80 protein-coding genes and 9 pseudogenes are annotated in these 113171 nt (G+C 59.5%); 55 read left to right on the top strand and 34 right to left on the bottom strand.

The window, feature by feature from the left end; all coding sequences use genetic code 11:
• The first annotated feature begins 721 nt into the window (after positions 1–721).
• The 3 genes and pseudogenes from AAGS40_RS30615 to AAGS40_RS30605 all read left to right on the top strand — a co-directional run bounded on the left by AAGS40_RS30615 (position 722) and on the right by AAGS40_RS30605 (position 4895).
• Positions 722–1951: an AAA family ATPase gene (locus AAGS40_RS30615; RefSeq protein ID WP_345817749.1), complete on the top strand. Its 1230-nt coding sequence runs from the start codon at positions 722–724 to the stop codon at positions 1949–1951.
• Positions 1948–2937, top strand: a complete 990-nt coding sequence (locus AAGS40_RS30610; protein ID WP_345817748.1) for a ParB N-terminal domain-containing protein — start codon at positions 1948–1950, stop codon at positions 2935–2937. Before AAGS40_RS30615 ends, AAGS40_RS30610 begins: the two co-directional genes overlap by 4 nt.
• An 822-nt stretch (positions 2938–3759) precedes the next feature.
• Positions 3760–4895: pseudogene (locus AAGS40_RS30605) on the top strand (IS481 family transposase).
• Positions 4896–5920: 1025 nt separating this feature from the next.
• Here AAGS40_RS30605 and AAGS40_RS30600 read toward each other — a convergent pair.
• The 10 genes from AAGS40_RS30600 to AAGS40_RS30555 all read right to left on the bottom strand — a co-directional run bounded on the left by AAGS40_RS30600 (position 5921) and on the right by AAGS40_RS30555 (position 16253).
• Entirely contained in the window at positions 5921–6436 is a 516-nt protein-coding gene (locus AAGS40_RS30600) for a hypothetical protein (RefSeq protein ID WP_345817747.1), read from the bottom strand.
• A gap of 132 nt (positions 6437–6568) precedes the next feature.
• On the bottom strand, positions 6569–6835 hold the full coding sequence (locus AAGS40_RS30595) for a hypothetical protein (RefSeq protein WP_345817746.1): 267 nt from the start codon (positions 6833–6835) through the stop codon (positions 6569–6571).
• Between the two features lie 1882 nt (positions 6836–8717).
• Positions 8718–9833, bottom strand: coding sequence for a GNAT family N-acetyltransferase (locus AAGS40_RS30590; protein ID WP_345817745.1), 1116 nt, complete (start codon positions 9831–9833; stop codon positions 8718–8720).
• Positions 9830–10990 (bottom strand): ATP-grasp domain-containing protein, encoded by a 1161-nt coding sequence (locus tag AAGS40_RS30585; RefSeq protein ID WP_345817744.1) that lies wholly within the window; start codon positions 10988–10990, stop codon positions 9830–9832. The genes AAGS40_RS30590 and AAGS40_RS30585 overlap by 4 nt, the downstream gene beginning before the upstream one ends.
• Positions 10980–12347: a F390 synthetase-related protein gene (locus AAGS40_RS30580; protein ID WP_345817743.1), complete on the bottom strand. Its 1368-nt coding sequence runs from the start codon at positions 12345–12347 to the stop codon at positions 10980–10982. Before AAGS40_RS30580 ends, AAGS40_RS30585 begins: the two co-directional genes overlap by 11 nt.
• Complete coding sequence (locus AAGS40_RS30575; RefSeq protein WP_345817742.1) at positions 12334–13182, bottom strand: MBL fold metallo-hydrolase; 849 nt, start codon at positions 13180–13182, stop codon at positions 12334–12336. Before AAGS40_RS30575 ends, AAGS40_RS30580 begins: the two co-directional genes overlap by 14 nt.
• Entirely contained in the window at positions 13179–14189 is a 1011-nt protein-coding gene (locus tag AAGS40_RS30570; RefSeq protein WP_345817741.1) for an NAD(P)-dependent oxidoreductase, read from the bottom strand. Before AAGS40_RS30570 ends, AAGS40_RS30575 begins: the two co-directional genes overlap by 4 nt.
• A gap of 1 nt (position 14190) precedes the next feature.
• On the bottom strand, positions 14191–15198 hold the full coding sequence (locus AAGS40_RS30565) for a 3-oxoacyl-[acyl-carrier-protein] synthase III C-terminal domain-containing protein (RefSeq protein ID WP_345817740.1): 1008 nt from the start codon (positions 15196–15198) through the stop codon (positions 14191–14193).
• A complete protein-coding gene (locus tag AAGS40_RS30560) occupies positions 15195–15506 on the bottom strand; it encodes an ArsR family transcriptional regulator (protein ID WP_345817739.1) in 312 nt (103 codons plus the stop codon). Before AAGS40_RS30560 ends, AAGS40_RS30565 begins: the two co-directional genes overlap by 4 nt.
• 516 nt (positions 15507–16022) lie before the next feature.
• On the bottom strand, positions 16023–16253 hold the full coding sequence (locus AAGS40_RS30555; protein ID WP_345817738.1) for a dihydrofolate reductase: 231 nt from the start codon (positions 16251–16253) through the stop codon (positions 16023–16025).
• A 394-nt stretch (positions 16254–16647) separates the two neighbouring features.
• On the opposite strand from AAGS40_RS30555, the gene AAGS40_RS30550 reads away from it, so the two are divergent.
• The gene (locus AAGS40_RS30550; protein WP_345817737.1) at positions 16648–17505 is read left to right on the top strand and encodes a hypothetical protein; all 858 of its coding nucleotides are present in this window, start codon (positions 16648–16650) and stop codon (positions 17503–17505) included.
• Between the two features lie 281 nt (positions 17506–17786).
• On the opposite strand, the gene AAGS40_RS30545 is transcribed toward AAGS40_RS30550, so the two are convergent.
• On the bottom strand, positions 17787–18224 hold the full coding sequence (locus AAGS40_RS30545; protein WP_345817736.1) for an Rrf2 family transcriptional regulator: 438 nt from the start codon (positions 18222–18224) through the stop codon (positions 17787–17789).
• Positions 18225–18306: 82 nt separating this feature from the next.
• Here AAGS40_RS30545 and AAGS40_RS30540 point away from each other — a divergent pair, with 82 nt between their 5' ends.
• Entirely contained in the window at positions 18307–19281 is a 975-nt protein-coding gene (locus AAGS40_RS30540; RefSeq protein ID WP_345817735.1) for an alpha/beta hydrolase, read from the top strand.
• A gap of 244 nt (positions 19282–19525) precedes the next feature.
• On the opposite strand, the gene AAGS40_RS30535 is transcribed toward AAGS40_RS30540, so the two are convergent.
• Positions 19526–19657, bottom strand: coding sequence for a hypothetical protein (locus AAGS40_RS30535; protein WP_345817734.1), 132 nt, complete (start codon positions 19655–19657; stop codon positions 19526–19528).
• A 115-nt stretch (positions 19658–19772) separates the two neighbouring features.
• On the opposite strand from AAGS40_RS30535, the gene AAGS40_RS30530 reads away from it, so the two are divergent.
• The 3 genes from AAGS40_RS30530 (at position 19773) to AAGS40_RS30520 (ending at position 21472) form a co-directional block, all read left to right on the top strand.
• Entirely contained in the window at positions 19773–20036 is a 264-nt protein-coding gene (locus AAGS40_RS30530; RefSeq protein WP_345817733.1) for a hypothetical protein, read from the top strand.
• A 685-nt stretch (positions 20037–20721) separates the two neighbouring features.
• Positions 20722–21111, top strand: a complete 390-nt coding sequence (locus AAGS40_RS30525; protein WP_345817732.1) for a hypothetical protein — start codon at positions 20722–20724, stop codon at positions 21109–21111.
• Positions 21112–21124: 13 nt separating this feature from the next.
• Positions 21125–21472, top strand: a complete 348-nt coding sequence (locus tag AAGS40_RS30520) for a hypothetical protein (protein ID WP_183733655.1) — start codon at positions 21125–21127, stop codon at positions 21470–21472.
• A gap of 1017 nt (positions 21473–22489) precedes the next feature.
• Here AAGS40_RS30520 and AAGS40_RS30515 read toward each other — a convergent pair.
• The 3 genes from AAGS40_RS30515 to AAGS40_RS30505 form a co-directional block, all read right to left on the bottom strand.
• Positions 22490–22879, bottom strand: coding sequence for a hypothetical protein (locus AAGS40_RS30515; protein WP_345817731.1), 390 nt, complete (start codon positions 22877–22879; stop codon positions 22490–22492).
• An 873-nt stretch (positions 22880–23752) separates the two neighbouring features.
• Positions 23753–23977 (bottom strand): hypothetical protein, encoded by a 225-nt coding sequence (locus AAGS40_RS30510; RefSeq protein WP_345817730.1) that lies wholly within the window; start codon positions 23975–23977, stop codon positions 23753–23755.
• Positions 23978–24103: 126 nt separating this feature from the next.
• Positions 24104–25822: a phage integrase family protein gene (locus tag AAGS40_RS30505; RefSeq protein WP_345817729.1), complete on the bottom strand. Its 1719-nt coding sequence runs from the start codon at positions 25820–25822 to the stop codon at positions 24104–24106.
• A gap of 671 nt (positions 25823–26493) precedes the next feature.
• Here AAGS40_RS30505 and AAGS40_RS30500 point away from each other — a divergent pair.
• Together AAGS40_RS30500 and AAGS40_RS30495 are read left to right on the top strand one after the other, a co-directional pair.
• Complete coding sequence (locus tag AAGS40_RS30500; protein ID WP_345817728.1) at positions 26494–26841, top strand: hypothetical protein; 348 nt, start codon at positions 26494–26496, stop codon at positions 26839–26841.
• Between the two features lie 72 nt (positions 26842–26913).
• Positions 26914–27352: pseudogene (locus AAGS40_RS30495) on the top strand (SET domain-containing protein-lysine N-methyltransferase).
• Between the two features lie 596 nt (positions 27353–27948).
• Here the strand turns inward: AAGS40_RS30495 and AAGS40_RS30490 are convergent.
• Positions 27949–28950 (bottom strand): Abi family protein, encoded by a 1002-nt coding sequence (locus tag AAGS40_RS30490; RefSeq protein WP_345817727.1) that lies wholly within the window; start codon positions 28948–28950, stop codon positions 27949–27951.
• A gap of 605 nt (positions 28951–29555) precedes the next feature.
• On the opposite strand from AAGS40_RS30490, the gene AAGS40_RS30485 reads away from it, so the two are divergent.
• The 15 genes and pseudogenes from AAGS40_RS30485 to AAGS40_RS30415 all read left to right on the top strand — a co-directional run bounded on the left by AAGS40_RS30485 (position 29556) and on the right by AAGS40_RS30415 (position 53989).
• Positions 29556–30623: a tyrosine-type recombinase/integrase gene (locus tag AAGS40_RS30485; RefSeq protein WP_345817726.1), complete on the top strand. Its 1068-nt coding sequence runs from the start codon at positions 29556–29558 to the stop codon at positions 30621–30623.
• 1963 nt (positions 30624–32586) lie between these two features.
• Positions 32587–33222 carry a hypothetical protein gene (locus AAGS40_RS30480; protein ID WP_345817725.1) on the top strand — a complete coding sequence of 212 codons (636 nt, stop codon included), beginning with the start codon at positions 32587–32589 and terminating at the stop codon, positions 33220–33222.
• Positions 33223–33597: 375 nt separating this feature from the next.
• A complete protein-coding gene (locus AAGS40_RS30475) occupies positions 33598–35205 on the top strand; it encodes an integrase (protein WP_345817724.1) in 1608 nt (535 codons plus the stop codon).
• A 38-nt stretch (positions 35206–35243) separates the two neighbouring features.
• A complete protein-coding gene (locus AAGS40_RS30470) occupies positions 35244–36221 on the top strand; it encodes an ATP-binding protein (protein WP_345817723.1) in 978 nt (325 codons plus the stop codon).
• Positions 36190–36879, top strand: a complete 690-nt coding sequence (locus AAGS40_RS30465; RefSeq protein ID WP_345817722.1) for a hypothetical protein — start codon at positions 36190–36192, stop codon at positions 36877–36879. The genes AAGS40_RS30470 and AAGS40_RS30465 overlap by 32 nt, the downstream gene beginning before the upstream one ends.
• A gap of 443 nt (positions 36880–37322) precedes the next feature.
• On the top strand, positions 37323–46715 hold the full coding sequence (locus AAGS40_RS30460) for a hemagglutinin repeat-containing protein (RefSeq protein WP_345817721.1): 9393 nt from the start codon (positions 37323–37325) through the stop codon (positions 46713–46715).
• Positions 46699–47064 carry a hypothetical protein gene (locus AAGS40_RS30455; protein WP_345817720.1) on the top strand — a complete coding sequence of 122 codons (366 nt, stop codon included), beginning with the start codon at positions 46699–46701 and terminating at the stop codon, positions 47062–47064. The genes AAGS40_RS30460 and AAGS40_RS30455 overlap by 17 nt, the downstream gene beginning before the upstream one ends.
• Complete coding sequence (locus tag AAGS40_RS30450; RefSeq protein ID WP_345817719.1) at positions 47061–47384, top strand: hypothetical protein; 324 nt, start codon at positions 47061–47063, stop codon at positions 47382–47384. Before AAGS40_RS30455 ends, AAGS40_RS30450 begins: the two co-directional genes overlap by 4 nt.
• Entirely contained in the window at positions 47374–47598 is a 225-nt protein-coding gene (gene bcpO / locus AAGS40_RS30445) for a CDI system lipoprotein BcpO (protein WP_345817718.1), read from the top strand. The genes AAGS40_RS30450 and bcpO overlap by 11 nt, the downstream gene beginning before the upstream one ends.
• Before the next feature lie 29 nt (positions 47599–47627).
• Positions 47628–49364 (top strand): ShlB/FhaC/HecB family hemolysin secretion/activation protein, encoded by a 1737-nt coding sequence (locus tag AAGS40_RS30440; RefSeq protein ID WP_345817717.1) that lies wholly within the window; start codon positions 47628–47630, stop codon positions 49362–49364.
• A 31-nt stretch (positions 49365–49395) separates the two neighbouring features.
• Positions 49396–50013, top strand: a complete 618-nt coding sequence (locus tag AAGS40_RS30435) for a hypothetical protein (RefSeq protein ID WP_345817716.1) — start codon at positions 49396–49398, stop codon at positions 50011–50013.
• A gap of 550 nt (positions 50014–50563) precedes the next feature.
• Positions 50564–51076, top strand: coding sequence for a hypothetical protein (locus AAGS40_RS30430; protein ID WP_345817715.1), 513 nt, complete (start codon positions 50564–50566; stop codon positions 51074–51076).
• Positions 51077–51367: 291 nt separating this feature from the next.
• Positions 51368–51712, top strand: coding sequence for a hypothetical protein (locus tag AAGS40_RS30425; RefSeq protein ID WP_345817714.1), 345 nt, complete (start codon positions 51368–51370; stop codon positions 51710–51712).
• A gap of 128 nt (positions 51713–51840) precedes the next feature.
• The gene (locus AAGS40_RS30420; protein ID WP_345817713.1) at positions 51841–52164 is read left to right on the top strand and encodes a DUF6572 domain-containing protein; all 324 of its coding nucleotides are present in this window, start codon (positions 51841–51843) and stop codon (positions 52162–52164) included.
• A gap of 83 nt (positions 52165–52247) precedes the next feature.
• A pseudogene (locus AAGS40_RS30415) lies at positions 52248–53989 on the top strand (ShlB/FhaC/HecB family hemolysin secretion/activation protein).
• Positions 53990–54301: 312 nt separating this feature from the next.
• On the opposite strand, the pseudogene AAGS40_RS30410 reads toward AAGS40_RS30415, so the two are convergent.
• A pseudogene (locus AAGS40_RS30410) lies at positions 54302–54484 on the bottom strand (ATP-binding protein); the annotation flags it as partial.
• Positions 54485–54811: 327 nt separating this feature from the next.
• Here AAGS40_RS30410 and AAGS40_RS30405 point away from each other — a divergent pair.
• The 15 genes and pseudogenes from AAGS40_RS30405 to AAGS40_RS30335 all read left to right on the top strand — a co-directional run.
• Positions 54812–55374: pseudogene (locus AAGS40_RS30405) on the top strand (IS3 family transposase); the annotation flags it as partial.
• Positions 55375–55780: 406 nt separating this feature from the next.
• A complete protein-coding gene (locus AAGS40_RS30400; RefSeq protein ID WP_345817712.1) occupies positions 55781–56860 on the top strand; it encodes a hypothetical protein in 1080 nt (359 codons plus the stop codon).
• Between the two features lie 1161 nt (positions 56861–58021).
• Positions 58022–58729 carry a hypothetical protein gene (locus AAGS40_RS30395; protein ID WP_345817711.1) on the top strand — a complete coding sequence of 236 codons (708 nt, stop codon included), beginning with the start codon at positions 58022–58024 and terminating at the stop codon, positions 58727–58729.
• An 843-nt stretch (positions 58730–59572) separates the two neighbouring features.
• On the top strand, positions 59573–60235 hold the full coding sequence (locus AAGS40_RS30390; protein ID WP_345817710.1) for a hypothetical protein: 663 nt from the start codon (positions 59573–59575) through the stop codon (positions 60233–60235).
• A 111-nt stretch (positions 60236–60346) separates the two neighbouring features.
• Entirely contained in the window at positions 60347–61084 is a 738-nt protein-coding gene (locus AAGS40_RS30385; protein ID WP_345817709.1) for a hypothetical protein, read from the top strand.
• Positions 61085–61107: 23 nt separating this feature from the next.
• A complete protein-coding gene (locus AAGS40_RS30380) occupies positions 61108–65484 on the top strand; it encodes a matrixin family metalloprotease (RefSeq protein WP_345817708.1) in 4377 nt (1458 codons plus the stop codon).
• A gap of 137 nt (positions 65485–65621) precedes the next feature.
• Positions 65622–67739 (top strand): type I secretion system permease/ATPase, encoded by a 2118-nt coding sequence (locus AAGS40_RS30375; RefSeq protein WP_345817707.1) that lies wholly within the window; start codon positions 65622–65624, stop codon positions 67737–67739.
• Positions 67740–67741: 2 nt separating this feature from the next.
• Entirely contained in the window at positions 67742–69169 is a 1428-nt protein-coding gene (locus tag AAGS40_RS30370) for an HlyD family type I secretion periplasmic adaptor subunit (RefSeq protein WP_345817706.1), read from the top strand.
• A complete protein-coding gene (locus AAGS40_RS30365) occupies positions 69159–70616 on the top strand; it encodes a TolC family protein (RefSeq protein WP_345817705.1) in 1458 nt (485 codons plus the stop codon). The genes AAGS40_RS30370 and AAGS40_RS30365 overlap by 11 nt, the downstream gene beginning before the upstream one ends.
• A gap of 130 nt (positions 70617–70746) precedes the next feature.
• Positions 70747–70941, top strand: a complete 195-nt coding sequence (locus AAGS40_RS30360) for a hypothetical protein (RefSeq protein WP_345817704.1) — start codon at positions 70747–70749, stop codon at positions 70939–70941.
• A 216-nt stretch (positions 70942–71157) separates the two neighbouring features.
• Entirely contained in the window at positions 71158–71427 is a 270-nt protein-coding gene (locus AAGS40_RS30355; protein WP_345817703.1) for a hypothetical protein, read from the top strand.
• 197 nt (positions 71428–71624) lie between these two features.
• Complete coding sequence (locus AAGS40_RS30350; protein ID WP_345817702.1) at positions 71625–72050, top strand: hypothetical protein; 426 nt, start codon at positions 71625–71627, stop codon at positions 72048–72050.
• A gap of 112 nt (positions 72051–72162) precedes the next feature.
• Positions 72163–73365 carry a tetratricopeptide repeat protein gene (locus AAGS40_RS30345; RefSeq protein WP_345817701.1) on the top strand — a complete coding sequence of 401 codons (1203 nt, stop codon included), beginning with the start codon at positions 72163–72165 and terminating at the stop codon, positions 73363–73365.
• A gap of 212 nt (positions 73366–73577) precedes the next feature.
• On the top strand, positions 73578–74204 hold the full coding sequence (locus tag AAGS40_RS30340; RefSeq protein WP_345817700.1) for a hypothetical protein: 627 nt from the start codon (positions 73578–73580) through the stop codon (positions 74202–74204).
• 402 nt (positions 74205–74606) lie between these two features.
• A complete protein-coding gene (locus tag AAGS40_RS30335; RefSeq protein ID WP_345817699.1) occupies positions 74607–75239 on the top strand; it encodes a hypothetical protein in 633 nt (210 codons plus the stop codon).
• A gap of 650 nt (positions 75240–75889) precedes the next feature.
• Here AAGS40_RS30335 and AAGS40_RS30330 read toward each other — a convergent pair.
• The 9 genes and pseudogenes from AAGS40_RS30330 to AAGS40_RS30290 form a co-directional block, all read right to left on the bottom strand.
• A complete protein-coding gene (locus AAGS40_RS30330; protein WP_345817698.1) occupies positions 75890–76144 on the bottom strand; it encodes a hypothetical protein in 255 nt (84 codons plus the stop codon).
• A 123-nt stretch (positions 76145–76267) separates the two neighbouring features.
• Positions 76268–76711 (bottom strand): hypothetical protein, encoded by a 444-nt coding sequence (locus tag AAGS40_RS30325; protein WP_345817697.1) that lies wholly within the window; start codon positions 76709–76711, stop codon positions 76268–76270.
• Between the two features lie 101 nt (positions 76712–76812).
• Positions 76813–77190, bottom strand: a complete 378-nt coding sequence (locus AAGS40_RS30320) for a type II toxin-antitoxin system VapC family toxin (RefSeq protein WP_345817696.1) — start codon at positions 77188–77190, stop codon at positions 76813–76815.
• Positions 77190–77423, bottom strand: a complete 234-nt coding sequence (locus AAGS40_RS30315) for a type II toxin-antitoxin system prevent-host-death family antitoxin (RefSeq protein WP_345817695.1) — start codon at positions 77421–77423, stop codon at positions 77190–77192. Before AAGS40_RS30315 ends, AAGS40_RS30320 begins: the two co-directional genes overlap by 1 nt.
• A 238-nt stretch (positions 77424–77661) precedes the next feature.
• Positions 77662–78057, bottom strand: a complete 396-nt coding sequence (locus AAGS40_RS30310) for a site-specific integrase (protein ID WP_345817844.1) — start codon at positions 78055–78057, stop codon at positions 77662–77664.
• 960 nt (positions 78058–79017) lie between these two features.
• A pseudogene (locus tag AAGS40_RS30305) lies at positions 79018–79229 on the bottom strand (phage integrase family protein); the annotation flags it as partial.
• 450 nt (positions 79230–79679) lie between these two features.
• Positions 79680–80003 (bottom strand): type II toxin-antitoxin system RelE/ParE family toxin, encoded by a 324-nt coding sequence (locus tag AAGS40_RS30300; protein WP_345817694.1) that lies wholly within the window; start codon positions 80001–80003, stop codon positions 79680–79682.
• A complete protein-coding gene (locus AAGS40_RS30295; protein ID WP_345817693.1) occupies positions 80000–80257 on the bottom strand; it encodes a type II toxin-antitoxin system ParD family antitoxin in 258 nt (85 codons plus the stop codon). The genes AAGS40_RS30300 and AAGS40_RS30295 overlap by 4 nt, the downstream gene beginning before the upstream one ends.
• A gap of 851 nt (positions 80258–81108) precedes the next feature.
• Entirely contained in the window at positions 81109–81435 is a 327-nt protein-coding gene (locus AAGS40_RS30290) for a hypothetical protein (RefSeq protein WP_345817692.1), read from the bottom strand.
• 391 nt (positions 81436–81826) lie between these two features.
• Here AAGS40_RS30290 and AAGS40_RS30285 point away from each other — a divergent pair.
• From AAGS40_RS30285 to AAGS40_RS30275, 3 genes and pseudogenes are all read left to right on the top strand, one after another.
• Positions 81827–82197, top strand: a pseudogene (locus AAGS40_RS30285) (ATP-binding protein); the annotation flags it as partial.
• 280 nt (positions 82198–82477) lie between these two features.
• A complete protein-coding gene (locus AAGS40_RS30280) occupies positions 82478–83677 on the top strand; it encodes a glutathionylspermidine synthase family protein (RefSeq protein WP_345817691.1) in 1200 nt (399 codons plus the stop codon).
• 13 nt (positions 83678–83690) lie between these two features.
• Positions 83691–84557, top strand: a complete 867-nt coding sequence (locus AAGS40_RS30275; RefSeq protein WP_345817689.1) for a hypothetical protein — start codon at positions 83691–83693, stop codon at positions 84555–84557.
• A 1381-nt stretch (positions 84558–85938) separates the two neighbouring features.
• Here the strand turns inward: AAGS40_RS30275 and AAGS40_RS30270 are convergent.
• The 5 genes from AAGS40_RS30270 to AAGS40_RS30250 all read right to left on the bottom strand — a co-directional run bounded on the left by AAGS40_RS30270 (position 85939) and on the right by AAGS40_RS30250 (position 88757).
• A complete protein-coding gene (locus tag AAGS40_RS30270; protein WP_345817688.1) occupies positions 85939–86169 on the bottom strand; it encodes a hypothetical protein in 231 nt (76 codons plus the stop codon).
• A 21-nt stretch (positions 86170–86190) separates the two neighbouring features.
• The gene (locus AAGS40_RS30265; RefSeq protein ID WP_345817687.1) at positions 86191–86592 is read right to left on the bottom strand and encodes a type II toxin-antitoxin system VapC family toxin; all 402 of its coding nucleotides are present in this window, start codon (positions 86590–86592) and stop codon (positions 86191–86193) included.
• Entirely contained in the window at positions 86592–86828 is a 237-nt protein-coding gene (gene vapB / locus AAGS40_RS30260; RefSeq protein ID WP_345817686.1) for a type II toxin-antitoxin system VapB family antitoxin, read from the bottom strand. The genes AAGS40_RS30265 and vapB overlap by 1 nt, the downstream gene beginning before the upstream one ends.
• A gap of 795 nt (positions 86829–87623) precedes the next feature.
• Positions 87624–87965 carry a hypothetical protein gene (locus tag AAGS40_RS30255; protein ID WP_345817685.1) on the bottom strand — a complete coding sequence of 114 codons (342 nt, stop codon included), beginning with the start codon at positions 87963–87965 and terminating at the stop codon, positions 87624–87626.
• Between the two features lie 6 nt (positions 87966–87971).
• On the bottom strand, positions 87972–88757 hold the full coding sequence (locus tag AAGS40_RS30250) for a phage integrase family protein (RefSeq protein ID WP_345817684.1): 786 nt from the start codon (positions 88755–88757) through the stop codon (positions 87972–87974).
• 166 nt (positions 88758–88923) lie between these two features.
• Between AAGS40_RS30250 and AAGS40_RS30245 the strand changes: the two are divergent.
• Positions 88924–89943 (top strand): annotated as a pseudogene (locus tag AAGS40_RS30245) (IS110 family transposase).
• 1063 nt (positions 89944–91006) lie between these two features.
• On the opposite strand, the gene AAGS40_RS30240 reads toward AAGS40_RS30245, so the two are convergent.
• Positions 91007–91159 (bottom strand): type II toxin-antitoxin system VapB family antitoxin, encoded by a 153-nt coding sequence (locus AAGS40_RS30240; protein WP_345817843.1) that lies wholly within the window; start codon positions 91157–91159, stop codon positions 91007–91009.
• Between the two features lie 60 nt (positions 91160–91219).
• Between AAGS40_RS30240 and AAGS40_RS30235 the strand changes: the two genes are divergently transcribed.
• The 4 genes from AAGS40_RS30235 (at position 91220) to AAGS40_RS30220 (ending at position 102410) form a co-directional block, all read left to right on the top strand.
• Positions 91220–92583 (top strand): IS3 family transposase gene (locus AAGS40_RS30235; RefSeq protein WP_345817683.1). Its coding sequence is split into 2 segments (ribosomal slippage): positions 91220–91694 and positions 91694–92583, totalling 1365 coding nucleotides; the frame shifts between segments, so codons are not numbered across the junction.
• Between the two features lie 1009 nt (positions 92584–93592).
• Positions 93593–101086, top strand: coding sequence for a filamentous hemagglutinin N-terminal domain-containing protein (locus AAGS40_RS30230; RefSeq protein ID WP_345817682.1), 7494 nt, complete (start codon positions 93593–93595; stop codon positions 101084–101086).
• The gene (locus AAGS40_RS30225) at positions 101083–101466 is read left to right on the top strand and encodes a hypothetical protein (protein ID WP_345817681.1); all 384 of its coding nucleotides are present in this window, start codon (positions 101083–101085) and stop codon (positions 101464–101466) included. Before AAGS40_RS30230 ends, AAGS40_RS30225 begins: the two co-directional genes overlap by 4 nt.
• A gap of 557 nt (positions 101467–102023) precedes the next feature.
• The gene (locus AAGS40_RS30220; RefSeq protein WP_345817680.1) at positions 102024–102410 is read left to right on the top strand and encodes a hypothetical protein; all 387 of its coding nucleotides are present in this window, start codon (positions 102024–102026) and stop codon (positions 102408–102410) included.
• A gap of 105 nt (positions 102411–102515) precedes the next feature.
• On the opposite strand, the gene AAGS40_RS30215 is transcribed toward AAGS40_RS30220, so the two are convergent.
• Positions 102516–102902, bottom strand: a complete 387-nt coding sequence (locus tag AAGS40_RS30215; protein WP_345817679.1) for a helix-turn-helix domain-containing protein — start codon at positions 102900–102902, stop codon at positions 102516–102518.
• A 129-nt stretch (positions 102903–103031) separates the two neighbouring features.
• Here AAGS40_RS30215 and AAGS40_RS30210 point away from each other — a divergent pair, with 129 nt between their 5' ends.
• The 6 genes and pseudogenes from AAGS40_RS30210 to AAGS40_RS30185 all read left to right on the top strand — a co-directional run bounded on the left by AAGS40_RS30210 (position 103032) and on the right by AAGS40_RS30185 (position 109053).
• Positions 103032–106136, top strand: coding sequence for a toprim domain-containing protein (locus AAGS40_RS30210; RefSeq protein WP_345817678.1), 3105 nt, complete (start codon positions 103032–103034; stop codon positions 106134–106136).
• Positions 106137–106139: 3 nt separating this feature from the next.
• Complete coding sequence (gene xerC / locus AAGS40_RS30205) at positions 106140–107219, top strand: site-specific tyrosine recombinase XerC (RefSeq protein ID WP_345817677.1); 1080 nt, start codon at positions 106140–106142, stop codon at positions 107217–107219.
• A 316-nt stretch (positions 107220–107535) separates the two neighbouring features.
• A pseudogene (locus tag AAGS40_RS30200) lies at positions 107536–107748 on the top strand (DUF637 domain-containing protein); the annotation flags it as partial.
• 69 nt (positions 107749–107817) lie between these two features.
• On the top strand, positions 107818–108444 hold the full coding sequence (locus AAGS40_RS30195; RefSeq protein WP_345817842.1) for an HYD1 signature containing ADP-ribosyltransferase family protein: 627 nt from the start codon (positions 107818–107820) through the stop codon (positions 108442–108444).
• Positions 108441–108728: a hypothetical protein gene (locus AAGS40_RS30190; RefSeq protein ID WP_345817676.1), complete on the top strand. Its 288-nt coding sequence runs from the start codon at positions 108441–108443 to the stop codon at positions 108726–108728. The genes AAGS40_RS30195 and AAGS40_RS30190 overlap by 4 nt, the downstream gene beginning before the upstream one ends.
• Positions 108729–108819: 91 nt before the next feature.
• On the top strand, positions 108820–109053 hold the full coding sequence (locus AAGS40_RS30185; protein WP_345817675.1) for a hypothetical protein: 234 nt from the start codon (positions 108820–108822) through the stop codon (positions 109051–109053).
• 526 nt (positions 109054–109579) lie between these two features.
• Here the strand turns inward: AAGS40_RS30185 and AAGS40_RS30180 are convergent.
• Positions 109580–109987, bottom strand: coding sequence for a helix-turn-helix domain-containing protein (locus AAGS40_RS30180; RefSeq protein WP_345817674.1), 408 nt, complete (start codon positions 109985–109987; stop codon positions 109580–109582).
• A gap of 168 nt (positions 109988–110155) precedes the next feature.
• Here AAGS40_RS30180 and AAGS40_RS30175 point away from each other — a divergent pair, with 168 nt between their 5' ends.
• The gene (locus AAGS40_RS30175) at positions 110156–113119 is read left to right on the top strand and encodes a toprim domain-containing protein (RefSeq protein ID WP_345817673.1); all 2964 of its coding nucleotides are present in this window, start codon (positions 110156–110158) and stop codon (positions 113117–113119) included.
• Positions 113120–113171 lie beyond the last annotated feature (52 nt).

Genomic DNA, 113171 nt, shown 5'->3' with positions numbered 1-113171 from the left:
TGTCGTTGTCTATGGGGCGTCAGGTCAGGCTTTGTGGGGAAAGTCAGGCTATGTGGGGCACCCGGCAAGATTAGACTTAAGATATTGATTTATATAGATATTATATAGACGTTCCGCTTCTAAGGGTTAGGGTTTATGGGGGCGGAATTCCGCGCGGCGAGTAACGCGTCCAGTTCCCCACAGACCCTAACCTTCAGCGCATCGAATTTGAGTTGCGGGTCAGCTAAAGTGGGTAGGCCGTGCCAGCTAGATGTGGATCTCCGCATGTCAAGCGCAGGTTAGGGAGGCCAATCACGGGCAGAAATCCGCGTTGAGGTCGAATAGCCGGACATCGATCAACGATAAGTCCGCGTTTGGCTTCGCTAAAAAGGGCATCTAACCAGAACTAGTCTCAAGAAATCTCCCCACAAACCATGACCTTTCGTTCGTCATAGCCCGGAAGGTCCCCACAAACCATGACCTTTCGCATCTCAGCTGATGGTATTTATTCCGCGAACGTGATGCCTCACCGCTATCGAATGTGATTGTTCGCTAACCGTGGGCAAAGAGCAGGGTCGACGCTCATCATGCAACCGCATCTGCGCGAAAACTTGACGCAAACACTAGTTTTTCTGAACAAGCTCCGGCAAGATTCAACATCAATTGCTGATTTATGCTTTGCGTGTTGAAACCACCATACGACGCTCATATCGTTGGGCATTACTTGATTCGGGAAGCTCTGATGAATACAACAGTGCGTGCGCGTTCTGAAAAACCAAAGATGTCAATCCAGCTGAAGCATGCTCCGAAACCGATGCCTCTATCGGCGATAAAAGCTATAGCAGACAACGCGAGCGGCATGCTCGTGGATGTTCGCGAAAGCATGCTTGCTCCTCACCCGCGCAAAAACTCACCTGTTTTCACAACCGCGCAAGTTGGAGACCTTTGTCGAATTGACAGGCAGCGAATGAATTATTTAACGCGGTCTGACTCGGAATTGCCCCAAGGGACGTTGCGGCACAGCCGAAGCCGGGAGTTCACACTCGAGGAGGCGCGGGTTTGGATTGATCAAATTGCGCCGTTCGCGAAGCGTCCTGCCGGCGTGAAGGGAAAGAAAATCGCGATCGGAAATTTTAAAGGTGGCGTAAGCAAAACGACTACAGCCATGACGCTTGCGCAGGGGTTGTCGCTGTTCGGCCGTCGGGTGTTGCTCGTTGACCTTGATCCGCAAGCCTCCTTGTCGGCGCTCAACGGGATACTCGCCGATAGCGAAGTTTCTGATGAGCAAACTGTTCTTCCATTGATTTATGGAGACGTGGACGATTTGCAATATGCGGTCCAACCAACGTACTGGGACGGCGTGGATCTCATTCCCGCAAGCGCTGCATTGTTCGGCGCAGAATTTTTCCTGCCATTCAAGCAATCGAAGGACCAATCTTTCCAATTTTGGAATGTGTTGAATCGGGGGCTTGAACCGCTATTAGACGACTACGACGTCGTAATTATCGACACTCCGCCTGCACTCTCATATTTAACAATCAACGCCTTTATGGCTGCGGACGGGCTCATTGTGCCCACGCCACCCAGCGCACTCGACTATGCATCATCTACTCAGTTCTGGAGCCTCTTTTCGGATCTTTCGGAAAGCATGACACAGGTGGCGCCTGAACTCGTTAAAAGCTTCGATTTTATTCACGTTCTGCTTGCAAAGGTCGATCAGAGTCAAGCGGCTACGCCGATCGTGCGAGATTGGATCAACAAGACTTATGAAGGCTTGGTGCTTCCGGTTGAGATTCCGACGACTGCGGTTACACAAACCGCCGCGGCAGAGTTCGGGACTGTCTATGACATTTCGAGGTACCAAGGCAGTCTGAAGACGTATCAGCGGGCGCGAGAGGCCTATGATCGGTTTGCCGAGATTATCGATCAGCAACTTGTTGCGTTATGGCACGCGGGTCAGGAGGCCGAATGAGCATTAAAGACCGATTAGCGGCCAAAGCCGCTTCTATAGGAACGTCTCCACGAAATCAGAAGGCCGGTGACGATCCCTCTGGTCGGCCTAAAACGGCGCCTGGGCAATTGATGGCTTCCTTTCCGCTCCTTGCGGAAAAGGAGCGTGAACTACAGTCAGCTTTAAAACGAATTGAGGAGCTTGAAACCACTGAAGTCGGCTCGTCTCATGAAATCTCCATTGAGACGCTCATCGAGGTGCCAGGCCGCCGACGAGTTCTTTCTGAGGAAGAGTATAGGGAGCTTCGTGCAAACCTCGAGAGCAATCCACTTGTGCATCCTATTGTTTATCGGCCGTTGGCCGATGGTCGTAACGAGATCATTTCTGGGAATAACCGTGTAGCAATTTACCGCGATGATCTCAATCGGGCCACTATTCTTGGTGTACCGTTCAACGGAACCGATGCGGAGGTGGAATTAGGTGCGGCATTCTCGAATTTGCTCGCACCCGCACTTCCAGACTTTGAAAAATACCGACAGTTCAAGAGAATTCAGCAAAACCTTGGCCTCTCTCAGGCGGATATCACCCGTATGTCGGGGCTGGCGCAGAGCCACGTGGCGCGAATTCTGTCATTTGAGAATCTGCCGGACGCGGCGAAACAAGTGATTGCGACCAGGCCTCACAAGCTCGGTGGCACCGCTGCCGCAAAATTTGCTTCGTTGGCACAGCAGGGGCGGATCGAAGAGGTGACGAAGGCGATCAGCGCTTTGATTAATTCCGCTGCCCTGACGCAGGAGAAAGCTTTGGCCTTGGCATCCCCGCCTCGTCCGAAGGCCGCAACGCCGACCGTTGTGACGATTAATGCTGGTAAGCGAAAGTTCTGTGAAGTGTCGGTGAGGAGCGCTGTAGTCGGATTGCGATTCTCTGGAAAGGACGGAGAAGCGATGGCGGATGAATGGGCGCACCGAATCGCGGACTTCATTCGGTCGGAAATCGAGAAGATGTAGCGCGCTGAAACGTGCAAGCATCCAAATTGGAAAGTCATTTAAATCAATGGCCTAGCTTTCATGGCTTCGTTCACTGATGGTCGATCCAATTTGGATGTCCAATAAAATCAATAAGTTGACTATTCCAAGACACAAAAGCTGCTCCGGTGTGATAGCTTGAGCTGTGAAGTCTCCGATGCGTAAACCCACTGAACAGGGCAGACACGCTATCGGACAGACCATAGATACGCCCAGTTGACTGCCTTGGGGTTAAGCGTCAAACGCAGTCACGATAGCGGGATCGCGATTGTGCGGTCGAGTTCGGAGCGGAGGGCGACAGCTAACTTCCCGAAAACCCCAATTGCCATTCGTCAGCTGTGCTCGCCCCGGTCGCCGGGGCAGAGGCGGTCGTGGTTCGTGCGCCATTCGACGCTGCCCCTCTTGAAGAGTAGATCTGAATCTTTCGTATGCGAAAGTGCGTGCGGGCGCCTTGGATCTCGTCGGTAAGCACGTCTTCGGCCGCAGTACGTGTGCTTTTGCGGCAAAACGCATCCGGCAACGCCACATGAAGCAGGATCCGCTCTGCACCCTCTGGCCCTAACATGCCCGCCAGCAAATCCATCATCGCCTACGAATAGTTTCTAGAAGCGCTGCCTAGAGCGACCAAGAGGCGGCAACAGCTTCCCCCTCGTTGCTCTTAAAAACGCACGGTGCGAGTGGCGGGGCGGGATTGCCGTGACATTGCGCTCTTGGTTTCGCTACCTGTATGGACCGGCGACATAGGTAACAGGTGTGCGGAGACATGGGTAACACTTTGGGCGAGTAAATCGCCTGGAGCCGGTCATGCCCTGGAATCCGAGAGACACCATGAATCTGCGCCTGGAATTCGTTCATCTGGCCTCGCAGGAAGGCGCCAACCGTCGTGACCTGTGCCGGCGTTTCGGCATCAGCCCGAAGACCGGCTATAAGTGGCTCGATAGCCACGCGCAGGGCGGCGACACCGCGCTGATGGATCATTCGCGACGGCCCCGGCAGAGTCCGGCACGCACCCCACCGTCGGTCGAACAGCGGGTGGTGGAACTGCGGCAGGCACATCCGGCCTGGGGTGGCCGCAAAATCAGCCGGCGTCTGTGCGATCGGGGTCACACGGACGTGCCCGCCCCCAGCACCGTGACGGATATCCTGCATCGCCACGCGCTGATCGACCCGGGCGCGTCCTATGCCGCCACGGCCTGGCAACGCTTCGAGCATGCGCAGCCCAACGATCTCTGGCAGATGGGTTTCAAGGGCTGGTTCGACCTGCAGGACGGACGGCACTGTTCGCCGCTGACCATGCTGGACGATCATTCGCGCTACAACGTGACACTCGATGCCTGTATCAGCACCGACACCGGCATCGTGCAGCAGCATCTGGAGCGCACGTTCCGCCGCTATGGCCTGCCGCTGCGCATCAACGCGGACAACGGGTCGCCTTGGGGCAGCCCCAGCCAGCCGGGCCAGTTGACGGAGCTTGCCATCTGGCTCATCCGGCTGGGCGTGCGACTTTCCCACAGCAGGGTGGCGCATCCGCAGACCAACGGCAAGGAGGAGCGGTTTCACCGCATGAAGGCCGAGGTAATCGCCGGGCGCCGTTTCAGGGATCTGCCCAGTGCCCAGCAGGCGTTTGATGACTGGCGCTCGGTCTATAACATCAGCGCCCATATCAGGCGCTGGACATGGCAACCCCGGTCACGCGCTATCGGCCGGGTCCGCGCGCCTACCCCGAGATCCTGCCGCCGATTGAGTACGGCGAAAACGACCACGTGCAGTGTGTGAAATGGAACGGTGAACTACGCTTCAGGAAGCGGCGATTCAAGGTATCGAGCGCACTGCATAACCTGCCCGTGGCCATCCGGGAGCGCGTCGGTGAAGAGAACTGCTACGACCTGTTTTTTGCCCATCACCGTTTTGGAACAATTAATCTGAACCAGCCTGAATGAGCGGATCATGTGTTACCCATGTCTCCGCACACCTGTTACCTATGTCGCCGGTCCATACAGTGTCGTCGAACGATAGCTCGGGCGGGGGCGCTTTCCCTCCTTCACGCACATGAAGGAACGACTCAGAGCGAGGCGAGGAGTCTAGCCTAGCAAGCGAAAAATTTGATAAGAACAGTCATTGTGAAACATTGTTCTCGCGCTTCCGAAATGCCGGGAAGCTAGTGCTGGCCGGGTTCAGCAGAGAGTTGCGACTACTTGTGCAGGAATTGTTTCACGATGAGAGGGGTTGATGAACACGCAACCGACTCTTGTGAAGGAAGATTGCAGGCATGCGACACTAAGTCGGACGGAATGTATCAAACAATACGTATTTTGTAATAGGACGAGGGACAGAAGTTTCCGGCTCCGAATGCACGGCCGAATTAACGGCTGAAGCACAATCTGGCTCATCGACCCACAGCATCAGGACGATGCGCGGGCGTCGCGCGAGCACAAGGATGACAATGCTGGAGCAGGTCGGGGCCACAAATTGGACCCATCGTCGCTCTTGGGTGCGCGCAACTAACGGTCAGAGCGATGAGGCTTAGTACACGACTTCGTCGCAGACTGGCATGCAACAGAAGCGCACTGGACGAGGGCGGAGACTTGGGGCGGAGCGCAGCCGGTCAGCCCACATGCCCTACAAATTCAGTGCAGCAGCTTGACGCAGCTTCGGGTTCGCCAGCGCTCTGCGCCCGGACATTGCCCGGATGCGGGTATTGCCTTCGGGAAACGTCCCGAGTAATCGGGCGTCGCGCACCGGGCTCAAGCGATAACCGTGCTTCGACAGCCGCGATCGCGATGACGCATGCGGGGAGGCAGCCTCAGCACGAGGCTGAATGGAAAGCGTTGTCGACCGACAAGTATGAGCAGTCCAGTTGCGACGATATCTAGCAAGGTGAACATTCGGGAGACGCCCGATTCCGCACACCGTACCGTCGATCGCTACAGGGCCGACAAGCTTCGTGATGGGGAGGGCGCCTCTCTTACCCACGCTTACCGAATGCTTCGGCAATCTGTCGTGCCCGTTTTGCCTCGTCGCTATGCAGATAGATCGATGTCGTGGACACCGAAAGCGGCGTGATAATGCTCCTGGCGTTGTATCGAGGAATGCTGTGCGGAAGACGTTCATAGAGATGTCGCAGCAGTCGGTGCAGTTGAGTGAGACCGAGCGTGCTTCGCAGCGACATAACGCCGTTGAATGGATCGTCGTCCGGGAATCTCAGGCGCAGAACATTGCCTGTCCGTGCCTCGACGCAGTCTGATTTCCAGAGGATCGCGAAAAGAGAATCACTGCGCAGGAGCCAATCGTTTCTAACAGCCGGCTCGGCGGCGTATCGGGCTGCCGTTCTTAAAATGTCAAAATAAGAAGCGCGTACGTCGATCACATCGCCGTTACGCTGTTGCGAGCACACGTCCGGTTGCATGGCAGGACTGGCTAGAGCCGCGACGATGAGCAGCGTGGGCCCATACTGTTGACTTGAGGCAGCAATCCGGCGCATTTTTGATTTCGCTTTCCCTGAGGACAATATCGCCGGCGCGGACGAACGAGTCCTTTGGTAAATCCAGGTTGTCAGGCAAGCTTGCCTTGTGCTCTGCAGGCTCGCACGTCTGCGACAACTGGCTGGCGTCGCTCAACAGGCGCCAGCGTCGAGCGCGTTGGTCATGTAAAAGCGTGTAAAGCTCCAGGGCGTATCTTCCAAATAGGCAAGCCGATCGTGCCCGCTCAAGCGTGTCGCGACATCCCTGACATTGCCCATTCCATCGAACGCGAATTCGTCGACCGTAAGACGCTCGACACTTCGCGTCTTGCCTACGAACTGCAAGGCGATGCGCGAGCAGTTCCTCCTGCCCGTTAGGAAACGTGGTTCGCTTAAGCTTCTGGCGATCCAGTGGGTCATGCACATCTCGCGATCTTAGGCTGGAAAGACGTCGTCCCAGACCCCAGCATAACCTTGACCGACATCGACCGCTCGTCCATCACCCGACGATCTTTGAAATAAACGTCGAAATCTGTTGGCGCATCACAGCCTGCGACAAACAGAGAGAGTGCCACGGCAACTACGAACCGATGACCCGAACGGAACGTCGACCATGATCCCCTGAAGCAGCGACGAACACCTCGGCCGAGCAGCCAGGATGTTTCCAGGTAATCCGGACTTCCGGCTTGACGCTATCCAGTAGGACGAACGAACACCGGGTCGCTGATCGGGAACTGGAGCTGGATATCGGGCAGTGATCATTGCACGTCCACGGATTGCATGCTGGCTTGTGGCAACGTTGCTGGCACGAGGCGAGACGCCGGTTGGCAACAAGGCAGGGGAGGATGCGCTGCCAGTCGCCGTCCACGCACGCGCTGCGGCGAGCTCAGCATATTTGACCAACCGGAATTCTAAGGTAGCAACGTCGACCTCAGGGCGCGACGGGTCTAGATGCGATCGACAAAGCGATTCGCTTGATACAACCGACCTATTCAGATCAACGCGGCACATCTGGAAACCGGCGAAGCGACGGTTTTCCGTGATCAGCACTTGCGCGCCACAGTTATTACCTTCTTCTTTGGTTCACGGCAATTAATGCACGACGGTGGAACATGACGCGGCGCGCGAGCTTAGGGCTTAAGGCTTCGAATAGGTGTGCGCAGCCTGGACGTCCAAGCGCTCTCGGCCTGGTTGCCAGAAAGGTGTCCGCCATCGGGGCGCACCTAAAAGTCGGGTAGCAGATGTATTACTTCCGACGCAAGCCTGTAATCTGATGCACGATTTCTCAAAGGAGCATATGCACTATGGATCGGTCCCACTGGCAATCGATAGCTAACCATGCTGCGTCGAGAACAGGTTTTACAAGGTCCAGTCCGCTCGATAGACCTTCGCCGCTGTTGAACCGCTTTCTGTTCGCTGCCTGTGCTTCGACTATCGCCTGATCCTGGGCCAGGACCCGTTGCAGGAACGGCCATACGAAAAGCCGTAGGGCCCACCCCGGCGCCCATCGGTTTTCAACGTGCAGCGTCCCATAGACGTGCAGTTGGGACGCGTCGCTCGGACTAAAATGAAGCGTGAAATAGAGAGCGCTTCCGTTCCGATACCGGTACTCCAGTTGTGCCGTGCCTGCCGCGCCCGAACAGAACCAGGCACGTTCGACTTCCCTTGGCGATTCGAACAGTCTGTACATCCAGCCGCTTTGGGCCGATTGCCCGCGATAGTCCACTCGCACAGAGCCTTGCGATTTCGATACATCTGCCGCGACGACCGTGCGCTGCTGGCTCCTGCGGACTAATCCGGCGTGCACGAAATGCGTGTGCTGACCATCCAGAAAATTCTCGAGCGCGTCGACGGCGCGCGCGCCACGTCGACTGCCACACGAAGCGTCGCTTCGACGGCTGCAGGCGGCGGACGAAAGCGGGCAGCGTCCCCGCCTGTTCAGGGGTGCGACCGTCGAGCTTCACCCATACCAGACCACCCTGCTCCATGACGCTCACCGCACGCACCTGCGCAACCGGCGCGCATGTGGAGGGCATGAGACCTGGTACCGAGACGCAGCGGCCGTCGGCACGAAACGTCCACCCGTGATACGCACATTGCAGGCCTTCGTCGGTCATCTTTCCGAGCGAGAGCGGTACGTGGCGGTGAGGGCAGCAATCGTCGAGCGCCATCAAGGCGCCCTGACGATCGCGTGCGACAACGAGCGGACGATTCAGGAGGGTAACGGCGAACGGCCTGTTTCCGATTTGCCGTGACTGGGCAACGACGAACCAACTGCGCGATAGCGCCGGATTCCAGGAAGTCATAACTGAAAGCGTCGCATGATCGGTACCCCGATATGGTGGGTCAGGAATCGAAGGTGGCGTAGCGCACGCTGTAACGCTTGCGGCAGATGCCCGGACAGCACCGCGCTATATTCGATCGCGGGTTCCCCGCCTCGAAGCCGTTTGAAATGTGCCGCGCCCGCGCTCAGGTTAAGCATGCCCGTACGTTCGCGCGTCGCCGACAGCACATGCGCCATCAGCAGCCGGTACAGGCCTTCCGAGGCAGGCGCTGATGTGTCATATCCGACGAAAGGTGCACTTACTAACCGGCCTTGCGCGAAGAGGCCGATGACGGCGCGTAGTCTTCCAGTGTCATCCCTGAATCCCGTGAGGTCCAGCAGACCGCTATGTTGCCAGGCCTTCACGAAGGCCGCCGTGTATTGTGGATTCAGCCGCGAGTACTTGTCCAGATAAAGCAGGCCGTATAGCCGCTCACTCTCCGCGAAATCCAGATCAGTGAACGTGTGGCCTGCGACGCGATGCAGCGGGGTCGTGTCCAGCAGCTTCAGATCGCGCCGCAGGTTTTGATGATTCGCGGCACATCGGTCGATGTCATGGAACAGATAAACCTGACGTGTGGGGATCAGTTCGAATCCGGCGTGTTCAAGCGCGTGAAGCCAATCTGCGTGCTGCACGTAATTGAGTGAGCGAAACCAGATCGCGTGATGCGGCCAGCGCGACTTCAGTGCTTCCCGCATCGCTGAAAAATCCAGGTCCTCCGCCGAAGGATAGAGGTTCGTACTAAGCAGCCAGTTGTTCACCGATACCGCGTGATCCAATCCGACATCGCGCAGCCGGCGATCGACGGCGCGGATGAACCCGCAGAGCGGCCATGCGAGCGGGCGCGGAATCAGGCGGCGTGTTTCGTCAACAGCATATCGGCTATAGGTCGTCAACGGTGAACACACCCAGGCGTTCTCGCTGCCAGTGTTGTTGATCGTCGCGGGAAACGGCAGGCCACCGAATGAAACCGACTGGACGCACGCGTCAATGTTGCGAACATAGTGTTGCGTGTGAACGTCCGTGTGAAGCGCCGAAAACGCGTTCGACAGTTCGATGAACCGCTGTTGTGGCGCGTAAAGGGTTTCGCTCATGGCTCTGGCAGCGGTTCGCCGTCCCATTCAATGTCACGCGTGGCCGCTTCGCGCATATTGCAACGCTGCGCAAGTGCGAGCCGCGCATACGAGATCAAGTCGCTCATCGCGCCTGCGACAGGGCGTCGATCGCCGGGCGTGCCAAGTACATCGCCGGCCCGGCGATAGTCGCGTATCCAGCGACGCAGGTTGCGATTGCGAAACGCGTCGATTAACCCCGCGCTCAACATGACGGCACCAATCATGTGAGGCTTCGCAGCCTCAGGTTCGATACATTCATCGAGCGTGCCAGCAAGCGAGGCGGGAAGCGGCGCGTCGAGCGCGAAGAGATGGCAGCCGCTCGTCGCACGCGGATTGCACTCCAGCACACTCATATTTCCGTCAGCATGCTGGATCCAGTCGAAGGACACCTGTCCGGTGAAGTTGAGCTTGCGCACGAAGGTTGCAACGAACGCGCGAATTGCACCAATACGCGCCGGCTCGAAATAGAAGCTCGAGCTGCGATGCATTCGCCACGTGGGCCGGTAGAGACTGTGTGCGAGCAGCCGTCCCTGATCGGCGACGCTGTACGAGCAGTATTCGATGCCGCTGACATAACGCTGCGCGACCCAGTTGCCGAGTGCGGGAAGGGGAGGGGCGACGTCTGGTATGCCATTTCTGTAGAGCCGCACGTGCACGCCGAATCGCGAGAATTCCGGCTTGAGCACGACGGGAGCGGCTCCAGCCCACTCGCGAGCCTCCTCAATTGAGCCGACGCGCGCCGATTCCGGAACGTTCACACCGCAGCCCTGCGCCAGTGCAAGGAAATGCCACTTACTGTGCACGGCGCGCAGAGTATCAAAATCATCGGCCAGAACGCGGATCTGCCGCGGCAGGCGCTGACGGTATCGCGACAGGAAGAACACCTCTTCGCACGTCGGCAGGATCATGTCAAAGCGATGCCTGTCGCAGGCGTTTGCAATATCGGCAGCGAACTGCGCGGGTGCGTGGCGTGGCGACGAGATTCGCAACGATGCGTCAACCGCTCGCGACGCGCCGCTCATCAGGCAGGGAATGCTGTCTGCCACTGTGACCTGCCAGCCCTGATGAGCGAATCGCCGTGCATGATCAAGCGCCACGGGAGCGCGTGCGCCGAGGATGAGCACCTTACGTTTCATGGATTCCCGCAATCGAATTGAGGGATTCGATATCAACGGATGGTTTTGTGGCACAGACGATTCGCCGGCGCTTCACTGCCGGCGATCTGATTTCGTGCACCGCACGCCGCCATGGAAGACTGAGCATGCCTTGCGACGCGATCATGTTGTTGAGCGCATGCTGGGCCGACGCGAACGCAGTGTCCGGGCCTTGAACAGCGAGCGACAACGTACCGCCATGCTGGACAAGGGAGTAGTCTTCGACTGACGGGCCGCAACGTGCGATAGCGCGCCGGACGGAGTCAGGAAAGAGGGGAAGCAGCGAGCCGGTCTTGCGGGACGGAAGCCAGAGCACATCGTCGCACCTGCCTTCGATGGCATCGAGCGCGATCGTGACGCGTCCGCACTGACACGGCGTTGCGCGTACACGCAGAATATCGTCCAGACGATAGCGAACAAACAGCTGCGTGTGGCGGGTGAAGTCGGTGATTACCGGGACGAACCGGGTGCGGGCAGCATCGAGCCATTCGGGCTCGACGTGCACAAACTCTTCATTCAGATGCAGCGTCCCATGGGAGCACGTGTAGCCGAGAAAGCCTTCTGTGCATTGATACAGCTGATGCACGGGCGTCTGCCAGGCTTCGCGAATCAGCGTTTCATCGTCAGGTTCGAGAACTTCCGCTACCGAGATTACCTTGCGCGGCGACAGGCGTAGACGGCCCTGGCGTGCCTGACCGGCGAGCCACCCTAGTACGCTCGCAGGGGCGACGAGTACTTCCGGTTTGAAGCCTGTCAACGAATCGATATGCGCATGTGCGCCGGCCTGAAGGTCAAAGAAACGAAAATCGATGCGACGGCTATGCAACGTCCTGTACAACGAACTGTTTGCCCGCAGAAAAAACGCCACGCGCAATGGTTTCGCCCGCGTGACGAGCAGTGTGAGCAGGTCGCGATCGAGCGTGCGCGCCAGTATGACGCCTGCCCACGTTGCGCGCTCGGCGGCGCTCGCGAGAAAGACGCTTGGGCGGCCGCTCGTACCGCTTGATAGTCCTGCCGTGAGATTCGGATCGAAGTGCGAGGGTAGTGCGCGCGATTCCTCTGAAGCGCGTGCTGCGGCCAATGCCGTCTCGAATGTGATGCCATGCGTGTTGAAAGCGGCAAAGCGTTGTACCGTGAAAGCCTTATCAACAACGGGCAGTTCATCAAGCTCGCAGCATGACCGGTCGCGATAGAAGCTCACAGGCTTCAGTCGCGCGCGAATAAAAGCGTTGAGCCGGCGCGCCTGCCAGCGCTCGAAGCTCGCGCGGTCGTCGAAACGAAGACCGTAGCGGGTGAGCGCGAAGGCGCCCATCATCCGGGCGTAGTTAGCGAAGTTCACGGCTAAGACGCCTCCACGTGAGTTCACAGTGCGACGGGACAATGGTGAGTCCGTCGTTGCGCCCAAGCAGAACACGCAATCCCGCAAAAGTCGCCAGGTACGCGCGCTTGTCCGAAAACAGACGCGCCGCTATCCATGAGGGTGGCTTGTCCTGCCTGACGGCTTCGAGCGACCAGCATGCATCTGCGACCAGAAAAACGGTTTGGTCGCCTGATGTCTGAAACAGGATACCCAGCTGACCCGGTGTATGGCCGGGAAGCGGGATACCGATCACGCTTGCGTCGCCCAGCAGATCGAAGCCGTACCTGAACGGATGCATCGCGGGCGGCAGCGTGACGCGCCCGCAATCGTCGGCGCAGGTCAAACGGGCGTCGAACGATTCGGGCAGCAACGTTCGCAGATAACCTCGGCGCAGGCCGCCGATCCGCGAGGCGCGACGCATTGCGTCGACTTCGTCGCGCATCGCAAAGAATCTTGCGTTCGGCAATTCACCGATGCCGGCGATATGGTCGGCGTGCAGATGGGACAGAAACACGTGCCGGATGTCCTGCAGCGCGATCCCATGTCGCGCGAGCTGCACGTGAAGCGTTTCGCTTGATGTCAGCGAGACGGGCGTGACGAGCCGATACAACCGTTCCGGAAACGGCTGCGTCGCCGCGAAGAACGCGTCATCGTAGCCCGTGTCGAACAGCATCGGACCGAAATGCGGATGGAGCAGCAGACCTGCAAGCGCAGGGAAGGGGACGCTGCCCAGGCGCCCGCCGCGCTGCGTGACGCATTCGGGATGTGAGCAATGGCCAATCCTGAGCAGGTGAAAGCCGAGCTTCGTCGTCATGAGCGAACCTGCTCGAACTGTCTGGCCCACGCGGCCGTTCGGCGGATGCCTTCGGCAAGCGGCACACGAGGCGTATAGCCGAGGAGTTCGCGGGCGCGTGTCAGGTCGAGCGTCTGCGACCAGGCCAGCAATCCTGCCGAATATCGCGTGACGGGCGGTTCACCGCCACCTCGAATCAAAGCGGCCCACTCCAGCAAGGTGGCAACGGCATCAACGACGGGATAAGGGATCCGCCGAACGCGCAACTCGATCCCGAACGCATCCGCCAGCATGGCGAAGAGCGTTCGCACGGGCATCGGCTCGCCATTGCTGATATTGACGACGGCGCGCTGCAGATTGGCAGAGAGCGCGAGTTCTACCGCGTCGACAACGTTATCGACATACGTGAGATCGATCAGCGCGTTGCCGCCGCGCATCAATGGCAGACGCGAGACGCGGGAAACTCGCAGAAGTCGCGGTAACAGCGTGGCGTCATATGGGCCGATGATCGCGCGCGGGCGAAGCGCGATGACCGAATCAAGCGGCGATTGCATCGCGCGCTGTTCGGCAACGCCCTTGGTGCGCGCATATTCGTTCACGGGCGGGGGCAGCGGTTCATCTTCGCGGATGCCGATACGGTCGCGGAAATTGAAGTAAATACTGGGCGTCGAAATATGGATGAGGCGCGGCACGTGCTGAGCGCGACAGGCATCGACGACTTCGTGCGTCGAATTGATGTTCGCTTTCTCGAATGCTTCGGGACGTCCCCAGGGCGATGAGAGCGCCGCACAGTGGACGGCGGCGTCGGCGTCTGACGCGGCTCCATGCATCGTCGCGTGGCTTTGGGCGCTCCCGTGTTCGACCTTGATGAAACGCGTTTCGCAACCGGTGCGTATCGCGCCTGAGATGACGGTGTCGGCGTGCTGAAGGTTGCGTCCGGTGAAGACGACGTCATGGCCTGAAGCATTCAGGCGCCATACAACATGTCGCCCGAGAAAACCGGTGCCTCCTGTTACGAGTATCCGCATGTCAGTACACCAGCACCATGCCGCCGAGCGTCAGTCCAGCGCCTGAGCCTAGCAGCATCAGCGGCTCGTCGCGCTGCATCCCGTTGCTTTCGACCGCGTGATGCAACGCCGTTGGAAGCGATGCGCCAACCTGATTGCCGGACTCCGCGAAGATATCGACTATACGGCCCGGCTCGATCTGCAAACGCTTCGCGAGATGATCGAGCGCGAGACGGCTCGCCTGATGCGGGATTACAAGGCGTATCTGGTCTAGCGTGAGCGCGGCGCTCTCAAGCAGTTGCGCAACGAGACGCGGCAGCTCTCTGGATACGGTGCGAAACAGACGTGGTCCGTTCATATGGAAGAACGTGAGCGGATCGAATTCCACTCCGGGACGACGCGGATGATAGCGGGAGCCCCCCGCCTTGATATGGCAGTCGTTTGCTCCACTTGCGTGCGTTTCAATTCGCGAAGCGAGAATGCATGACCGTTCGTCCGGCGCGCTTTGCCGGATGATCGCGGCTGCCGCGCCATCGCCGAAGATGGCGGATTCGCCAAGCGTTGCCCAGTCGAGTGAGAACGTGGCGATGTCGGACGAGACGATCATCACGTTGCGATAGCGGCCACATTCCACAAGGTAGCTGATTGTGTCGAGGCCGACGAGAAACGACAGACAACTGGCGCCGATATCGAACGCGCTGATAAGGCCTCCATCGACTCCGGCTGCCGCGAGAATCAGTGCGGCGTTGTAAGGAAGCGCCTGATCCATCGTCGCCGACGAGGCCACGAGGCAGTCAATGTCGCCCCAGGCGAGGCCGGCGCGCTCGAGTGCTTTTCCGCATGCTTCGGCGGCAAGCGTGGCTGCGTTTTCATGTCTGGCGTAGTGCCGTCGGCGCACGCCGTAGCGCTTGAATACAGTGCCGGTGGGCAAGCCGAAACGCTTGTCGATTTCTTCGCTGGTCAGGATGTTGGCAGGCGCCGCAGTGCCCGTGCCGCAGATGCGGATACGGCGTGTCAGGTTGCCGTTCATAGCACCTCCTCCGCGTAACGGGCCGTCGTATCGAGTGCATTGATCAGCAGCGATTTGTTTGCCGTCAGATAGACGTCGCGGCCTTCCTTTTTTGCAGCGAGAAGCCCCGCGCCCTGCAGTACGCGAATGTGATGGATCGTGGCTGTCCGGCTCAGTGGCAACCAGTCGACGATCTGCTTGATCGTCAGGCGTTCGCCCGGCTCAAAGAACAGCATGATCCGCTGCCGGTAGCTGTCTCCCATCGCGGAGAAAACCGAAGCGAAACGGTCCCACTCGGCGGGAATGCGATTGGCAAATTGTGTACGCATGGCTATAAAGCTAGTTATTTAGTCAAATTTTGTCAAGCTCAATGGATGGTGATTGCCAGCGAATGGGCTGCAAGCTCTGCTGATCCGGCCAGGTAAGGCGAATGACCTTCTTTCGGGCGACCAACGAGACATTCGCGTGAGAAAACGTGCCTGACGTGGAGGCGGTTTGAGCCGGTCACGGTCCGCCGCGAGGGTGGATGACCGGTTCAGACAGGAAGGGGCAGGCGGTGTCACCTTCCATTGTGTAGACAATCGACCGGCAATACGGGTCGCCGGGACCATCATGCCAACATGTCGCAGTGTTCGGCGGCACGGCGATTGTTGAAGCCGGTGCAGCGGGTCCGACGCGCTCGCGTCGCCCGGTTTCTGCACAATAAAAGTACGCTGCAAAAGCCGGAGACGTAGTACGGACTGTGGGCTCAGAATGAAAATTTGCGAGAGAAAACGTGGTTACGTTCTGCAGAAACAGGGATGAATCTTCGACCGCTGCGATAACGCTATCTGACCGTGAATCCTTTACGATAACTTCCCCTGCAGCGTGGCGCACGTCGCCACCGGTTCGGCGTTGATAAGCTTTTGGCCGGGCACCTGAATGTCGCGATTCAGTAGCGGTCGGCCCATCGACTCGTATGTCCGCCGTCCCGTTACCACCGAATGCCGTCCGGTCGGTTGGCGAGGCCTCTGTTGCTCTCCTGACGCCCGCCACGGATCGTCGTTGGCCCCGCCGATCGCCTGGTTTCTGACCATCGCAGTTCCTGGCTGCGAGGTCTGGCGAGCGTTTTGTGGCCGCCATGATCGTAATCCATGAATGAGCGGCAGCGGGAGACTGTGACGTCATCGCCTCAAAAGTGGTCGCTCGCGCCGCGGCTCCAATGTGCCGCATGATTCGTAAAGTCATAGCAAAATTTTGGACGATCTTGCTTTCATATACGCTCAAGTTCCTACGGCGGGTGCCGTAAAACATTGTGCGATGTTGTCCGGGATGGTCGCCGGGCACAAATTAGCGCGCCTATCTGCGTACCCGAAAGTACTCGCCCGTACGTCATCCGGTCACCCTGCATGACTGTCGGTGCGCAAATGTTTGAACGCGTCGGCGGGGATTCGAGCGCCCTATGTTTAAAAAGACCGCCGGGATCAGCCTATGAAACGGATTCTTATTGCAGCACTTCTTTGCATGGGATTGTTCGGGTGTGCCAGTTCTGGACGATTGGGAGCATTGCCTGCCATCACCGGAGGCCAACCGTCGTCCGAGCTTGTGTTAGTTCGACCGAGCAATTTCATTGGCGCCGCAAATAGTTACTATGTTGCGCTCGACGGCAAGGACGTATTCTCGATCCGCTCAGGCGACTATACAAAATTCCGCGTGCCGTCCGGCGAGCACACAGTGATGGTCAAGTGCTTTGGCGGATGGACGCCAACGTGGAAAGAAGACGGCAAGCACTTTGTCGCGGCGACCGATCAGGCAAGTTTTTTCGAAATTAGTCCCAGCTTTACTTGTGCAAAAATCACTCAGATCAACGCCGGACAGGCTTCGAAGCTGCTTGCGGCAAACAGATTTGTGAGTACGGGTATCGTGTCAAATAGGGACATCATCAAGCCGGCAGTTGGTAGCGAAGACAGGTCACAAGAACAGCTACCGTCTTCAAGTGACTTCCCATCGGCACCCGCCGCTAACTTGCCTGAGTATCGTCTGACGGGAGCCGCCGGTGGCAGGATTCTGATCGCGTCTCATGCTGAATGGGATCGTTTGTGCCGAGCGCTCGCCGTGCCTTCGGTGACCGTCGTACAACCGCCAAAACATGGACACATAGAGGTCACGGAGACAGACTTTATTATCAATTCCTCAAGGACCCGCTCGCACTGCCTTGGCCACGCAACGCATGGTCAATCGGTCACTTACATACCTGACAGCGGATTCACGGGAGTCGACCAGATGTCATACAGGGTTACTTCGCCGTTCGCAGACGCAGTGCATACCGCGGAAGTCTCCGTGCGGTGACTGGAAGCGACGACCCTGGAATTGCCCCAGCGCTTCTCAACGGTCGTTTCTGACAGCACCATGCGTCTGTTAAGGGGCGACAGGGAAGATCGTGTCTTGCTCGAGCAGGCAGCCGACGGGTGCCCGTCGTATCTCTGGGTTCGGCCAACAAGGGGCATTGACAGCACGCAAGCCGACGACCGCTTGCGGGCTGGAAGCTGACACACGTTCATGCCGCCAATCGCTATCAGCCAGGTGTTTGATGCTTGCCGCCATTGCCACCCGTCCGTTGCTCCGTGAGATTACCTGGTCGTTTTGTGCGACTTCGACGACGTCACGTCGTACGCGATCTCGGAGAGTCGCCTGTCACCAAGCAATTGAAGCAACGTATTTTCCGCTGAACCCAACGCCTCATTGATGTGGCGATTTACCGCCGCCTCCACCGGACAATTGTGATTGTCGTCGGCCAGGCCGATCACAAAAGGCGCGGTATGTCCAATGGCCTCGTAGACATCTCTCACCGTAAGATCGTTGAGGTCGCAGGCGAGCGCCCAGCCTCCGCCTGGACCACCAGTCGACTTTACGTACCCCGGTTCGCGTAGCGCAGCCATCGTCCGGCGGACAAAGACGGGGTTCGTATGCAGCATCAGCGCAATCGTCTCTGAGGTGGTCGCCCCTCCTCGAAGATGCATGTGAATGAGGATGTGCAGAAGTCGGGCCAGTCGGGTATCGCGTTGCATATTCGGAAGCTTGGTGATGCGCAACTTTTGATGTTACGCTATCTCGGGATTCTTGTGTGCACACATCTCTGCCAGAGCAACCATGACCGCATACCGTCAAACCTTTATTGAAGCAAACGGAATTCGCCTGCATGTCGCAGAACAGGGCGACGGCCCGTTGGTCCTACTTTGTCACGGCTTTCCTGAGACCTCGCATGCCTGGCGCCATCAACTGGCGGCACTTGCGCAGGCCGGCTTCCACGCAGTAGCACCGGATCTGCGTGGCTACGGATCAAGCGAATGTCCAACGGCAATCGGACAGTACACGACGTTAGACGTTGTCGGTGACCTGGTGGCGCTCGTTGGCATTCTTGGAGAACGCGACGCAGTTGTGGTAGGAAACGATTGGGGTGCAACCATTGCCTGGCAAGCCGCGTTGCTTCGGCCTGACCGCTTTCGCGCTGTCGTTGCGCTCGGGGTGCCAATGATGGACCGCGCGCCAATGACGCCGAGCCGGCTTTTTCCGCAGACCGACCAAACGAGGTTCTATACGCATTACTTTTCCGAACCTGGGTTGGCCGAAACCGAATTTGAGCGTGACGTTGCCACGACATTGCGCAAGATCTATTTTTCCGCATCAGGCGACGTCGGAGCCCGCGACGCAAATACGCCTAATCCATTCGGACTCGTGCCGCGGAGTGGTGGACTCCTTGACTCTCTGATTAATCCGCCTTTGTTGCCCGCGTGGCTCGCACCCACCGACCTCGACAAGTTTGTGCAAGCGTTCAGCATTTCCGGCTTTCGCGGTGGATTGAATTACTACCGCAACCTCGATCGCAACTGGGAAGTGCAATCGGCTTTGGAGGGCCTGCTCGTCGAGGTTCCCGCCCTGTACCTTGTCGGCGAGCGAGACACAGGTCTGGCAATGCCACGCATGCACGAAATTATCGGCAGCATGCCCCAGATCGTGCCCAGGCTGTCGGCTTCTCGGGTCGTTCCGCGAGCAGGGCATTGGCTGCAACAGGAGGCGCCGGATTTCGTCAACGCGGCATTGATTGAGTTTCTCCGCGATCTTTGATGTACACGGGCGCGATCTGATGGTTCAACTACGGTTAGCGGCCATTCCAGCCACAGAACCGTATGTGGGAGAAGGGTCGGTCCATGCCATTCGTATAACTGCTTCGATCAGCGGTCTGCGGGGCTCGCGTTGGTCCGGGTTCGGCCAGTTTGGGACACTTGGCGTCGCTGCCTAGATCGTCAACCATCTGTGCGTTCGAGACTACAGCAATGCAGTTGCAACCGACTACGGGGCAATTATGGGCTTACGGCGAATGATGTTGGGAGGCATAGCTGTCATTGTTGTCGGCGTCATTGGAGCCCTTCTTGTCCTGCAGGAAAATTGCAGCACGCGAGCTGACATTTTCATCGATCGGTCGCCCGCGGATGTCTGGCATGTCATCTCGAACAGCCCCGCATATTCCGACTGGAATCCCTTCATTACACGCGTTGACGGCGACTTCAGGGTGGGAAAAACAATCCGCATTGTGCTAGGGCGTGGCCCGGGATTCGATGGTGTTCAAACCGACGGCTCTGGTCGTCCGTCCGCAACATGAAATTTGTTGGCGCGGCAGCGTGTGGATTCGCGGCGTCTTCGACGGCACACATTGCATTCACCTTACTGCAGCAACTGGGGGTACCCATCTCGAACAAACGGAGTCTTTTTCGGGATTGTTTGTTGGGCGTCTGACGAAAGACATAATCGAGGAAACGCAGCGGGATTTTCAGGCAATGAATGTCGCGGTTAAGCAGCGCGTGGAAAAGAAAACGCCGTGAGCGCCCGCATATCGAGCGACACCAATTCGTTGCAATGGCCGCAGTCGCTTATCGGCCAACTCCGGCCGTTCGACAAAGTTGACTAGATCGTCAACAATCCATGAACTTGTTTGAAATCAACTTGAAGAACGAACGCGTAGACTTCAGATTCGTCAGCGCCGATATCAAATCAACCCGGAAGAGCTATGCCGAATTTCTCGTGGGAACCGCTGGATTTTCTGGAGGTTCTTAATGTGGTGCCGATCGAGGAAGAGTACGGAGTTTCGTATCGGTACGTTGTCTCCAAGACACCCGTGGTTCTGAGTCTAACAATATGGCCACTTAGCTGTGACGTGGAACTTTTGATCAATTATGAAGGAGTAGCAGAGCCGCTAGTACAGCTTAATTTGTTGGATTGTCCGGGGGCACGTGTCGTGCGAGACGATCGCGGTACGCACATTGAATTTGCAGCCGCGAACTTGTTCAACGGGCGCTACGATTGCGCGGACGCGCCACCATACGGATTCCGTTTGCAGATTCAGCCGTCCATCCAGCTTTCAACATTTTCCTATCCTGTCTAATCGCATCTGACGGCTGCGAGGATGTCTCACCCGCGCTTCTCATGGCGGCACGCGGCCCGAACGGTCAGTCGACAATAGGCTCCAGATCGTCGGCAATTTAACGCCGCATATCGCAAAAGAATCTCATGGACAGGGTACGGAAATCGCGTTTCTTTATCTCCGAATGTCCTTCAGAGCCAGTCTTCGTACTGGACGGAATCGCGTCGGAGTGGCTCTTCGCCTCGGGGTTCTGGACTCGGATCAACCGCTTGATGGGGACGATGTATGACCAGTACGAGGAGGACGAGGCGGCTCCCGCGAATCTCGATCAGATTGCAGCACAAATGTGTTGCGAGATTCGTGAGCTTGAAGCGCGCGAGGAAGAAATGATTCGTTTCAGGTGTGGGTGGTTCAGTACAGGTGAAGCTCATACCCTCGAAACCCCGAGGGCTACCCTCGTCGCGCAACTAGTTTCGCCCCAAAGTTTTCTGGAGCGGATGGCCGCGAGCGGCACCACTCTTGAGTTAAGCCTTTGAAGGCAACACCGTCATGAACATTGAGGCAATGGCCATTCGATGTGAAGATCAAAAATTGAGTTCGCCGGACGTTGATGCCGCATGCCAAGTCGCGAAAATATCAAGGCTCGAATTTTTTGACGAGCTTGCCCGCTGGCTTGCCGCCGAGTTCCTCGAAGGTCGGCGCGATTTCACGTTTTGCGATAGCGTCGCCAACAACATGATGCCGCTCGCAGAATGGAACCTCACTGATTTCGCGTGGTCGGTTTTCCATGCGTTCGACAATGGCGAGTTCTACCACCCGGAGGACTCACGAGATGTCGATCCGGTCGAAAAATACACCAGACCGATGTTGCGGCAGGCATTGGCGGAAAAGGAATAGTCTGTGCGGCTCATCGCCGAAAGACGATGAGGGCGACAGCGCGGATCAAATCCTCCACCTGCGTCAACTCCGTATCGGAAATGTCTGCTCGACAGTCTGCTCGCAATGCCCGTAGCGCTTCATGAAGTGCGCCCCAATCATCTGTCAGCCCGCTCGTTAGCGGCCATGCGCAAAGCAAGTGTCGCAATGGCCGGGCCGCACGCCGTTCGCACCACACGTCGAACAGTTCTGAGCATTCTGCGTTAATTTCTTCTGGAAGCACTGGGCGTACACTTGCAGGTGTTTATCGAGCAGGATGCCATGATGCACCATTTGAACGTCCGCTGTCGGGTGAGTCGAACGTCGCTTACGGGTCGCACCCAGCCGTTCGCGACGGCGCGACGCGGAGCGGTTCGATGCAAGACGCATCAGGCAGCAGTCGACCCTGAGCGGTCCGTCGCGAGCGCCAAAAGCAGTCATTCACTTTACGCGACGGCGCGTTGTATTTGGTTGATCAGAGCTGCGAGCTCCGGCTTGTCTCCCCACATGTCAAATTCCCGGGTCGCAATCAGCCCCATCGTAAGCGGCCCCTGCTTAGGCTCCGACGGCTCACCGGAGATTTGAGCGCGGCACCATATCAGTTGACGGTGAATACTCTGAACGTTCGGCCACATTGAAGTCAGCATAGGTTCAATGACTGACAGCGCTTCGTCAATTTTGCTTAACAGTTCGGTGTTTGTCATAACGGTCAAGAAACGCGGGCGCTACGTCACGAAAATACTCGCCGAGCTATCCACATGCAGCGGAAATCCGTGGTTCGCGCACCACGCCACCAATTGGACGTAGACCAAGTTCCAATACGGACGCGCCCATGTCGGCGCTAGGTTCTGCCAAGCGGATTCCGTGGGAATGTACACGGAGGGAACGCCCATCGGCATCTCAAGGACGAATTCGCCCAGCGTACAGGAGCAGACTAATTCCTCCTTCCATCGAGGTTGAAAGGTGAAGTCCAAACCTCATTCTCCAGAAATCACGCAGTCAGAACGATTTCAGGCGCAGCCGATCGAGCACATTGAATACGATGTCGGGATCGACTTGCGCGTGGTAGTTGAAGTGCAAATATAGCCCGTCGGAACGAGAGTCAAGGTCCGAAAATGCAATGGGCAACACACTTAGCGGTTTAGGGGCGGCCCATTGCTGTGCAATGACGGCGAGTGGACGCCCCGACACGGCAGACCAAGTCGCTTTCCCGCCGACTATTGAGGGTAGGTAGCTCAATTGCGAAACGTATCGAAGAATGTCAGCGATTGCCCGATCGCTTGAAATACCAAACTCCAAGCGGTGAGGAGCGTCAATGTCGTCTCCGGCTGCAACGCTGTCGCGTGTGACGACGATTTTTTGGTTGTGGCCGCTGTCAGAGTGCGTCATTCGACTGAGTTCAGTTATCGGAGAGGTGCGCGAAGGTATTCAAGATGGCAATTGCCGTGGTGAATGTCAAAAAATCCTCCAAGTTTCGGAGCCAACGAACGAAAAGGGCGCCTGCGCAGGTGTCTTCACATCCAGAATTGAGGGCCATTCGATGCGCGGATTGTAGATGTATCGCGGCAAAACAAAGTATCGGGAATGTCTTACATCGACAATTGTCGTCAGTCTTTCGAATTTTCTCTCCATCCAACTGAAGGCAATGAAGTTCGAGCAGTCCGACATAGAGAACATGCAGCCCCACGCATAGCCCGGAAACCGGCGACCGGCCACATCTACAACGTGATATGAATCCCCGTGCGGAGGTTCGCCCTGATATCGCAGAGTGACCTCATAGCTGCGATCAGGCGGAGTCAGCACATGGTCGCCCATGCCAGCCCAATGGCAAAGGTTGTCAGCGGTAAACTGGATCTCGCAAGGTTCCATCGGCCTGATTTCCGTCGCAAGTGAAGGTGTTTCACCGGATTGTCGACGATTCACGCCGGTATGTCGAACGACCGGTTGTGGCCGATTTGGTGAAGTGTGCGACGGCCGCACATCGACACTACGGTTGACCAGGACTGAACTAAGTTGACTGACCGGTCTGGGAAGATCGTTTGACCGGAGAGGTTCGGTTTTTTTTGAAGGGATCCGTATCTTCCCGCGGCGTTTCCATTGCTGCGTTTGGCTTCAGACCATTTCCCCCCTTCGAATGCGCGCAACTAACTGTCAACGCAATCAGGCCCAATACACGACTTCGTCGCCGCAGGCCTGCAGCAGGAGCGCACTGGACGAGCGGCGGAGACTTGAGGCGGAGCCTAGCCGGTCAGCCTAGTTACCCTACAAAGTCTGTGCACCGGCTTGACGCAGCTTCGGGTTGGCCAGCGCCTTGCGCCCGGACTTTGCCCGAATGCGGGTATCGCCGTCGGGAAACGTCCTGAGTATCCGGGCGTCGCGCACCGGGCTGAAGCGAAAAATGTGCTTCAAGGTCCGCGATAGCGATGAAGCATTCGACGGGGGCATGCCTGAGCAGGAGGCTGAATGAAACGCCTCGTCGATCGACAAGTGTGAGCGGTTCCTTGGTGAAGATATCCAGTCAGGCGAGCTGATTCGGATGCGCCCGCTTCTGTACACACTAACCGTTGATCGCTACGCGGCCGACGCGAGTTGCGTTGCGGGGGGGCGTCTCTCTTACCCACGCTTGCCAAATGCTTCGGCGATCTGTCGTGCCCGTTTTGCCTCGTCGCTGTGCAGATAGATTGATGTCGTGGACACCGACGCATGGCGGAGATTGTCGCGCACGGTGGTGAGCTCGGCGCCGCGCCCCAGCGCATGGGTCGCATGCGTGTGGCGCATCCAGTGGGGGCTCGCGCGACGAAGTTTTGCGGCGAGCGGTGGGTGATCCGCTTCGATCGCGTCGGCGGCCAGCAAGAAAAACCGCCGCAGCACGCCCCACAGCCGCACGCTGCTGATCGCGGCGTCGCTGCCGGCCTCCAGGCTGCCGATAACCGGCGTCGCCGGATTCCAGCGCACCGGCACGACGGGCAGGCCGCGTTCGGCCAGATAGCGTGACAGCGCCTCCCAGGCAAGCGGCGGCAGGGCCACATGCGCCAGTCTGTTCCCCTTGCCGGTCACGCGAAGCCAGTGAACACCCCGCGGATCCGTGCCGATCTGCGCCAGCGTCGCACCGACGAGCTCGCTCGCCCGCAGCCCGGTTGCATAGCCGAAGTCGAGCAGAAAACGCAGCCGCTGGGCTGCCGCAGGCGACCAGGCACGTGACCATTCGAGGCCATCCGCAATCGTGCGGAGCAGATCCCACTCGCCCTCGGTGAACGCATGCGAGACATCCAGCGTGCGGGCCCCAGTTGCATCGCGCACCCTGATCCCGGAGAACGGGTTGGCCAGCACGTAGCGCTGCTCGATGAGCCAGCGGAAGAGGGCGCCCGCGATCGAGAGTGCGTGCGCGACGGAGCGCGCCGACAGACTGCCGGTGAACGGCCGCCAGTCGGGCGCGGTGCGCGGCCGCACCGGTCCCACCCAGCGCGCGCGCGGCGACGGATGGCGCAGGAACGCCCGGTAGGCGATTGCGTCCTCGGTCGTGAGTGAGGACAGCGCGCGGCCGCGCTCGACGATGGCCCACAGGATCAGCCGCTCGGCTTCCCGGCGGTAGGTCCGCTGCGTGGCAGGCGACTCGTGCAGACGGAGCCAGGTCTGGACGGCTTCATGGTCGTTGTTAGCATCGAGCGTGCAGGTCGCGGCGGGCGCACGGAACGTTCCCTGCGAGCCATTGAGCTCATGTGGCAGCCGGATGGACTCCCACGGTGCGATCGCGCCGCGCTCGCTCACCGCAATCAGCGCGCGCGCCTTTTCGGTCAGCGTGGGCCAGGCGGCAAAGAATGCCTCGATCGCCCGGGCGCCTGCGGGCCCGAGCCCCGGGACAGCGGTCCACCACTGGCGCCGGCGCGGGATGCGCACCGTCAGGTCGGCCAGGGTTGTGATGCCTTGCGCGTGCAGTGCGCGAACCGCCCGGGGCGCGAGCCATTGCGCGATGTCATCGGCGATCTGCGGTTCGGGCCGGGGCGCGGCGCGCAGCGTGTCGATTGCCGCTGCAACGGCCTTTGCGTGCCGCTCGCGTTCCTCTGCCGGATGGCTGAGCAGCGCCGCGAGATCGTCACGATGCACGGTGCGCGCGATCGCGACCAGCCTGCGCCGGATCTGACCGAGCACGCCACGCGCGGAGCGGTTGCCGCCGAGTGCGGAAGGCAGATATCGCTCCACGGCGGGCCGCACGGCCAGACCTGCATACCACGCGCGCAGGATCGCGAGTTCGTCGGCATCGGGAAAGCCGGTGGTGTTATCTGCGTCGGAGGCTAAGGCCGGTTTCGAGAGGGTGGTGTCACGCGTTTTCATAGGGGCAAGTTTACTCCGTAAACGGTGACATTATGATAAGAAGGATTATCTTAATAGCGGCGATAAACATCCGGTTTTCCGTCAAACTTCGCGAGCCGGATGTGCCGTCGCATGCTCACAGCGCCGTACGGCTGATCGGGATTGGCCGCCTTTCCGGGTCCACCCTGCGGCGCAGTCCGGCACGAACTTCGCCATCGAATGCGAAATACAGACAGCCACAGCGAAAACCGTCAGGTTCACGTCCGGCAACGCAACAGAGATCCCGTCAACGCGTCACGACGTAAGTTGGCACCGCGCCCCGCGACTACGCCGGTTTATATGAGGGAGTGCTCCATATCGTCGAGTCGGCGTAAGGCAGGGCGGCTTACAACGTCAAAGAGGTGGTGAGGGTCGCCTGATGGAGATCGAGCGGCGAACACCAGTTAATGGCGAGGCGCCAGGCGGGCGCTGGTTACGGGGGCGGCGCTGATAGCCCGGCTTGCGGATGACCTGCACGCCTTTTTTGGACCCGAAATCCGCACCGTAATCTGGCGAGCATACGGGTTCAATACATCCGAGGCGCCAAAAAAAAATTTTCGGACGATACCTGGAAAGTTGACCGCGAGACGAACCTGCGACACCTCTGGAAAATGCGGTATAAACATAAGTCACCGAATTCCAGAAGTTGCTCCATGGCAGATATTTACCTGCTCACCAGGCTGACGCTTGCCCCAGGCGTCGCACATGAATCGCTGCCGGGGACAACGAGAGCCTTCATCGCTGAGTGCTGGCAGAGAATGAGCCGCGCGCAGATGATCGCGCGGGCGAAGTCGCGAGGTCTGCGCCTTTCGTTCCGTGCGGCAGGGCGGTGTATGCAAGGCGACACCGGGCTGTTTGAGCTGCGTTTCGGTGACGGGGCAGCGAGCTGCCTGATGCTCGCGCACCTGCAACGGGTGCGCAAGATTCGCGGCCGCCAGGGCGCCCGTGTTGCTGCCTCCCGGCCGCCCGAGCGCGACCCCCGACAGACCAGTCTCTTCTAGAACACGCGGGCGGTCGCGGTGCCACACGGCTCCCGATATGCTCGCTGCCATCATGGATGGCAGGGGCAAAAAGTGCGGCGTGTAACGGTCAGAAAATCTTCAATCCATGGGCGGGGCGTTTTTGCGCTGCAGCCTATCGCTGCGGTTGAGCGGATCCTTGAATACCGTGGCGAAAATACCTCCTGGCGCCGGGCAGCGGCCAGGCACAAACGCTCTGGCGCGCCGGGGCCAGACATTTATTTTCGGCCTGGCCGACGGACGCGTGATTGATGGCAGTGTGGGCGGCAATAGCGCGCGTTGGCTGAACCACTCGTGCCGGCCGAACTGCGAGGCAGTCGAGGACGAGCGGGGACGGGTTTTCATCGAGACGATCAGGAAGGTAATGCCGGGCGACGAGCTGTTTATCGCGTATGGACTGACGATCGAAGAAGCGCCGACGCCGGAAGTTGTCGCCAACTATGTCTGTTATTGCGGGGCAAAACGGTGCAGCGGATCGATGCTCGCCATGTAATCGGTTGCAGGCGGTTGCGAAGCGATTCCACCAGCTCCTTCGACGCTGACCCGTCAGCGGGTGCCGTCGTAAGAGTCTCCGGCGATTGCGGTGCAGTCCGCCGCGATTCCGCTGTCGCTACTCGCGCGGCATTCGCCGGCTACTCTCCATCCATCGCGTTGAACGCTCAAGGCGCCGTTGCCTGTGTGCAGTCTGTCAGACCGTGCGCCGCGACTTTCATTTCCTGAATGCCGCTTTTTTCGCTTCAACGCACCAATTTGATGGCATATCGACGGACTGCATATCGACGTTTGCGGTTGCGGTAAGCTTACCGGGTTTCCCACCTGGATAAGCTCATGGACAAGACACAAACAGCTGGAGCCAATCCGGGCAATCCGTTGCCCGCCGACGCGTCTGTCGCTTCGCCCACTGCTTCGACCGAAGCCGCCACAACGACAGCAGACCTCGCTGCATTCACGGCGGCATCACCCGGGAGGTTGCCGACCTGGTCGCCCGTGCCAAGATGCGGGCAACGCTGGCTGCCGAGCGACGCGTTTTGCAGGTAGTGCGCCGCCTCGTGGATGAGCGCGAGGAAGCGGCCTATTTGCGCCTAAAGACTAGCTCCAAAGTTCAAGAGCGTCCCAGCCTGCAGGGAATCCCATCGCGTCGACTGTGGCGACACTCGGGCAGGTGGGAAACGAGGCGACAAGCGCCTTGAGTGAACGCTTCCAGTCGTCGTCGAAGCGCAGCGCTTGGAGCAAAAATTGGGTGATGGCGAGTGCGCCGTACACGCGATCTCGGGAATGCGCATTCTGAGGGCCGGCAAGATGCCACAGTACGTCAACCTCGTTGCGACCAGGCGGTTTCGGGTTATCGGTCAGCGAGCGGTTCCACAAGCGACTGTGGTGGGCAGCGATATTCCGTAGGTGACTAATGGTGCGCAGCCAGCTGCCGAGTAAAACATTCCTTGGGATACCGAGTTCGGAGGCAAGCGTCTGACGATCAGCTTGCCGAAGTCCAGAAAAGTAATAAGAGAGCAGACCAAAATCCCAGACTTCAATCGAGATCCAGAGCGGAACCGGCGGGTCGTACTTGCTCCGGTAGTGCTTCATGAAGTCTTCTTTCGAGCGAGCAAGCAGTTTGTCGTGCTGCTCGACCCAAGTCTGGAAATTCGACTGACGCGGTGCCTCGCCAGGCGAGCCGCTCGGTACCTGGCAGAATTTCGGATCGAGAAGAGTCGGCTCAAGATACGCGCAGGGATGCTTTGAACCCATCAGGTAGGCAATCTTCGCTCTAAGTGCCACCTCCAACCGCTCGATTGCCTGCATTGCAAGCAGTCGTAGTGATTGATCGAACTTGTAAAGCTCGGCGACCTGCGAAAATGTCGATCCGGGGATGAACTCGGATAACCGCTGCCCGTTGACTTCGCCTGTCACGCCGTGTTGATCGCGTGACGCCAGCACCCGGAACGGATAAAAATACCCGCTCAGCCGGTAATAGCCCAGATTTTCGAGATGCCAGAGGGCGTGCTGCTCATCGTCAATGGTGAGACCCCGCTGTTTCAGCAGTTCCAACTGCTGGGTGTAGGTCAGGTGTGGCTTCGGATACGGGATGGGCATCGCGAGTGGTATGGCCCTGTTGTTTTATGACCCGTTAACGAGAAAACCCAACCGTGCAAACTGCGCAGAGGGTTGGGCCGTATTACCCACAATTTTAAACTAAAGGCTGGAACCGTCAATAGCGTTGCTATCGGTGTCGCTCGGACACCTCGGTTAAACAACAAGCAGCCTGCCATGACGACTGGCCACGGTACTTCTATGGCCAGTCGTCATGGCGTGAGCAAAGCGAAAATGCTACTTTTCGACCCACATGCAAGGAAATAGTTCCGAAACGCTTACTCAACAAGATAGCTATTTGACATAAAAGAAGTGGCAATCGTACCCCAATATTTGGACGTGGGTTGACATTAGCAATGTCGCTCACAACCCCTGAAGGGGCGGATAGTTTTAGTTATTTGGAATTGAAGTCGTGCTACGGTAGGTCAATTCATAGGCGTAGGGCATGGAAGCGCGAATTGGCGTAGGGTTATCCACGGGGCTGCCGCCCGCTTTTCTATAGCAAGAGGCGAGCAGCCCGGTGGATAACCCGGGGCGGAGGCGATTCGGCTTCTTGCACGTTGTCCGTTACTGGACGACCGTCAACCCGCTTTCCGGGAGAACGATTCATGGGTGCAGACAGCGCTTTGGTCAAACCGGATTGGGAGCGATACCCGCTGATCGCTTCAAACTGTTACGCACGCCGGTGGATAGATAGTTGCTCATCGCTCGGCCTGGCAAGAAATACGATAACGGCATACATGTACGCGGTCGAAGGCTTCCTACGGTTTGGACAGGAGCATGGCGTTGACCTACGTGGCACATCGCACGAAGTTATCGCACGGTATATCGGAGAGATGCGCACCCGGCCGAGCCGATCGCGGTCCAATGAGACTCGGACCGGCTCAGGGGGTTTCTTATCGAATGCGACATTGCAGCAGCGTATTACTGCGGTCCGTTTGCTCTTCGAGTTTCTGATCGATGAAGGACTACTCAGGACCAATCCTGTCAGCCGCGGCCGCTACACGTCATCCAGTCGCTTTGGCGCGGGCAGCGAACGAGGCCTCGTCCAGAGATTTCATAAGCTACCGTGGATTCCAACGGAAGAGCAGTGGACGACCCTGCTCGCTGCGGTTCGCGAAGAACCGATGCGAAACAGGTGCATGCTGGCATTTGCTTACGATGCAGCGCTTCGCCGGGAGGAGTTGTGTCGGCTTCGCAGCAGCGACCTCGATCCAGCGCACCGATTGCTGCGCGTCCGCGCCGAGACAACCAAGGGGCGACGCGAGCGAATCGTGCCGTATTCGGAGACGGCAGCAGAACTGCTGCGGGACTACCTTCGGCACCGGCCGCCAGGGCGAGATCGGCACGCCTTGTTCCTGTCTGAGTCACCTCGCAATCATGGAGCGCCAATCACGTTGTGGACGTGGTCCAAGGTTGTCCGATCCATAGCCCTCCGCGCCGACGTGACGGCGTTTTCTACTCATACGCTTCGACATCTGTGTCTGACCGATCTTGCTCGATCGGGCTGGCAACTGCATGAAATCGCGCGATTTGCTGGCCATCAGAGTCTGGAGACGACGCGCCAATATATTCATCTGTCTGGACAGGATCTGGCAGATCGGTTCGCAAAGACAATGCGGCAGATCCATGCGTGGCGAGTGGAAGCCCGAGCGGCTATTACTGATGGGCAGTAACCGTCATGAACAAAACTCTTACCGGGCGCACTCAGACGCCAGCCTGCGGCGCCGTGCTTGGACCTGGCCATTGCGAATCCTGGCCTATGACCGCGGCGGCGCTTTGACAGCTGCAGAGCAACGAATACTGATATACGGGCTTTCAGGGACGACGCGGACCGAACGCAAGGCAAGCGTGATACTCGACGAGTTGGCTGGGGTCGGGCGGTTGCTGACGCCGATCAACGACGCTCTTGCCGTGGTTGACAGCGAAGGCGAATGTAGCGATCGCGTCAAGGTGATACTTCTTCATCACTGTGCGCGGCAAAGGACTACATTCTGGGCATGGGACAACACCGTCTGGCGCGAGGTGATAGGGACGAGCCAACGTTCGCTTGCCTTGGCCAACCACGTAATAACTTGCGCTGGTGGTGAGCGAGAGGCGTTGATCGCCGTCGCCTATCTACTCCAATGTCTTAACGACACCTCCTGTTTCAAGGGAGTGAAACGGGCTGCCCTAGCAGAAAAGGTTTTCGGCAAGGACCATGTTACTGCGACGTTGAAGCGGGTGACAGATATCGCGGCGAAGTGGGGTTATCGAAGTTCCAACAAACTGCTGATGAGCATGGTTGCCGAACTCCTGCTCATGAACAGACAGCCGGACCTTGAATCCCTGACCGCCGAGCGCATCGAGGAAGCTCGTGTCCGTTGGTGCGACTCGATTCCTCGCAGCTGCCTGTTCTTCCTGTTGACACGTGCCCTGACGGGGCTAGGGATAGTTTTAGATGAGCCCAAGGTGCGCGATACCGTTGACAGGGAATTCATACATGCGGCGGGGATCGCAAATATTGCCTCGGATTGGGTCACGATGGTGGAGCAATGGGAGGCGACCAGCACACTGACAGCACATAGCCGCCGGCAGTTTCGAAGCAGGATTCTGAAGGCTGGTCGCTGGATGAAAGACCAGCATCCCGAGATCACCCGCGCCGATCAGTGGACGCGGGAAACGGCAGCAGAATATGTCGCCGCCGTGGACCGGATGCGTGTCGGAGACTATGTGTGGAACACTGCCGTCTTAAGCGGCAAATCTGGCAAACCGATCGCAGCGCGCTCCAAAAAAGCGCTGCTCGATTCGATGCGGTGCTTTTTTGCAGATGCTCAAGAGTGGGCATGGATACCGCGTCGCTTTGATTCGTCTCGCGCGTTCGCGACACCCCGTTCGGTGAAATCACTCATAGGGCCTTCGCCGCGCACTATTGCCGATGATCTATGGGCCAAGCTTCTCTGGGCGGGGCTGAATCTGACGTTGAGTGATCTTCCCCTGCACGGCAGCGCAGCTTCTGGCAGCGACAATCTGCATGGGAGTCGTCGCTGCACTGGCGGTTACTATCCACTCGAGATGATGCGGGCATTGAGCATCGTATGGCTCTTCGCTGGATTACGTAGCAACGAAATCGTACGACTGCGAGTTGGCTGCGCGCGGAAGGAACCGTTGGCAGGAAATCTGGGTGAGCACTGCTGGATGCTCGATGTTCCGGTACACAAGACTGGAACAGCGTTTTCCAAGCCAATCGACGCCGTCGTTGGGGAAGCAGTCCTGACTTGGGAACGAGTGCGCCCGGTCCAGCCGCTCGCCGTCGACAATAAGACTGGCGAGCAGGTTGAATTCCTGTTCTCGTATCGAGCGAAAATGATCCCGCATAACTACCTGAACCGGCATCTGATTCCCACGCTGTGCCGGAAGGCAGGCATCCCAGCCGCAGACGCACGTGGACAAATTAGCAGCCACCGCGCACGCTCGACAATCGTAAAACGAAGGAAAGTTGTCACTGCACCGTGCTCGCGGGGGCGAAGGTTTAGCCATTGAATTGACAACATTGCTTCGTTAACTGGCGAAGTAAAGTCGTCACTTCGCGTTAGCGCGAATTAAAATTGTCAACTCACGTTCGTCCTAGACCATGAAATCCTCAGGCAGGTGGTCCACATGGTCGACGTTTTGCGAAGCTTCGAGCCGCTCACGCTGCCGCGTCCTCGCGGCGCGCACCGTTATGACGTCTTCAGTCCGAAACTAGGGCGACGTCTGACGCTGTACAGGCGCAGCGCTTTCGAAGCATGGCTGATGCTCGAAGCGGATCCTGCTGCAAAGTCATTCTGTGAACGGCCTGGCTTCATGGCAGTCGACGGGCAACGCTGTGTCGTCGACTTCTGGGCAAGGTCTGATGACGATGAATGCTTGGTAGTACTATCGGAGCCGACACCGGCGACGGATTGCCCGCGGAGTCGTCTTGACTTCGACCCAGAAGCCTTCGCCGTGCGGCACATTGATGCAGCCGAAAGGGCAGCTGCGCGTGTGTGGACCGGAAACTGGCAGCGTATGCTACCCGTACTCGTCGCCGCGCGCGGCCTCGTCATGCCTTCGCTGCGCGGCGCGATCGAGCGCTTCGTCGTGTCATCTCAATCGCTGATGACGATAGAGCGTGAGTTCTCGACTGGCGACCCCGCGCTCATCCGCGCAGCTGTCTTCGAACTGTTGCACTGCGGTCGCATCCAGGCGCTGGAGCTACACACTGAAAGCCTGTCGTTTCTGACGCGCTTTGTTGCGGTCCGGGCCAAATCATGAGCCGCCGTAGTCCCGAATTCCAGACACTGGATCTCGCCTCGTGGCCGACCATCGCATGGACAGAACTCGACGCCACGGGGCGTAGTCGCGTCCAGAAGCATATCGACGCCATTGAGCGTTATGCTAAAGATGAGACTATTGGAAGTATTGAGGCCGTAACTGGAGTCAACCGCAAACAGCTCTACCGGTTTCTCGACAGGGCACTCTCGCTGCATGCCGACGGGCGGATATATGGCTTTCGTGCGCTTGTCGTTCATGCCCGCGTGACGGAATACACACGCCTGCTGCCCGTGACCAAGTGCGGCGAACGGGGCGGTGCCGTGGCTGCGCTTTCGCTACTGTTTGAGTGTTATCCCATGCTCGCTGGCGTGGCTCGTGCTGCAGATCAGACAGCGCCGCGTGACACTCAAGCAGATACCTTCGAACGACGGCATCCGAATCCGGCTGCACGGTTTGCGAGCCCTGCACGAAAGATTTCTGCAGGAGTGCAGGCAACTGGGCTTGACGGCCGCCGATTATCCGTTCAACACCGCGGGGCGGGCGATCCGGTCGCTGTCCTCGCGGGTGAAGGCGGAGCTTTTGCGTGGTTTTGGAATGGTAGCGGCTGCTGCCGGCGCATCGCACCTGAAGGGACTACCCCGAACCGACGATGCGCCTGCTCCCGCAGCGACGCGGCCGTATCAGGTCGTCGAATTCGATGGTCACCGGCTCGATGTGCGGCTGAAGGTTGTCATTCGTGATCCGCTCGGATTCGAGCATGAGTTTGAAATCGAGCGGGTGTGGCTGCTAATGATCATCGACGTATGCACGCGCGTGGTGCTCGGTCATCACCTGGCGCTGACCCGCGAATACAGTCGTTACGATGTGATCAAGACGATCGAGAACGCGCTCGAACCTCGGCCAGTACGCGCCTTCACCATCCCCGGACTTGCCTGCCAACCGCAGGACGGTTTCGCGTCACAGCGCCTGCCCGAGCTTGCCTACGTCAGCTGGGAGTGCATACGACTCGACAATGCGAAGGCGAATCTCGCTGGTGAAACGCTGGCTGCACTCTGTGAGTTCGTTGGTTGCGTCGTCAGTGCAGGACCGAAACACAGTCCGGACGAGCGCCCGTATATCGAGCGCTTCTTTGGCACAATCGCCAGCAGGCTGTCCTCACGCCTCCCAGGCTACACGGGCTCCCATCCTCGTGACCTGCGCCGCGCGCTGGCCGACCCAAAACGTAACCTCCGACTGTATGTGTCGCTTGATGAACTGGACGAGTTGATCACTTATTCGATTGCAAGCTACCACGGCACGCCTCACAGTGGGCTGAATGGCGCGACGCCGCTCGAAGCGATGGAATTCTTTGTTCGTGGAAGAGTGCAATTGCTGGCTTGGTTGCCCGAGGTGCGCAGACGTACGTTATGCCTGATGCAATCCGCGCGGCACTGCCGGGTGCGCGGCTATCTTGCGCTCGGCGTCCGTCCTCACATCAACCTGTTCGGCGTGCGCTATACCAACGTGGTCCTTGCCAGCAGCGCCCAGCTGATTGGCCAATCGCTCCGCGTCTACATCAATGCTGACGATCTGCGCTGCGTACGTGCGTTCCTCGCTGATGGCAGCGAGGTCGGTGTCCTTGATGCACAAGGTGCGTGGCGTGTGATGCCGCACAACCTGACCTTGCGCAGGGAAATACTGAAGGCCAGAAGTGGCAGGGGCTCGGCCCACTTGCCAGCTGAAAATCCGATTGACGCCTACGTACGGACCAAGGTCGCCGCAGCAAGCAGGTCTCGTAGGGCGGCCTCAGATGCAGCGCGGACGCTGCGCCTTCTCGCAAACGCACCAACGGCTAGAACACCGCCAGGGCCGCCAGGATCAGATGCAATTCCAGCAACACCGTCAGCGGAAACAGCGAAGGGGACCGACGTGGTCGCCGATACAGCACCCGTCGAACCGGTTCGTCCGCGCACGCTTGGTATCGGAACGGGGCAGGTCTTTTAGCAGGTTGTACTGACAGGTGGTACCCACAGGAGGGAGGCATGTCGCTTCAGGTCTCGCGTCCAGTCGATCCGTCGCTGCACCCGCTCGTCACTGGAAACTACCGGATTGCCACACCGGCTATCGAATCATTCTACGAACTCGTCGTGAGCTGTCTTCGCTACCGTGTGACGGGCGCACTCATTTACGGCGCTCCGAGGATCGGCAAGACGCGTTCGATAGAATACGTGCGCCTGCTGCTTGCCAGGGAATATCCCAAAGTGACGAGCTATCACGCGCGGTGCGAGCACAAGCCGCGGCACGCTGAAGGGCCATTCTTTTCAAACCTGCTGGAAGCTGTTGGCGATCATGATCCGAACGCGGGCACCAACCCCGCGAAACGCATGCGACTATCGTTGCGGATCCGGGAAGCGGCTGCTCGCGCTGGCAGCGGGACGGTTCTGCTCTTTTGTGATGAGGCGCAACGCTACAACGAAAACGAATACGAGTGGCTGAGGGATGTACACGACGCACTCGACCGCCAGCAGATCAAGCTGTTCACGTTCCTCGTTGGTCAGCAGGAGCTGCTCGCCCAGAAGAGCGCGCTGCAGATCGCCGGCAAGACGCAGATCGTCGCGCGCCTGATGGTCGAAGAACTTGCCTTCCATGGCATCCGCAATGCCGAAGATGTCGCCACGTGTCTGAACGGGTACGACCAGACTGCCTATCCGGAGGGCACGCAGTGGAGCTTCACGAGGTTTTACCTGCCTCAGGCGTTCGATGCAGGTTATCGACTTGTCAGCGATGCGGCCCTACTCTGGAATGCCTTCGAGGCCGCGCACCACAAGGCGACCCTGCCAGGCCGTCTCGAAATACCTATGGAATCGTTTGCGCGGGCCGTCGAGATCGTGCTCAAGGATAGCGAACTCAGGGATGCTCCGGGGTATTGTCCGGGTGCCTCGTTATGGGCCCACGCTGTGCGGCACTCCGGCTATGTCCAGTCGCGCCATGCAACCGGCCGTGTGCTCGTCCATGCGTAAGGAGGCGCCCGCGCTCATTGCGCCGCGCTTTCCAATCCTCAGCCTCGAAGAGCGCCGTTTCACCCCGGCATTGGGCTTCATATTCGATGCGAGGTGGCTGTTGCCTGGTGAATCGATCGTATCGATCCTGTGGAAGTTCGCGCGTGCAAATGGACTGCCTGGGCACACACTGGTCCGGCTGATGGGTGTGGACATTGACCCATACGAAGGCGTTGAGCCGTTACGTGATGCCGTCGATCTTAAACATCTGAGGCGCATGCTGCTGTTGCCCGGCAAGGCGTTGCGCGCTTCACTCCTTGACGCTGGACAGCGGGGACGGCATCACCCGGTTTTCCGGTATTGCAGGCAATGCGTATTGCTCGGTCATCACAGCGTGACGTACCAGATGTTCAGCGAAAACCGTTGTCCCGCTCACCAACGAAAGCTCGAGACGCAATGCCATCGTTGCGGGCGGGAAACACCCTACATCCTCAACGCGAGTCTTGTGGGATCGCCGTATCGCTGTGCGCAATGCGGCGAGCTGTATGCGCGTCAATCTCCTCCTGCCTTTGCAGCGAAACCAGCGATGCGCAAGGAGCATCGTATTGCCATCGCGCGACATTTCCACAATCGCATGGCAGGCAGCTTTTGCCTTGGCAAGGATGAACGCAACCTGTAGCTCGCGGCCTCGTGGCAGGGGCGCTCGCCTCATAGATCAGAAGCTTTCCATTAATCTGCGTCACGAAACTGTCGTGCGAACTACGCAAAAACGGGTGTTGACGACTTTACTTCGTTTTTGGTGACAAATTTACTTCGCTCTACGCCTGCGGACTCCGCGTTCTTTGCGCCACTGGCGTTCAGCCTGGTCGAAGAAGATGTGAAAGCCGAAAAGCTAAGCGAGTGAGATGGCATTTATTCGTGGCGCATCAGATAAATTCACAATAAATCAGTTTTATTCCATATCGGTTTTTCAATCTGTCTGATAGTCTCGTTCGCTACACGCTTGAAAGAATTTTTGAGGAGCGACGCCTGTTCTGCCGTCATGGCCTTGCGTCGTCGTGAAGGGCATGGAAAACGCCGTTGCATTGCGCAGGGCTTCATCCAGTATCACAGGTACAAGCAATGAATAATCGCTGTTATCGGCTTGTTTTCAGCAAGCTCCGGGGTATGCTCGTCGCCGTTTCGGAAACGGCAACCACGCACGGGAATTCCGGTCACGGCGAAAGCGGCCCAGCGGTCGCACTGCAATCCTTCACGCTCTTCCCAATGCGTCATGCAGCGTTTGCTGCGCTCGTTCTCTTTGGTCTCGCGCCAGCGGTCTCGGAAGCGCAGATTGTGCCGTCCGGCGCGCACGCACCAAACGTAATCACTACGGCGAACGGGCTTCCGCAAGTGAACGTTACCAAGCCCTCCGGGGCTGGTGTGTCACTTAACACATATTCACAGTTCGACGTCCAGAAAAACGGAACCATTCTCAATAATTCGCCCGTTATAACAGGCACGCAACTGGCCGGGCAAATATCGGGGAATCCGAATTTTGGTCCGAATGACGCGGCGAAGATTATCGTCAATCAGGTCAACAGCAACAACCCGTCGCAACTCAGAGGTTACGTTGAAGTTGCAGGCAGGAAAGCCGATGTCGTCATTTCTAACGGGTCGGGGATCGTGGTCGATGGCGGCGGATTTATCAACACTGCACGTGGCATTTTAACGACCGGCAATCCGCTTTTCGATGGCAGCGGGAATCTGACGGGCTTCAGTGTAACGGGCGGTCTGATTACTGTCCAGGGCGCGGGCCTGAACGCGTCGAATATTGATGAAGTTGATCTGTTGTCCAGAGCCCTCGAAGTCAATGCGGCCATTTACGGCGGCAATACGCTTCACGTCGTGACGGGCGCTAACAGCATCGATTACACGAGCCTCGTTCCCACGCCCATTGCAGGTAGCGGACCCGCACCCGGTGTCGCCATCGACGTATCGCAACTGGGGGGTATGTACAGTAACCGTATCGTGTTGGTTGGCACGGAAAACGGCGTGGGGGTCGCGAACGCAGGCATCATTGCCGCGCAGGCGGGCGACCTCATCCTCACAAGTGCTGGTCAGCTTGTGCAGTCCGGCAAGGTGAATGCGAGCGGCAATGTCGGAATCAGTGCGACGGGGGTCACGAATACGGGCACCGTCTACGCCGAGGGTAATACCGCGATTGGTACGGCGGGAGCGGTCACGAACAGCGGGACAGTTGCCGCCCAGCAAAATACGTCGATCACAGCAGGCAGTATCGCATCGACCGGCACACTCGGTGCGGGTGTGAATGGCGACGGCTCGGTGGGCGGCAGCGGCGACCTGCTGCTCTCCACATCCGGCCAGCTTGACGCTACCGGCCTGAACGTGGCGGGCGGCAACGCGACGCTGACAGGTAGCGGCGTGAATCTCGCGGGCAGCGAGACGGCAGCGAACGGCAACCTGTCGCTGGCAGCCTATGCCGGTGACGTGAACCTTACCGGAGCGACCACGAGCGCCGGGGGCGCCGTGAACGCACAGGCGAGCGGCGCACTGGTCAACGACAGCGGTTCGCTTACCGCAGGCAGCGGTATCACGCTGAATACGGGCAGCATCTCGAACCAGCACGGCGAGGTGTCCTCACAGGGTGCGCTCGTCGCGCAGACCTCCGGGCCGATTGCGAACCAGAATGGCCAGATGGTGTCGCAGGGCGCGATGCAGGTCAGCAGCGGCGGTGCCATTGCGAATAGCGCGGGCGTGATGCAGGGCGCTGCCGGCGTGTTGGTAGCCGGCTCGTCACTGGACAATACGGCGGGCCGTATCACCTCCCTCTCCAGCGACGGGCTCTCGGTCACGACCACCGGACAGCTACTGAATGCAGCGGGAACCACGGCAGGCGGCGCACAAGGTGGTGTAATCGGCGGCAATGGCGCCGTGACGTTGCAGGGCGGGAGCGTTGTCAACCACGGCGTGGTCAGCGCACAGACGGACCTCAAGGTTGACACGCAGTCCCTGAACAACGACTCGGGCGCGCTTCAGGCCCAGAACAATGCAACCATCAACGCCGGAGCGCAGCTCACCAACAATGGTGGCGCCATTGTTGCGGGCGAGGTAGCAAGCCTGAGCGCCACGACGCTGGATAACAGCGGCGGCGTCACCCAGGCCGCGCAGCTGTCGCTCAACGCGACGAACCTGCTCAATCACGCCGGGAGCCTTACCCAGACGGGGACGTCAGCAATGAACGTGGCCGTTTCGGGAACGCTGGACAATTCGGCGGGCGGGACGATCCAGACGAACAGCACGAACCTCGATCTCGCTCCGGCCACGCTCATCAACGACAACGCCACCATCACGCACGCCGGCACCGGCACGCTGACGATTGAAGCTGGCAATGGCACAGGCATGCTGTCAAACGTCAACGGCAAGATTCAGGGCAACGGCGAAGTGGTTGCCCAGGCCGGCGCATTCAACAACACCCAGGGCCAGGTCGTCGGTCAAAACGGCCTCACCGCGACCGTGAGCGGCGCGCTCAACAACACAGACGGCAAACTGCTGTCGAATGCGGACCTGAGCCTCACGAGCGGCACGCTGGCCAATGATGGCGGCCAAGCCGGCGCGGGTGCGAACGAAACGATCCATGCTGGCTCAGTCACGAACAACGGCGGTGTTTTTGTCGCGCCGAACCTGTCGATCACGACAGATGGTACGTTCGATAACAGTGGCGGCGAAACGCAGGCCAACCAGCTTGCCTTGTCGGCCGCTGACCTGCTGAACCACGGCGGCACCATTACGCAGTTTGGCGCATCACCGATGGCACTTGATGTCAGCGATACGCTGGACAATTCCGCGAATGGTGTCATCCAGGCCAACAGTACGGACCTCACGCTCGCCCCTGCCAGTCTCATCAACGACAATGGCGGTACGATCACGCACGCGGGGACTGGCACGCTCACGATTGATCCGGGCAATGGTTCAGGTTCCTTCTCGAATGCGGGCGGCCAGGTCCTCACGGCGGGGCAGCTTCAGGTCACGGCTGGCAGCGTCAACAATCAGGCGGGAGCACTCGCGGCACAGGGGGCCATCTCGGCAAACGTTGCGGGGGGCGTGAACAACAACCAGGGCGTTGTGCGATCGCTGTCCTCGATCGACCTCGCGAGCGGCGGAGCGCTGACGAACGTGAACGGGCAAATCCAGTCCGGCACGGGTTCGCCCGGCGACACCAGCACACTCGGTCTTCAGGCCGCGTCGATTGATTCCACAAATGGCCTCATCGGCAACCTCGGCACGGGCGATACCACCGTGCAGGGCGGCAGCCAGATCGTCAACAGTAACGGGCTGATTGCGGGTAACGGGGCCGTGAAGCTCAACGCGTCGTCCATCTCGAACACGCAGAACGGCCAGGTGGCCGGCGCGGCCGTTTCGATCCAGACGGGCACGCTCGATGACACGGCCGGCAAGATGGGCACCTTTGGCGGTTCGGGTGGTGATGTCGTTATTACGGCCACGGGGGCTGTGTCGAATACCAACGGCCGGATCGGCGCCGATCATGACCTGCTGATCAGTGCCGCAACGCTCACGGGTGGAGGCGCATACAGCGCAGCCAATGACGTGACGGCAAACCTGCAGGGTGACTTCGCGCCGACGTCGGCCATGCAGTTCACGGCCGGTCACGATCTCACCTTTACCCTGCCGGGCACATTCAGCAATTCCGCCACGCTCCAGGCGGTCGATAACCTGAATGTCAACGCGAACGACATCAACAACAGCGGCGCCATGATGGCGGGCGGTACCGTCTCAACGCACTCGAACACGCTCGAAAACTCGGGCGCGATTGTGGGCAGCAGCGCATCGCTGAACGCGACCACCCGTATTTCGAACGTGGGTCCGACCGCGCTCATTGGTGCCACCGACAGCAACGGCCTGCTTGAACTGCTCGCGCCTGACATCGAGAACCGCGACGACACCACGGCCACCGACACGCAGGCGACCACCGCGATTTTCGGTCTTGGCCGGGTCGTGCTCGCGGGCGGCAAGGACGCAAACGGCAATTACACCAACGCGAACCTGATCGACAACGTGTCGGCGCTCATCCAGTCCTCGGCTGACATGGCGATGTACTCGAATCAGGTCACCAACACGCGACGCGTGATGACGACCGACGGGGCCTACACCGAAGCGGTTGATCCGTCGATCATCGAGCAGCTTGGTATCAGCCTGTCGGGATGTACGGCCGCGTACATGGCCGCATGCGGTCCTGGTAATCCGCAGGTCATGGGCATCCAGTTTGATCCGACCGCTTCCAACTACGATCCCGCCGTCATCGCTGCATTGCAGGCCGGGCCTGGCGGCATGCCGACCAATCCGCCGCACGGCGGCCAGTGGAACAGTACGTACCAGTACACGACCTATACGGGCGTGGCGCTCGGGAACCTGATTACTGCCATCAGCCCGAAGGCGCAGATCATGTCGGGTGGCAATCTGGACCTGTCGAATGTGGGCCTGTTCCAGAACTACTGGAGCGCGGTGGCCGCCGTGGGCAACATTGCGATGCCGGCCTCCCTCGACGCGAATAGCTGGGCCGGACAGCTTGCGCCCGGTGTGCAGGTGACGTACTCGGGCCAGTATCACTACGATAACTACGACAATAGCGAATACAACTGGCAGTTGCCGTTCGGCAATGCGACATTCGTCACCTCCAATCCGGGCGGCTACCAGGTGGCCCCGGCTGACGTCAAGGTCTACGGTCTGCCCGCCTACGAATCCACCTGGGGCGCGGGCGGCACGATTTCCGGTAACGGTGTCAGCATCAACAATACCGCCGGTAACGCTGGCATTCCGTCGCTCGGCCTGGTCAACGGTCAGTCGATCTCGGGCGTCAATGTCGGCTCGGTTAGCGGCAGCGCGAACGGCACAAAGAGTGGTTCAGCTTCTGTCCAGGGCAACGCAACCCAGGTCGATCCGGTCATAGCACACGCGACGGCGGTGAGCGTCCTGAGCAACCTGTCGGTTCCCCAGGGCGGCCTGTTCAGTCGCGATACGGCACCGAACGCGCCGTATCTGATCGAGTCGAACCCGGCCTTTACGAGCGCGAAATCGTTCATTTCAAGCGACTACTATCTCCAGCAGCTTGGCCTGAATCCGCAGACGGTGGAGAAGCGCCTGGGCGATGGTCTTTACGAGCAGCAGCTCGTGCAGAACCAGATCACGTCGCTGACCGGCAAGGCCGTGCTTGGCCCCTACACCGATACGCAATCGATGTATGAGTCGCTGATGGCCGCGGGCGCTTCGCTTTCCGAATCCCTCAACCTGCCGCTGGGCATGGCGCTGTCTCCCGCACAGGTTGCGGCCCTGACGACCAACGTCGTCATCATGCAGACCGAGATTGTTGACGGGCACTCGGTACTGGTGCCGGTCGTCTATCTCGCGCAGGCCAGCCAGCAGAACATGAACGGGCCGCTCATCACGGCGACCGACATCGACCTCCAGAACGCGCAGACCTTCACGAACAGCGGCACGATGCAGGCCAGCAATTCGTTGACGATCAACGGCAAGTCGATCGACAACGCGTTCGGCACGCTGCAAAGCGGTGGCCTCATGTCGCTGACGACAACCGGGGACGTGAATTTTACCTCCGCGACGGTAAACGCCGGAAGTCTGGCGCTGAATGCGGGCGGCAATCTGCTGCTGAACACGGCAACGAATACGGTGAACCAGGTCAGCGCAACGGGTGCCACGCGAACCACGACCACGCTTGGCCCCATCGCGAACCTGAACGTCAAGGGCGATGCTGCGATTGTGACGGGAGGCAACGTCGAGCAGAACGGGGCCAACCTGAACGTGGGCGGTAACCTCGGCATGGCCGTTGGCGGCAACTACGACATCGGCACCGTGCAGACCGGCGAGCAGAAAGTGGTCCATGGCGCGAACGGCGTGTCGGATACGAACATCAATAGCGCGACTGGCAGTTCGGTGAACGTCGGTGGCATTTCGCAGATCGGTGTCGGCGGCAACCTGACCGCGACCGGTGCGAATATTAACCTCGCTGGAGGCGGTATCGTTGCGGCGAAGGGTGACGTGACGCTCCAGGCCGCCACCACCACTTCCACCGTCGATAGCAGCAGCGCGGGTAGCGATCATCACGGCAGCTATTCGGCGTCGATGCACACCTCCGACGATACATTGACTGCGACGACGCTTAAGGCCGGTAACTCGCTGATCGTGGCCTCTGGCAACGATATCAATGTCGCCGGTAGCACGATCAGCCTCGCCCAGGGGGCCGCGACGCTTGCGGCAACGAACAATGTCAACATCGGTGCAGCCACTGAAACGCGTGTCGACAATTCGCAGGAGCAGCACAGTCACAGCAATGTGGTGAGCGGCAAGGAAGTTTCGAGTTCGAGCGATACGACCACGACGATTTCACAGGGCAGCCTGATCTCTGCCGATAGCGTGGCAATCTCAAGCGGAAAGGATATCAACGTCGCAGGCAGCGCTATCGTCGGCACGAATGACGTGGCATTGAGCGCTGCGCACGATGTGAATATCACCACGTCGCAGGACACCATGCAGTCGTCGAGCAGCTACCAGGAGAAGGATTCGGGCCTGGGGGCAAGCGGCCTGAGCGTCACGGTTGGTACCCGGCAGACCGCAACCACGGACCAGCAATCGTCCGTTACGAACAACGCCAGCGTAATCGGTTCATCGACCGGCAACGTTTCGATTACGGCAGGACACAATGTTGGCATTTCCGGTAGCGAGGTCGTTGCGGGCGGTGATGTGGCGCTGACCGGCCAGAACGTCGCCGTCAATGCTGCCTACGACACCTACAAGGACAACCAGACGCAGCAGACCAGCCAGTCGGGCCTGAGCGTTGGCCTCGGCGGTGGCCTCCTGAGCCTCGGCCAGCAGATGGCGTCTACCGTGCGCCAGGGCGTCCAGTCGGGTGATTCGCGCCTCACAGCGGTACAGGGTGTGGCGGCGGCCGAAATGGCCTACCAGAATCGCGGCGCTATCGGCAATGCAGCCAGCGGCCTCGCGAACGGTGACGCCAGCGCAGCGACGCAAGGCGTCCAGTTGCAGATCAGCGTCGGGTCGAGCCACAGCAGCAGCAATTCCAGCACGTCGATTACGACCGCGAAAGGCTCCTCGATCATCGGTAACGGCAACGTGACCGTGACGGCCACCGGCGCACCAGACGCAAACGGCAACGCGCAGGCGGGCACGGGTGACATCACCATGACCGGCGCAACCGTGACCGGGAAAAACGTCACGCTGGATGCGAACAATGCGATCACGCTGCAAAGCGCGCAGAGCACCGAAACAGACACCAGTTCGAACAGTTCGAGCGGCTGGAATGCGGGTGTTGGGATCGGCGTAGGCAAGAGCACCGGAATCAGCGTCTTCGCCAACGGGCAGAACTCGCACGGCCAGGGTAACGGCAGCAGCGTGACCCAGGACAATACAACCATCGCGGCGGGCGACACGCTCACGATGAAATCCGGTGGCGATACGACGCTTGCAGGCGCGCAGCTTTCAGGCAACACGGCCAAGGTGGACGTTGGCGGCAACCTGACGATGACGAGTCTCCAGGATACCTCGACCTACAGCAGCAACCAGCACAGTAGCGGTGCGAGCGGTACGCTGACCTTTGGCTACGGCAGCAACGTGGATGCCTCGATCAGTCATACCGGCATCGACAGCAACTATGCGTCCGTGAACCAGCAGACAGGGATCGTGGCTGGCACTGGTGGCTTCGACGTGAACGTGGCGGGTCATACGCAGCTTAACGGCGCCGAGATTGCGAGCGCGGCCCCTGCCGCGAACAACAGCCTGACGACGGGAAGCCTTGGTTTTACCGACGTTCAGAATACGATGTCGTATTCCGGCTCGACGCAAGGGTTCTCGCTCTCGGGTGGGCCGAGCTTTGCGCAGACCAGCGACAGCGCAAGTGGTACGACGCATGCAGCGGTGAGCCCGGGCACGATTACGGTGAAGTCCGACCAGCAGAGCGGTACGGACAGCACGGCGGGCCTGTCGCGTGACACGGCCAATGCAAACCAGACCGTGCAGAACACGTTCAACCTGCAACAGGTTCAGAACAACCTCGCGTTCGCTCAGGCGTTTGGCAAGACTGCAACCTATGCGGCTGGCCAGATTGCGGACCAGCTTGAGAACAACAATCCGGCCTTTGCCGAGGGCGGCGCTGCGCGCGATGCGATGCATGCGGCGGTCGCTGCTATCGGCGCAGCGCTGGGAGGCGGCAACATCGCAGGTGCGGTGGGCGGTTCGCTCGCGGGTGACGCGTTGCAGTCGCTGGCGCAGCCGATCATCGAGCAGGCTGTTGCGCTGGTGCCAGTCGAAGATCAAACCGCTTTGCGCAATGCACTTAATCAGGTTGTCTCTGCGGCAGGCGGTGCGGCTGGAGGTGCACTGGCAGGCGGCGGATCGTCGGGCGCGATTGCGGGTGCAGGTTCGGCGTCGAACAACGAAGTGTTCAATCGTGAACTGGATCAAAGTGAGGCCCAGAAGCTCAAGCAGTCGCAGGCAGGACAAACGCCGGAAGAGCAATACAAGCTCGCCGCAGCCGAATGCGCGCTGGTCCATTGCGCCGATGGCGTGCCGTCTAGCGACCCGCAGGCGGCCACCTTGCAACAAATGCAAGATGACGGCGAGAAGTTTACGGCGGAGCAGGCCCAACTCAAGGCGGCTGGAGCATTCGACGGCTACGATACATTTGGCGATGCGCTTGTCGATGCGTATAGCAAATCGCAGACGATGAACCGAGTGAACGGTGCGGTACAGGGCGTTCTGGGAGCCGCAGGCGCAGCAGCACTGGTAGCAGCAGGTTGTGAGACTGGCGTAGCGTGCGGTGTTGCCGTTACGGGTGCGGTGACCGCTCTGGACTACTCGAAAGCGGGCTTTACGGAGGCGACAACCGGGATTCTGACGCCAACATATGGTGAACAGGCGCTTCAGTCACTCGGGTTGAGTCCAGGGTCAGCGGCGCTCGCTTACGCAGGCCTGAGTCTGGGCACTGCGGCTGGAAGTACGGCGCTGGCAAATCAGGCTGCGGCAACGAGCAATGCCGAAGCGCTCGCGGCACAGATAAACAATTTCTATCGTGATGGTGCTTCTCCTGAACTACTGACGCAGGCATACAATCAGGCTGCGCTCAGTTCGACGCACAACGCGTCGTCGTCGGAAGTGATTTTGGGCCCATACGTTGCAGGAAGCGCGAGCTCATATGACGCCGTGGCTCAAGCGCAAGGTGCGACGTATTTTTCAATGTCAGACTGGAGTTCAGTGCAGAGCCAACTCGGTGCTCAGAATATGTGGAATATCAATCAAGCGTTCCTCGATCAGCAAATTGCTGAAGGTAAGAGTTTTGCATTTACTATAGATCCGACAGCAGCTAGAGCAAGCTCATACACCGAAATGGAAGTCCAATACCTGCAAAGCAAGGGTTATTCATTTAAACAAGGTGAAGGAGGTCTTTATTATGCAACTAAAAAATGATTTGGAAGGCAGGAAATTACTGGACGATACGGTTCGCGCCTATTATCGAAAAACTGGTAATAGAAGTATCAAGCACTTCCTCTGGTCGGAAGACAGGGGTGCGCTTGCCTCTCATTTCCTGCTGGATAAGAAGCATGTTCTGAAAATCTCTATCGGAGAGGATCGAGGTGCTTACTTGACGAGCATTCAGTTGGGTATCGGCCCGCACTACTTCGGCCCTGCGGATTTTTGGTCCTACGAAGATTATAGAAGATTCAAGATTGAGGCAGATACATGGTCCATCGAATTTAATCTTCAATTGATGGACGAGTTTTTTGGATATAAGGAATATCTGCCGAAATATGATTGATTGTGAGCGAGATCGGGAAACTAAAAGACACGGCAAGAGTATTTCGCGCGTTACTTGGTGGACGTGATTGGGCCGATACGGATGTGCAATTGTTGCTGCGGTGGCTAACCCCTCTCTTTGATGAAATTGAGGCGGGTAACGTACAACCACCGCAGCGCTACAGATACCGCCAGGCCCTCGGAAAAGACAATCCGTTCTATGCGCCGGGTTCTCCTCTTGCGGAAGCTGAGGCCCAATTCATTTCGGCCTTGGAAGATTGGGAATCGCAGGAGTGGTATCAGGCAACTATTAAGCAAACCAAGGGTAACAATGCCGAGTAGCCCAAAGCGAAGAATTCTATTTGCATCCGTCATGCTGCTGGCCGGATGCCAAAACGTGCCTCCCGGTGCGCCCCCCATGCCGCCGCCGAAACCTGAAATGCAGCCCGTGCTGCCACCTAACTCCAATGCATTTTGGGTTATTGGCTTCTGGAAATGGAGCGGTACGGAATGGGTGTGGACTCCTGGCCATATTTCACCCAGGCCCGGACTGTAGGACAGACAACAAGAAAACGAGAACAAAGAATGCACCACCGATTGAAGCTAACAGCCGTCTCGTTAGCATCCCTGATTTCGTTTGATGTGCCCGCGCAAACAGCCCCCGATGCTGCGGCGCGTACCAACGCCGAACAGCAACAGCAGGTCGAGCAGCGACGCGACGCGCAGCAGCGTGCGGCGACAGTCGCCGCTCCCGTTGTACGCTCGACCGCCCCTGCCGTCGGGGAGTACCCCGTGCTGCCCGTCGAGACGCCGTGCTTTCGCATCGACACGTTCACGGTCGAGGTTCCCGATACGCTCCCTGAAGTTGTTCGTGTAAAGGGTGCGTCGGCGTTGCCGCTCGATCCGTTCGCATTCCTGCATGACTGGCTGCGCCATTATGAGGGGCAATGTGTTGGCAAGCAGGGCGTTGACCAACTGGCGAAGGGCTTGCAAGGCGTCATCCTAAGCCACGGCTACATCACGACGCGTGTACTCGTGCCGACCCAGGACCTCTCGAAAGGGGCGATGAAATTCACGCTTATACCGGGCGTGATCCGCAACCTGAAGTTTGCCGACGCCAGTACACGGGGCACGCTGAAAACCGCCTTTCCGGCTCGCGACGGCGACATCCTCCAGTTGCGCGACCTTGAGCAGGGACTGGAGCAGATGAAGCGCGTCCCGAACCAGGACGCCTCGATGGAGATTGTGCCCGGTACCGAACCCGGCCAGAGTGATGTCGTCGTCACCGTCAAGCGCACGAAGCCATGGTCGCTCGTCGTCTCAGCGGATAACTCGGGCGCTGACGCGACGGGCCGTTACATCGGCAACGTGTCGCTCGCGCTCTATAACCTCCTGGGCATCAATGACGTGCTTTCGGGCGGTTACAACCAGGATTTGCAGTTCGGCAACCACGACCTCGGTACACACGGCTGGAATGCCTCGTATGCGGTGCCGTGGGGCTACTGGACAGGCACCCTTTTCGGCTACACAAACACGTATTACCAGCAGATTGCTGGGGTCAACCAGACGTTTGTTTCGAGCGGAAACGCGCAGACAGCGGGTCTGAAGCTGGAGCGCGTCATTCGTCGTAGCCAGAACGATGTTTCGGGCGTCGAGTTTCAGCTAATCAAGCGCTTTGGCGCGAGCTTCATCGACGACACCGAAATCCCGCAGCAAAAGCGCGACAACACGTTCATCGAGGCCGGGCTGACCAATCGCCATTACTTCGGCGCAGCCCAGTTCGACGGCACGCTCGCTTATCGTCAGGGTATCGGCTGGCTCGGGGCGATGCCGAATACAGCGAGTGGGCCTACGTACTATTTCCACATGGCGACGCTCGACGCTAATCTCTCGGTACCGTTCGCCGTGGCCGGGAAGACGCTGCGCTATGTGGGCACGCTGCACGGGCAGTTCACCAACGACGAACTGAACTATATCGATGACCTGACCATCGGCAGCCGTTACACGGTGCGGGGTTTCAGCGGTGAAACGATGCTGGCCGCAGAGAAGGGCTTCTACTTGCGCAACGAACTCCAGTATCCGATTGGCCAGACGGGCCAGATGCTTTATGCGGGCCTCGACTACGGCCACCTCTGGGGCCCATCTACCGCGTTTCTTGCCGGGACACAGCTCGCGGGCGCGGTCCTGGGCTTCAAGGGTTCCGTGCCCTCGCGCCTGGGGGCATTTAGCTATGACGTGTTTGCCGGTACGCCGGTCTACGCGCCGCACGGTTTTCCCGCGCCGAGCGTGACGCTGGGCTTTCAGGTGACGGGACAATTCTGATGTGCGATTCACTGACCATAAGGAGCTAACAATGTTGACGAGCCGAAAATTTTCGATGGGTCTGATTGGCACCGCCGTTCTGCTGGCCGCGTGTGGTGGAGGCAGCGGCGGTGGCGGAGCATCAGGAGCGGATTCGTCGGCCGCCGCGGGCGCATCCTCACCAGGTGCGGCCTCTGCGCCTGACGCGGCGTCATCGCCGCAATCGACCACGTTCAACTGTCCGGTCAACTACAGTCGCCTCGATATCGCTCTGGGTACCGCTGCAGGCACGGCGATGACGATGGTCTCCAATGACAATATCGCAACCCTGAAATTCAATGCCCCCACGGGTGGGGTCACGCGCGCCTTGACGCTCTGCCTGGGAAAACCGGACCCGGTGCCCGCTGGCATCACGACGCCCTTCGCCTACGAAATCACGGAAGGCGGCTCTGGCGATATCACGCAGATGGACAGCCGGATGCTGACGTTCAATTTCTCGACAACGCAGACGGTGACGGGCACTCCCGCACTTGAACTGGCGACCGTTACGCCTGCGAGCGTGACCTACTCTCCGACAGTTCCAGGACCGCTGATGGCCGTCAGCCCGAATTACAGCGTCGCCGGCTCTCCGAACCAGGCGGGGCTGTACGTGGTTCGCCTGACGAAGTAAAGGACGAGTGGGCGACATACACGCTCTCGACAATAAGGATTCTCGGGCGGAGACCAACGTTCAACCGCCGAACGTCAAGAACCGTCGATATCTGCCGTCAGTTGGACCTGAATGAGTTTCGCAGCCTGATCTAGGTCACTGGCGCCGATGGCGGACGATTCTCCCATTGCAACGACGGGAGAATATTTAGGCGATGACCAGGACCAAACGGCGTCCACTCTCCCGCTACATGCCAGCTGCCGCTGGGATCTTGGCGTATTGCAACGCAACGGGATTTCCAACGGTTGACCTCCGACAGCGTATCCCACGCGCCGGGTTGCCTCCTGCCTGGCGTCGCAATCTGTGTCAAACTATTTTGTCGCAAGAGACCTGTGCCAGTTGATCGGCGAGGGGGTTGTGTCGAACTCAATTTCGAAGAGGCACTACCAAGCGCGCCGCCAAGTGTCTGATTCTGAACGTAACCTTGTGTCGAACTCTATTGTTTGCTCACAATTACGGCATGGGTGCCGCGCTAGCCGTTGGATCGATCGGTGACGCCGCGCTAGGAGTCTTGACCCTAGGAGAGGGCAAAGCTATTACGTCAGCAGCAAACGCGGCGGAACGAGCGATTGGTAGTGCTGTTGCTCAAGATACGGTTACAAGCGGTTCGACTTCGGGCAACGTACTGGGTTCATACACTGCGGTGAGCCCTGGTTCGTTAGATCCAGCAATCGCAGAAACCTTCGCTGGCGGCAACTACAGTGTCGTCCAACTGCAAAATGACACGGTTTTGTACCGTGCGGGCACCGCAGACAAGCCTCTTGGTCAGTTCTTTGACGTAACGCCACCCTCAGGCGTAGTACAGACAAGAATTGACAAAGCAGTCCTGCCGGTTTGGCCCGGTGGCGCAACTTCGCCAATCGACACGTCGTTTGCGGTTAATATTCCTGCTGGTACTCAGGTATATGTTGGGCAAGTCGGTTCGCAAGGTGGGTTCTATGTTGGAGGAACGCAGCAGGTAGTTGTTCTCAAGCCGTGGACGATTAACGGTGTGAAAGTTATCAATTCGAGTCCGTTGAAATGATCAAGACGCAAGATATAAAGCTCACGTTGGCAAGGATGTCCGAACTCCTCCGAATTGGAGGCGTTGAGGATTGGGCGCAATCTCTCGATAAGTTTGGCATCGAAATAGAGTGTGATCCAGATAGTGCTGTTTCCAAAATCCTAACCACGTTTGGGGGTATGGGATCGTTAAATGACATTGTCATTTATAGGGCTGGTCAGCCGCTGACGAAGGAAAACAACGAGTTCGACGCATTGAGGTCAAAGCTTTATTCCCTTTGCCACGGTTAGCAATTTCAAGCTTTCCTAGGTGATGAAAGTGAATGTACAACGCGATGTATGTATGCGTTTCGGCGCCGACTTCTTCGGTTGCGATTTGAGTTTGAAGGTGGGGGTCGCGAGAAACGTGCAGGATGGATTGCGGCCTCTAAACGGCTTACGCCTCCAGCCTGGAAATGATGTGTGTGGGTGGTATCTATGGGCAGGCGACGAGTTTTCGCATGCAGAAGATTTCTTCGTGCCGCTTCATGGGATTCATCTGAAAGAATGGGCTCCATTGGTTATTCCTTACCTTGGCTTGCCGCCTGGGTGGCGCTTTCTTATTACGGAGCAGTACGAGGACGCTTGGGAAGATCCACAATTGCTAGAGTCGGAATGATTTTTCAGATCGAAGAAATGCCCGACCTGAACGAGCCTAGCGCCACCCGGCTTCTTTCGACATTGAAGTCTGGATGATGTACCGGAATTGAATTCGTTCGGACTTCATCGAACTGAACAGGAAAAGTCATGTCAATTCTTGACGAAAACGTGGTCGATATTATCGGCGTTGATCCGAAGAAGGGACTTGCACGTTTAGTCATTGCCGATCATCTCGAATGGACCAATCCTGTAGAAGAGCATCTGCTTCTCCTACAGGAAAAAATAAACAGTTATCTTTGCTTTCTAGAGGGGGGGGAATTGCAACAGCACTACCCGGACTCGAAAGGATGTCGGTGCGAAATCGAAATCGCGATGAAATATGAACCATCGTCAGAAGCACTGCGCTTCATCGGAAAAGCTCGCGAGATAATTCAGGGTTCTGGATTCGATCTAACGTATCAAGTTAGCTAAATTTGTTGGCGCCTTTCGATGGAAATAACAACAAAAATCACAGGGTGTGGTCGTTCGCTCACACCCTCATCAAACGTTCACACATGAAAATTCGAAAGAGGCTGGCGGCCGCGCCGCTCACAGTCTTGGTATCTCTCGCTCAAGCGCAGCAGACCCCGCCCGATGTAGCAGCGGCGGCCCGTACCAACGAAGAACAGCAACAGCAGATCGAGCAGCGGCGCGACGCGCAGCAGCGCGCGGCGACTGTCGCCGCACCCGTTGTACGCTCGACTGCCCCTGTCGTCGGGGAGTACCCAGTGCTGCCCGACGAGACGCCGTGCTTTCGTATCGATTCGTTCACGGTCGAGGTGCCCGATAGGCTGCCTGAAGTTGTTCGTGTGAAGGGTGCATCGGCGTTACCGCTCGATTCGTTCGCATTCCTGCATGACTGGCTGCACCATTATGAGGGCCAATGTGTTGGCAAGCAGGGTGTTGACCTGCTGGCGAAGGGCCTGCAAGGCGTCATTCTGAGCCACGGCTACATCACGACACGTGCACTCGTGCCGACCCAGGACCTCTCGAAAGGGGCGATGAAATTCACGCTCATACCGGGCGTGATCCGCAATGTGAAGGTTGGCGACGCCAGCACACGGCGCACGCTGAAAACCGCCTTCCCAGCTCGCGACGGCGACGTGCTCCAGCTACGCGACCTCGAGCAGGGTCTGGAGCAGATGAAGCGCGTACCGAACCAGGATGCGACGATGCAGATTGTGCCCGGTACGTCGCCAGGCGAGAGCGATGTCGTTGTGACCGTCAATCGTACAAAGCCTTGGTCGCTCGTCGTCTCTACAGACAACTCGGGTACGGATGCAACGGGCCGCTACATTGGTAATGTGTCGCTTGGCTGTACAACCCGCTCGGCCTGAACGATGTCTTTTCGGCGGCCTACAACCAGGATTTGCAGTTCGGCAATCATGATCTTGGCACGCACGGCTGGAATGCCTCGTATGCGGTGCCGTGGGGTTACTGGACCGGCACGCTGTTCGGCTACACGAACACCTATTACCAGCAGGTTGCGCAGGCCAGCCAGATTTTCGTAGCGAGCGGCAATGCGCAGACGGCGGGCTTCAAACTTGAGCGCGTCGTATATCGTAGCCAGAACGATGTGTCGGGCGTCGAGTTCCAGCTGGTCAAGCGGTTCGGCGCGAGCTTTATCGAAGGCACCGAGATTCCACTACAGCACCGCAACAACACGTTCATCGAGGCGGGGCTGACCAACCGGCACTACTTCGGCGCGGCGCAGTTCGACGGCACGCTCGCTTACCGGCAGGGTATCGGCGGGCTCGGTGCCCAGTCCGATACATCAGGTGGGCCGACCTACCGCTTCAAGATGGCAACGCTCGACGCGAATTTCTCGGTGCCGTTCGCAGTGGCCGGTCAGCCGTTGCGTTATGTCGCCACCCTGCACGGACAGTTCACCAACGACGAGCTGAATTATATCGACGACCTGACCATCGGCAGCCGCTACACCGTGCGCGGGTTCAGCGGCGAGACGATGCTGGCGGCGGAAAAAGGCTTCTACTGGCGCAACGAACTCCAGTATCCGATCGGACAAATGGGGCGGGTGCTCTATGCAGGGGTCGACTATGGCCACCTGTGGGGACCATCTGCGGCGAATCTCGCAGGCACGCAGCTCGCGGGTGCGGCCATCGGCCTGAAGGGTTTGGTGCCGTCGCGTCTGGGCACGTACAGCTACGACGTATTCGCGGCTACGCCAATCTATGCGCCGCCCGGCTTTCCCGCGCCGAGCGTAACGCTGGGCTTCCAGATAACAGCGCAGTTCTGAAGGACCTGATAACGGGGTTTTCCGAAGATTGCGTTCTTCCCGACAGCATGACACGAAAGACCGCAAAACGCCCACGGCGTACGATGGAGATGTTGTTGCCGCTGCCGGCCAGCGTCGCGCTCGATCTCTCTCCCTGGAAAAAATGTGGCTCTGGCTGTCATTCACTCCCGACAGGGCGCGGCAGCGACGATGAGTTTGCTGCGGATGCATCATGCTCGGAGCCGGATGCGGGACAGCGGTAGGGCTGGCAGGTGCGGGGGGAGCAATTGCTCCCTGTCGGGCAGGTGGCATTGCTCGTCCGGGCATCTGGTATTAGTTAAGCGGCACCTCCTTCGAACGGGGTTTGCCTTTGACGTCGTCCGCGTCGTTTAGGTGCTGCCGTGGGACGCGGTTAATCATGCCGGCCCGACGGTTTACCTTCAGCCTGTACGAGTCGCCGGAGATCGGCAGGACGTGTACGTGATGAAGCAGCCGGTCGAGGAGCGTACTTCGAAGTAAATCTATGGTCCGCCCCAGATTTGCAACCCCATGTGCTTAAGGAGGGGTTGGCTCGCTCGAATCTATCCGGCGTCGTTGGTTGGGGCTGAGCCCCGCGCCATGATGAAGTTCGCGCCTGCAGCCCCCATAAAGTCGTGCGGCTTCGTGAACCTCATCACTTTCCGGGTTTTGCCGCAGGCCGGTGTGCCGTTCCGGTTCATCAGTGTCAGGCGTCGAAGAAGCCGAGGTGTTGATGGGTCTTTTCGAAAGGTTCAGGCCGGCAAGGCCATAGGTCCTGCGTTAAAGCTCCGCATGTGATTCGGGCCAGCTTGTTGGCCACCGCGCACGACAGACTCGAACCACAACGTGCCGGTCGCGCCAAACCTGTTGGAGCGCAACTTCACCGCGACAGCGCCGAATCAGATCTGGACGAGCAACATCACGTACGTGGCGAGGGCCAAAGGCTGGCTGTATCCGGCCGTCATAATCGACCTCTTCAGCCGGCAGGTGATGGGCTGGTCGATGCAGTCGCACGCAAAGGGAGATCCAGTTACAGACGCGCTGCGCATGGCATGGTTCCGGCGTCGCCCCAAAGCCGGCGTGATTGTGCATAGCGACCGTGGCAGCAATATTGCAGTGGAGTTTACCAGGACAGGCTCAAAGCGTGCCACATGCTTTCATCAATGAGCCGGCGTGGCGCTCGTTGGGATGATGCGCCGACCGAAAGACTCTGGGATTCGCTCAACGTCGCTCGGCTGCATGATCGGCACTTCGCGATGCGGCGTACTGCGATGAATGAAATCATCGACTGGCTTGGTTTTTACAATGGCCGCCGCCTTCATTCGACATTGAACTACGTTAGCCCCATAACGTTCGAGAAGAACTGGGCCGCCGCTCAGCGAAGGTAAGCGGCCTGATCGCTTCAGCTATGAGGTCCGTGAAACAGGAGCAAGGTCGATATTTCATCCGCTCAAGACAATATGCCTCTAAGTGGCGCGCCAGTACACCGTTACTGGGACGTCCCGTTTTAAAGTCATGATATTTGGTGACATCTTGTGAATGCCACAGCTATTCAAGATAGCGCGGCTTGGCAGGCTGTTAAGCTCGCGCCCCAGGGGTAAATTGACGTAGGCTTCGGCGGCCAGAGGCGAGTGCTCGGCGCCGAGTCCAGAATTACAAGGAAGGGAACAATACATGCGAATTTTTGTACGTGCAGTTCTTGTGGTTTGGGGCACCGTTCTCTTAACTGCTTGTGGAGGGGGATCTGGCAACTCAAGTTCGACGTCTCCGACTGGCCTGGCGGCAGGTTCCAGCATGACCATGATGGCAAATAGCTCGGTGAATGTACCTGCCGGGACTACCATTACTGCGCCGAACGGCACGATCATTACTGTAAGCGGGTCATCAGATACCGTCATTACACAGCCGGGCGCAGTTGTTAGAGTACCCGCCGGTGCAACAGGCCCGGCGAATGATATCGTCACAACCGGGTATGCATCCGGTAATGGTCTTTCGACGTCCGCGTTGTCGGTCACCAGCCTCGCCGGTTCCGCCACCACAAACCTGTATCCTGCCGACGGGACGGGAGCGGCCGCCATTTTGTGGGGCGGTGGCCATCTCGCAATGGATTCGTCCAACGACGTTATCCTGTCTGATAGAGGGAGTCTTCGGAAGGTCACGCAGGCAGGGGTGGTCACCACATTGACGACTCAAGGCTTTTGGGACGGCGTTGCAATCGACCCGTCTGGCGCCTTTTATGGATCGGGAAACGCGTCAGGAATTGCAACCCCGTCAGTTGTATGGCGAGCGTTATTGCAAAAGTTCTCGGCATCTGGCGCGTACCAGCAATTGTTCACGAACTGGGAAAGTTCAAGCACCAATACGTCAGACGGCTTCGGCGGCCTTGTAATGGACAGCAGAGGCGCTTTGTTTCTCGCGGACGCGGTAAGCAACCGTATCGTGAAGTTTAACGTCGATAGCAATACCTGGGCGATTTTTGCAGGCAGTGGCGCCAGCGGCAATCAGGATGGGCCAGGCACTGCCGCAACATTCACACTCGACCAGATGCCCGATCTTGCAATCGACAGTAACGACAATCTGTATGTAAGAAGTGCCGATGCCGTTCGAAAAATTGCCCCCGACGGCACAGTCACGACGATCGCCAGCCAGCTGCCAGCGACAGGTGCGATCGCCATCGACAAGTCGGGAAACATCTACACCGCTGGCTACCAAGCTATCATCCGTATTACCAGCGGTGGTAGCGTCGCGTCGTATCCGTTCACGAACACGACGGACTTCATTACCTCGCTTGTCACTGACCGCAACGGTAACGTTTATGCCGGTACGCGGGGCTTTGGAGCGCAAATCTTCAGGATCAATTTTGCCGACCAGTGATCTTGGCTGCTGACAAGCTGGGTCTCGCTGTTCGGGGGGGCTCGCTGACCTGCGCTGGTAACTGGTAGGCAGGGGCGTGGGTGTCGCCCCCACGTATCGCGCAACGTATTGGTCGTCGTAGAAGCGGGGTAGCGAAATGCTTGCTCCTGTCTGCAGTACCGCCGCCGAGCGCATGCGCGATGCGTTCGTCTCTCTGCTCAGGAAATGCCGGGGTGCTGCTCTCAACAGACGTTCGTTGCACAACCTGAGTCCGTTCGTTTCCCCCTGCCAACTGCTGCGTTTCCCATGCGTTGCGGGAGGGACGGAGATAGAGCAGGTACTACGCGGCACTGCTTCAGCGGGCGTGCCGCAGGGGCATTTTGGGGCTGTCCGCGAAGAGCGACGGGCGGACGGTGCGCAAGTGGATCAGCGGCGATACCCCGATTCCCTATTCGGCCTGGGCGTTGCTATGTGATGCGGCCGGTTTGGGACAGATATGGCGTCTCGATGAAACCGCGTGAACCGCAGAGGTAAGCAGGGTAGTCACGCATCCGCGGTTCATCATCCGGCACATGCCGGTCATTTCAAGGCGATCGAGCCTGCTCGACCGTCGCTGCAGGCCGTGACGTGGCTTTGGCAAGGGCTCCTTGCGAGCCACGCGCGACAAAGCCTGCCAGAGAAATGCCAACTGCCTCAGTCTGCCGGAATCCACCGCGGCCGCTTTCGGCAGCTAGGTGACAGGCCGGTCAGCGTCGGCTATAGGGCGTTGTTGTGGCTGGGACGCGATCGTTTCCTCATTCCTTACGGTCTGGCGCAAGCCGGGCCCGCCAGCCGCCAGAGATGTGCGCAGGGGTGTACGAGTGCGCACATTGCTGCGATCCCTCCACGACGATCGCAGCAATGTGGAGCAACGCGAGCTGCAGTCAGGTCATGTGGACACAGCGTGTCCACGTCGACGAGTTGAGTGAGCTTATCTCCTACGCAACGCATCGAATAATGACAAATAATAAAATAAAATTTTTCGCAGCGCGTTGCGCCAAGATCTGCAAAAGACAATATATAAACCCTTACATTTGAAAAAAAATATAGGTTAAACCTGATACGTCAACAGGTAAAATGGTTAGCCTATGTTGCCAACCGGGCGTGTTCAATCTGCCTAGTTGATTACATAACGAGGCAGGCATGGACAAGTCCAAAAAGCCGATACGCTTTCTGATGGAAACATTCCGGCTTTGTGATCAACAGAAAACGCGAAATGCTAGTCGCACTGACTGCGTTGCCATCAGATTGAATGGATTCAAGATGAGAAAAAAGGCATGGCTTGGAGTGCAGCTTTTGATGTTGCTGCTGCTGTTATCCTGGATTCAGTTTCATCCATTTTTATTTGCCATTTCGAAAGCAATCATTTTCATTTGCTTGCTTTTTTTGATTTTCAGTTGTTTAAAAAACAGGGGAATGCGGTGGAAAATAACTGGATTTGGCATAATCACCACCTTTGCCATCGCATGGACATTTCTCCTTTGGATAAATCTTAGGTGCAACATTGTCGATCGCGTATTTATCGCCGCTCGACTACCCCCATACGCTCAGTGCGAAAAATATGGGGTTGCCGTCGATAAGAATTCTCATCTGTCTGTGTGCTCCAAGGATGACGAGTGGTGGCGATATGGATTTACGCGCGCTGTCATTTATGATTCAAGTGGCCAAATCGCGCGAAGTGATAATTTAAGAGATGAAGGGTGGCGTCACGCGGCGTTGTCATTGGACCATATTGTGCCATTTGGGAATGTGGGTTTCGAAGCGGAGAAAGTAACTGACTCTTTTTATGTAGTCACGTTTTACGATGATCTCGAACAAAACGTAATATCCAGGCGAGGAAAAAATGGCTGACACTTTTTACGTTACGAACAAAGCCGGACAACTAGTTCAAGCGACGTTTCTTTCCTACAATGGAAAATACGTTTCGGATCCAAATGCGAGCAAGGCGCAGAACGCGAGCATCTGTCACGTCGAAACTCGAAATCCCTTGCAAACGGGGGCGTTCATATAAATGGAGCCATGAACAGGAAGGTCCCTTGGTCTGGCAGGTGTTCTTTCTCATTTCCTATTAAATCCGCAGGTCCTGCCGCGCAACCACAATCACGCTAACAAACAATGCTATCAAGCCGTCCTTCTCACGTCCCTGGTTTGCCTTGTTGTGTCTGTTGTGTCGTCTGCAGGGTAAAGATCAGAGCGAAAGTGGAAAAACTGGCCGTTCGGTCGTTACAAAGTTCTCGCTCCATACGGAGAGCTTTCGTCTCCATCTTGCCCTTGTAGCTCATCAGGGGTCGCCAGGCGCCACTGGGCGTTGAGCGAGCTCGTTCCCTGTGCAATGCATCGGCTAATACAAAATAATAAAATAAAATTTTTCACAAGGTGTTCCCCCAAGATCTGCAAAAAAACAATATATAAATCCCTACATTCGTAAAAAAATTGGGTTCAGACCCGATGAATGAACGCGTAGAATTGGCGTCACGCGGCTTTGTCGCTGGATCACGTTGTGCCCTGCTGGATTTTGAGTTTCGAGGCGAAAAAGTTAGCTGGCTCTTATTTTGTAGTCGCGCTTTTCGACGATTTCGTAAAACGTACTATCCAGGCGAGCAAAATGGCTGAAGGGTTTTGAATCAATTTGATCACTTCTCCGCAATTCGAGCATTTATCCGAAATCCGAAAGATATTGCAACAACCGAGTCCATGAAAATTCGTCTATCTCTCTACTCGCAAGTCAAGCTGGTCGTCTACGCGGCCTTGCTATTGCTCGCCGGTTTGACCCGCTCGGGGTTTGCAGCTGAAGATTCGCCTGCCGACCGGATCGTTCAGGTCAGGGGACAGGATGCAGTCGCCGAAGAACTGGTCATGGGCCCGAAGCAGACAGAATTCTGGTTCAAGCTGCGTTCGCTGATTGATCACCCCGAGTGGATCAACGATTTCTCGCGAATTGTGAAACTCTTCGACCTGACAATTACCGATCCGGTTGACGTCATTAGCGCAGATACACCTGGTTTCAAGGCGCGCTTTGACGCAAAGGACGAACATTTTTTTGCCATGTCATCGACGCAATATGGAATCGGTCCAGATATCAAAGGAGACGGGCGGGTATTGAGTTTCGAGATTGATATTCATACTGAGGAGATCTGCATAACAGACCGAGAAGTTCGGCGAATTTATGGCCGAGGCGTCGTGGGGGTCGCAAGTCACTGGGGTGTGCCTCCTGCTCTTGCCCAGGATCCTACCGGTGTTCTTTACTCGGTGGGCTATCGGAGCGAAGGCTTGATATCGCGCGCTCCAATTTCAATGTCTTACGCACCCAGCGGGTGTGTAGAGAATATCACTTTCAGGCAGTCAGTTTCAAACTGATTTAATTAAAAAAGAGAGAGGCGAAAAAGATAACTGGCTCTCATTTTGTAGTCGCGTTTTTCGACGATTTCGTAAAACGTACTATCCAGGCGAGGAAATGGCTGAAGGGTTTTGAATCAATTTGATCACTTCTCCGCAATTCGAGCATTTATCCTAAATCCGAAAGTTATTGCAACAACCGAGACCATGAAAATTCGTCTATCTCTCTACTCGAAAATCAAGCTGGTCGTCTATGCGGCCTTGCTATTGCTCGCCGGTTTGACCCGCTCGGGGTTTGCTGCTGAAGAATCGCCTTCCGACCGGATCGTTCAGGTCAGGGGACAGGATGCAGTCGCCGAAGAACTGGTCATGGGCCCGAAGCAGACAGAATTCTGGTTCAAGCTGCGTTCGCTGATTGATCACCCCGAGTGGATCAACGATTTCTCGCGAATTGTAAAACTCTTCGATCTGACAATTACCGATCCGGTTGATGCCATTAGCGCAGATACACCTGGTTTCAAGGCGCGCTTTGACGCAAAGGACGAACATTTTTTTGCCATGTCATCGACGCGATATGGAATCGGTCCAGATATCAAAGGAGATGGGCGGGTATTGAGTTTCGAGATTCATATTCATACCGAGGTGATCTGCATAACAGACCGAGAAGTTCGCCGAATTTATGGCCGAGGCGTCGTGGGAGTTTCAAGTCACTGGGCTGTGCCCCCTGCTCTTGCCCAGGATCCTACCGGTGATCGTTATTCCGTAGGCTATTGGAGCGATGGCTTGATATCGCGTGCGCCTGTTTCAATACTTTATGTACCCAGCGGTTGCATGGAAAATATCACTTTCAGGCAGTCAGTTTCAAACTGATTTAATTTAAAAAGAGGATTGCTATGTCAAATGCAATTTCCGCGACGGACCCGGGCTTGGCAGGTCTGGCTGCTGCGATGGGTGGCACTAACAGCAGCACTTTTCAGGATTTTCTCAGGATTGTAAATGCGTCGCCGCAATTCGTATCCGAATTGAGTGGATATTTGCAAAAGCATGATATTGAGATGTCGTCGGGGCAGCTGATTGAACAAGGGGTTAAAGTTAATGGGGCTACGGACAAGGACGTGGGTATCACAATCAGCTCCGTGCTTCCGTCTGACCCGCTGAAGAGTCCAGGCTATGTCCTTGCCGAAACTATCGCGCATGAACTTGGGCACTATCTGGATCCGAATGGTCCCGTCCAGGGCAGCGGTGACGCACTGCTTGGCGAGGCTCGTGCCGAAATCAATGCGTACGAGTTGATGTTTCAGGCGACCACCAACCTGAGCACAAGCGGAAATCTCGCGTCCTCCGATCCTAATGCGCCGGGCGGGCAACTGTATCTGGCGAATCAGGCGGGAATGCCGCTTGGCAACGTGACGCTGTTTGGTGACGCTGATGACTCCATTCAGCAACAGATCGCCCAGATGCTGGCCGCCAATCCGAACGTGGTTGGCGACATCATTTCAACGTGTGGCTATAAGTCAGCCTGTGAGGCGGCAGTTGCCACGGCGATGGGACAAATTCCGGCCTATCGAAATTACTATAGTGGAACGGGTAGTAATGCGTCGCCGGCAATCTCGATACAGAGCGGAGACTACCTGCTGCAGACGGATGCGAATAATCCATCGCAGATCAATGTAATCAATAGCCAGACGGGCAAAACCATCCAGACCATCACCACGGACGTGCTCCCGGATGGCTCGATCACGATGGGCGTGAGTGACGTGGCGTCAGGCTCAACCTGGAACAGTGTCATCGGCGCCAACGGGCAGTTGGTGCAGACGGACGCGATGCAGGATACGGGGGGAGTGCTGACGGATACCCGTGACAGCTATGACGCCAATGGCGATCTGACCGGATCAGATGACATCACCTATACCGGCAATGGACAGCTCAGCCTCGAACAGACCTTTGATGGCGATGGTAACCTTGTCAGCACGACGCGGGGCGCTTCGTACGTCAACGGCATGCTTACTGGCGAAAACGTGTTCAACGCCAGTGGCAACCACACGGATTATATCGTCATCGACCCGACGACCGGGCTGATGACCCAGGACCGCAAGTTTGATCCGATCACCGGCCAGCAGTACGAGACCGTTGTTTACCAGAACGGGCAGGAAACCGGCTACGCCGACTTTGCTAACGGCAAACAGCTCGATTACGTCGCGGTCGATCCGGTGACGGGACTGGTGACGCAGGACACAGAATTCGATCCTGCGACGGGCCAGACCAGGCTCATCGCGCTTTACCAGAACGGCGTAGAAACCGCCTACGCTGATTTCGTGAACGGCCAGCAGGTCAACTACGAGGTGGTCAATCCCGCAACGGGACAAGTCACAGAGGACCGGGAACTGAACCCGGCTACCCAGCAGCTCACTGTCATCCGGGAACTGGACGGCAACGGCGACGTGACGGGCGAAGCCTTCTTTAACAGCGATGGGCAGGAAACGGACTTCAAGGTCTACGACACGACGACCGGGTTGATGACCGAGGACCGCACGTTTGATACCGAAACCGGCGTCGAAACGGCCCAGCTCAATTACCAGGACGGGGTGCTGGTCAGCCAGGCGCTGTTTAACAGCGCTGGCCAGCAGGATGGCTGGCAGAACTTCGACCCGGTCACGGGGCAGCTAACGGAGAATGAGGTCCTTGATCCGGCGACGGGCGTGTGGACGGAGCTCGACTTTTATCAGAACGGCCAGCTTGCAGAAACACAGTTGTACAACGCGACAACGGATGCGGAAACGGCCCAGCTCAATTACGAGGACGGGGCGCTGGTCAGCCAGGCGCTGTTTAACAGCGCTGGCCAGCAGGATGGCTGGCAGAACTTCGACCCGGTCACGGGGCAGCTAACGGAGAATGAGGTCCTTGATCCGGCGACGGGCGTGTGGACGGAGCTCGACTTTTATCAGAACGGCCAGCTTGCACAAACGCGGTTGTACAACGCGGTCACGGATGCGGAAACGGCGCAGCGCTACTACCAGGACGGGGCGCTAGTCAGCCAGGCGCTGTTTAACAGCGCGGGCCAGCAGGATGGCTGGCAGAACTTCGACCCGGTCACGGGGCAGCTAACGGAGAATGAGGTCCTTGATCCGGCGACGGGCGTGTGGACGGAGCTCGACTTTTACCAGAACGGCCAGCTTGCAGAAACACAGTTTTACAACGCGGTCACGGATGCGGAAACGGCGCAGCGCTACTACCAGGACGGGGCGCTGGTCAGTCAGGCGCTGTTCAATAGCGCTGGCCAGCAGGATGGCTGGCAGAACTTCGACCCGGTCACGGGACAGCTAACAGAGAATGAGGTCCTGGATCCGGCGACAGGCGTGTACACGGAGCTGGACTTTTACCAGAACGGCCAGCTTGCACAAACGCGGTTGTACAACGCGGTCACGGATGCGGAAACGGTGCAGCGCAACTATCAGGACGGGGCGCTGGTCAGTCAGGCGCTGTTTAACAGCGCTGGCCAGCAGGATGGCTGGCAGAATTTCGACCCGGTCACAGGACAGGTAACGGAGAATGAGGTCCTGGATCCGGCGACGGGCGTGTGGACGGAGCTGGACTTTTACCAGAACGGCCAGCTTGCCGAAACACAGTTGTACAACGCGACAACGGATGCGGAAACGGTGCAGCGCAACTACCAGGACGGGGCGCTGGTCGGTCAGGCGCTGTTTAACAGCGCTGGCCAGCAGGATGGCTGGCAGAATTTCGACCCGGTCACGGGGCAGCTAACAGAGAATGAGGTCCTCAATCCTGCGACGGGCGTGTACACGGAGCTGGACTTTTACCAGAACGGCCAGCTTGCACAAACGCAGTTGTACGACGCGGTAACGAATGTGGAAACGGCGCAGCTCAGCTACCAGGGTGGCGTACTGCAGACTGAGGCGACCTTTGCCAACGTAAATGGACAGGCGCAGCAGGACGGATACTTCTGGTTCAATGATCAGCAGCAGGTGACGGCGCAGGCGACGTTCAGCGATGGCCAGCAAACCGGTACCCTTTTCTACGACACCTCGAAAGGCGTGGTCACGGCGATCACTACTGTCAGTGACGGGGCCATGACGGGAGAAGTTTTCTTTAACGATGACCCCAGCAACCACTATGTAGACAGGATTGAAGTCGTCAATAACGACCAGGTCACTGACTACGTCAATATCAATGCTCAGGGGAAACCTACGTCCGGAACACCCGATGTGATCAGGGACCCGTCTGTATTTACCAAGGTAGCGGACGCCGCTTCCGGGAACGTCAACGGCCTGCTGGATACCGGCACTGATTTCTCAACTCCAGAAGTCGGCCTGCCCACCGATACCATGGATGGTCTTTACGGCCTCAATGGCCTCGCCGGTCTCGGCGATGAAATGGACAACCTCGGAGGCGAAATCGATGACTTCGGAGGCATCGAGTATGCTGGCCTCGCCGGCAGCCAGAGCATCATCGACCAGACACTCAGCGCTGGCCTGGCAGCGACAGCCCAGACGGTTGGGGGTGGGTCGACGCAAGGCGCTGCGGCTGCTGCCAGCGGGTTGCAGGAAGCCGCACTGGCTGCCCAGCTCTCATCCATGTCGGGAGGAACGGGAGCGTCAATCTTCGAAGAAGCCGGCTGGAGCGGCAACGTGATCACCTGGAGTGCCGGCGGCAGCGCCAACGGTTTCAGCGACGGCATGTCTGGCAGCGAGGCAATCCTGGTCGAGCAGGCGTTTGCCACGTGGGCAGCAGCGTCGGGTCTGCAGTTCGTGGAAGTCTCCGATCCGTCGCAGGCCGATATCTCTGTCGGCCTGGCGCACCTGGACACGGCGGCTACGGGCGTGGTCGGCATGACCAGCATCAATGCCACGGCCGGCGTGCTGTCATCGGCTGAGATCCGGCTGGAAGCCCCCAGCGAAACCGCACTGGCGACGGACGCGAACGGGCAACTCGCTTACACCGGGACGGACGCGGAGTTCGAACAGGTGCTGCTGCACGAGATCGGTCACGCCCTGGGTCTTGCCAGCAATGCAGATGCGAACTCGATCATGTACTACGAGCTGAACGGGGCGAACCGCACACTCGATGCGACGGATCTCGCCGGTATCCAGTCATTGTACGGTGGAGGCGCGCCGACGGCCCCTTCGTCATCCAGCACGGCGGTGAACCAGCTGATCCAGGCAATGGCGGCCTATGCACCTGAGTCGTCCGCGGGAACCGGTGCGAGCGTGATATCCGAACAGCCGCAGCCATTGCTGGCCGCCGCCCATTGATGCCTACCCCCCGTTGATGCCTACCCCGTAGCCGCCGCGTACGCGGTTGCTTCACGGGAAGCCGTGCCGCCCGGGTGACTTTACCGGGCCGGCGCGGTTCTCCGGATACGCCTGTCTCTGTAACCTCTTTTTCCCGCATGCAAACCGAAGCACCCCCCACGCCAGACGCGGGCCTTGCCGCGCTCGTCGATATCGCACGCTTTCATGGCATTGCTGCCGATGCGGCCCAGCTACGCCACGACGCCGCCATCGCAGGCGCTTTCGATGCCACGGACCTTGTGCTCGTCGCACGGCGTCTGGGCATGAAAGCCCGCATTGTCTCACTGCGGGCTGCCAGTATTTCGCGCACTCCGCTGCCCGCGCTCGTGCTCGACCGCGAAGGACGGCATTTCATTCTTGCAAAAACGGACGGCAAAACCGCGCTCGTGATGGAACCTGGCGCTGCCGCGCCCACCGTGCGCCTGCTGAAGGAGATTCTCGCGCGCAGCAGCGGCACGATGATCCTGTTCGCGTCGCGCGCATCGATTGCAGGGGAACTCGCCCGCTTTGACTTCTCCTGGTTCATTCCGGCCATCATCCGTTATCGCCGTTTGCTGCTCGAAGTGCTGGGCGTGTCACTGGTCCTGCAGCTGTTCGGGCTCGTTTCGCCGCTGATGTTCCAGGTCGTCATGGACAAGGTGCTCGTGAACCGCACTTACAGCACGCTTAACGTCGTGTGTATCACGCTGCTCGCGAGTTCTGTTTTCGAGGTGGCGCTGACCGCCTTGCGAAATTACGTATTTGCGCACACGACCAACCGTATCGATGTAGAACTCGGCGCGCGGCTGTTCCGGCATCTGGTGGCGCTCCCGCTCAATTACTTCGGAGCGCGCCGCGTGGGCGATACGGTCGCCCGCGTGCGCGAACTCGAAAATATCCGCAACTTCCTCACGGGCCAGGCACTGACTGCAATTATCGACCTGGCCTTTTCCTTTGTCTTTCTCGCCGTCATGTGCGTCTACAGCGTGTGGCTCACGCTCATCGTGGTCGCATCGCTGCCTGTCTATGCCGCCGTCTCTGCCTTCCTGATGCCCGCGTTTCGCGCGCGGCTTAATGAGAAATTCGCGCGCGGCGCGGACAACCAGGCCTTCCTTGTCGAGTCCGTCTCCGGCGTCGAGACCATGAAGGCGATGGCGGTGGAACCGCAGTTCATCCGCCGCTGGGAATCGCAGCTTGCGGCCTACGTGAGCGCGGGGTTTCGCGTCAGCCAGCTTGGCAACCTCGGCCAGCAGGCCATCCAGCTTGTGGGCAAGCTTGTGACGCTCGCCACGCTTTTTTTCGGCGCGCGCCTGGTGATCGACGGGCGTCTGTCCGTGGGCGAGCTCGTTGCCTTTAACATGATGTCGCAACGTGTAAGTGCACCGGTCCTGCGTCTCGCGCAACTGTGGCAGGACTTCCAGCAGATCGGGATTTCGATGCAGCGCCTGGGCGATATCCTGAACACGCGTAACGAACTGCCGCAGAGCCGCCAGGCCCTGCCGCCCATTCGGGGAAATATTGCTTTCGAGAACGTGCGGTTCCGGTATCGCGCCGATGCGCCGCCCGTGATCGACGGCATGTCCCTGGCTATCCGCGCGGGCGAGGTGACCGGCATTGTCGGCCGCTCCGGCTCGGGCAAAAGCACGCTGACGAAGCTGCTGCAACGGCTCTACGTGCCAGAACACGGCACGGTTCGCATTGACGGGCAGGACCTGGCGCTGGCCGACCCCGCATGGCTGCGCAGGCAGGTCGGCGTTGTGCTCCAGGAGAGCGTGCTGTTTAACCGGTCGGTACGCGAAAACATTGCTCTCGCCGATCCGGGCGCACCGCTGGAAATCGTGATCCGCGCAGCGCAGCTCGCAGGCGCACATGATTTTGTTTGTGAACTGCCCGAGGGCTACGACACGCTCGTCGGTGAACACGGCAACAACCTCTCGGGCGGCCAGCGTCAGCGGCTCGCCATAGCGCGCGCGCTGCTGGGCAATCCGCGCATTCTCATTCTCGACGAGGCAACCAGCGCGCTCGACTTTGAAACCGAGCGCATCCTGCGTGAGAACATGAAGGCAATCTGCGCGGGTCGCACGGTCATTATCATCGCGCACCGCCTCTCTGCCGTGCGCCATGCCGACCGCATCATCGCGATGGATCGCGGGCGCATTGTCGAGCAGGGCAATCACGACACGTTGCTCGCGCATCGCGGCTATTACGCACATCTCGTTTCACTCCAGGACGGCTGACCATGCGATCCATGAAACTTCTGGCGCTCGTTGACCTGTTCCGGCGATATGCCGCTGTATGGCGGAGCGTGTGGGCTGTACGCGCGCAGCTTGAGCGCCCCGCACGCGATGCCGACCAGCTAGCGTTCCTGCCCGCCGAGCTTGAACTCGTTGAAACGCCGGTCCACCCTGCGCCGCGCTGGGCCATGCGCATTCTCGTCCTGCTGGCTGTTGTCGTGCTGCTTATCGGCCTGCTCGGGCGGCTCGATATCGTGGTCACGGCCAGTGGACAGTTCATTCCCGATGCGCGGGTGAAGACGATCCAGCCCGCCATTACGGGCGTGGTACGTGAAATCGCGGTGCGCGACGGTCAGCGCGTCGCGCCTGGGCAACTGCTGATGAAGCTCGACACGACACAGGCTGCAGCGGACGCCGACAAGGCCCGTTCTTCACGACTCGACGCGCAACTCGCGGCAGCACGCGCCGGTGCGCTGCTCGCTGCGCAGCGCGATAACCGGATACCTGCCGTAGCACATATCGATGGAGCGCCCGACGCGCGCATGCAGGACGCCCAGCGACAGGCCGAAGGCGCATGGCGGGAATATTGCGACCAGTACAGCAGCGCGAATGCGGAAATCACGAAGCGCCAGGCGGAACTCGAGAGCACGCGCGCCGAAATCGCCAGGCTTGAAGCGACCGCGCCACTCGCGCGGCAGCAGGCCGAAGCGTACAAGGCGCTTGTGACCGATAAATACGTCGCACGCAACGACTGGCTCGGCAAGGAACAGGACGCGCTTGACAAGGAGCACGAACTGGCGGCCCAGCGCGCACATGCGAACGAACTGGCGGCAGGGGTCGCCGAACAGCGCGCGGACCTGGAAGCGATCGCCTCGAAATTCCGCCGCGAGCAGCTTGACGAGCTGGAAAAGGCCACGCAGCAGGCCGCGCAAAGCCACGATGATGAGGCGAAGGCGACAACGCGCCAGGCGCTCCTGAGCCTCACCGCACCTGTCGCGGGCACGGTGCAGCAGCTTTCGGTGCATACGCTGGGTGGCGTCGTCACCACGGCGCAGACGCTGATGGAGATCGTGCCCGACGATGCGCTGGAGGTTGAGGCGCGCCTGCAGAACCGGGATATCGGTTTTGTCGAACCAGGCCAGCGCGCCGCTGTGAAGATCGAAGCGTTTCCCTATTCGCGGTACGGCTATCTGGACGGAACCATCACCGAAGTCTCGAACGACGCCGTGCAGGACAGGGACCGGAAGCAGGGCCTGACGTTTCCGGTTCGCATCCGTCTGGACACGAACCGCATCCGCGTCGATCACCGCTGGATCACACTCACGCCCGGGATGGCGGTAACAGCCGATATCCGCACGGGTCGGCGCAGCGTGGTCGGCTACTTCCTCGACCCGCTGTTGCAGACGGCACAGGAGAGCATGCGTGAACGGTAGACTACTTATGCGGCCCGCTGTCCTCGCCGCCTTGCTGGCGCCATGCGTGCCTGCTCATGCGCTTGATGTGCTGCGCGCGCAGCAGGACATTCCGGCAACCGCTGCGGGCGCAATGCTATCGGCCGACGGGTGTCCGACAGGCGCGCCGGAGCGTCCCCTGCGGCTGGCCGAAGCGGTCGCGCGATCGCTGTGCAGCAACCCGAAAACGCGCCAGGCATGGGCCGATGTAAAGGCGCAGGCAGCGGGCGTCGGTGCGGCGCGCGCCGCGTACCTGCCGACCGTTTCCGCAAACTGGCAGGGCATGCGCGAAAACTCCGTTGTCGATATCGAGAATCATCCGGCGCTTGGTTCGGATTACACCGCGACGGTGCGCTCTGAAGGCGTATCACTGAACTGGCTGCTGTTCGACTTCGGAGGGCGCGAGGCGACACTCAGGAACGCGAATGCGCTGCTGGAAGCCGCGCGCGCAACACAGGACGCGACGTTGCAGGAAGAATTCGCAACGGTCGCAAAGGATTACTTTGGCGCACAGACGGCAATGGGCGAGCTCGACGCGGCGAGAGACGTCGAGAGCATGACGCGCCAGAGCATGGTTGCCGCGCAGGCGCGTACCGAGCGGGGCGTCGCGCCAGTCACGGACGCCCTGCAGGCGCAAACGCAGCACGAACAGGCGGTATTCAGCCTGACAAAAGCTGAGAGCGATATGCAGACCGCCCTTGGCACGCTCGCATCGGACATGAACCTTGATCCATCCGTTGCGCTGGAAGTGCCGGCCGTCACAGAAGATGCGCGCACCGATGCGACGTTCAGCGAACCGGTTGCGCAGATGATTCGCGACGTGCAGACTGCCCATCCTTCCGTGCGCGCCGCGCAGGCGCAGTACGAAGCCGCGCTCGCGAAGGTTTCGCAGACGCGCGCGCAGGGTCTGCCCTCAATCAGCCTGGTGGGCAAATACAGTCGCGACAACCAGCCCGAAAGTATGGGGCTCGGTTTGCCGACGTATCCGGCGACCGGCCATGAAGCCTATGTCGGCATACAGGTGAGCATTCCGCTGTTCGAGGGATTCGGGCGGCATTACCAGACCGACCAGGCACGGGCGCAGGCGGAACGGCAACTGGATAGCGTTGATGACGCCAGGCGGCAGGTGGCACTTGACGTGTGGACAAGCTTCCAGGCGCTGACCGGCGCAACGTCCAATGCACAGAATAGCGCAAGACTGCTCGACATCGCGCAGCAGGCCTGGAAGGCCGCACAGCATCGTTACGATGCGGGCGTCGGAAACATCCTTGAACTGTTAAACACCCAGGCGGCGCTGGCCAACGCGAAGCAGCGACGCATCCAGGCGCTGGCCGGGTGGGATACCGCACGGGTCGAACTGGCGTCAAAACTTGGAAGGCTCGAACTGGACAGTATTTCAGGGCAACGGTATCAATGGGAAGGAAAGTGAAGGAGCGGCATTCGGCACCGCTGGTCAGCAACACGTGCAGGCGCTGACTGACTGGCGCGCAGCGCGCCCAAGACTCGCCGGCAGTCTCGGACGGCTCGGGTTCGACGACGCACAGCAACAATGAGCCGCGATGAACCTGAACAGCATACCTTCACATACATCGGCCGCACGCGCCACAGTAGCCTCTTTGCTCATTGTGACGGCGTGGTCGCGCATTGTGCTGTTCATGCAGGCCGGAGGAAAATACCTGCTGCACGGACGACTCGCACGGCCCTCCGATCTGACGCACCGGCGCCGACATCCGGACGAGCGCACCCGCACGTAGCTCGCGTGGCTGGTCAGCTCGTCAGTCCCTAAGCGGGCAGTTTGAGACAGTCGACACCCTTGGGCAGATAGTCGACGACGTGGCTACCACCCGACCCAGTTGGCATCTCGTAATCCATCGCAAACCATGCACGCTTACAACATATATCTAGCGATCGCAGTTTTGTTTGTTGGAGTGCATCGAGCGCTCCGTTGGCGAAATGCAAAGTCGCGGGGTTTGAGTCCAGCACAATTCGCGCTGGAAAACGGTGCTTTAGTGCAGAAGTTACGAGCAACGGGAAAACAGATGCGCTGGTTCAGCAGGATATTGTTTGTTTTCCCGTTCGTGCTGGGTGTGGAATTGGCAATCAAACCCAAATCACCGGGAAGTCCCGTCGCAGCAGAATTCGTGACCTTTTTGGTCATCTTTGGGATTCTTGGCCTTCTTTTCCTGTGGGTCGCTAGAAAAAATGAAGCGCTTGCACGCGAGATTGAACTGCTTTCCTGAATAATGGTGCCTGACGCGCATTACTGCTGCACGTGCACGGCGACCCTTGAATGTCCGTTGAAAACTACACTGTTCGTCCGTCTCGGGTTGCACCCAGCCGCCCGCGACGCGATAGCGCGGATTGGTTCGATGCCCCACGCTTCAGGCAGTGTCCGGCCAGTTTCGGTTGGTCGACGGCGGAGCCCAGATCGTCGACAATGTTCTTCGCTGACTTCGAGATTACCTTTCGCGTCATGCGCCGATTACAGGCGTCGCGCTTCTTTATCGCGGGTAGCCCTGCAGAGCCAGTCCTCATGCTAGACGGTGCAGTCTCGGAGTGGCTCTTCGCGTCGGGATTCTGGAATCGAATCAACAACTCGCTGGGAACGATGTTCGACCAATTCGAAGAGGATGAGGCTGAGCCTGCGGCTCTCGTACAAATTGCTTTGGAGTTAGAGACTTGGGTTCGATCGCTTGAATCGCAGCGTGAAGAAAAGGTGCGCTTCGTTTGCGGTTGGTCCCCTGCTGGAGACTCCCATACTGTGGAGGTTCAGCGGACGGATCTCATCTCGCGACTGGTCATGCTACGAAGCCTTCTTGCTTCGGCGGCTGCTAACGGAAACGTTCTTGAATTCAGCCTTTGATTGCGGCCCGTTATCGAAATGGGCGTGAAGCGGCCCAAGAAGGGACATGCGACCGGATGGGACGAATCGACGACAATAACCGGATTACCGCAGATTTCCGATAGTGATTTCAATGGCGAAAAAAAATAGTTGGAAACGTTGCTGCACGATTGCGCGGCTGGTGATTGCAGCTGCTGCGATGAGCGGCTGTGCACAGATCCAAACGAACAATGCTGAAAATTCGTCAACGCGTAGGCAGGTGGAACAGGATGACGCCAACACCCAGCTTATGCGTGGGTTCCAATACGTATTGGGTTCATCCAAGGATTTCGGCCAGGCGTTTGCATGGTTCCGTAAAGCGGCCGATCAGGGTAGTGCTATTGGCGAATACCAGGTCGGGCAGAGCTACGACATCGGCCGCGGTGTGAAAAACGACCAGACCGAAGCGGTGGTCTGGTACCGGAAAGCTGCGGAGCAAGGTCTTCCCCTAGCCCGCTCACGTCTCAGGCAAATGTTTGTTAGCGGCCAACTCCTACCTGTCGATGATGACCGAGGCGGACAATGGTGGCGAGAGCTTGTGGAGCAGGCGGCTGATGAGTCACAGGCGTTTTATCGTGCCTACGCTACTGCATCCCAAGGCGATGCGGATGCCGAGGTCGAACTCGGCATCGCGTATCTGACTGGTGTTGGAACGCTCAAAGACCGGACTCAGGCAGCCTCGCTATTCCAGCAAGCTGGCGAGCAGGGACAGCCCGAGGCACAGTGTCTTTTCGCTGCTCTCTCAGCCTCCGACGATGACTGGACCATACCGACCGAAGCGAAACACGCCGCCGACCTGTGTCAGAACGCGGCAAACCAAGGGCATGCCGACGCACAATTGGTTCTCTCGACCTTTTACCTGACGGGGCGTGGAGTGCCGAAGGATTCTGCACAGGCGGCTGCCTGGCTCCGCAAGGCGGCCGAACAGGGACGACCGGACGCGCAGTTCATTGTCGCTTTCGATTATCAGCGAGGTAGAGGTGTTTCCAAGGATGATGCTCAAAGCATTGTCTGGTTACGCAAGGCAGCCGATCAAGGATACCCAGCGGCGATGACCTCCCTTGGGCTGCAGGCTTCTATCGCTCATATGACTGGGGCTAAAGATCCGCTTGGCGACCCGGTGCTCGCACAAAAGTTTACCGACTTGGGAATCGAACATTCCCCGGACTCAACGCGAGATCTGCTGCCGAATTTATGGGCCAGTCGTGCTCAGCAGGAAAAGGATCGACAAATGCAAAAGCAATGGAGTGGCGTTCTCGCTCCGGCGTTGAAAGCAATGGGCGTCGACGGTCGATGACATCTCCGGCCCCATAGTTACTTCATCGTGCAACAAGCTGTACAGATGGTCGTGTGAACGGCTGCTAGGGGCAGCGCCTATGGCCGGTTAGGGTGGCTAGGGACGTTCGCGTCGATATCGGGCCGGAGGCTGACGTTCGGCCAATTTCGGACAGTCGACACCACCGCACAGATCGCTGACAATCCGTCCGCAGCGGGCGCTGGTGCCATCCCGTGACGCTTACAATCTTGGGAAAAATGAAAATCCGTTCGGTTACTGCATACATCCTTTTCTACGGCCTGATTTCAATTTTTCCCGTTGCGTTCGTCCTGTCCGGTGCTGTTGCTGATTCTTTTGCAAATAATATGCTGCGTGGCCGCCTAGATCCTGTATGGATCGGGTTCGGGCTCGCCACGCTCGTTGTTGCCGCCATCGGTGTACTGACTCGAATGTCGACAAAACAGGCTAGTTCGAACAGGCGCATTGACACCCGCCAATTTTTCGGCTTCCTGCTCCTTATCTTTGCGTATCTGGTGTTTGCCGGGTGGATGCTGGCGGACGCCGGAGAACGACTACTCGTCCGAACCACGTCCCACGAAAGCCGCTATTACCTGACTTCCGCGCAGCCGATGTCAAGGAAATGCCAAAACCCCGTGACGTGGTATGACCATCAAGTCGACGGCATGGTATTCACCTGTTCGACATTTGCGCTCTTCAACTACCCCGCAGACTCGAATGCGCGCAGAGCTTCGATCGTTCATGTGCTGACCGGTCCGTACGGTATCCGTGTTCTTTCGATCCATGCAGTTGATTCGTATTTCGGCCAGCAAGACTTGGCGGCCATGAAGGATTGTCGCTGATCACCTGAAGTTCCGAAGGGGTCCACGATTGTCGGGGCGACCACTTTGAATGCCCGATGAGGGGAACGCTCATGCGCCGTTTCGATTCAACAAACAACCCGGGATCGAAGCGAGTCGATCGCTGGAAAGCGCCGTATGCAATCTGCATTGGACCGGAATGGACGTGCGAGCAACGACCGCCTGCGTTGGCCAGAGGAGCGGGTTCGGCCACAAGGGACAGTCGACAGCAGTTGCAAGACCGTCGACAATCGACGCGATCACGATAATCGGCAGAACTCGTGTCGATCGGCCGCCAGGCGCACCTTTGCGCCTGGATCATAGGGCTGTTCGAGCGAGATAAAGTCGCAAACCAGAGGCAGGTTGAAGCGACGGACCTGGACGTTCAAAGGAATTGTTCCGCAAATGCGTAAACATCCGATTGCCCTGATTCTTGCAGCTTGCCTGGCGTGCCTCAGCATTTACCCCTCCGCAGTCGAAGCACAAACACCATGCGCGCACTTTGAAAAACAATTGTCCCGGTTACAACGGCAGCATCCGCGTGTCGATATCTCGAACCTAGGCTCGCAAGAATTATGTTTCGACAGCTGCACAGGAGACCAGATCCGGGCTGCGCGGTACTGGGAACAAGCTGCACCGGCTTCGGCCGACGCCATCCAAACTGAGCTGGCTCAATACGCCGATACGACGGGTTATTCGACAGAAATAGCGATACCCGGCAGATCCCAGGCTATCGACAGAATCTCGCGGCGTGTGGGAACGGCCTCTTGCATACGCGATACCTATCTCACCCGCGCTGCCGATGGCTACCGCTTGATGAGCAACTCAATTCTCGATGATTTATCTCAAGAAGCCGGATACTGCGGCAGATCGTTCGTCTACTTCGAAACGTGGCGAAGCCGCTCTTACGCCGTTCTCTGGGACGAAGGAGAAGGCAACACGGAGATAATTGCTTACCGCGTGACGCCGTCACTTGATGTGGAGAACCAATCAACAGTTTCTATGCCGAACACGCGGGACTCAAGCTTCATGAGCTGATCCATACGTTCGCTGTACCGATAAAAAACGGAAATCAGACGGACGAAGCAGGGCGTGCTGAGGTCGTAATTGAGGGATTCTGCAAACTCGGCAACGACGCGGTGTGCAAGGAGCATTGGCCGCCCACCAGGGCTATCGAACGCGAGTAAGCGGACTAATTTCCGTGGTCAACGAAAAGCCTGCCTTGATTGTTTTCGAAGCCGCCGCCATTTGTGACCATTCGCTCTCAATTGTTAGCCACAGGAGGTTGTACCTCGTGCGGCGAATGGCTGCTCCTCAGAATTCCAACACTCCCTTTTGCGTCGAAAAGAGGCGTTTGTCCTGTCTGAAAGCGGCCGTTGACAGAGCTTGTCACGCATTCGACAGCGGTGGCCGGCCCGTTACAAATGCATGCTGGCCGCGTCATTAAGATAAGTTTTCTTATCCTTGTGGCAACGTTTCAGGACTAAACTCGATGCCGTGAAAGCGCGCTTTGTCCTCCCTTTGCTTTCGCGGCGGCACCGGACGGCTTTTCCGATGCTGACTCGCTGGCTGCGCTGCGTGCCTGGTACGCAGGCCTGCCGGCGCGGGCAGCGGTTGCGCGTTACCTGCCGGGCAGCGTGCGCGAGGGACAGTCCGCCCGTGGCATCCTTGGGCGCGTCTGCCACCAACTAGTTGCGGTGGCTCGTGGTCTTCACCGCGACGATCTCGCCCTGCTGTTCGCGCATCCGGCGTCCGAACGTTTCAAGCGGACCAGCGCGGTGATGCACGCGATCGGTATCGCTCCGATTGCTGCCGGAGCCGCAGCCGCAGATTGGCGACGACGTCTCTTGACGCCTGGCGGGCGTTGCCCTTGCAATGACTCCGGCGCGCGCCTTTTCGGTTTCAAACAACTGTCGAAGTTCCTCAAGCACAATCAGCTGCATCTTGCCCGGTGGCCGGGCCGGGCGCCCTGTCTTGAATATTGGAAAAGGCAAAACGCCCCCCGCCACGATCCAATTGAATCCGGGCTGCTACCCAACATAGCAACAGCCGGCGCATACTTTCTCCTATTTCGGTTTAGCCACGCTGCCGTCCCCTTGTGGGGGCTTCGCTTGCTGTCGATTCAAGTCTGGAGGAATTGTAAGTACCCGCTCCCAGTCGGATGAGGCCTGCGGATTCGCTGCAACCTCGGAGGCGACCTGGGACATCAACTGACCTATACGGGGATACTTAAGCCGCCAGGTGCCGAGCGCAACGGCCACGAGCGCATAGTTCGGAGGCTTGGCGAGTAACGCTGCGTTCATTATTCCGAGTGTCGCTTGCGCTTCACCACATTCCTTGTTGTATAGGGAGACCTTGAACGTGAAAACCTGCAGGACGGTAACCTCATGCTGTGCGAGGCAGGTCACGCTATTGGGCGGTGAATCCTGGTGACTGAATATCAGGACAAAAGGCGCAGCGACGACCAGGTAGATAATGGAAAGCCAGCCAACCTTTTTGGCGAAAGACATCGATCTGAATGACGCACACATGGCCTCTCCTGAGCTAAAAATGCAGCCCGTTCGCGAAACGCTGCTTATGTTGAAGTGCCGTGTTGCTCATGATTTTCCGATCAGAGCGTGATTACAAGATCGGAGTACCGACCCACGGTATCATCGCCGGTTAGCAGCCGCAATGGCTCAGTAATGGCCTGTGCGACCAGCATCCGGTCAAACGGATCGCGGTGAATATCGGGCAGATCGCGGACCGCCGCAGCGTGTGTCGCTGTCACGGGCAGTTCGCGAAAGCCCGCTTCTTCCATCCGGGCTACCAGCTCGTTCACGTCTGCGTCCAGCTTCCCGATTCCAGACTTGATAGCAATTTCCCAAATGCTCGCGGCGCTGACGAAAACGGTTTCTGCGCTCAACATGATGGCCTCGGCCTTCTTCGTGAGTTGTTTGTCGCCGCTCATGGCCCACAGGAAAAGGGGCGTATCGATCAACAGGCGCATCACCGACCTTCAAATGTTGCCAAAACATCGTCGGGCAAGGGCGCGTTGAAATCGTCAGCGATTCTGATCTTCCCCTTCATCAGACCGAAGCGAAGTTTGGGCTTCGTCTCGACCGATACGAGGCGCACTACCGGGGTTCCAGCCTTCGCGATAACAACTTCTTCGCCTTTGACAGCGGCCTCAATGAGACGCGAAAGCTGCGACTTTGCCTCATGAATATTTACGGTTTGCATGGCATCTCCATCAATTTAGCTTTGTTTAGTCTAGCTAACATGAGAATGCAACCTGCGCCTATATCACACGCGGATCTCATGGAACATCGCAGTGCATCTGTCTGAGCTTTCCATTGGACACGGCCAATAGGGCAAAACGTGGCCCAGTCCGTACGGCCTATTGAGCACCGTGATCATGACTGTCGGACAGGGGACGTAGTATCCGACGGGTGTTCCAGGCCCGGATACCGCTCGCGCGTCATGGCCCGTTCCCCAGGTCATCAGGCGTGTGCAGCTGATCGAAGTAGCCGGCCAGCTCGCGGCGCACGCGCTTTTTCTCGGCCTGCGCGTAGAGGGTCGTCGTCTGCAGCGAGGCGTGACCCAGCACCTTCTGCGCGACCTCGAGCGGTACTCCTGCCGCCGACGCCTGCGTGCCGAACGTGTGACGGAACGCATGCGGCGTCGTGCCGGCCAGCTGCCGCCGCTCGTCTTCGCTGAAGGATTCTGTCTCCAGCAGCTGCGCGATCGCCCAGCCCGTGAGCGCCCGCAGACCGTTGCCTGAATAGCCGTGCACGTGGTTCGCCTCCGGATCCGTCACTGAAGTCCCGTGCCGGCGCCGGGCGGCCGTCGTCGGCGGAATCCACACGGGCCGCATCAGCGGCGCCGACGCCGGCGGCGCATTGAAATCCATTCCCAGATCCGTCCAGTGCTCGCGCAGCGCACTCACGCACGCGCGGCTGAGCGGCACCGTGCGCTGCTTGCGCCCCTTGCCGAGCACCTGCAGCTCCCAGCCTGCCGGCACGTCATCGCCGGCCACGTCATCCGCACCATACCAGCGCAGCCGCTCGCGGCGCGCAAGGGCCGCCTCGGTGATGCGCAGGCCGCTGTCGCCCATCAGCAGGATCGCCGCGCGCGCGGCGCGCCAGCGCACGCCTGCCACAGCAGGCAGCCGGGCCCGTGCGTCCAGCAGCGCACGCACCTTGCGCCACAGTCGCAGCGGCAGCGCCCGCTCGATCTGCATTGCGTGTTCGCGTTCGACCGTCGCCGGCAGCGTCACGGCCACCCAGGGATTGCCGGCCAGATAGCGGACCTTGACCAGCCACCCGAAGGCCGCCTGCAGGGCGCGCACCGCATGGCGCTGGCTGTCGGCCGACAGGCCTTCCGGGGCGAACGGACGCCAGCGGGATGAGTTGCGCGCGCGGCGCACCCCGGTGAAGCGCCCGGCCGGCGCGGCGAGAAAGGCCTTGTAGGCTTCGCAGTCGTCGACGTCGAGCGACGACAGTGGTTTGCCCCGCTCGGTCACGGCCCACAGCAGCAGCCGCTCAAGCTCACGGGTGTACGCGCGCAGCGCCTGCGGCCGGTCGCGGTAGCGGTGCAGGTACGAACGCACCGCGTCGAGATCGTGCTGCGCCTGCAGGTAGCACAGACCGCCCATGCGGTTCGTTCCCTGCGCACCGGACAGCACATGCGGCAGTTCGATCCGTTCGAGCGGCGCAAGTGGACTGTCGCGCTCATTGTCGATCACCACGTGCGATGCCGCCGGCGCGACCAGCGGGTCAGTCGCGTCGACGTCGGCCGCCACCGTCACACCGAGCGTGCCGGCATGCCGGCGCAGCCAGGCGACGATCGTGCGCGCGCGCAGCAGACCGATACGCGGCACCGCTCGCCACCAGCTGCCGCCCGCAGGTTGCAGAAGGCGACGAGCTCCCCGAGTGTGTGAATTCCCTCCCCCGTCAGGCGTGTCGCGACCAGCGGCCGGAACCACAGACCCACCGCGTGGTGCGCGAGCGGCGCCGCCGCGGCAAGGGTCGACGCCTGTTCGACCATGCGCAGGCTGACTGCGGTGAGCTTTGCGCTGCCGTGCTGGCGGATGGAACTTTTCAGGTGCGCGGCGAGCACGGGTGAGCCGTGCAGCAGCGCGAGCTGCACGAGGTCATCGCGCATCTGCCGCAGATAGCGGGCGGTGTGCTCGGGCGAGGCCGCATGCGGCGCCTCGGGATCGAAGTACAGGCGCGCGATGGTGGCCGGCGGCACGTGCTGCACGGATGCGCGCAGCGCGGCGAAGTCGGTGCGCGTGTACGTACGCGGCGGCGGCAGGACGAGCTGTTCGGGTGGTCGGGTCATGGCGTTTGGTCAGCGGTCCGGACTGTCGCGCCGTACTGCGGGCTCCACCCGTCAGCGCGGGTCACCTGACCCAGCCGGGCCGGCCGGATCGCGCACCGCACGACAGCCTGGGTAGTCACTGCGGGATCGGCTCCGTGGTCCATCTGCCTTCCTTCATTCGTCGAACAGGATCGCGGCGTAGTTGCGCGCGCTGTGGATGACGTGCAGCACATCGACCCGCGTCACGGGTTCGCCGATGGTCCGGTAGAAGATCTGGTAGTTCCCGTGCACGCAGTGGCGCACGCCCCGGTCCTCATACCGCCGGACCAGGGGAAAGGACAGCGCCATCGGTCCGAGCGAGAGGCACCGCTCGCGCAGTTCCCGCACGAAGGTGAGCGCCCGTCGCGGGTTGTCGCGCGCAATGTAGTCGCCGATCGCCTCGAGCTCGGCCAGCGCCGCCGGCGTGAGCCGGACCCGTGGTGTAGCGGCGGGCGTCACGGGCGCCGGTCCGCCATCGCCTGGTACTTCGCCTCGAGGCGGTCGAACGCGGCCTCGGCGTCGACGCCCTGACCGGCCTCGGACTGGGCGACGCTCTGCGCGACCGCCGCATCGAGCGCGGCGAGCTGCGCCTCGCGGTCCTGGATCAGGCGTACGCCCTCGCGCAGCACTTCGCTCTTGGAGCCGTAGCGGCCCGACTCGACCAGCTGCGCGACATAACGCTCCAGCTGGTTGCCCAGTTCGGCACTGATCATGGTGACACTCCCGTTGGCTGCCGGTGCCGGACGGCACCGCGTCCAGCCAGTATAGCCCGCTTGATAACTGTTATCAAAAACCTGGCCTGATGGGCATGCGTACCGGGACTTTCCCGTAAAACGGCCATTAACCACAATGTTGCTAATGGCAATTGGCGGCAATACAGATTGATACATTCTGTCTATGGCCGGCCTGTCGTTAGCGTTAGGTAAAGGTGTCATCGGTCAGGGGCCGCGCGGGAGGTCTAAGCCCCGCATTAGCGCGAAGTGAACTTGCAAATTGACGTTCGTCTTCGACGACATATCATCGAGTGGGTGGCAAGCTTGGTTAGCAGCTCTCAGATTTGGCGCATCTAGCGTTTTCTTCGGGCGAGGAGATAGGCGCGAGCCAACCCAACCATCAATGGCATAAGTCATACCAATGCTTTGCATCCTTATCAATGCCAGTCTGTCAGACTTGCGTTGCAATTCGGGTTTTGAATTCGAACCATTGACGCAAGGACAGTGGCTCACTGCGCGCCGCAAGAGCGCGCTCGCATGTCGTCACGCCGGGCAGATCTTATAAATGTAACGCCTAACCCGCGCGCTTGACCTATCTTTGGCTTTGTGGGCTGGGTATATCATGGAGACGGAAATCATGGATATGCCGATCATGATAAAGAAACGCCTGTCGCCTCGCAGGCATTGCCTGAGGGCCGCTGGCTGCACTGCGTGAAGGTCCGCCTGATAGACTGGTGAACAGTCCGATGACGCCTGTCGAGCTTCAGGATCTGACTTGCGTTCAAAAAAGGTCATCATCAGTGCGTGAATGGCGACGGGATGAACATGCAGGAGAGTGTGGCAAACGTCATTCAAAGTTTCGCTGGATTGCTAGCCAGAATCAGCAGCAGACCAAATACGATAGGCAGAACCGATACCAGTGCGAAGGCCATATAGAAGGTGCCAGTCGCATTCACGATAAAGCCGGTGAACAGCGGTGCGACAATGCCTGCCGTGGAGCCGATACCGGTGGTCAGGCTCGACGCTGCTCCGCCGTGTTCCGGACAGGCATCGATTGGAATTGCAAAGAACACCGGGTTTGCAATGAAATTGATGAAACTGGCAACGCTGATCAGGGTGACGATCGCATAAGAATCGGACAGAATCAGCGTCAAACTGATGACCGCACCTGTCAGCATAAGACACGTACCCGCCAGATAGCTGCGCCCCAGCACAGGTTCTGACTGCGGCGGTAGACGAAGTCAGAACACAGTCTTGTGCGTCAAGCACGTGGCCGAGATGAAAACGCTCCTGGCAAATTCTATCAGGGCACGCAGCTTCGGCTTGAAAAACGCCCGCATATAAGACCGCAGCCGATACCTCGTTCACGTATGAGAAGGATTAGCTTGGCAAGCCGGGCGGTGTCCATACGAGCCTGTGTGAAACCCATCGATCGCCACAAACTGAATTAACGTGTCGAGCGCCACCAGCATTCCGACCGCACCGCCGGCACGCGGATGGAACGGATAATAGATGCGAGCCAGCTAAGGAGCTACTCGCGACCAGTATGTCTCTGTTTCGACTGGCGCCGGAAAGACGTGGGTCGTCTGCGCGTTTGCACAGCAGGCCTGCCGGCAGGGCTCCTCGGTATTTTATGTCAGCGTTGCCCGGTTGTTCGAGGAACCGAAAATTGCGCACGGTGACGGAAGTTTCACCCGCCGACCGGCTCAGCTTGCGAAGATGGACCTCCAGCTGCTGCACGACTGGAGCCCCCAGGGCCTCGACCAGGGCGCTCGCCACGATCTGCCTGGAGTGCTTGACTATCGCAATGGCACCCGGTCAACGATCACGATCCCACACTCGCTGATGCCATTCCCGATCGTCTCGTATATCAGGCGCAAAGGCTTCCATTGAAGGGCGAATCGATGTGCGAAATAAAACAAAACGCAACGACGCCATAGCCTGATTCCGAACACTCACGCTACAATCCATGCACTACGCAGTCCTGCCCTACATCCGGTTTGGCTTCACCGAAACGCCCGTTCGACCTTCCCGAAATACGCACCGGGATCGTTGAATCCGACGCACTGGATTATGACGTGACCTCAAGCGCGTGGGGGCGTTCTGGGAGCCGATCGAGCAGGTGTGGACACGTTGGCGCCCCGGGGACACAGATATGCTATTCGGGAGTTTCCTCTGCGCTGAGCAACGTGTCGAGACTTGCGTCACGGAGACGGCTGCTTGCAATCGCCATTCGCCATCCAGATGAAACGCATCGCGCAAACACCGCGGCCAGACTGGCCAGCCCGGCTCGAATCGATCGGCTTCCACTTCCACTCGCTCGACGAGGACAACCTTCCGCAGCCGGTCGATCAGCACACGTTTGTTTATTGGCGCGAGGACATAGCGTACGCGTTCTCGCAAGCGGAGATTGAAAAGCTCTACGCAGCCGCACTTGAGCTGAACCGTCTGTGCCTCGTCGCCGTCGAGCATGTAATCGAGCGCAACCTGTTCGTCCGGCTCGGCATAGGCGCACGCGCCGGTGCGTGGATTCGCGAGTCCTGGGAGCGAGGTGATCCGACGTTGTACGGGCGCTTCGACCTGACCATCGGTGCCGATGGCCATCCAAAAATGTACGAGTACAACGCCGATACGCCAACCTCCATCATCGAGGCAAGTCTTGCGCAGTGGTACTGGAAAGAAGATGTGCATCCGGGCGACGACCAGTTCAACAGCTTGCACGAGTCGCTGATTACGCGATGGCGCTGGTTGCGCGCCCATTACCGCGACGCGCCCGTGTTGCATTTCGCGTGCATGTATGACAGCCAGGAAGACGTGTGCAACACCGAGTATCTGATGGACACTGCAGTGCAAGCCGGCTGGCCCGTCAAGCTGATCGACATGCGAGACATTGGCAACGATGGCGACGGATGCTTCGTCGATTTGCAAGGTGTACCGATCCAGCTGATGTTCAAGTTGTTCCCTTGGGAATGGATGATGAGTTCCGCCTTTGGCGACGAACTGCTGAAGGACTGTTGTCGCTGGATTGAGCCGCCGTGGAAAGCGGTGCTGTCCAACAAAGGGATCCTGCCCATCTTGTGGGACCTCTTTCCCGATCATCCGAACCTGCTTGAAGCCTCGTTTCATGAGGCGCACTTTAGCCGCCGTCCTCACGTGAAAAAACCAATGCTCTCGCGTGAAGGCGCCAATGTCACGCTCGTTATGCCCGACGGTCGCCGCGTTGAAACCGGCGGCGAATACGGCAGCGAGGGGTTTGTCTACCAGGCGTTCTCACCCGCATCGCAGTTTTACGACCGACATGTGACCCTGGGCGCATGGATCGTCGAGGATGAACCGGCTGGACTTTGCGTTCGCGAACAGGCGGGGCTGATCGCCACCAACACATCAAACTTTGTTCCTCATTACTTCACGCGCAGTTAGACGCAAACCTGACATGACCACGTACGACAACGAAAATGAAAATACGCAGGGCGAGCAGAGCCGGGAAAACGCAGGCGATCGCGTAAGTCGTAAGGGCACGGGGTTCATGACGCAAGAGGATGCGTCGATGCGCGGCAGCACGAGGGGGTACGCGCCCGAGCTGAAGCATAGCTTCAAAAGGCCTTTGCTTTATCTGATCGGATTCGGTAGCCTCGTGGCCGGCACGGCAATGTGGCTTTCGCCGGACGACCAGGTGCTGGAAGCAGAGCGTACCCGCTACGCGTCGCGCGAGGCGTGCTTGCAGGACTGGAATGCATCTTCGGACTGCGAGTTCGTCAGCGGTGACAACACGACCACGGTGGCGACCGCCGCATCGGAGGCCTTGGCGTCCGATGCGGCGGGAAGCGGTCACGGGGGAGGGGGCGTCTCGCGCGCCAGTAATGACAAATACGCCGCTGGAAAGACGGTAGGCGCGGCGGCTGGCTCGGCTAACGGCCCGCTCGATGCCGGGCATGGTGTCGCGACGACGTCGACGACCGCGTCGGCGAATGGAAGTGGCGAACTGAGCGCCACATCGACGTCGACCGATGCAACGAGCGGCTGGTACGGTCCGTACTATACGCGCGATGGCGTCGTCTATCACGCGAGCGGCTTGCACACGACCGGCGTGCCGGTTCAGCACGGTACGGTGTCGGTGCTCGCGGTGCGCGAAAGTGCGCTTTCGGCGGACTCCGCCGCATTTCGTTCGACGCCGCGCACCGTGTCCGTCAGCGAGGGGCGCGCGATCGTGCGAGGCGGCTTCCTGTTGTCCCGTGGCGGGCTCGGTGGACATGGTGGCGGCGAAGCCGGTGGAGGTGGCCATGGGTCGGGTGGCGGCTGAAACCACTGCCAACGCGCTAAGCGAGCTCCCGAGACCTTCGACAACGCCGACGCCAGGTAGAGATGTCAGGAACTTCGTGTGCTGAGGCCTGTTAAAAGATCTCCGCGCATGGCGCTCGTGAACCGCTCGCCGAACAGAATGGCCAACTGATTGACTGCTTGCCGCCACGTGATAGGCCCGTGGCAGGTATAGTTGCATCGTATTGTCGACCGGGACAAAAAGACCCGACTCGCAATCAATCCAAATCCAAGCGACACGCCGACCTTCTGCATCAAAAAATTGACAGCATTAAAGTCGATATCAGCTTGGTCTTGCTCCCAAGCATCTACAAGTTCAGTCGCTTCGTGAACGGCATCATAGAACCGATTAACATGCGAGCATCGTCCGGAGCAAGATTTCCAAATTGCACCGACCCCGGGTACAGAACGGGGCGCCATGGTCGAAGTGAAGCGAGTGTGTCGTTTGGCCGGCTCTGGTTTGTAGACAGCGTAATGAACTTCGCTCGCAGTCGTTCATGATATGGACCTGATGCGCCAAAAACTCTTGCAAACTCCGGAGCAAAGAAGTCCCGGGTTAGGGCATTGCTCCGGGCCTTCGCTGCTTTTTCCGCTTCGGTGCGATTAACTTCATCTACCCAAGAAGCAACGAAAGCAGCTGCTGCTCCGGACAACGCCCCAGCCAACGTCACCGCGCCATCCTTGAGGGGAATGAGGTAAGAACGGCGACGACTCCCACTACGCAGCAAAGCACTGCGCCTGTCAAATGCGGGTGATGCCTTGCAAGGTGGAGGGCCGTAAGACGAAGATCTCTCAAACCTTCGCAATCTCAGATGGAATCTTGTGAGTCATTCGTTATTCCGCGTCGTTATTGCCCTTGCTCACAAGCACGAAATATCTCGCAAATTTTCGTGGCCAGATTTTCCTGGCTTTCTCTTCTGGTTGTTTGTCTTTGCTGAGTCGACTGCGAGGTAAGCGCCCAGGATGCCTACGGCGAACATGGCTTTACCCGGTAATCCGAGGCCGGCAGAAGCCAGCCGATCGCTCCAGCAACGACAGGTGTTGAGATCGCCCAGAATCGCGCCGATGGCTTCCGCTTTAAAACAGCAAACATGGCTTTCCTTAGTATACTGACCGCCTTTCCCCGTTGTACGTCAGGTGCGACAACGTGTCTTCGGGCTCCGCTGCCAGTGTCAGCGATTTTTGCGTGAACGCTTTCATCTCATCGAGCGACTTGACTTTGGACGGGTCTGTAACCTTCTCAATCTCATGCACAAACTCACGAGTGTCGAAGTCGATCCACGTGTGAAAGGGATTGTGAGCAAACAGGTTGCGTTCTTCGGCAAGTCCGCTGATCGACCTCACGCATCTGCTCGCAAGCTCCTTCATTGATTCAGGCCCGCCGAGCGAGCTATCAGTTGCTTGATGACCCGAATGCGCATGGGTATCGACTGATCGGCCATCAGCCCATTGAGCGTGTCGCTGGACAGCTTCTTCATGTAGCGATAGGTGGCCCGCTCGACTGACGCAAACGCCCAGGTTGCTTCGCCAAATTTCTCCGCAGGCGCACGGTTTTGAGGCACCCATCCGTCGTAGCGAATGCTGTCCTTGTCCATCCCGTCGCTCCCTTGATTTATCTACCCGTTAATCCAGTTCTCGATCCTGACGCCCGGATAGGCCGCGAAATCGCGTTCGTTGTTTGTCACCAGAGCCACATCCAGCGCTATCGCATGGGCGGCAATCAGTTTGTCGAGAGCATCCTTCTTGCGCTCCCGCGTCGCTTCCCGGACCGGTCCGTAAGCCATTGCCGCAGCGGCGTCAAACGGGACAACGGGGATGTCTTCAATCAGCGCGGCGAGGTTGCGGCGCTCACGTGCCCGGTTCGCGGAAACAGTTACACCGTACTCGAGTTCGGCGTATGTCACCGCGGACATTACAACGTCCCCGACGTAGCACTCGGCGAATCGCTTCGCGACTTGCTCCGGCTGGTTTTTCATGAGGTAGATGCACATGTTGGTGTCAAGCATGAAGCGCGGCATCAAAAACCCTCGCGCTCGGCCTGTTCCTGCTCGCCGCGCCCTTCAGCCAAAAAATCCGCCCCGAATCTGGCGAACTTCTTCAATACGCCCCCCAACGGACGACGGGCAGGGCGAATGCGGATCTCATCGCCAACTCGCTCGATCTCCAGTTCAACGTCACTGCGGTCATAGGCGAGATCGGCCGGAATACGAACGGCTTGCGAATTGCCATTTCTGAAAACGCGGGTAGTTTGCATGGCGGCGCCTGCTTTGTGTGTACAAAGTATGTACTATAGACGATTTGTGGATCAATGTAAATCCGCGTGTGTACATCCGGATCCTTCGCAAGCTACACGTTTTTAACGGCGATGGTGTCCCGGCATGGACGAGCCGCTTGCGTCAGTCTCCGGACACAGGCGTACCCCGACCTGATACGAGGCTTCGCTTGCGGCACAGAAAGACCCGGGCCGCCGCGCCGAACGTTATTCATTTCCCCGGACATGGCGCCGTGAGAGGCGCTCGCGCCGGTCGGCGCAAGCAACGCTGACGGCCGGCTGGAACGCATCCCGGGCGGGTCGTCCACCACAGACGCCTACTGGTCGTCGCTGCTGCCGTCCGCCAGCGCGGAGCCTTGCGTGATACTGCGCCATCGCGCTGCGCTGCCGCTTCTGTTCGGCTGTCACGTAGACCGTGGTGGTCTGCAGCGACGCGTGGCCCAGCAGCCGCTGCACCACGTCGAGCGACAACCGGCGGCGACAGACTGCGTGCCGCAGGTATGCCGGAACGCGTGCGGCCAGGCGCGCCAGCTGGCGTCGCTCTGCTTCCGGCAGCGCCGGCAGCTGCGCCTGCAAGCGCGCAATGCCCGCTGGGTGAGACCACGGGCGCCGCGCACCGAATGCCGCGGCCGCCGACGGCACGCCGGATCTGGGAACATTGGCGCCGCTCGCGAATTTCGCGCGGGCGCGTCGCGTTGCCGGAATGACCGGCGGCACAACCAGCGCAACGGACGCGGCGATGACCTGCCCGTCAGCGAACGCCAGGCCCCGGTCCCGCTAGTGCGGCGACAGCGCGGCGAGGGTGTCCTCACTGAGCGGCACGAACCGCTCACGCAGGCCCTTGCCGACGACCTGCAACCACCACGTGGCCGGCACTCCGTCGTCCGCCGGCCGCCACTGCGGCGCGCCGCGCGTCGCGGCGGCCGCCTCCGCGATCCGCAGCCCGGTATCGCCCATCAGCAGCAGCAACGCCGTGGCCGCCCGACAGCGTGCCGCATCCCGCCCGGGAATGCCGCCGTGCTTTGCCATGCAGTTTCGCACCCGGGTCCACAGGGCCATTGGTAGCGCGTGATCGACCCGCATCACTGCGACGCGCTTCGCCGCTTTCGAATCCGTCACGGCGGCTCACGGGTTGCCGGCCAGATAGCGCACCTGCTCGAGCCACGCGAACGCGGCCAAGATCGCGCGCACCGCATACCGCTGGCTCTCCGGTGACAGCGCGTCCGGCGCGAAGGGCCGCCACCGTCCTGAGGTGCGCGACGCGGGCGCTCCGCAGAAGGCGGACGACGGCGCCGCGAGAAACGCATTGTAGGCTTTGCAGTCCTCGACACTCATGGATGACAGTGCGGTGCCGCGCTCGACCGTGGCCCACGGCAGCAGCCGCTCGAGCTCGCGCCGGTACGCCAGCTGCGTCGCCTGCTGCGCGCTGTGGCGGTGCAGGTATGCGCGCACCGCGTCCAGATCGTGCCGCGCGCGCACGTACGCGAATGCCTGCGCGCCCGAGTGCGCACGCGGCACCGCGAGCCGCTCGAGCGGCACCAGCGTGCCGCGGCCAGCCTCGACGGTCTGTTTCACCGGCAACGCCAGCGGATCCGCCGTCTTGATGTCGAAGGTGACCGTACATCCGATCGACCGCGCGTGCCGGCGCAGCCAGCTCACCAGCATCTGCGCACGGTGTGCGCCAATGCGCGGCACTGCCTGCCACCAGCTGCGCCGCGGCGGTTGCAGAAGGCGACGAGCTCGCCGAGTGTAACGATGCCCTCCGCCTACAGCCGCCCCGCGATCAGCGGCCGGAACCAGCGGCTCACCGGATGCTCCGCGGCGGCCTGCTCGATCAGTTGCAGCGTGACGGGCGTCAGGCGCGCCTCGCCGTATTTCCCCTATGGAGGCTTTCAGGTACGCAATGAGCATCGGGGAGCCCTCGCGCTTTATGCGCAAGCCTGATGTGCCAACCACGCTCTCACATCTGGCCGGCGCGTTTGAGCAATGATATGAACGCCTCCCGCCTGGGCCGGGCCTGTGGCGGTCGGACTGTAGCGATATCGCCAAGGAGTCTTGGTGCAAATCGGAGATCGCTATGTTGCTCACTCCTGTTGGAATCGATATCGCCAAGTTGGTGTTTCAGGTTCATCACTTAGACGAGAACACTGGGAAGACAGTCAGCAAGGCAATCAAGCGCGCCGGCTTCCTGCAATACTTCGCAAATCGGAGTCCTTGCCCTATTGGCATGGAAGCGTGCGGCGGTGCGCAACATTGGGCGCGCGAACTGACAAAGCAGGGACATCAGGTAAGGCTGCTCTCGTGAAGATTCGTGAAAGCGTTCAACATCGGCAACAAGAGCGACGCAGCGGATGCACGAGCAATCTGGCTGGCCGTCCAGCGACCAGGCAAGGCTGTTGCAATGAAAACCGAGGCTCAGCAGGCGGTGCTTGCCATGCATCGGATGCGAGAACAACTGGTGAAGATGCGGACGATGCAGATAAATGCACTGCGCGGCCTCATGACCGAATACGGGGAGGTTATGGGCAGAAGCCGTGCGATTCTGAAAAGAGAAATGCCAGGCGTCTTGCACAGGCTCGCGGAGCGTCTGCCAGCCATGCTGGTCGATACGTTGCGCGACAGATGGAACGAATTAGCAAGGATGGACGAGCAAATTGCCAAGATCGAGCAGCGGCTTCGCATCTGGCTCAAGCAGGATAGAGATTGTTCTGCGATAGCCGAAATCCCCGGCGTGGGCCTGCTCACGGCGACGGCAGCGGTTGCCACGATGGCCGACCCCAAGGCGTTCAGATCGGGGCGAGAATTCGCAACATTTATAGGTCTCGTTCCGCGGCAACATGGCTCGGGCGGCAAGGTAGGCTTGTTCGGAATCAGCAAGAGGGGCGACACCTATCTTCGTACGCTCCTAACTCATGGCGCGCGCTGCGTATTGGCAAATGCCAAGGAGCCGGGGCCGTGGGTCGAACAGTTGAAAAAACGGCGACCGGCAAACGTGGTAGTGATCGCGCTAGCGAACAAACTCGCGCGAATCATCTGGGCAGTCCTTGCACACCGACGCCCCTATGAAAAAGGGTACTCGGCTGCCCGACCTGCCTGAGTTAGCTCGCCGTCTAACGAACTGGGAAAGCATAAAGTCTGATCGCAAGATCGACACGTAGCACACGAACCATCGCAAGGTTGCGCAGGCGTTTCGCTTGGAATGACAGAACAGGTAGGACCGAGACTCGCTGAACCTGTGTTGTAGTGAGAGCTTCGAGCTCGTTTGAGCAATGAGGTGCGAGTCAGCGGATTTCATAGTGGCCAGCAGCGACAGTTCGAGCTGCAAACAGGCCGGATATACAGCTGCAGCCCATCTTGTTCTGGAATGCCGATCGAAGCCTCTCGCAAAGGGAGGCGTTCATATACACTACAACGAACGCCACCCGCATAGGGCACTGTAGTACCGGTCTCCCCGAGAGTTCCGGCGAACCGCTGCCTCATCAACTTAACGGTGTCCGAGTGTCCTGAGTTACGGGGCAATTACAGGGGCAGCTCCATCGATCGTAATGCCGCAAATCTGGTCATCGTGGCGGATGAAGGTAAGAGCGCCGCCTCGGACCTTGGGCGCTGCCTTTCAACCGGGACCGGAACTGGTTCTTAGGTAAGGTTGATGCCGAAGAACTGGTAGATCGAAACGCAAAAGCGATTGGTGCCGTTGTTCTGGTCACTGCTTTCCAGGTTAGAGTAAGAGCTGATCGCACTCTGTGTCAGCAGTCATCTTCGATGTCCAGGTTCGGGCGATTGGCAAAGTTAGTGACCAGGCACTGCGCCAAGTCCGAGTTCGTCAGCAGCGGATTTTGGGCGCCGCTCACGCGTCCAGCGCATGACGCCGGGTTGCAGGGGTGCCGCTGTCAGTAGTGACGTGTCCATATATCCGATTCCGCGATTGAACAGCCCTTCGCGTTCATAAGAGAAAATATTGCTTCCAGCGTCGCGACCGGGGCACGCGGCAGATCGAGCAGCCCTCCAGGTACGACTTCAAGTTCGCGCAAACTGCCGAGCAAAACTTTCGCCAATCTCGTAGGGATAAACCAGCACACGGTCATTCGCAAGAAGGTTAATCAGCAGAGGATCGGAAGCGCTAATGTGATCGATCCGATCGACGTGTCAACGAGGATCATTTAACGTCTTGCCGGCGCCGCAGTGATGCCCCTTTGGGCCCCTCCAGGTTTCGCGAGTCGCTTTGCGGCCTCACGCTGAATCAACGCCCTTAGTGCTTCGCGCACAAGTGCCGTCTTTTCTTCCACGCCTGTGTAGGCCTGAGTCTTGGCGATCTATGAACCGCCCCGGATTTGAACTGACCCCCGAGAGTTGGACACAACCTTGGAGGCTCCGTGAGGAAATTCGATGTAAAGTTTAAGGGGAAGGTGGTTCGCGAGTATCTCGCTGGCAAAGGGGGCTATAAGCTCCTTGCGGCGAAATTCGGTATTGCAGAAAGCATGGTGAGGCGATGGGTCGCGGCATATCGTCACCATGGTAACGCTGGGCTCATCCGCCAGCGTGGCGCTTACACCCTTGAGTTCAAGCTTGAGGTGGTGCACCGGGGCGTGGCTGAGAACCTTTCCTGTCGAGAGCTGGCTGCCATTTACAATATCGGCAATCCGCACAGCATCACGATGTGGCAACAACAGAAAGCACGGGGAGAGCTCCGTTCGCTAAAGGGCATGCGCCCGTCGGGACAGGATGTTTCGGTGCCAGCAAAGAAAAAGACCTCGAACCAGTCGTTGGAAGCTCCGCGATCTGAGGAGTCAGACCAACTCCTTCGTGAGAATCAGCAGTTACGCGCGGAGGTCGCGTACCTAAAAAAATTAAATGCCTTGGTTCTAGCAAAGAAGTTGGCGCGGCAGAAAGAGCCAAAATAGTGCTTGAACTGAGGCAGGAATTCCCCTTGTCCGACCTTCTCCAGGCTGCGGGGTTGCCACGCAGTACGTACTACTATCGGGCCAAGACGTTGGCCGCTCCAGACCGGCATCGTGGACTCAAGGCGAAGATTCAGGCTGTCTATGCTGCACATCGCGGCTTGTATGGCTATCGTCGCATCACCTTAACTATCCGCAGTGATGGCGAGCTAGTCAATCACAAGAAGGTGCAACGCCTCATGAACGAATTGGGAATCAGGTCGAGGGTGCGCCGGAAGAAGTTCCGGTCATACCAGGGCGAGGTCGGCGAGGCCGCTCCGAACCTGCTCAATCGTGAATTCACCGCATCGAGCCCAAACGAAAAGTGGGTCACCGATGTGACCGAGTTCCGGGTCGCGGGGAAAAAGCTGTACCTTTCTCCGGTCATGGACCTCTACAATGGGGAAATTGTTGCCTACGAGTCGAGCCATCGCCCCGACTTCCCAATGGTCATGGGCATGCTCAGGAAAGCTGTCAAGAAATGCGGGAATGCGGCTACACCGATGCTTCATTCAGACCAGGGTTGGCACTATCGCATGCAACCGTACCGAGTGGCACTGGCGCGCTACGGAATGAAGCAGAGTATGTCGAGAAAAGGAAATTGCTTCGATAACACGGCCATGGAGAGCTTCTTTGGCACTCTGAAGGCCGAGTACTTCCATCTCACGGACTTCGAAGACGTCGACGCACTGAGGGTAGGCCTGAAGGGCTACATCGACTACTACAACCGGCATCGCATCAAATCGAAACTTGGTGGACTGAGTCCCGTGGAATATCGAATGCGAGCGGGAAAAAATTAACGCTTCAACGTCCAACTCTCGGGGGTCAGTTCATTCCCGGGGCGGTTCACTAATCATCATCAGGCGCAATTGTAGTACGCACATTAATCTTCCCCTTATTGGCACAAATAACGGCACCTGTTTGTGCCGATATCAATGCTCTCCTTGTTAGTAGTAGCGTGGCTCCTGAATCGTTACGAGGAGATTTGCACCCGGAGGTGGCGAAGTCAGGCGACGTGGCCGGCGGCGTGTCACTTGCTGGAAAAAAGGGTCGCCGCGACCCTGCGGGCGAAGAAACCGGTCGTAGCGACCAGCGAACGATTCTGCTTGAGATCATTGGCAACTACATGCCGGATGAGCTCGCTCAATTCTCCGCGATGCATGCTGAGCTCGTGATGAGCTTCGAGGCGAGGAACGGGCGGAGGTTTCTCACTGACGTGCCGGCTTGGTTGTTCATGATGCTGGGACCCGGTCACGACCGGGGCGGCCATTTTTTCACGCTCGCTTCCCGCTGGCAATCAGTAATCGAAAGCGGGTTAGCCGCTGGCGGGAGGGCTCGACCACCGGCGAACGGCAGGAGCGCCGGGGGTGCCGCCATCCTGTAAGTCAATGGCCGCCGTCCCGCACCGCCTCGTTTTTTCGCATCGAGCCACGTCATCAGCGATTCAATCTGGCGAACGCTGCTACGACTTCTCGTGTCAAGCTTTCTGTATCTAATACCGGGATGCCCCCCACGATCTGAGGTGGCCCGATTCCCGGACGACGCATCAGCGCCTTCTTCGGCCGGCAATTGTGAAATTTTGTGAATCGGACCATCCCTGACAATTTTCAAGGGATTTGTCATTTATAGTCGCGCCGAAGCAGTCCCCAATAATACTAAATAGCTTGGCCTCCCATGCGTCGTCCAGTCCAGCAGTTCTTCAACAGGTTAGTACAACGTAACGCTGCTCTGGAGACCAGCCGCTTTGCAAGCGGCAGATTGAGCGCAAAGCGGCGTCGCCCACTGTGGGTGCGGGCGACCGCCTCGATCATGGCGTTTGTGATGTACGTGGCGCCGATCGCTTTCCTGTTCGACGAAGTCGCACATGCCGCGCCAATCGTCGATCCGCACGCGCCGATTGCTTTTCAGCCAACCGTCACACAGACAAGTTCGGGCGTGGCCGCGGTGAACATCACGTCGCCCAATGCAAATGGCATAAGCGTCAACAGTTTCCAGGCGCTGAATGTGGATGGATCGGGGCTGGTGCTCAATAACAGCCTGATCAGTGGCACGCCCCTGCTGGGCGGCACGCTTGGCGCAAACCCCAATCTGGCGGGACGGACCGCGAGTACGATTCTCGCGCAGGTGACGTCGACCGGGGCACAGTACAGGAGCGTCCTGGCCGGCCCGCTCGAAGTTTTCGGATCGCCTGCTGCGCTAATCGTAAGCAATCCGAATGGCATCAGTGTGAACGGTCTGAGCGTCACGAATGCTTCGAACCTCACCCTCACTACCGGTGCCGCGCAGTTTCTCACTGGCGTGGGTGGCACGTCAACCGACTTTGCCCATGCGGCCGCGCTGGGCTATTCCGTCACCTCCGGCGACATCAGCATCAGCGGTCCGGCGGGGGTCAACGGTACGCCGGGTGCCGGGATCGAAGGCACAGTCGGCAATCTCGATCTGATCGGGCAATCTGTCTCCATCGCTGCGCCTCTTTATGCCGACCAACGCGTAAACGTCATTGCTGGCAACCAGATCGTCACACCGTTGAGCGCAGGGGCGACCGGGACCGGCTACGCGACGGCCGCCAATGGCGTACCAGTCGTCCCAACCTCGAGTGGCTACGCGATCGACGCGAGCCAGTACGGCTCGGTCACGGCCGGACAGATCTTCATCGTGTCGAACGCGGCCGGGGTGGGGGCGCGTGCGCTCGGACCTCTTGCGGCCACTGCGGGCAATCTGGTTGTCACGTCCAACGGGGATATCGTCGCCGGCTCGACCTATGCGCAACAGGGCGCCACGCTCACGAGCGCTGGCAATGTGTCAGTGAGCGGCAACGGACTGGCAAACCAGTACACGGTGAACGCCACGGGCGACATCTCCGCTGCGGGCGCAACCGTGCAGTCTGTGCAGGACCTGAACATGACGGCGGGCGGCGGCCTGTCGGTCGGCACCGCTCAGTCGGATGGCAGCGTGAACCTGACGTCCGGCGGCGACATGTTCGTTGGCTCGATCGCCACAGGCAACAACCTCACGCTGACCACGACCGGGAAGACCGGCAACGGCGACCTGACCGTAGGCGGTGCGGTATCGGCCCCCGGGGCGCTCGCGCTGGATTCCGCACGCGATGTGACGGTCAATGGTGCGGTCACGGGCGGCTCGGCCGTGCAGATCTCCGCCCGGCGCAACGCATCGATCAATGGTCAGGCGCGGTCTGGCGGGACCTTGGCGCTGACGGGTACAACGGGCAATGTCAGCACTTCCGGAAACGTGCTTGCCATTGGCGACCTCGCAGCGACGGCGGGGCAGGCCATGACACTGGGCGGCAGCGTCAGTACGAGCGGCAACACCGCACTGACGGCCGGCACCGACCTGACCGTTTCCGGCAATGTGTCCGGCAACGGTACCGGTTCGCTCAACGCGGGCGGTCGCCTCTCGGGTGCCGGCAGCGCGAGCTTCGGACAGGATGCGACGCTCAATGCGGGTCAGGCGATCGATCTGACCGGCGCGGTCCAGACGGGCGGCAACCTGAACGCGACGGCGGGCAGCAGCCTGACGGTGGGCGCAGCGACTGCCGTCGGCAACGCCACGCTCAAGGCAAACGGCGGGGATGCCTCAATCAATGGCGCGGTGCTTAGCGGCGGCAATGTGGCAGCGCAGGCGACCGGCAATCTCACTGTCGCGGGCAGTACGACAAGCCTCGGTACAACGACGCTGACGGCCCAGTCAGGCAACCTGCGTGCGCAGGGCAATCTCCAGTCGGCGGGCGATGCTTTGCTGTCGGCCGGGCAAAACCTGACCGTGACCGGCACCACCCAGGTTGGCGGCAACGCGACGCTGTCTGGCGCAAACATCACCACCGGCTGCACGACGACCGTAGCGGGCACGCTGAACGCCACCACGCAGAATACGCTGGACCTTTCTGCCGGACAGCTTAATGTGGTGAAGGACGCCAACCTGACGGGCGCGAACGTATCCACCGGCGGGGCGCTGATTGGCGGCAACCTGACGGCGACCGCGAGCAACGAGCTGACGACAGGCGGCAGCAATACGTCGGTTCAGGGTGCTGCGGATCTGACCGGCACCAGTGGCGTGACGAATACCAGCAGCGTCCTGACGGGTGGGCCGCTGACGGTCACGGGCGCAAACGTCACGAACGGTTCCGGCGCGGACCTGATCTCGACGGCCGCGACGACCGTCAACGCGACCAACGTGAATAATGCTGGTTCTATCGCTGGGCTGACGACGGCGATTAAGGCCAATGGAGCGCTGACGAACAACAACGGCGCGATCATCGGGACGAATTCGCTGAATGTCACGACGGGCAACCTGGCCGGTAACCAGAACGGTGTGCTGTTCGCAGGCAGTACGAACGCGGCGAGCCCGGGCGCACCGGGAGATGCGACCGTCACGGTGACGGGGGGCAACGGCACGTTCAACAACGCCGGAGGCCAGATACTCGCGCAGCACGACCTCACGCTGAACCTGCAGAACCAGACGTTCGATCCGTCGGCTGCCTCAAGCGGCACGATCAATCTCGGCAATGCGCTGACGATCAACACACAGCAGCTCAATAACTCTGGCACGTGGGCGATGCCGGGCAACAGCGTATCGATCAACGCGACGCAGGGATTCAGCAATAGCGGCACGATCAGTAAGGCGGGTGACATCACGCTGTCGACCAGCGGCACGCTGACCAACAGCGGCACCATCTCGGCGGGCAATGACGTCAATCTCTCCGGCACGATCGTCAACCAGGCAGGTGGATCGATCCTCGCGAACGAGGACGTGAATCTCACTGGCGCGACGACCAACGCCGGGACGGTCAGCGCCGTACGGGACGTCAATCTCAATGGCAGCAGTTACGACAACAGTGGAGCGTCGACAGCGGCTGGGCGCAATCTGACTGCGAATCTGTCAGGCGATCTGACGAATGTCGGCGGCACCCTCACCGCGCAGAACGACATTACGATCAATGCTGCGAACGTGAACAACAGCCGGGCTGGCGCGAACACGACGACCACGTCGACCTCGCTCACCACGATCGATGCCGCAGGCCTCGATTCAGCGTTCCTGTCCGCACCGATGGGTTCGCTCACCCTGAGTATGACCGAGTTGTCATACGCCGATGGCAGTGTCACGGACTCCCAGACGTTCACGACAAACATCACGGGCCGCGTTGGCGATATGCAGCTTGCCAGCACGACAGCGCCGGTCGCTGCTGATCTGAGCGGCGGCACGTTCTATGGCATCGCCTTGCCGACGGTCAACCAGACCACCACGACGACGCAGCCCAGGGGCCAGAGCGGTGTGATTGCCGCAGGCCACGACCTGTCGATCACTACCGGCGTTCTGAACAACCACGGCAGCACGATTTCTGCCGGGGACAACGTCGCGCTGAACGTCGCGTCGCTTGACAATGGGGGCGATGCAGCCGTCACGACGGTCACCGACAGCATTGATGCCGCTTCGTACGCAGGTTTCCTCACGCAGCTGAGGGCGGCGTATACCGCCGGAACGCTCGCCGCGATGCTTGACACCTTTGATGCGGCGGGGAATCCGACCGCTGCCATGGTGGTGCCAGCGAACGTCATCACGACGACCACACCGCCGGCCGGGCAGACGTCTACTGTCACTGTCTACACGAGCCAGAACGCCGGACAGATCGTCGCGGGCAACAATCTGGTGCTCACCGGCACGGGCGCGAGCCTGACGAACGCCGGAAGCCTGTATGCGGGGCAGGATCTGCGCGTCACGGCAAACAGCTTTACGAGTCAGGGCTACCACACAGACACCGTGACGTCGAAGACGGGATGTGTTGCCGGCGTTGCGGCTGTGGACTGCGGCTACTTCTCGACGATGGTTTCGTATCCGAACGAACAGATCAAGTTTGAGCGTCCAGGGCAGGATTTCACCGATGCGATGACCAACGCCGCAATCGCCCAGGAACTCCTGCACTTCTACGCGACGTTTGGGCCCAACAACGATTCGGCCAACATCTACGGCGACCAGACCAGCACGCAGAGCTACAGCTACACGCAGACGAACAACACCGTGTTAGCCGGGCGGGATCTGATCATCGCGGCGGCGACGGTCAATAACACCTACGGCAATCTGCTCGCGGGCCGGGATGTCGTGATTGGCGGCGCCGGGACCGCTAGCGACAACACGAACGCGAACAATCCGCAGACGACCCTCACGCAGGCGTCAGCGGTAACCAATACGTCGGGCAACATCCAGTCCGGTCGCGACATCGCGATCAGCGCGGCCGCGCTCACCAACACGCTGTCGGCACCAGTTCAGATCTACCAGAACTATGGCACAACGGCGCAGTTCGGCTGTAGCGGCGCCACCGGCCACTTCTGCGATGTTTTCGTTGACCAGCAGTCGGGCGACGCATCGACGATCACCGCCAATCGCAACCTGTCGATCAACGCGGGGGCGGTGGTCAACACGGGCAGTCTCATTAACGCCGGGAGCCAGGCGACCATTACGGTCGCGGCGGGTGTCACGAACCAGGATCAGACGCTGAACGCGTACTGGCACGATACCTCCCCCCCGATCATTGGCAACGCGCCTGCGCCGGACAATTTCGGATGCGGGACGTCGGCCAACTGCGCCACGCTCTTCGGAAGCGCCTACAACGCGCGTGACGGCGTGCAGCCGCCGACGCCGTACGCAAGCCTGCCCGGCACGATCCAGGCACCGTCGCTCGCCGTGACCGCGGGTGGCCAGTTGCAGAATTCCGGCAATGTGATGGGGCAGCAGGTTGCGCTCACCGGTGCGACGATCGTCAACGGCATTACGTCGCCTGCCGTATATACACCGCAGGCGACCGGTTCCCGGCAGGTCGTCTCGCTGGGGCCGGTTGGCACGCCCGCCGCTGCGACAAATGCAGCAAATCAGACTAGCGGTCTTGGGCAGGTCGGCACCGGTCTGGCGAGCGCATCGGGCATCGCCGGTTCAATCTCGAATGGATCGAGCGGCGCGCTCGGTTCCGCAGCCACAGCCGGTTCGGGCGGCGGCACCGTTTCTGTGCCGGGCAGCCCGGCAACGCAGACGGTCGCGGGCGCTACACACAGCGCGACCTATCTCGTTAGCAGCCCCGCAGCGCAGGTGATGGGCGACATCGGTGCAGCCCAACTGCTCGCCAGCCTGCCGGCCAGTCTTCAGCCGAACACGACGCAGTTCTATTACGATCCGTTCATTGAGGATCAGGTCCTGCAGCAGGCCGCGCTCGCGCAGACCGGTCAGGCGAGCTTCATCAGCGGACTCTCGTTCGACAACCAGAACCAGACGTCGGTGGCTAACCAGGAAAAGCAGGTCCTGTACGGTAACGCGATCAAGTATGCAGAGGCGAACAATATCGCCTTGGGCACGGCGCTGGGCCAGGCACAGATCGCAGCGCTCGATGCGCCAATGCTCTGGTATGTGGAAGAGACGGTGCCCGAGCCGGGTTGCACGGCAACCGGCAGTGCAGCGTGCCCGACGGTTACCGCGCTGATGCCGCAGATCTATCTGCCGGCGACCTACGCGGTCGTCCAGCACGACGGCACGATCACCGGACAGGACGTATCGCTCACCGCTACCAGCGGTGGTTCGATCCTGAACACCGGATCGATCACGGCGACGGACACCTTGACCGTCAACAGCGGCACGCTCACGAACCAGCAGCGTTCGACCGATATCGGCACGCAATACACCTACCTCAGCAGCGTAGATGGCCTGCTGACGACGAAGGGCACGGAGGTACAGCAGGGCGGCTTCATGTCGGCGGGCAATTACCAGATGAACGTCGACGCGGTGAACCAGATCGGCGGTGCGCTCCAGAAGCTCAATGTCGACGGTACCGTGGACGCGGCCGGCACGCAGCAGGAACTGGCGAACCTGAAGGCGCAACTGGGCGACAGTTTTACGCAGGGCACAGTATCGAACGATCTGAACACGACCTTCACGTCCTTGGCCGACACCGGGGGCGTGTTCCAGCAGATCGGGATGCTGGCCGCGATGGTGGTCGCGTCGGTCATGACGGCGGGCGCGGCATCGGCTGCGATCGGTAGTGGCGCAGCCGTAGGCAGTACCTTTGCAGCCGGGACCGCTGCGACGACGACGGCCGAAGGCGTCGCGATCGATGCGGTATCGGCCGGTCTAGGCAATATGGCGCTGTCGGCTGGTATGGCGGGAATGGTGAGCAGCGCACTCGGGCAGGCTGCGACTGGTTCGTTCAGCACGGCCGCGATGCTTCAGGCCGGCGGCATTGCGATGGTGACCGCAGGACTCACGAATGGCATCACGGTAGGCGGGCAGAGCCTCACGTCCCTGGCAGGCGTACAGAATGTCGGTGGTGCCCTGGTACCGCTGGCGGGTTCCACCACGGCAAGTACGGTGCTTGAGCAGGGCGCGGCGATCGCGGCCGAAGCGACCGTGCAGGCCGGGGTGCAGACTGCGATCGGTGGCGGCAGCTTCCTGAGCAACCTGAAAAATGATGCGGTCAGTGATGTGGCGGCAGCGGGTGCCTACGCGATCGGCAATGCGAACCAGGCCGGCGACTTCGGAACCGGTACGCAACAGGAACTGGAATATGTGGCTGCTCACGCGGCCTTGGGGTGCGCCGCATCGGCAGCAGAAGGAACCGGGTGTGCAGGTGGGGCCATTGGTGGAGCGGCGAGCGCCGCAATCTCGCCGTATGTGATCGGCCAGCTTGATCCGACGGGCGCAGCGCCGACGCCTGGGCAGGCAGCGATCACAACAGCGATCGCGATGCTGGCGGGCGGAGGTATTGCGGGTGCACTGGGCCAGAACGTGGCGGGTGCCGTGACCGCAGCTGAAAACGAGGCGTTGAACAACACGCTGGACCATGTTCATCCGGATGGGACAACGGGCAAGCCAGGTCAGCAGAGTGAAGCCGAGAAAGTTACCGTGCCGATTGTTCAGTCAAGCGGCGGGGCGATCGACGAAGAGCAGGCGGGTGACGTGCCAGTGGCTGGCAAGGGAACGGCCGCCGCAGCTGTTGCTGGAACCACAAACAGTGGAAGCACGAGCGATATCTTGGTGCCGAACGGGCAGCCCGTCGGATATGTGAATCCGGGTGCGGGCCCGGGTATCCGGACGGTGACGCCAGAACAGTTTGGCCAATTGCAGTCGCAATTGCTAGACGGCGCTACTCCTGTTACCACGCCGTCGGGTTATGCTGGGACGTGGTATCAACGGGCCGATGGTACGGTCTTTGGCATTCGAACGAGTGCCGGAAGTGGCACAACAATCGACGTGATAAAGAGCAATAATTCGAGTTTGCCACCCGGATTCAAGGTGCATCAAAAATGAGTTTGGACCTTCAAGCTAAAGATCGGTTTTTTGGTCAGACTGTCATGGAATACATCCAGACGGTTCCTGGCGAATTGCCCAATGATGCCGTTGGCTTGTGGCAAATTGTTCCTACTGGTCGTCAAGGGTTTGGGCTGATTGGAGATGATCTCAGCGAGTTTGTACGCCGATGCGTGTTAGCGTTGTTAACGCACGGTGCGAAGCCCGTCGTCGGTGGTGGCGGGACAAAGTACGACTGGATACTTCAGCCGCACTATGGCGAAACAAACGAGGAAATTGTGGACACAGTCATGAAAGAGTGGCTTGCTTCGGGGGCGGGGGACTGTGACCCTGGAGGGCTATGGTTCGCGTTGCCTTCACCGTATGTTGGAAGTATCTAGTAAGAAGCAAACCCGGCCCGAGCGCCGGGTTTGTTCTTTACGGTGTCGGCAAGCGTCGCGGCGCTGTCATCCGGTTTGTGCAATTCGCGGTTGTCGAGCGTGCGGCACCGGTTGACTAGAAAAGCCTCTTTGCGACTTCCCTGCGGAAGTCCTCGTTACGGTGCATTTCCTTCGAAGTCTGCATCGCGCTCTGTATCCACTCGGTGGCTGGGTCGGGGTTGGTGTCCTGTCGCGGGTCGGGTGGCGGTGCCGTGGAAATGCCCGAATCGCTGTGCGACGCCGGGCCGTCACCGGCCGGGTTAATTGCCGATTGGTCGTCATGGTTCAACATCAAAACCTCCCCTGTTAAGAGCACACACATGACGCACGCGCACGTGCGACGTCAAAACCGATCGTAACCTGATGATTTGTCGGGATAAAGTGTGTAGTACAAAATATTTGCGGCACACGCTCCCAAAGGCCCATAGACTCGCGAAATCTTAATATGGCTGCGGCTTTGGAGCTGTACGACATTCGCGTACAGGATGCCAGAGCGGCCGGATGACGGGGGGTGTTGAATGAAGGACAGCAGGATTGAGGCGCGGGTCGATTCGGAGACTCACGCGGAACTGGTGGACATGGCCAGACGCCTGAACATCCCGGTAAGTTCGGTGGTTCGCATGCTGCTCAGCGACGGGCTTGCGCGGTTCGACCGACGCTACGAGGCATTCATTGAGCGTCTGGACCGGGTTGCAGAACTGGGCGAAAAGACCCATGCGATGGCAGCAGCAGCCGTTGCGGCCATCCTGCTTCCAGAGGGCGCTGGTCATCGGCTGTCTTCCACTGTTGCTGAGCAATTCCGGACGCAGGTGCATTGCGCCGTGTACTGGGGTTCCGGTATCAAGGCGGGTCACGACAGTGGGGCATTCTCCGGAGACGGGGATGCCGATATGCCGGACCATTAGCTCAATGGCCGTGGGTTGGTTGGTGTATTAAAAAGAGAAAAACCACCCCCAACCCCAGCCGTGCGGTGGGGTGCCTCTAGCTGCTAAAAGCCGGGGTGTGACCGGTCAGCGTTGAGCCTGCGCGAGCACCGAATCGATCACCTGAGCGACGAACTGCTGCTTGGCTTTGGGCAGTTGCGCGATGGCTTCTATCTGCTTCTGCCACTTCGGCGCGGGGCCGCGTTTGCGTGCCGAGCTGTCCTGTTCGCCGAACAGCTCTTCCAGCGAGACAGACAAGGCACGCGCAACGGCAGGCATTGCGGAAACCGGAATGCGCCTGCGTCCGGACTCATAGGATTGAAAAGTCTGCTGCGTCAGCCCAAGCGTTTCCGCCAGTTGCGCCTGCGTGATACCGCGTGTCTTGCGGAACTGTTCGATGCGCTCGCCCAGGGCGATAAAAAAATCCCGCTCTTCGGTCGTGATCGGCATGGCTGCTGTAGGTGCTTTGTGCATTTGGACAGCCATAAAGATAACCCCGGTTTTACAAAACGCCGTTGAGTATACGTCAAAATGACGTATACTGCGGTCGAGTTATTTTTACGCAAACCCCCTTGACAGGTTTTTAGCGGAGAGCCGAAAACGATGCCGACGATCCCGATCGCGAAGGAAGAGCTGGAGCGGCTTAAAAGCGAGGTGTCGCTCAAGCGCCTGATCGAGAGCCAGGGGCATGAACTGGTGCGGCGGGGGAAAGACTGGGTGATGCGCTGCGTGTTCCATGAGGACGCGACGCCGAGCCTGGTGATTACCGAATCGAATAACCTGTACCACTGCTTCGGTTGCGGGGCGGGCGGCTCGGTGCTGGACTGGGTGATGAAGACGCAGGGCGTATCGCTGCCGCACGCGGTGCAACTGCTCAAGCACGGTGCGCCGCTCGATGGCGACCGGGTGGGCGTGGCGCGTTCCTCCACGCGGCCGCTTCCTTCGTTAGCCGATGATGCGGCGGACGATCAGGCGCTGCTCGCGCGCGTGGTGGACTACTACCACGCGACGCTCAAGGAGAATACGCTGGGGCTGGCGTATCTGGCCGGGCGGGGGCTGAACCACCCGGAACTGATCGAGCGGTTCAGACTGGGATACGGCAATTCGAGCCTGACGTACCGGCTGCCGAGGAAGCACACGATTGCGGGCAAGGCGGTGCGTGAGCAGTTGCAGCGGCTCGGCGTGTTGCGCGCGACGGGCTATGAGCAGATGGGCGGGTGCGTGATCGTGCCGGTGCTGGGCGAAGATGACGAGGATCGCGGGCGGGTGTGGCAGCTCTACGGACGGCGCACGGCGGACGCGAAGATGGGCCGCGATGAGGTACGGCACCTGTATCTCGGTGCGCCGCTGCGCGGGGTATGGAATGCGTCGGCGCTTGCGGCGGATCGCGAGATCATCGTGTGCGAGTCGCTGATCGACGCGATGACGTTCTGGTGTGCGGGGTATCGCAATGTGATCGCGGCGTACGGCGTGAACGGCTTCACTGACGATCACCGGGCGGCACTGAAACGCCACGGTACGCAGCGGGTGCTGATTGCGTATGACCGCGATGACGCGGGCAACGCGGCGGCACAGAAGCTCTCGACGGAGCTGCTGGAGTCGGGCATCGAATGCTTCCGCGTGCTGTTCCCGAAGGGGATGGATGCGAACGAGTATGCGCGCAAGGTTCAGCCTGCACAAAAGAGCCTGGGCCTGCTGCTGCAACAGTCCGAGTGGCTGGGCAAGGGCCAGCGGCCGGGTGTGGCCGCAGTGGTCCACCCGGCGCCCGGACTGGCAGCTAGAGAAGAAGCGGTGCCGGTCGAACCAGTCGCGCCGCTGCTGCCAGCGCCTGCCATTGCGCATGCGCCGGAACCGGCGAACACCGCTCCTCTGTTAGCCGCCCATGCTGAACTCGAACCTGCGTTGCCACGCGAATTGCCGCCCGTGCCGGCCAGCACGCCGGCGACGCCGCCAGCGGAACCGGTCGCAAGCGAAGGCGCGGCGGGCGAGCTGCTGCTTGCGTTTGGCGAGCGTCACTGGCGGATTCGCGGCTGGCAGAAAAACCTCGGGCCGGACCAGATGCGGGTGAACGTGCAGGTGCGCAATGAAAACGGCTACCACGTCGATACGCTCGACGTGTACAGCGCGAAGCAGCGGGCCGCGTTCATCCGGCAGGCCGCGGCCGAGCTGGGCAGCCAGGACGATACGGTGAAGCGCGATCTCGGTCGCGTGCTGCTGAAGCTCGAGACGTTGCAGGACGGGGCGATCACGGCAGCGCTCGCGCCGAAGGACGCCGCGCCGTCGATTGATGAGGCACAGCAGCGCAGCGCGATGGATCTGCTGAAGTCGCCGGATCTCGTGGAGCGTATCGTTGCTGACATGGACCGCTGCGGGATCGTCGGCGAGTCCGCAAACCTGCTGGCGGGCTATCTCGCGGCGGTGAGCCGCAAGCTCGATGCGCCGCTGGCGATCCTGATCCAGTCCACAAGCGCGGCGGGTAAAAGCTCACTGATGGATGCGGTGCTGAACCTGATGCCCGACGAGGAGCGGATTCAATATAGCGCGATGACCGGGCAGAGCCTGTTCTATCTCGGCGAGACGGATTTGCAGCACAAGATCCTGGCGATCGCCGAAGAGGAGGGCGTGCGGCAGGCGGCGTATGCGCTGAAGCTGTTGCAGAGCGATGGCGAGCTGACGATTGCGTCGACGGGCAAGGACGAGGCGACCGGCAACCTGGTGACGAAGCAGTACCGCGTCAAAGGTCCCGTCATGCTGATGTTGACGACGACTGCGATCGACGTCGATGAAGAGCTGCTGAACCGGTGTCTGGTGCTGACGATCAACGAGACGCGCGAGCAGACGCGTGCGATCCACGCACGCCAGCGTGTCGCGCAGACGCTCGAAGGGCTGCTGGCCGGGGCGGATCGCGAGGCGATCACCGAACTGCATCGTAACGCGCAGCGGCTGCTCAAACCTGTACACGTGGTCAATCCGTTTGCCCACCTGCTGACGTTCCTGGATGACAAGACGCGCATGCGCCGGGACCACGTGAAATACCTGACGCTGATCCGCTCGATCGCGCTGTTGCACCAGCACCAGCGCGAAGTGAAACGTGTGCAGCATCGCGGGCAGACGCTGGAATACATCGAGGTCACGCGCGAGGATATTGCGCTGGCGAATCGCATTGCGCATGACGTGCTGGGGCGCACGCTCGATGAGCTGCCGCCGCAGACGCGGCGCCTGCTGACGCTGCTGGCCGACTGGGTGACGGGCGAGTGTGCGGCCCGTGACGAGACGCGCGCGGCGTTCCGCTTCACGCGTCGCGACGTGAGGGCGGCGACGAGCTGGGGCGACACGCAGCTGAAAATCCATCTCTCCCGGCTCGTTGAACTGGAATACATGATCTCGCATCGCGGCCGCAACGGCACGTTCGAATACGAGCTGCTGTACAGCGGCGAGGATGATGGCCGCCCACACCTGTGCGGACTGCTGGACCCGGAAAAGCTCACCGGCAGCACGGGCGACCTTACCAATACGGAATCCTGGTCGGGGTCAGAGAGCGAGCGGTCGGGGTCTGGTCGGGCTTCGGTCGGCGCGCGGTCGGCCCCTGAAAACCCCCCTCAAAGCCATGCCCATCAAGGTGAAGCGGCGGAGCCGGTCGGGTTTGCGCGAAATGCGGTTAACCCTGCAAACGGCGCTCCCCTGTTAGCTGCCGGTGTTCGGGGGTAGGCGATGCCGAACCTTGGCCGCCGCGAGCCGTTCGCGCCGATTGGCCCGGCGCACGATCCGCAGAGCCTGTACCGTCAGATGAAGGACTACCTTGAGTGGCTTGCGGAAAAGAACTACTCGCCGCGCTCGGTGCTGACGTGGGAGCGGTATCTGAGGTACTTCGTGACGTGGTGTGATGAGCGTGGGCTGACGCGGCCCAACGAGATCACGCGGCCGATCCTTGAGCGCTACCAGCGGCACCTGTTCCTGAAACGCAAGGCGAACGGCGCGCCGCTGTCGGCGACGCACCAGGCGGGGCAGACGGTGCCGGTGCAGAAGTGGTTCCGGTGGCTCACGCGCAATAACCGGCTGCTGTACAACCCGGCCGCGGATCTGGACCTGCCGCGCAAGGAAGAAAGGCTGCCGAAATACGTGCCGACGCCCGGCGAGATGGAGCGGGTGCTGGGCATGCCGAACCTGGAGACGCCGACGGGGGTGCGTGACCGTGCGATCCTGGAGACGCTGTACAGCACGGGAATGCGTCGCATGGAGGTGATTGGGCTGCAACAGCGCGAGGTGGACTACGAGCGCGGCACGGTGATGATCCGGCAGGGTAAAGGCAGGAAGGACCGGATGGTGCCGATCGGGGAGCGGGCGCTGGCGTGGATCGCGAAGTACCGGGACGAAGTCCGCCCGGAGCTGGCCCTGGCGGGTGATGACGGCACGCTGTTCCTGACGGTGGCGGGGGAGTCGTTCTCGGACAACCGGATGACGCGGATGGTGCGGGACTACGTGCACGCGGCGGGGCTGGGGCCGATTGGCAGCTGTCACATGTTCCGGCATGCGATGGCCACGCAGATGCTGGAGAACGGGGCGGACGTGCGGTTCATCCAGGCGATGCTGGGACACGTCGACATCAAGACGACGCAGGTCTATACGCGGGTGAGCATCCGTGCGCTGAAGGAGATTCACACGGCGACGCATCCGGCGCGGCTCGCGCGCACGATGCAGAATCCGATCCTCAACGAAGACGGACCCGTCACGACGGCGGCCAGGCTGATGGTCGCGCTCGATGACGAGGCGGCAGAGGAAAGCGGCGAGTAAGCTCTCCATCCATCCCCACCGGCCGTTCCTGCCAAACCAGCTTCGGCATCCAGCCTTGGGCAACCAGTGCCTCTCCTTTAGCCGCCAGGCGGCTTCACAAACCTTGACAGTTTGACCGGCGCAGCGCGGTTAGACTCCGTGCATCCGCGCGCGGGAGACTGCTGCGCATCGCTCTTTAAAACGTTTCTGATTGCACGCTGGAAAAGTGCGTCGGGGCAAAAAATCTGGAAAGCAGGATCGCATCAGGACGTTTGCCGTTGCAAGGCCGCATGGCGTCAGGGGTTGCGGGGCGTGGTGAACGCGGGTCGCGTCAGGGGTTTTACAGACTGCGATTGAAGGTGGCAGCTTCCTGACGAACCTGAAAAATGATGCGGTCAGTAATGTCGCGGCGGCCGGGGCCTACGCGATCGGCAATGCCGGGATGGACAGCACGTCGATTCTGGCGCAAGGGTCCGTCGGGTATGACCTGGCACACGCGGCACTGGGATGTGCCGCGAGTGCGGCCGAAGGCACCGGATGCGCAAGCGGTGCGATTGGCGGGGCGATCTCGGCGGCGACGGCAAACACGATAGCCACAGCGGTAACGGGTGGGCAGGGCGTGGCGGACCCGGGCCAGCTCGCGGCGATCGTCGCTGCAACGACGTTGCTGGGTGGGGCCGCAGCCGGTTTGTTGGGTCAGAATGTTCAGGGTGCAGTGACCGCAGCGCAGAACGAGACGCTGAACAACACGTGTGCGACGGGCCACAACTGCGGCGAAGATCCGGAAAAGATCAACGAGCATACGTACACGCACCAGGTGTTGCCGCAGAGCGGTGGAGCAGTTGATGAAGAGCAGGCTGGCGAGAGTCTCGTAGTCGGCAAGGGAACGCCGCCTGCGGGTACGCCGTCGACGTTGTACCATTACACGAACGAATCGGGCATGAATGGGATTATCGACTCCGGATCGTTGAATCCGTCGTTGAAGGCCCTTAACCCGAACGATGTTCGATATGGTAACGGTCAATATCTCTCGGACATTTCGCCGGATACGCTGACCCCAGCCCAACTGTCGAGAGCCTTCATTAACAACCCGTTCCAAGGGGCTCGATATACAAACTTCGTTGCAGTTGACGTCAGTGGTTTGAATGTCATTCAAGGTCGGCCGGGTGTCTTCGTTATACCTAACGAGACGCCGCTTGATCTCACTGGACGAATAGTTGGCAGCGGGACGGTGAAGGGAAAATGAAATATTTATGCGTTAAGTGGATTCATGACCTTCCCTCGGAGCCGGTGTTCATTTACAGCGAAATCGACGGTAATCAGTGGGAACGTAGGAAGGTCGAAATTTATGCTGATGGACGCATGGGATTCGCTGATGCTTCCTGTTCGGTCGGTGGGTCGGGGCTGAGCAAGGAGCCGCTTCCTTCGTTGACGGAAATAGCGAGTGATCCGCAGTTCATTCCGGTAGAAATCGGTCGAGCAGAGTTTGAGAAAGTATGGAGTGCAGCTCTATTGCGGAGGCCAACTTAAAGTGTTCGCTGCAGCAGCAGCGATAGGCTAGCGCTGCCGGTTATTGCCCCCGACAGCAGCAGTGAGACGAACCCGGCCACGTGCCGGGTTCGTGCTTTATGGCGTCGGCGAGCGTGGCGGCGCTGCCGCCTGGTTTGCTCCGTTCCTCGGCGATCGCGTGCTTGATGCTCAGCCGCTAGAAAAGCCTTTTTGCGACTTCCCTGCGGGCTTCCTCGTTGCCGTGCATCTCCCTGATTCCGTCGATCGCGCGTGCGATCCACGCATCGACAATAACGCGATGTTCGTCGTGTTGCCGGACGGCCGGTGCGGGCGTGGAATTGGGTAATTGCCGGTGGTGTTTCATTCTGAAAGCCCCCTTGGATAGCTACACACATCACGCACGCGCCAAAGCGCTTGCAAAAACCCGGCAAACCCACGCCGTTACAGAAAGCGTGCAAAACGGGCACAGAATGGCCAACTGGGTGATGGCCTGCGGAAAAGCGCCCTGGATGTGCACTGAATCTTCCCCGAAGCCGCCCTGGACCTGCTTTGGATGTGCTTCGGAACTGCTTCGGAACTGCTTCGGGACTGCTATGGAACTGCTATGGAACTGCTATGGAACTGCTCCGGATGTGCATTGGTCGTGCATGGAGCTATCAAAAACGGGGGTGCCGGGAGGCACGTTGGATATGTAAACAGAAACGCCTACGCGTTTCCATTTCCATATCGTGCCCAAAGGGCTGCGCCCTTTGGAAACCGCATTGATCATGCGATGGCCGTGGGTTCAGTGTATTTAGAAAGAGAAAAACCGCCCCCAAACCCCGGCCCGAGCGCCGGGGTTTGTTCGTTAGCCGCCAGGGAGGCGGTGGGGTTTAGTGCTGGGCTTGCGCCAGCACGGCGTCGAGCATCTGTGCGATGAACTGCTGCCTTGCTTTAGGCAGTTGTGCGATGGCCTCGATCTGCTTCTGCCACTTCGGCGCGGGGCCGCGCTTGCGCGTCGTGCTGTCCGACTCCCCGAACAGATCTTCCAGCGAAACGGACAGGGCGCGTGCGACGGCGGGCAGTGCTGAAACCGGAATGCGCCTTCGCCCGACTTCATACGACTGGTAGGTTTGCTGCGTCAGACCAAGGCTCTGCGCGATTTGCACCTGTGTGATGTTGCGCGCCTTGCGGAACTGCGCCATGCGTTCGCCCAGGGCAACAAAAAAAGCTCGGTCGTCGTCGGTGATCGGCAAGGCTGGCATGGCTTGGGCGAATGCTTCGTGCGTGTGGACAGCCATGAAGATACCCCAAGGTTTGCAAATTGCCGTTGAGTATACGTCATTATGACGTATACTGAGATCGAGTTATTTCTTTTAAAACCCCCTTGACAGGTTTTTAGCGGAGAGCCGAAAACGATGCCTGCAATCCCGATCGCGAAAGAGGAGCTGGAGCGGCTTAAAAGCGAGGTGTCGCTCAAGCGCCTGATCGAGAGTCAGGGGCATGCGCTGGTGCGGCGGGGCCGTGACTGGGTGATGCGCTGCGTGTTCCATGAGGACGCGACGCCGAGCCTGGTCATCACCGAATCGAAGAACCTGTATCACTGCTTCGGTTGCGGGGCGGGTGGCTCGGTGCTGGACTGGGTGATGAAGACGCAAGGTGTGTCGCTGCCGCACGCGGTGCAGTTGCTCAGGCACGGTGCACCACTCGATGGTGACCGGGTGGGCGTGGCGCGTTCTCATGTACGGCCGCTTCCTTCGTTAGCCGAGAATGTGACGGAAGATCAGGCGTTGCTGTCGCGGGTGGTGGAGTTCTACCACGCGACGCTGAAGGAGAACCCACAGGGGTTGGCGTATCTGACGGGTCGAGGCCTGAATCACCCGGAGCTGATCGAGCGGTTCAGGCTGGGTTACGGGAATTCGACACTGACGTACCGGCTCCCGAAAAAGCACACCGTGGCGGGTCAGGCGGTGCGTGAGCAGTTGCGGCGGCTGGGGGTGTTGCGCGAGACGGGTTACGAGCAGTTGGGCGGTTGTGTGGTGGTGCCGGTGCTGGGTGAAGAGGACGACGAGGAGCAGGGCCGGGTGTGGCAGATGTACGGTCGCCGCACGGCGTCGGAGCACAAGCTGACGAAGGAGCAGCCGCGGCACCTGTATCTGGGTGCGTCGCTGCGCGGTGTGTGGAACGTGTCGGCACTGATGGCCGATCGCGAGATCATCGTGTGCGAGTCGCTGCTCGATGCGATGACGTTCTGGTGCGCGGGCTATCGCAACGTGATCGCGGCCTACGGCGTGAACGGCTTCACCGACGATCACTGGTCGGCGCTGAAACGCCACGGCACGCGGCGGGTGCTGATCGCGTATGACCGTGACGACGCGGGCAATTCGGCGGCCGACAAGCTCGCGGTCGAGCTGCTGGAGTCGGGCATCGAATGCTTCCGCGTGCTGTTCCCGAAGGGGATGGATGCGAACGGATACGCGGGCAAGGTGCAGCCAGCGGAAAAGAGCCTGGGGCTGCTGCTGCAACAGGCCGAATGGTTAGGGAAGGGATCGCGGCCGGGTGTGACGACGGTGGCCACGCCCGCGCCCCCGCCGGCAGCTAGAAAGGAAGCGCCTCCGGTCGTGCAGGCCTCGCCGTCGCCGCCGACGCCTGCTGTTGAGCCGGCACCGGAATCGACTCTGGCTGTTTCCTCTTTAGCTGCCACGCCTGCCGTTGATGAACCGCTGCAGCCAGAGTTGTCCACTGAGTTGCCACCGATCCCGGCGGCTGCGTCGGCGGCACCGGAGCCGGAACCGGTTGCAACCGAAGGCGCGGCGGGTGAGCTGCTGCTGAGCTTCGGTGAGCGGCAATGGCGGATTCGCGGCTGGCAGAAGAACCTCGGGCCGGACCAGATGCGGGTGAACGTGCAGGTGCGCAATGAAAACGGTTACCACGTCGATACGCTGGACGTGTACAGCGCGAAGCAGCGGGCCGCGTTCATCAGACAGGCGGCGTCCGAACTCGGCGCGCAGGACGACACGGTGAAGCGCGATCTCGGGCGTGTGCTGCTGAAGCTCGAGACGTTGCAGGACGAGGCGATCACGGCGGCGCTCGCGCCGAAGGACGCCGCGCCGCTGCTCGATGAGGTGCAGCAGCGTAGCGCGCTGGACCTGCTGAAGTCGCCGGATCTCGTTGGGCGGATCGTGGCCGACATGGAGCGCTGCGGGATCGTCGGCGAATCTGCGAACCTGCTGGCCGGGTATCTCGCGGCGGTGTCGCGCAAGCTCGATGCGCCGCTGGCGATCCTGATCCAGTCGACCAGCGCGGCGGGCAAGAGCAGCCTGATGGATGCGGTGCTGAACCTGATGCCCGACGAGGAGCGGATTCAATATAGTGCGATGACCGGGCAGAGTCTGTTCTACCTCGGTGAAACGGATCTGCAGCACAAGATCCTGGCGATTGCCGAAGAAGAGGGCGTGCGGCAGGCCGCGTATGCGCTCAAGCTGTTGCAGAGCGACGGTGAGCTGACGATTGCGAGCACGGGCAAGGACGAGACGACGGGCAACCTGGTGACGAAGCAGTACCGCGTGAAGGGGCCGGTGATGCTGATGCTGACAACGACCGCGATCGACGTCGATGAGGAGTTGCTGAACCGGTGCATGGTGCTGACGATCAACGAGACGCGCGAGCAGACGCGGGCGATCCATGCACGGCAGCGGGCCGCGCAGACGCTCGAAGGGCTGCTGGCCGGGGCGGATCGCGAGGCCATCACGGAGCTGCACCGCAATGCGCAGCGGTTGCTGAAACCGGTGCACGTGGTCAATCCGTTCGCGCACCTGCTGACGTTTCTGGATGACAAGACGCGCATGCGCCGGGACCACGTGAAATACCTGACGCTGATCCGCTCGATTGCGCTGCTGCACCAGCACCAGCGGGAGGTGAAACGCGTGCAGCATCGCGGCCAGACGCTCGACTACATCGAGGTAACGCGTGCCGATATTGCACTGGCGAACCGCATTGCGCATGACGTGCTGGGCCGCACGCTCGATGAGCTGCCGCCGCAGACGCGGCGGCTTCTGACGTTGCTGCGCGGCTGGGTGAAGGCGCGGTGCGAGGCGCTGGAGGTGCGGCAGGGGGAGTTCCGCTTTACGCGGCGTGACCTGCGCGACATCACGCGCTGGGGCGATTCGCAACTGAAGCTGCACCTGTCGCGGCTGGTGGAGCTGGAATATGTGACGGCCTACAGCGTGAGCCGTCGCAGTGCATCGGAATACGAACTGGTTTACGACGGCGAAGGGGATGAGGCTGCCCACCTGTGTGGGCTGATCGACCCGGAAAAGCTCACCATTGACGGCGAGTGGCCGGGGCAAGGTGTCGAGCAGCCGGAGCATGGCCGGGGCGTGGTCGGGGTGCAGCCGGGGGCTGGCCGGAACGAGCAAAGCCATGTGCCGTAAGGCGTTGATGGCGATTGTGCCGGATCTGCGCAAAATGCGCTTCTCCATGCGA

It is taken from the genome of Paraburkholderia sp. PREW-6R, from assembly GCF_039621805.1.
Taxonomy (GTDB): domain Bacteria; phylum Pseudomonadota; class Gammaproteobacteria; order Burkholderiales; family Burkholderiaceae; genus Paraburkholderia.
This window is presented reverse-complemented; position numbering and strand designations above follow the sequence as displayed.

What these genes read in the sequence shown, in the direction of transcription:
- AAGS40_RS30615 (WP_345817749.1), top strand. Translation starts at nt 722, where the DNA reads ATGAATACAACAGTGCGTGCGCGTTCTGAAAAACCAAAGATGTCAATC.
- AAGS40_RS30610 (WP_345817748.1), top strand. Translation starts at nt 1,948, where the DNA reads ATGAGCATTAAAGACCGATTAGCGGCCAAAGCCGCTTCTATAGGAACG.
- AAGS40_RS30600 (WP_345817747.1), bottom strand. Translation starts at nt 6,436, where the DNA reads ATGCGCCGGATTGCTGCCTCAAGTCAACAGTATGGGCCCACGCTGCTC.
- AAGS40_RS30595 (WP_345817746.1), bottom strand. Translation starts at nt 6,835, where the DNA reads ATGACCCACTGGATCGCCAGAAGCTTAAGCGAACCACGTTTCCTAACG.
- AAGS40_RS30590 (WP_345817745.1), bottom strand. Translation starts at nt 9,833, where the DNA reads ATGAGCGAAACCCTTTACGCGCCACAACAGCGGTTCATCGAACTGTCG.
- AAGS40_RS30585 (WP_345817744.1), bottom strand. Translation starts at nt 10,990, where the DNA reads ATGAAACGTAAGGTGCTCATCCTCGGCGCACGCGCTCCCGTGGCGCTT.
- AAGS40_RS30575 (WP_345817742.1), bottom strand. Translation starts at nt 13,182, where the DNA reads ATGACGACGAAGCTCGGCTTTCACCTGCTCAGGATTGGCCATTGCTCA.
- AAGS40_RS30570 (WP_345817741.1), bottom strand. Translation starts at nt 14,189, where the DNA reads ATGCGGATACTCGTAACAGGAGGCACCGGTTTTCTCGGGCGACATGTT.
- AAGS40_RS30565 (WP_345817740.1), bottom strand. Translation starts at nt 15,198, where the DNA reads ATGAACGGCAACCTGACACGCCGTATCCGCATCTGCGGCACGGGCACT.
- AAGS40_RS30560 (WP_345817739.1), bottom strand. Translation starts at nt 15,506, where the DNA reads ATGCGTACACAATTTGCCAATCGCATTCCCGCCGAGTGGGACCGTTTC.
- AAGS40_RS30555 (WP_345817738.1), bottom strand. Translation starts at nt 16,253, where the DNA reads ATGGTCAGAAACCAGGCGATCGGCGGGGCCAACGACGATCCGTGGCGG.
- AAGS40_RS30550 (WP_345817737.1), top strand. Translation starts at nt 16,648, where the DNA reads ATGAAACGGATTCTTATTGCAGCACTTCTTTGCATGGGATTGTTCGGG.
- AAGS40_RS30545 (WP_345817736.1), bottom strand. Translation starts at nt 18,224, where the DNA reads ATGCAACGCGATACCCGACTGGCCCGACTTCTGCACATCCTCATTCAC.
- AAGS40_RS30540 (WP_345817735.1), top strand. Translation starts at nt 18,307, where the DNA reads ATGACCGCATACCGTCAAACCTTTATTGAAGCAAACGGAATTCGCCTG.
- AAGS40_RS30535 (WP_345817734.1), bottom strand. Translation starts at nt 19,657, where the DNA reads ATGCCAGACATCCGCGGGCGACCGATCGATGAAAATGTCAGCTCGCGT.
- AAGS40_RS30530 (WP_345817733.1), top strand. Translation starts at nt 19,773, where the DNA reads ATGGTGTTCAAACCGACGGCTCTGGTCGTCCGTCCGCAACATGAAATT.
- AAGS40_RS30525 (WP_345817732.1), top strand. Translation starts at nt 20,722, where the DNA reads ATGGACAGGGTACGGAAATCGCGTTTCTTTATCTCCGAATGTCCTTCA.
- AAGS40_RS30520 (WP_183733655.1), top strand. Translation starts at nt 21,125, where the DNA reads ATGAACATTGAGGCAATGGCCATTCGATGTGAAGATCAAAAATTGAGT.
- AAGS40_RS30515 (WP_345817731.1), bottom strand. Translation starts at nt 22,879, where the DNA reads ATGACGCACTCTGACAGCGGCCACAACCAAAAAATCGTCGTCACACGC.
- AAGS40_RS30505 (WP_345817729.1), bottom strand. Translation starts at nt 25,822, where the DNA reads ATGAAAACGCGTGACACCACCCTCTCGAAACCGGCCTTAGCCTCCGAC.
- AAGS40_RS30500 (WP_345817728.1), top strand. Translation starts at nt 26,494, where the DNA reads ATGGCAGATATTTACCTGCTCACCAGGCTGACGCTTGCCCCAGGCGTC.
- AAGS40_RS30490 (WP_345817727.1), bottom strand. Translation starts at nt 28,950, where the DNA reads ATGCCCATCCCGTATCCGAAGCCACACCTGACCTACACCCAGCAGTTG.
- AAGS40_RS30485 (WP_345817726.1), top strand. Translation starts at nt 29,556, where the DNA reads ATGGGTGCAGACAGCGCTTTGGTCAAACCGGATTGGGAGCGATACCCG.
- AAGS40_RS30480 (WP_345817725.1), top strand. Translation starts at nt 32,587, where the DNA reads ATGGTCGACGTTTTGCGAAGCTTCGAGCCGCTCACGCTGCCGCGTCCT.
- AAGS40_RS30470 (WP_345817723.1), top strand. Translation starts at nt 35,244, where the DNA reads ATGTCGCTTCAGGTCTCGCGTCCAGTCGATCCGTCGCTGCACCCGCTC.
- AAGS40_RS30465 (WP_345817722.1), top strand. Translation starts at nt 36,190, where the DNA reads ATGCAACCGGCCGTGTGCTCGTCCATGCGTAAGGAGGCGCCCGCGCTC.
- AAGS40_RS30460 (WP_345817721.1), top strand. Translation starts at nt 37,323, where the DNA reads ATGAATAATCGCTGTTATCGGCTTGTTTTCAGCAAGCTCCGGGGTATG.
- AAGS40_RS30455 (WP_345817720.1), top strand. Translation starts at nt 46,699, where the DNA reads ATGCAACTAAAAAATGATTTGGAAGGCAGGAAATTACTGGACGATACG.
- bcpO (WP_345817718.1), top strand. Translation starts at nt 47,374, where the DNA reads ATGCCGAGTAGCCCAAAGCGAAGAATTCTATTTGCATCCGTCATGCTG.
- AAGS40_RS30440 (WP_345817717.1), top strand. Translation starts at nt 47,628, where the DNA reads ATGCACCACCGATTGAAGCTAACAGCCGTCTCGTTAGCATCCCTGATT.
- AAGS40_RS30435 (WP_345817716.1), top strand. Translation starts at nt 49,396, where the DNA reads ATGTTGACGAGCCGAAAATTTTCGATGGGTCTGATTGGCACCGCCGTT.
- AAGS40_RS30425 (WP_345817714.1), top strand. Translation starts at nt 51,368, where the DNA reads ATGAAAGTGAATGTACAACGCGATGTATGTATGCGTTTCGGCGCCGAC.
- AAGS40_RS30420 (WP_345817713.1), top strand. Translation starts at nt 51,841, where the DNA reads ATGTCAATTCTTGACGAAAACGTGGTCGATATTATCGGCGTTGATCCG.
- AAGS40_RS30400 (WP_345817712.1), top strand. Translation starts at nt 55,781, where the DNA reads ATGACCATGATGGCAAATAGCTCGGTGAATGTACCTGCCGGGACTACC.
- AAGS40_RS30395 (WP_345817711.1), top strand. Translation starts at nt 58,022, where the DNA reads ATGGACAAGTCCAAAAAGCCGATACGCTTTCTGATGGAAACATTCCGG.
- AAGS40_RS30390 (WP_345817710.1), top strand. Translation starts at nt 59,573, where the DNA reads ATGAAAATTCGTCTATCTCTCTACTCGCAAGTCAAGCTGGTCGTCTAC.
- AAGS40_RS30380 (WP_345817708.1), top strand. Translation starts at nt 61,108, where the DNA reads ATGTCAAATGCAATTTCCGCGACGGACCCGGGCTTGGCAGGTCTGGCT.
- AAGS40_RS30375 (WP_345817707.1), top strand. Translation starts at nt 65,622, where the DNA reads ATGCAAACCGAAGCACCCCCCACGCCAGACGCGGGCCTTGCCGCGCTC.
- AAGS40_RS30370 (WP_345817706.1), top strand. Translation starts at nt 67,742, where the DNA reads ATGCGATCCATGAAACTTCTGGCGCTCGTTGACCTGTTCCGGCGATAT.
- AAGS40_RS30360 (WP_345817704.1), top strand. Translation starts at nt 70,747, where the DNA reads ATGAACCTGAACAGCATACCTTCACATACATCGGCCGCACGCGCCACA.
- AAGS40_RS30350 (WP_345817702.1), top strand. Translation starts at nt 71,625, where the DNA reads ATGTTCTTCGCTGACTTCGAGATTACCTTTCGCGTCATGCGCCGATTA.
- AAGS40_RS30345 (WP_345817701.1), top strand. Translation starts at nt 72,163, where the DNA reads ATGGCGAAAAAAAATAGTTGGAAACGTTGCTGCACGATTGCGCGGCTG.
- AAGS40_RS30335 (WP_345817699.1), top strand. Translation starts at nt 74,607, where the DNA reads ATGCGTAAACATCCGATTGCCCTGATTCTTGCAGCTTGCCTGGCGTGC.
- AAGS40_RS30330 (WP_345817698.1), bottom strand. Translation starts at nt 76,144, where the DNA reads ATGCAGCTGATTGTGCTTGAGGAACTTCGACAGTTGTTTGAAACCGAA.
- AAGS40_RS30325 (WP_345817697.1), bottom strand. Translation starts at nt 76,711, where the DNA reads ATGTCTTTCGCCAAAAAGGTTGGCTGGCTTTCCATTATCTACCTGGTC.
- AAGS40_RS30320 (WP_345817696.1), bottom strand. Translation starts at nt 77,190, where the DNA reads ATGCGCCTGTTGATCGATACGCCCCTTTTCCTGTGGGCCATGAGCGGC.
- AAGS40_RS30315 (WP_345817695.1), bottom strand. Translation starts at nt 77,423, where the DNA reads ATGCAAACCGTAAATATTCATGAGGCAAAGTCGCAGCTTTCGCGTCTC.
- AAGS40_RS30310 (WP_345817844.1), bottom strand. Translation starts at nt 78,057, where the DNA reads ATGCGGCCCGTGTGGATTCCGCCGACGACGGCCGCCCGGCGCCGGCAC.
- AAGS40_RS30295 (WP_345817693.1), bottom strand. Translation starts at nt 80,257, where the DNA reads ATGATCAGTGCCGAACTGGGCAACCAGCTGGAGCGTTATGTCGCGCAG.
- AAGS40_RS30290 (WP_345817692.1), bottom strand. Translation starts at nt 81,435, where the DNA reads ATGCTGACAGGTGCGGTCATCAGTTTGACGCTGATTCTGTCCGATTCT.
- AAGS40_RS30275 (WP_345817689.1), top strand. Translation starts at nt 83,691, where the DNA reads ATGACCACGTACGACAACGAAAATGAAAATACGCAGGGCGAGCAGAGC.
- AAGS40_RS30270 (WP_345817688.1), bottom strand. Translation starts at nt 86,169, where the DNA reads ATGGACAAGGACAGCATTCGCTACGACGGATGGGTGCCTCAAAACCGT.
- AAGS40_RS30265 (WP_345817687.1), bottom strand. Translation starts at nt 86,592, where the DNA reads ATGCCGCGCTTCATGCTTGACACCAACATGTGCATCTACCTCATGAAA.
- vapB (WP_345817686.1), bottom strand. Translation starts at nt 86,828, where the DNA reads ATGCAAACTACCCGCGTTTTCAGAAATGGCAATTCGCAAGCCGTTCGT.
- AAGS40_RS30250 (WP_345817684.1), bottom strand. Translation starts at nt 88,757, where the DNA reads ATGCTCATTGCGTACCTGAAAGCCTCCATAGGGGAAATACGGCGAGGC.
- AAGS40_RS30230 (WP_345817682.1), top strand. Translation starts at nt 93,593, where the DNA reads ATGGCGTTTGTGATGTACGTGGCGCCGATCGCTTTCCTGTTCGACGAA.
- AAGS40_RS30225 (WP_345817681.1), top strand. Translation starts at nt 101,083, where the DNA reads ATGAGTTTGGACCTTCAAGCTAAAGATCGGTTTTTTGGTCAGACTGTC.
- AAGS40_RS30220 (WP_345817680.1), top strand. Translation starts at nt 102,024, where the DNA reads ATGAAGGACAGCAGGATTGAGGCGCGGGTCGATTCGGAGACTCACGCG.
- AAGS40_RS30215 (WP_345817679.1), bottom strand. Translation starts at nt 102,902, where the DNA reads ATGCACAAAGCACCTACAGCAGCCATGCCGATCACGACCGAAGAGCGG.
- AAGS40_RS30210 (WP_345817678.1), top strand. Translation starts at nt 103,032, where the DNA reads ATGCCGACGATCCCGATCGCGAAGGAAGAGCTGGAGCGGCTTAAAAGC.
- xerC (WP_345817677.1), top strand. Translation starts at nt 106,140, where the DNA reads ATGCCGAACCTTGGCCGCCGCGAGCCGTTCGCGCCGATTGGCCCGGCG.
- AAGS40_RS30190 (WP_345817676.1), top strand. Translation starts at nt 108,441, where the DNA reads ATGAAATATTTATGCGTTAAGTGGATTCATGACCTTCCCTCGGAGCCG.
- AAGS40_RS30180 (WP_345817674.1), bottom strand. Translation starts at nt 109,987, where the DNA reads ATGGCTGTCCACACGCACGAAGCATTCGCCCAAGCCATGCCAGCCTTG.